118 protein-coding genes and 2 pseudogenes are annotated in these 115,343 nt (G+C 49.6%); 47 read left to right on the forward strand and 73 right to left on the reverse strand.

Going from position 1 to position 115,343, the window contains the following annotated elements; all coding sequences use genetic code 11:
- Positions 1–141 precede the first annotated feature (141 nt).
- From ACO0LI_RS07260 to ACO0LI_RS07300, 9 genes are all read right to left on the reverse strand, one after another.
- Positions 142–834, reverse strand: coding sequence for a DUF4197 domain-containing protein (locus tag ACO0LI_RS07260; RefSeq protein ID WP_422949317.1), 693 nt, complete (start codon positions 832–834; stop codon positions 142–144).
- Between the two features lie 152 nt (positions 835–986).
- Positions 987–2,135, reverse strand: coding sequence for a deoxyguanosinetriphosphate triphosphohydrolase (locus tag ACO0LI_RS07265; protein WP_423031958.1), 1,149 nt, complete (start codon positions 2,133–2,135; stop codon positions 987–989).
- A gap of 19 nt (positions 2,136–2,154) precedes the next feature.
- Complete coding sequence (aroKB, locus tag ACO0LI_RS07270; RefSeq protein ID WP_423032294.1) at positions 2,155–3,810, reverse strand: bifunctional shikimate kinase/3-dehydroquinate synthase AroKB; 1,656 nt, start codon at positions 3,808–3,810, stop codon at positions 2,155–2,157.
- 158 nt (positions 3,811–3,968) lie between these two features.
- Positions 3,969–6,344, reverse strand: a complete 2,376-nt coding sequence (locus ACO0LI_RS07275) for a beta strand repeat-containing protein (RefSeq protein ID WP_423031960.1) — start codon at positions 6,342–6,344, stop codon at positions 3,969–3,971.
- Between the two features lie 73 nt (positions 6,345–6,417).
- Complete coding sequence (gene pilQ / locus ACO0LI_RS07280) at positions 6,418–8,568, reverse strand: type IV pilus secretin PilQ (RefSeq protein ID WP_422948901.1); 2,151 nt, start codon at positions 8,566–8,568, stop codon at positions 6,418–6,420.
- Positions 8,565–9,104, reverse strand: a complete 540-nt coding sequence (locus tag ACO0LI_RS07285) for a pilus assembly protein PilP (protein ID WP_422948902.1) — start codon at positions 9,102–9,104, stop codon at positions 8,565–8,567. Before ACO0LI_RS07285 ends, pilQ begins: the two co-directional genes overlap by 4 nt.
- Positions 9,101–9,754, reverse strand: a complete 654-nt coding sequence (locus ACO0LI_RS07290) for a type 4a pilus biogenesis protein PilO (RefSeq protein ID WP_422948903.1) — start codon at positions 9,752–9,754, stop codon at positions 9,101–9,103. Before ACO0LI_RS07290 ends, ACO0LI_RS07285 begins: the two co-directional genes overlap by 4 nt.
- 37 nt (positions 9,755–9,791) lie before the next feature.
- Positions 9,792–10,475 (reverse strand): PilN domain-containing protein, encoded by a 684-nt coding sequence (locus tag ACO0LI_RS07295; protein ID WP_422948904.1) that lies wholly within the window; start codon positions 10,473–10,475, stop codon positions 9,792–9,794.
- On the reverse strand, positions 10,475–11,554 hold the full coding sequence (locus ACO0LI_RS07300; protein ID WP_422948905.1) for a pilus assembly protein PilM: 1,080 nt from the start codon (positions 11,552–11,554) through the stop codon (positions 10,475–10,477). Before ACO0LI_RS07300 ends, ACO0LI_RS07295 begins: the two co-directional genes overlap by 1 nt.
- A gap of 464 nt (positions 11,555–12,018) precedes the next feature.
- Here ACO0LI_RS07300 and ACO0LI_RS07305 point away from each other — a divergent pair, with 464 nt between their 5' ends.
- The gene (locus ACO0LI_RS07305; protein WP_422948906.1) at positions 12,019–14,181 is read left to right on the forward strand and encodes a penicillin-binding protein 1A; all 2,163 of its coding nucleotides are present in this window, start codon (positions 12,019–12,021) and stop codon (positions 14,179–14,181) included.
- 14 nt (positions 14,182–14,195) lie between these two features.
- Here the strand turns inward: ACO0LI_RS07305 and cyaY are convergent, their stop codons facing one another.
- On the reverse strand, positions 14,196–14,507 hold the full coding sequence (cyaY, locus tag ACO0LI_RS07310; protein ID WP_422948907.1) for an iron donor protein CyaY: 312 nt from the start codon (positions 14,505–14,507) through the stop codon (positions 14,196–14,198).
- 62 nt (positions 14,508–14,569) lie between these two features.
- Between cyaY and lptM the strand changes: the two genes are divergently transcribed.
- Entirely contained in the window at positions 14,570–14,695 is a 126-nt protein-coding gene (gene lptM / locus ACO0LI_RS07315) for an LPS translocon maturation chaperone LptM (protein ID WP_422948908.1), read from the forward strand.
- Between the two features lie 11 nt (positions 14,696–14,706).
- On the opposite strand, the gene ACO0LI_RS07320 is transcribed toward lptM, so the two are convergent.
- The 6 genes from ACO0LI_RS07320 to ACO0LI_RS07345 form a co-directional block, all read right to left on the reverse strand.
- On the reverse strand, positions 14,707–15,330 hold the full coding sequence (locus ACO0LI_RS07320; protein ID WP_422948909.1) for a 1-acyl-sn-glycerol-3-phosphate acyltransferase: 624 nt from the start codon (positions 15,328–15,330) through the stop codon (positions 14,707–14,709).
- Between the two features lie 127 nt (positions 15,331–15,457).
- A complete protein-coding gene (locus ACO0LI_RS07325) occupies positions 15,458–16,084 on the reverse strand; it encodes a sulfite oxidase heme-binding subunit YedZ (RefSeq protein ID WP_422948910.1) in 627 nt (208 codons plus the stop codon).
- 13 nt (positions 16,085–16,097) lie between these two features.
- On the reverse strand, positions 16,098–17,078 hold the full coding sequence (gene msrP, locus ACO0LI_RS07330) for a protein-methionine-sulfoxide reductase catalytic subunit MsrP (RefSeq protein ID WP_422948911.1): 981 nt from the start codon (positions 17,076–17,078) through the stop codon (positions 16,098–16,100).
- 111 nt (positions 17,079–17,189) lie between these two features.
- A complete protein-coding gene (ccsB, locus tag ACO0LI_RS07335) occupies positions 17,190–18,338 on the reverse strand; it encodes a c-type cytochrome biogenesis protein CcsB (protein WP_422948912.1) in 1,149 nt (382 codons plus the stop codon).
- A gap of 51 nt (positions 18,339–18,389) precedes the next feature.
- Entirely contained in the window at positions 18,390–20,603 is a 2,214-nt protein-coding gene (locus tag ACO0LI_RS07340) for a cytochrome c biogenesis protein ResB (RefSeq protein ID WP_423031962.1), read from the reverse strand.
- A gap of 234 nt (positions 20,604–20,837) precedes the next feature.
- Positions 20,838–21,536, reverse strand: coding sequence for a c-type cytochrome (locus tag ACO0LI_RS07345; RefSeq protein WP_422948914.1), 699 nt, complete (start codon positions 21,534–21,536; stop codon positions 20,838–20,840).
- Between the two features lie 217 nt (positions 21,537–21,753).
- On the opposite strand from ACO0LI_RS07345, the gene yihA reads away from it, so the two are divergent.
- The 6 genes from yihA to sbcB all read left to right on the forward strand — a co-directional run bounded on the left by yihA (position 21,754) and on the right by sbcB (position 28,278).
- On the forward strand, positions 21,754–22,554 hold the full coding sequence (gene yihA / locus ACO0LI_RS07350) for a ribosome biogenesis GTP-binding protein YihA/YsxC (RefSeq protein WP_423031964.1): 801 nt from the start codon (positions 21,754–21,756) through the stop codon (positions 22,552–22,554).
- A gap of 188 nt (positions 22,555–22,742) precedes the next feature.
- Positions 22,743–23,768 (forward strand): porphobilinogen synthase, encoded by a 1,026-nt coding sequence (gene hemB, locus ACO0LI_RS07355; protein ID WP_423031966.1) that lies wholly within the window; start codon positions 22,743–22,745, stop codon positions 23,766–23,768.
- A gap of 7 nt (positions 23,769–23,775) precedes the next feature.
- Positions 23,776–24,456 carry a lysoplasmalogenase gene (locus tag ACO0LI_RS07360; RefSeq protein ID WP_423031968.1) on the forward strand — a complete coding sequence of 227 codons (681 nt, stop codon included), beginning with the start codon at positions 23,776–23,778 and terminating at the stop codon, positions 24,454–24,456.
- A gap of 10 nt (positions 24,457–24,466) precedes the next feature.
- Positions 24,467–25,717, forward strand: coding sequence for a sterol desaturase family protein (locus ACO0LI_RS07365; RefSeq protein WP_423031970.1), 1,251 nt, complete (start codon positions 24,467–24,469; stop codon positions 25,715–25,717).
- The gene (locus ACO0LI_RS07370) at positions 25,698–26,792 is read left to right on the forward strand and encodes a magnesium transporter CorA family protein (protein ID WP_423031972.1); all 1,095 of its coding nucleotides are present in this window, start codon (positions 25,698–25,700) and stop codon (positions 26,790–26,792) included. The genes ACO0LI_RS07365 and ACO0LI_RS07370 overlap by 20 nt, the downstream gene beginning before the upstream one ends.
- A 49-nt stretch (positions 26,793–26,841) precedes the next feature.
- Positions 26,842–28,278, forward strand: a complete 1,437-nt coding sequence (gene sbcB / locus ACO0LI_RS07375; protein WP_423031974.1) for an exodeoxyribonuclease I — start codon at positions 26,842–26,844, stop codon at positions 28,276–28,278.
- Between the two features lie 71 nt (positions 28,279–28,349).
- On the opposite strand, the gene ACO0LI_RS07380 is transcribed toward sbcB, so the two are convergent.
- The 36 genes from ACO0LI_RS07380 to rpsL all read right to left on the reverse strand — a co-directional run bounded on the left by ACO0LI_RS07380 (position 28,350) and on the right by rpsL (position 50,860).
- Positions 28,350–28,988, reverse strand: coding sequence for a peroxiredoxin (locus tag ACO0LI_RS07380; RefSeq protein ID WP_422948922.1), 639 nt, complete (start codon positions 28,986–28,988; stop codon positions 28,350–28,352).
- 99 nt (positions 28,989–29,087) lie between these two features.
- Positions 29,088–30,941, reverse strand: coding sequence for a protein-disulfide reductase DsbD (gene dsbD, locus ACO0LI_RS07385; protein ID WP_422948923.1), 1,854 nt, complete (start codon positions 30,939–30,941; stop codon positions 29,088–29,090).
- The gene (gene cutA / locus ACO0LI_RS07390) at positions 30,938–31,267 is read right to left on the reverse strand and encodes a divalent-cation tolerance protein CutA (RefSeq protein ID WP_422948924.1); all 330 of its coding nucleotides are present in this window, start codon (positions 31,265–31,267) and stop codon (positions 30,938–30,940) included. Before cutA ends, dsbD begins: the two co-directional genes overlap by 4 nt.
- Before the next feature lie 271 nt (positions 31,268–31,538).
- The gene (gene rplQ, locus ACO0LI_RS07395; RefSeq protein WP_110255935.1) at positions 31,539–31,934 is read right to left on the reverse strand and encodes a 50S ribosomal protein L17; all 396 of its coding nucleotides are present in this window, start codon (positions 31,932–31,934) and stop codon (positions 31,539–31,541) included.
- Between the two features lie 124 nt (positions 31,935–32,058).
- Positions 32,059–33,036 (reverse strand): DNA-directed RNA polymerase subunit alpha, encoded by a 978-nt coding sequence (locus ACO0LI_RS07400; protein ID WP_110255934.1) that lies wholly within the window; start codon positions 33,034–33,036, stop codon positions 32,059–32,061.
- Between the two features lie 104 nt (positions 33,037–33,140).
- Positions 33,141–33,764 carry a 30S ribosomal protein S4 gene (gene rpsD / locus ACO0LI_RS07405; protein ID WP_423031976.1) on the reverse strand — a complete coding sequence of 208 codons (624 nt, stop codon included), beginning with the start codon at positions 33,762–33,764 and terminating at the stop codon, positions 33,141–33,143.
- A gap of 249 nt (positions 33,765–34,013) precedes the next feature.
- Complete coding sequence (rpsK, locus tag ACO0LI_RS07410) at positions 34,014–34,418, reverse strand: 30S ribosomal protein S11 (protein ID WP_110255932.1); 405 nt, start codon at positions 34,416–34,418, stop codon at positions 34,014–34,016.
- A 31-nt stretch (positions 34,419–34,449) separates the two neighbouring features.
- Complete coding sequence (rpsM, locus tag ACO0LI_RS07415; protein ID WP_186950499.1) at positions 34,450–34,815, reverse strand: 30S ribosomal protein S13; 366 nt, start codon at positions 34,813–34,815, stop codon at positions 34,450–34,452.
- Between the two features lie 27 nt (positions 34,816–34,842).
- Complete coding sequence (gene rpmJ / locus ACO0LI_RS07420; protein ID WP_014004415.1) at positions 34,843–34,956, reverse strand: 50S ribosomal protein L36; 114 nt, start codon at positions 34,954–34,956, stop codon at positions 34,843–34,845.
- Between the two features lie 33 nt (positions 34,957–34,989).
- A complete protein-coding gene (gene infA / locus ACO0LI_RS07425) occupies positions 34,990–35,208 on the reverse strand; it encodes a translation initiation factor IF-1 (protein WP_005663428.1) in 219 nt (72 codons plus the stop codon).
- 23 nt (positions 35,209–35,231) lie between these two features.
- Entirely contained in the window at positions 35,232–36,569 is a 1,338-nt protein-coding gene (secY, locus tag ACO0LI_RS07430; protein ID WP_422948926.1) for a preprotein translocase subunit SecY, read from the reverse strand.
- 25 nt (positions 36,570–36,594) lie between these two features.
- The gene (rplO, locus tag ACO0LI_RS07435; protein ID WP_110255929.1) at positions 36,595–37,026 is read right to left on the reverse strand and encodes a 50S ribosomal protein L15; all 432 of its coding nucleotides are present in this window, start codon (positions 37,024–37,026) and stop codon (positions 36,595–36,597) included.
- 28 nt (positions 37,027–37,054) lie between these two features.
- Positions 37,055–37,234 (reverse strand): 50S ribosomal protein L30, encoded by a 180-nt coding sequence (gene rpmD / locus ACO0LI_RS07440; RefSeq protein WP_110255928.1) that lies wholly within the window; start codon positions 37,232–37,234, stop codon positions 37,055–37,057.
- Between the two features lie 10 nt (positions 37,235–37,244).
- Positions 37,245–37,763 carry a 30S ribosomal protein S5 gene (rpsE, locus tag ACO0LI_RS07445; protein ID WP_110255927.1) on the reverse strand — a complete coding sequence of 173 codons (519 nt, stop codon included), beginning with the start codon at positions 37,761–37,763 and terminating at the stop codon, positions 37,245–37,247.
- A 12-nt stretch (positions 37,764–37,775) separates the two neighbouring features.
- On the reverse strand, positions 37,776–38,138 hold the full coding sequence (gene rplR, locus ACO0LI_RS07450) for a 50S ribosomal protein L18 (protein WP_110255926.1): 363 nt from the start codon (positions 38,136–38,138) through the stop codon (positions 37,776–37,778).
- Positions 38,139–38,150: 12 nt separating this feature from the next.
- A complete protein-coding gene (gene rplF, locus ACO0LI_RS07455; protein WP_162039558.1) occupies positions 38,151–38,684 on the reverse strand; it encodes a 50S ribosomal protein L6 in 534 nt (177 codons plus the stop codon).
- Positions 38,685–38,694: 10 nt separating this feature from the next.
- On the reverse strand, positions 38,695–39,090 hold the full coding sequence (rpsH, locus tag ACO0LI_RS07460) for a 30S ribosomal protein S8 (protein ID WP_110255924.1): 396 nt from the start codon (positions 39,088–39,090) through the stop codon (positions 38,695–38,697).
- A 14-nt stretch (positions 39,091–39,104) separates the two neighbouring features.
- Positions 39,105–39,410 (reverse strand): 30S ribosomal protein S14, encoded by a 306-nt coding sequence (gene rpsN / locus ACO0LI_RS07465; protein WP_110255923.1) that lies wholly within the window; start codon positions 39,408–39,410, stop codon positions 39,105–39,107.
- Between the two features lie 7 nt (positions 39,411–39,417).
- Entirely contained in the window at positions 39,418–39,957 is a 540-nt protein-coding gene (rplE, locus tag ACO0LI_RS07470) for a 50S ribosomal protein L5 (RefSeq protein WP_110255922.1), read from the reverse strand.
- 4 nt (positions 39,958–39,961) lie between these two features.
- Entirely contained in the window at positions 39,962–40,276 is a 315-nt protein-coding gene (gene rplX, locus ACO0LI_RS07475) for a 50S ribosomal protein L24 (RefSeq protein WP_110255921.1), read from the reverse strand.
- 9 nt (positions 40,277–40,285) lie between these two features.
- On the reverse strand, positions 40,286–40,654 hold the full coding sequence (gene rplN, locus ACO0LI_RS07480) for a 50S ribosomal protein L14 (protein WP_006464924.1): 369 nt from the start codon (positions 40,652–40,654) through the stop codon (positions 40,286–40,288).
- Between the two features lie 239 nt (positions 40,655–40,893).
- Positions 40,894–41,166: a 30S ribosomal protein S17 gene (rpsQ, locus tag ACO0LI_RS07485; RefSeq protein WP_110255920.1), complete on the reverse strand. Its 273-nt coding sequence runs from the start codon at positions 41,164–41,166 to the stop codon at positions 40,894–40,896.
- Positions 41,166–41,357 carry a 50S ribosomal protein L29 gene (gene rpmC, locus ACO0LI_RS07490; protein ID WP_110255919.1) on the reverse strand — a complete coding sequence of 64 codons (192 nt, stop codon included), beginning with the start codon at positions 41,355–41,357 and terminating at the stop codon, positions 41,166–41,168. The genes rpsQ and rpmC overlap by 1 nt, the downstream gene beginning before the upstream one ends.
- Before the next feature lie 12 nt (positions 41,358–41,369).
- The gene (gene rplP / locus ACO0LI_RS07495) at positions 41,370–41,789 is read right to left on the reverse strand and encodes a 50S ribosomal protein L16 (RefSeq protein WP_110255918.1); all 420 of its coding nucleotides are present in this window, start codon (positions 41,787–41,789) and stop codon (positions 41,370–41,372) included.
- A 2-nt stretch (positions 41,790–41,791) separates the two neighbouring features.
- Positions 41,792–42,625 carry a 30S ribosomal protein S3 gene (rpsC, locus tag ACO0LI_RS07500; protein ID WP_423031978.1) on the reverse strand — a complete coding sequence of 278 codons (834 nt, stop codon included), beginning with the start codon at positions 42,623–42,625 and terminating at the stop codon, positions 41,792–41,794.
- 9 nt (positions 42,626–42,634) lie between these two features.
- Positions 42,635–42,967 carry a 50S ribosomal protein L22 gene (gene rplV, locus ACO0LI_RS07505; RefSeq protein ID WP_174244915.1) on the reverse strand — a complete coding sequence of 111 codons (333 nt, stop codon included), beginning with the start codon at positions 42,965–42,967 and terminating at the stop codon, positions 42,635–42,637.
- A 6-nt stretch (positions 42,968–42,973) separates the two neighbouring features.
- Positions 42,974–43,249, reverse strand: a complete 276-nt coding sequence (rpsS, locus tag ACO0LI_RS07510) for a 30S ribosomal protein S19 (protein ID WP_110255916.1) — start codon at positions 43,247–43,249, stop codon at positions 42,974–42,976.
- A 10-nt stretch (positions 43,250–43,259) separates the two neighbouring features.
- Complete coding sequence (gene rplB, locus ACO0LI_RS07515; RefSeq protein ID WP_110255915.1) at positions 43,260–44,087, reverse strand: 50S ribosomal protein L2; 828 nt, start codon at positions 44,085–44,087, stop codon at positions 43,260–43,262.
- Positions 44,088–44,089: 2 nt separating this feature from the next.
- Positions 44,090–44,404, reverse strand: coding sequence for a 50S ribosomal protein L23 (rplW, locus tag ACO0LI_RS07520; RefSeq protein WP_110255914.1), 315 nt, complete (start codon positions 44,402–44,404; stop codon positions 44,090–44,092).
- Entirely contained in the window at positions 44,401–45,024 is a 624-nt protein-coding gene (gene rplD, locus ACO0LI_RS07525; protein ID WP_422948929.1) for a 50S ribosomal protein L4, read from the reverse strand. The genes rplW and rplD overlap by 4 nt, the downstream gene beginning before the upstream one ends.
- Before the next feature lie 3 nt (positions 45,025–45,027).
- Positions 45,028–45,684, reverse strand: coding sequence for a 50S ribosomal protein L3 (gene rplC, locus ACO0LI_RS07530; protein WP_110255912.1), 657 nt, complete (start codon positions 45,682–45,684; stop codon positions 45,028–45,030).
- Positions 45,685–45,907: 223 nt separating this feature from the next.
- Positions 45,908–46,225 (reverse strand): 30S ribosomal protein S10, encoded by a 318-nt coding sequence (gene rpsJ, locus ACO0LI_RS07535; protein WP_110255911.1) that lies wholly within the window; start codon positions 46,223–46,225, stop codon positions 45,908–45,910.
- A 132-nt stretch (positions 46,226–46,357) separates the two neighbouring features.
- On the reverse strand, positions 46,358–47,548 hold the full coding sequence (gene tuf, locus ACO0LI_RS07540; protein WP_422948930.1) for an elongation factor Tu: 1,191 nt from the start codon (positions 47,546–47,548) through the stop codon (positions 46,358–46,360).
- A gap of 78 nt (positions 47,549–47,626) precedes the next feature.
- Entirely contained in the window at positions 47,627–49,732 is a 2,106-nt protein-coding gene (gene fusA, locus ACO0LI_RS07545; protein WP_422637204.1) for an elongation factor G, read from the reverse strand.
- 128 nt (positions 49,733–49,860) lie between these two features.
- Positions 49,861–50,331: a 30S ribosomal protein S7 gene (gene rpsG / locus ACO0LI_RS07550; protein ID WP_186957171.1), complete on the reverse strand. Its 471-nt coding sequence runs from the start codon at positions 50,329–50,331 to the stop codon at positions 49,861–49,863.
- A gap of 145 nt (positions 50,332–50,476) precedes the next feature.
- Complete coding sequence (gene rpsL, locus ACO0LI_RS07555) at positions 50,477–50,860, reverse strand: 30S ribosomal protein S12 (RefSeq protein WP_110258019.1); 384 nt, start codon at positions 50,858–50,860, stop codon at positions 50,477–50,479.
- A 552-nt stretch (positions 50,861–51,412) separates the two neighbouring features.
- On the opposite strand from rpsL, the gene ACO0LI_RS07560 reads away from it, so the two are divergent.
- The 10 genes from ACO0LI_RS07560 (at position 51,413) to ACO0LI_RS07605 (ending at position 61,487) form a co-directional block, all read left to right on the forward strand.
- Entirely contained in the window at positions 51,413–53,371 is a 1,959-nt protein-coding gene (locus ACO0LI_RS07560; RefSeq protein ID WP_423031980.1) for a phosphoethanolamine transferase, read from the forward strand.
- An 87-nt stretch (positions 53,372–53,458) separates the two neighbouring features.
- A complete protein-coding gene (locus ACO0LI_RS07565) occupies positions 53,459–54,583 on the forward strand; it encodes an MlaE family ABC transporter permease (RefSeq protein ID WP_423031982.1) in 1,125 nt (374 codons plus the stop codon).
- Entirely contained in the window at positions 54,583–55,374 is a 792-nt protein-coding gene (locus ACO0LI_RS07570; RefSeq protein WP_423031984.1) for an ABC transporter ATP-binding protein, read from the forward strand. Before ACO0LI_RS07565 ends, ACO0LI_RS07570 begins: the two co-directional genes overlap by 1 nt.
- Before the next feature lie 3 nt (positions 55,375–55,377).
- Positions 55,378–56,319, forward strand: a complete 942-nt coding sequence (locus tag ACO0LI_RS07575) for an MlaD family protein (RefSeq protein WP_422948934.1) — start codon at positions 55,378–55,380, stop codon at positions 56,317–56,319.
- Positions 56,320–56,329: 10 nt separating this feature from the next.
- Positions 56,330–56,983 carry an ABC-type transport auxiliary lipoprotein family protein gene (locus ACO0LI_RS07580; RefSeq protein ID WP_423031986.1) on the forward strand — a complete coding sequence of 218 codons (654 nt, stop codon included), beginning with the start codon at positions 56,330–56,332 and terminating at the stop codon, positions 56,981–56,983.
- A gap of 39 nt (positions 56,984–57,022) precedes the next feature.
- Positions 57,023–58,210 (forward strand): VanZ family protein, encoded by a 1,188-nt coding sequence (locus ACO0LI_RS07585; RefSeq protein ID WP_423031988.1) that lies wholly within the window; start codon positions 57,023–57,025, stop codon positions 58,208–58,210.
- Positions 58,211–58,286: 76 nt separating this feature from the next.
- Entirely contained in the window at positions 58,287–58,604 is a 318-nt protein-coding gene (locus ACO0LI_RS07590; protein ID WP_423031990.1) for a (2Fe-2S) ferredoxin domain-containing protein, read from the forward strand.
- A 13-nt stretch (positions 58,605–58,617) separates the two neighbouring features.
- On the forward strand, positions 58,618–59,256 hold the full coding sequence (locus ACO0LI_RS07595; protein ID WP_423031992.1) for an alpha/beta hydrolase: 639 nt from the start codon (positions 58,618–58,620) through the stop codon (positions 59,254–59,256).
- Positions 59,257–59,356: 100 nt separating this feature from the next.
- On the forward strand, positions 59,357–60,505 hold the full coding sequence (locus ACO0LI_RS07600) for a D-alanyl-D-alanine carboxypeptidase family protein (RefSeq protein ID WP_422948939.1): 1,149 nt from the start codon (positions 59,357–59,359) through the stop codon (positions 60,503–60,505).
- Positions 60,506–60,638: 133 nt separating this feature from the next.
- The gene (locus ACO0LI_RS07605) at positions 60,639–61,487 is read left to right on the forward strand and encodes a D-amino acid aminotransferase (RefSeq protein WP_423031994.1); all 849 of its coding nucleotides are present in this window, start codon (positions 60,639–60,641) and stop codon (positions 61,485–61,487) included.
- A 138-nt stretch (positions 61,488–61,625) separates the two neighbouring features.
- Here the strand turns inward: ACO0LI_RS07605 and ACO0LI_RS07610 are convergent.
- Positions 61,626–62,306, reverse strand: a pseudogene (locus ACO0LI_RS07610) (NADPH-dependent F420 reductase); the annotation flags it as partial.
- Between the two features lie 95 nt (positions 62,307–62,401).
- Here ACO0LI_RS07610 and ACO0LI_RS07615 point away from each other — a divergent pair.
- Complete coding sequence (locus ACO0LI_RS07615) at positions 62,402–63,361, forward strand: LysR family transcriptional regulator (protein ID WP_423031996.1); 960 nt, start codon at positions 62,402–62,404, stop codon at positions 63,359–63,361.
- A 105-nt stretch (positions 63,362–63,466) separates the two neighbouring features.
- Positions 63,467–63,748 carry a DUF493 family protein gene (locus ACO0LI_RS07620; protein ID WP_422948942.1) on the forward strand — a complete coding sequence of 94 codons (282 nt, stop codon included), beginning with the start codon at positions 63,467–63,469 and terminating at the stop codon, positions 63,746–63,748.
- Between the two features lie 40 nt (positions 63,749–63,788).
- Here ACO0LI_RS07620 and gcvA read toward each other — a convergent pair whose 3' ends face one another.
- Complete coding sequence (gene gcvA, locus ACO0LI_RS07625) at positions 63,789–64,706, reverse strand: transcriptional regulator GcvA (RefSeq protein ID WP_423031998.1); 918 nt, start codon at positions 64,704–64,706, stop codon at positions 63,789–63,791.
- A 213-nt stretch (positions 64,707–64,919) separates the two neighbouring features.
- Between gcvA and ACO0LI_RS07630 the strand changes: the two genes are divergently transcribed.
- From ACO0LI_RS07630 to ACO0LI_RS07655, 6 genes are all read left to right on the forward strand, one after another.
- Positions 64,920–65,237, forward strand: a complete 318-nt coding sequence (locus tag ACO0LI_RS07630; protein ID WP_423032000.1) for a DUF2917 domain-containing protein — start codon at positions 64,920–64,922, stop codon at positions 65,235–65,237.
- A 7-nt stretch (positions 65,238–65,244) separates the two neighbouring features.
- Positions 65,245–65,829, forward strand: a complete 585-nt coding sequence (locus ACO0LI_RS07635) for a cysteine hydrolase family protein (protein ID WP_423032002.1) — start codon at positions 65,245–65,247, stop codon at positions 65,827–65,829.
- A gap of 76 nt (positions 65,830–65,905) precedes the next feature.
- A complete protein-coding gene (locus ACO0LI_RS07640) occupies positions 65,906–66,805 on the forward strand; it encodes a PhzF family phenazine biosynthesis protein (RefSeq protein WP_423032004.1) in 900 nt (299 codons plus the stop codon).
- A gap of 252 nt (positions 66,806–67,057) precedes the next feature.
- Complete coding sequence (gene lipB / locus ACO0LI_RS07645) at positions 67,058–67,723, forward strand: lipoyl(octanoyl) transferase LipB (protein WP_423032006.1); 666 nt, start codon at positions 67,058–67,060, stop codon at positions 67,721–67,723.
- A 22-nt stretch (positions 67,724–67,745) separates the two neighbouring features.
- Positions 67,746–68,732 carry a lipoyl synthase gene (gene lipA, locus ACO0LI_RS07650; RefSeq protein WP_423032008.1) on the forward strand — a complete coding sequence of 329 codons (987 nt, stop codon included), beginning with the start codon at positions 67,746–67,748 and terminating at the stop codon, positions 68,730–68,732.
- 361 nt (positions 68,733–69,093) lie between these two features.
- Positions 69,094–70,479: a hypothetical protein gene (locus tag ACO0LI_RS07655; protein WP_423032010.1), complete on the forward strand. Its 1,386-nt coding sequence runs from the start codon at positions 69,094–69,096 to the stop codon at positions 70,477–70,479.
- A 99-nt stretch (positions 70,480–70,578) separates the two neighbouring features.
- Here ACO0LI_RS07655 and ACO0LI_RS07660 read toward each other — a convergent pair whose 3' ends face one another.
- The 3 genes from ACO0LI_RS07660 to ACO0LI_RS07670 form a co-directional block, all read right to left on the reverse strand.
- Entirely contained in the window at positions 70,579–72,309 is a 1,731-nt protein-coding gene (locus tag ACO0LI_RS07660) for a hypothetical protein (RefSeq protein ID WP_423032011.1), read from the reverse strand.
- On the reverse strand, positions 72,306–74,231 hold the full coding sequence (locus ACO0LI_RS07665) for a hypothetical protein (RefSeq protein ID WP_423032013.1): 1,926 nt from the start codon (positions 74,229–74,231) through the stop codon (positions 72,306–72,308). Before ACO0LI_RS07665 ends, ACO0LI_RS07660 begins: the two co-directional genes overlap by 4 nt.
- A 75-nt stretch (positions 74,232–74,306) precedes the next feature.
- Positions 74,307–74,738, reverse strand: a complete 432-nt coding sequence (locus ACO0LI_RS07670) for a helix-turn-helix domain-containing protein (RefSeq protein ID WP_423032015.1) — start codon at positions 74,736–74,738, stop codon at positions 74,307–74,309.
- A gap of 109 nt (positions 74,739–74,847) precedes the next feature.
- On the opposite strand from ACO0LI_RS07670, the gene ACO0LI_RS07675 reads away from it, so the two are divergent.
- The 5 genes from ACO0LI_RS07675 (at position 74,848) to ACO0LI_RS07695 (ending at position 77,358) form a co-directional block, all read left to right on the forward strand.
- On the forward strand, positions 74,848–75,462 hold the full coding sequence (locus ACO0LI_RS07675; protein WP_423032017.1) for a hypothetical protein: 615 nt from the start codon (positions 74,848–74,850) through the stop codon (positions 75,460–75,462).
- 12 nt (positions 75,463–75,474) lie between these two features.
- The gene (locus ACO0LI_RS07680; RefSeq protein ID WP_423032019.1) at positions 75,475–75,798 is read left to right on the forward strand and encodes a hypothetical protein; all 324 of its coding nucleotides are present in this window, start codon (positions 75,475–75,477) and stop codon (positions 75,796–75,798) included.
- A 51-nt stretch (positions 75,799–75,849) separates the two neighbouring features.
- Complete coding sequence (locus ACO0LI_RS07685) at positions 75,850–76,479, forward strand: HAD family hydrolase (RefSeq protein ID WP_423032021.1); 630 nt, start codon at positions 75,850–75,852, stop codon at positions 76,477–76,479.
- Positions 76,480–76,623: 144 nt separating this feature from the next.
- Entirely contained in the window at positions 76,624–76,842 is a 219-nt protein-coding gene (locus tag ACO0LI_RS07690; protein ID WP_423032023.1) for a hypothetical protein, read from the forward strand.
- A 198-nt stretch (positions 76,843–77,040) separates the two neighbouring features.
- Positions 77,041–77,358 (forward strand): hypothetical protein, encoded by a 318-nt coding sequence (locus ACO0LI_RS07695; RefSeq protein ID WP_423032025.1) that lies wholly within the window; start codon positions 77,041–77,043, stop codon positions 77,356–77,358.
- 312 nt (positions 77,359–77,670) lie between these two features.
- Here ACO0LI_RS07695 and ACO0LI_RS07700 read toward each other — a convergent pair whose 3' ends face one another.
- Positions 77,671–77,964 carry a putative quinol monooxygenase gene (locus tag ACO0LI_RS07700; RefSeq protein WP_423032027.1) on the reverse strand — a complete coding sequence of 98 codons (294 nt, stop codon included), beginning with the start codon at positions 77,962–77,964 and terminating at the stop codon, positions 77,671–77,673.
- An 11-nt stretch (positions 77,965–77,975) separates the two neighbouring features.
- Positions 77,976–78,506, reverse strand: coding sequence for a hypothetical protein (locus ACO0LI_RS07705; protein ID WP_423032029.1), 531 nt, complete (start codon positions 78,504–78,506; stop codon positions 77,976–77,978).
- A gap of 284 nt (positions 78,507–78,790) precedes the next feature.
- Between ACO0LI_RS07705 and ACO0LI_RS07710 the strand changes: the two genes are divergently transcribed.
- From ACO0LI_RS07710 to ACO0LI_RS07745, 8 genes and pseudogenes are all read left to right on the forward strand, one after another.
- Positions 78,791–79,579: an SDR family NAD(P)-dependent oxidoreductase gene (locus tag ACO0LI_RS07710; protein WP_423032031.1), complete on the forward strand. Its 789-nt coding sequence runs from the start codon at positions 78,791–78,793 to the stop codon at positions 79,577–79,579.
- Between the two features lie 35 nt (positions 79,580–79,614).
- Positions 79,615–80,691: a porin gene (locus ACO0LI_RS07715; RefSeq protein ID WP_423032033.1), complete on the forward strand. Its 1,077-nt coding sequence runs from the start codon at positions 79,615–79,617 to the stop codon at positions 80,689–80,691.
- Between the two features lie 32 nt (positions 80,692–80,723).
- The gene (locus tag ACO0LI_RS07720; protein WP_423032035.1) at positions 80,724–81,677 is read left to right on the forward strand and encodes a LysR substrate-binding domain-containing protein; all 954 of its coding nucleotides are present in this window, start codon (positions 80,724–80,726) and stop codon (positions 81,675–81,677) included.
- A 235-nt stretch (positions 81,678–81,912) separates the two neighbouring features.
- On the forward strand, positions 81,913–82,245 hold the full coding sequence (tnpA, locus tag ACO0LI_RS07725; RefSeq protein ID WP_423032037.1) for an IS66 family insertion sequence element accessory protein TnpA: 333 nt from the start codon (positions 81,913–81,915) through the stop codon (positions 82,243–82,245).
- A complete protein-coding gene (gene tnpB, locus ACO0LI_RS07730; protein WP_423032039.1) occupies positions 82,242–82,583 on the forward strand; it encodes an IS66 family insertion sequence element accessory protein TnpB in 342 nt (113 codons plus the stop codon). The genes tnpA and tnpB overlap by 4 nt, the downstream gene beginning before the upstream one ends.
- Positions 82,584–82,612: 29 nt before the next feature.
- Positions 82,613–84,142, forward strand: a pseudogene (gene tnpC / locus ACO0LI_RS07735) (IS66 family transposase).
- Positions 84,143–84,421: 279 nt separating this feature from the next.
- A complete protein-coding gene (locus ACO0LI_RS07740; RefSeq protein WP_423032041.1) occupies positions 84,422–86,551 on the forward strand; it encodes an ATP-dependent nuclease in 2,130 nt (709 codons plus the stop codon).
- Between the two features lie 20 nt (positions 86,552–86,571).
- Positions 86,572–88,413, forward strand: a complete 1,842-nt coding sequence (locus ACO0LI_RS07745) for a UvrD-helicase domain-containing protein (RefSeq protein ID WP_423032043.1) — start codon at positions 86,572–86,574, stop codon at positions 88,411–88,413.
- 302 nt (positions 88,414–88,715) lie between these two features.
- On the opposite strand, the gene ACO0LI_RS07750 is transcribed toward ACO0LI_RS07745, so the two are convergent.
- A complete protein-coding gene (locus ACO0LI_RS07750) occupies positions 88,716–89,276 on the reverse strand; it encodes a hypothetical protein (RefSeq protein WP_423032045.1) in 561 nt (186 codons plus the stop codon).
- A gap of 544 nt (positions 89,277–89,820) precedes the next feature.
- Between ACO0LI_RS07750 and ACO0LI_RS07755 the strand changes: the two genes are divergently transcribed.
- Genes ACO0LI_RS07755 through ACO0LI_RS07775 form a run of 5 tightly spaced genes read left to right on the forward strand, consistent with a single transcriptional unit; the run spans position 89,821 to position 97,417 of the window.
- The gene (locus ACO0LI_RS07755) at positions 89,821–90,672 is read left to right on the forward strand and encodes a WYL domain-containing protein (protein WP_423032047.1); all 852 of its coding nucleotides are present in this window, start codon (positions 89,821–89,823) and stop codon (positions 90,670–90,672) included.
- Entirely contained in the window at positions 90,654–92,135 is a 1,482-nt protein-coding gene (locus ACO0LI_RS07760; RefSeq protein ID WP_423032048.1) for a Wadjet anti-phage system protein JetA family protein, read from the forward strand. Before ACO0LI_RS07755 ends, ACO0LI_RS07760 begins: the two co-directional genes overlap by 19 nt.
- Positions 92,132–92,827: a DUF4194 domain-containing protein gene (locus ACO0LI_RS07765; protein WP_423032050.1), complete on the forward strand. Its 696-nt coding sequence runs from the start codon at positions 92,132–92,134 to the stop codon at positions 92,825–92,827. Before ACO0LI_RS07760 ends, ACO0LI_RS07765 begins: the two co-directional genes overlap by 4 nt.
- Positions 92,828–92,840: 13 nt before the next feature.
- On the forward strand, positions 92,841–96,242 hold the full coding sequence (locus ACO0LI_RS07770) for an SbcC/MukB-like Walker B domain-containing protein (protein WP_423032052.1): 3,402 nt from the start codon (positions 92,841–92,843) through the stop codon (positions 96,240–96,242).
- Positions 96,242–97,417 carry a Wadjet anti-phage system protein JetD domain-containing protein gene (locus ACO0LI_RS07775; protein WP_423032054.1) on the forward strand — a complete coding sequence of 392 codons (1,176 nt, stop codon included), beginning with the start codon at positions 96,242–96,244 and terminating at the stop codon, positions 97,415–97,417. Before ACO0LI_RS07770 ends, ACO0LI_RS07775 begins: the two co-directional genes overlap by 1 nt.
- Positions 97,418–97,849: 432 nt before the next feature.
- On the opposite strand, the gene ACO0LI_RS07780 is transcribed toward ACO0LI_RS07775, so the two are convergent.
- The 8 genes from ACO0LI_RS07780 to ACO0LI_RS07815 form a co-directional block, all read right to left on the reverse strand.
- A complete protein-coding gene (locus tag ACO0LI_RS07780; RefSeq protein WP_423032056.1) occupies positions 97,850–99,637 on the reverse strand; it encodes a DUF2326 domain-containing protein in 1,788 nt (595 codons plus the stop codon).
- Between the two features lies 1 nt (position 99,638).
- Positions 99,639–99,917, reverse strand: a complete 279-nt coding sequence (locus ACO0LI_RS07785) for a hypothetical protein (protein WP_423032058.1) — start codon at positions 99,915–99,917, stop codon at positions 99,639–99,641.
- Between the two features lie 7 nt (positions 99,918–99,924).
- Complete coding sequence (locus ACO0LI_RS07790; RefSeq protein ID WP_423032060.1) at positions 99,925–100,815, reverse strand: hypothetical protein; 891 nt, start codon at positions 100,813–100,815, stop codon at positions 99,925–99,927.
- Between the two features lie 11 nt (positions 100,816–100,826).
- On the reverse strand, positions 100,827–101,504 hold the full coding sequence (locus ACO0LI_RS07795; protein WP_423032062.1) for a DNA adenine methylase: 678 nt from the start codon (positions 101,502–101,504) through the stop codon (positions 100,827–100,829).
- A gap of 185 nt (positions 101,505–101,689) precedes the next feature.
- On the reverse strand, positions 101,690–102,715 hold the full coding sequence (locus ACO0LI_RS07800) for a TniQ family protein (RefSeq protein WP_423032064.1): 1,026 nt from the start codon (positions 102,713–102,715) through the stop codon (positions 101,690–101,692).
- Positions 102,712–103,620, reverse strand: coding sequence for a TniB family NTP-binding protein (locus ACO0LI_RS07805; RefSeq protein WP_423030929.1), 909 nt, complete (start codon positions 103,618–103,620; stop codon positions 102,712–102,714). The genes ACO0LI_RS07800 and ACO0LI_RS07805 overlap by 4 nt, the downstream gene beginning before the upstream one ends.
- Positions 103,620–105,527, reverse strand: a complete 1,908-nt coding sequence (locus ACO0LI_RS07810; RefSeq protein ID WP_423032066.1) for a Mu transposase C-terminal domain-containing protein — start codon at positions 105,525–105,527, stop codon at positions 103,620–103,622. Before ACO0LI_RS07810 ends, ACO0LI_RS07805 begins: the two co-directional genes overlap by 1 nt.
- Entirely contained in the window at positions 105,520–106,185 is a 666-nt protein-coding gene (locus ACO0LI_RS07815) for a TnsA endonuclease N-terminal domain-containing protein (RefSeq protein ID WP_423032068.1), read from the reverse strand. Before ACO0LI_RS07815 ends, ACO0LI_RS07810 begins: the two co-directional genes overlap by 8 nt.
- Before the next feature lie 341 nt (positions 106,186–106,526).
- Here ACO0LI_RS07815 and ACO0LI_RS07820 point away from each other — a divergent pair, with 341 nt between their 5' ends.
- Together ACO0LI_RS07820 and ACO0LI_RS07825 are read left to right on the forward strand one after the other, a co-directional pair.
- Positions 106,527–106,766 (forward strand): hypothetical protein, encoded by a 240-nt coding sequence (locus tag ACO0LI_RS07820; protein WP_423032070.1) that lies wholly within the window; start codon positions 106,527–106,529, stop codon positions 106,764–106,766.
- A 57-nt stretch (positions 106,767–106,823) separates the two neighbouring features.
- Positions 106,824–107,795 carry a 5'-nucleotidase gene (locus ACO0LI_RS07825; RefSeq protein ID WP_423008257.1) on the forward strand — a complete coding sequence of 324 codons (972 nt, stop codon included), beginning with the start codon at positions 106,824–106,826 and terminating at the stop codon, positions 107,793–107,795.
- A gap of 588 nt (positions 107,796–108,383) precedes the next feature.
- Here the strand turns inward: ACO0LI_RS07825 and ACO0LI_RS07830 are convergent.
- Positions 108,384–109,259, reverse strand: coding sequence for a helix-turn-helix domain-containing protein (locus ACO0LI_RS07830; protein WP_423032072.1), 876 nt, complete (start codon positions 109,257–109,259; stop codon positions 108,384–108,386).
- A 158-nt stretch (positions 109,260–109,417) separates the two neighbouring features.
- Here ACO0LI_RS07830 and ACO0LI_RS07835 point away from each other — a divergent pair, with 158 nt between their 5' ends.
- Positions 109,418–110,410, forward strand: a complete 993-nt coding sequence (locus ACO0LI_RS07835; protein WP_423032074.1) for an alpha/beta fold hydrolase — start codon at positions 109,418–109,420, stop codon at positions 110,408–110,410.
- Positions 110,411–110,477: 67 nt separating this feature from the next.
- Here ACO0LI_RS07835 and ACO0LI_RS07840 read toward each other — a convergent pair whose 3' ends face one another.
- The 4 genes from ACO0LI_RS07840 to ACO0LI_RS07855 form a co-directional block, all read right to left on the reverse strand.
- Entirely contained in the window at positions 110,478–111,956 is a 1,479-nt protein-coding gene (locus tag ACO0LI_RS07840) for a serine hydrolase (protein ID WP_423032076.1), read from the reverse strand.
- 132 nt (positions 111,957–112,088) lie between these two features.
- Positions 112,089–113,546: a heavy metal sensor histidine kinase gene (locus ACO0LI_RS07845; RefSeq protein ID WP_423032078.1), complete on the reverse strand. Its 1,458-nt coding sequence runs from the start codon at positions 113,544–113,546 to the stop codon at positions 112,089–112,091.
- On the reverse strand, positions 113,543–114,226 hold the full coding sequence (locus tag ACO0LI_RS07850; protein WP_423032080.1) for a heavy metal response regulator transcription factor: 684 nt from the start codon (positions 114,224–114,226) through the stop codon (positions 113,543–113,545). The genes ACO0LI_RS07845 and ACO0LI_RS07850 overlap by 4 nt, the downstream gene beginning before the upstream one ends.
- Positions 114,227–114,338: 112 nt before the next feature.
- Positions 114,339–115,106 (reverse strand): alpha/beta fold hydrolase, encoded by a 768-nt coding sequence (locus ACO0LI_RS07855; protein WP_423032082.1) that lies wholly within the window; start codon positions 115,104–115,106, stop codon positions 114,339–114,341.
- Positions 115,107–115,343: the final 237 nt, after the last annotated feature.

Consider the following 115,343-nt stretch of genomic DNA (forward strand, 5'->3'; position numbering starts at 1 on the left):
AAACTTTGATACTCTTTCATCTTGAAACTCCTTCTTTTGGTAGAGATAGAAGTTTCAAACCGACCGCCGTATAGGTCAAACCTTGAGGAGTCCCCCGGCAGAGCCGGGGGATTACCTTATTTATTTATAGGAAGCTGAAGCTTATTTCAACAGGCTGAATACTTTGCTGATGGCCTTGCTACCAGCGCCCAACGGGTCCTGGCGTATGGACTTTTCTTCTTCGGCGATCATGAGGAACAGGGCGTCCATGGCTTTTTGGGTGACATAGCCTTCTACTGTTGCCTCTTGTTTGGCGACTGCGCCAAATTTTTGTGCCTGGCCCATGACGGCATTGTATTTTGCCGACAAGCCTGCCTTGTCAGTCACGCCTTTGACCATGGGCAGAAATTTTTCGCTTAAGGGTGCAGAAGTTTTTTCCCTGAAGAAATCTGTGACTGAAGTTTCACCGCCAGTCAGGATATTTTTGGCGTCAGTCAGGCTCATGGATTTGACGGCATTCACGAGCAAAGGTTTGGCCATGGGCACGGCAGATTCTGCGGCGCGGTTCATGGAGACCACCAGTTCATCAAGCTGCTGGCCCTTGCCTGTCATTTGCAGGATAGGGCGGGCTTTTTCGAGAATGGACGGCAGTTGTATCTTGACCTTGTCATTATTCAGGAAGCCACCATCGACACCAAGCTTGCTGACTGCAGCGGATGAGCCTTTATCCAGTGCGGCTTTCAGGCCTGTGCTGGCATCCTGGTTGCTCAGGTCAGCGAACGACATGGCGTTTGCTGCGGTGGTGGCGATAACAAAGCTGCTGGCAAGCAGCAGGCGGGTAAATACTGTTGACATGGATGGCACGGTTTCCTCCTGGTAAAGACTTGGTATTCTATACAAAGTACAGTCTATATCCAGAGTTTGAAAGTACAAATTATGTAAAGACAAAACAGGGAGAGAAATGTCCAGCATCTGGAGATGACCGCAAAGCCGGTTTTCAATGGCCGCTAAATTTCATCCACCATGTATAAGCGTTTGTGTTCACGCATGGCATAACGGTCTGTCATGCCAGCGATATAGTCGGCTATTTTTCTGACTTGCAATTGCTGCTGCTCTTCGCTGCCTGTCTGGCTTACCTGATAATCTGGCGGCAGCAGGTTGGGCTGAGTATGCAGGGCATCAAATAATCCGGTGATGGTACGCCTGGCCTTGAAGGTCATGCGGTTGACTTGATAGTGGCGGTACAGGTTTTCAAACAAAAACTGCTTCAGGGTTTGCGCTTCCTGGTACATGTTGTCTGAAAAAGCGATCATTCTTTCCATATTGCGGACGTCATCGACGGAGCGTGGCTGGCAATCCTGAATTTTCTGTGCCGATGTCTCAATCAAATCGACAATGAGGGTATTGATCATGCGGCGTATGGTCTCTGCGATGCCACGGCGGCCACTGATGCCGGGATAAGTGGCATCAACAATTGCCCGGTGGCGCGCATAAATATCCACCTCCAGCATCTGCGATTCCAGTAATAGCCCGGAGCGCAAGCCATCATCGATATCATGATTATTGTAGGCGATGGAATCTGCCAGATTGGTGACTTGCGCCTCCAGTGACGGGCGTTTTTTATCGATAAAACGTTGTCCTACATCGCCCAGCAATCTGGCATTGTTGATGGAGCAGTGCTTGAGTATGCCTTCGCGGGTTTCATACGTGAGGTTAAGACCATCAAAAGCGCCATAGCGCTCTTCGAGTTCATCGACCACACGCAGGCTTTGCAGATTATGTTCAAAGCCGCCAAAGGGCTTCATGCAGGCATTCAGGGCATCCTGCCCTGCGTGTCCAAATGGAGTATGGCCAAGATCATGCGCCAGCGAGATAGCCTCGACCAGATCTTCGTTCAGACGCAGGTTGCGGGCGATAGAGCGGCCTATCTGGGCTACTTCGAGGCTATGCGTGAGGCGATTACGGAATAAATCGCCCTCATGATTGACGAAGACCTGGGTCTTGTATTCGAGACGGCGAAAGGCTGTGCTGTGGATGATGCGGTCACGGTCGCGCTGGTATTCGCTGCGTGAGGAAGATGATTCTTCAATGTAACGCCGCCCTCGCGAACTGGCCGATTGTGCAGCATAGGGGGCGAGGTGGGCGTCTGTGAACATGCTTGTTAATTGATGATGCTTAACTGGTAATGCTGCTACGCAGGGTTTCGAGCAAAATTTCTTTGGGCACGGTAGTGATATGCGCCTTGCCCAAAGGTTTCAGCAGGATGAACTTGATTTTGCCGCCTTCATTTTTCTTGTCGACTTCCATGAGTTCCAGCCAGCGGTCTTCACCAAGGTCTGGTGCTACGCCTGGCAGGCCTGCTGCTTCTACTACCTGCTTGATACGGGTTTTGGTCACGTAGTCGATATAGCCCAGGCGGCAAGATAAATCAGCGGCCATGACCATGCCACAGCCTACCGCTTCGCCATGCAGCCATTTGCCGTAGCCAAGGCCAGATTCAATCGCATGGCCAAAGGTGTGACCAAAATTCAGGATGGCACGCAAGCCGCCTTCGCGCTCATCCTGACGTACGATATCGGCCTTGATTTCGCAGGAACGCAAAATCGCATGCGTGAGTGCCTTGGGGTCTTTGGCGCGCAAGGCAGACATATTGGTTTCTATCCAGTCGAAAAACACTGGATCAATGATCGCACCATGTTTGATGACTTCGGCCAAGCCTGCGGAGAGTTCATTGTCGGGCAAGCTTTGCAGGCTGCCTATGTCAGCGATCACGGCCTCGGGCTGGTAAAACGCCCCAATCATGTTCTTGCCCAGGGGGTGGTTGATACCGGTCTTGCCACCCACGGATGAATCGACCTGCGATAACAAGGTCGTCGGGATTTGCACAAAAGGCACGCCGCGCATGTAAGCAGAGGCGGCAAAGCCTGTCATGTCGCCGATGACACCACCGCCGAGTGCCAGCAAAGTGGTTTTTCTATCGCATTTATGCTCAAGCAGAGCATCAAAAATCAGCATCAGGCTGGCCCAGTTCTTTTGCTCTTCACCATCGGGCAATACCACGGACAGTACTTCCTTGCCAGCGGCGCGCAGTGAGGCTTCCAGCGTGGCAAGATAAAGCGGAGCAACAACGGTATTGGTGACGATGACAGTTTTCTTGCCCTTGATTTTCGACTGCAGGAACTGACTATCGGTCAACAGTGAAGTGCCTATGGCAATGGGGTAACTACGCTCACCCAGATCCACATTCAGGAGCGTGGTATTGGTACTGGTACTACTGCTGCTGGCGGTGCTTTCTGCTGACATAGTTGTTTTGTGATTGCTGAGTAAGGCTTCAGGAATATCGAATAATTTTTCCTGCGCTAATTTGTCCAGAACGGTTTGCACCAAAAATTGTACATTGGGCCTGCCGGTCTCAATGCTGATGTGGGCAACTTCCTGATAGAGGGGAGCTCGCTGGGATTCCAGCTCTTCGAGTTTTTTGCGCGGGTCTGCAGTGCGCAAAAGGGGACGGTTCTTGTCGTGACGGGTACGTTGCAAAATACTGTGTATACCCGCCCGCAAATAAATGACAATGCCGCGTTCATGCAGATATTGACGACTCTCTGCATTCAACACGGCACCACCACCTGTAGCCAGGACTATATTTTCTTGCCCAGTCAAGTCACGGATCACATCCGCCTCCCGCTGTCGAAAACTAGCCTCGCCTTCAATCTCAAAAATCACGGGAATCGAGACACCAGTACGTGCCTCAATTTCGTGATCAGAATCAATAAAACGCTTATTGAGTTTTTTTGCCAGGGCCCGGCCAACCGTGGTTTTGCCGGAGCCCATCAGGCCTACGAGAAAAATGTTCTTCAAAACTGTTTACCTGGCTATGACTTTTGCTGACTTCCCCGGGCTTTCATGCCCAGGGGAATATTACCAGTTAGAAGCAAACAAACAGCTATTTTGTAGAAATTTTCCGCTTCATGCAGGCCTGTCAGCCTATATTAACAGCCAGCACCACCATTCAAGTCCTTGATAGTCATGGTACTGGTAGTCGTTACATTACGGCTGTCTTTGACAGTAATAGTCACCGGTGTATCAGTAACCACGCAACGTGTACCCTGAGTTCCCACACTGACGTTCACAGTAGTGCCAGTGAAGGTCAACGGATTCAAAGCATCAGGAGATGTACCTGCAACACTGCTCAAAACAGTATTACTTGTAAACACTTGGTAAGGAACTGCACCACCTGAAATAGTCAATGGGATAGTTGAATTATTTGTTTCGTTAATAGTCCACACTGCTGGGCTCAGAGTTAATCCACCCGGCGCAGCAATAACCGTAATCCCAACAGATGAAACGGTACCTTGAGCATCCGTCACAATAATATTGGCTGTACCAATCCTTGCCATCAAGACAGAAATAGAACCCGCAGCACCCAGGGTTGAACCGGATGTGACAGTGGCAGTCAACGGAACACTGGAAGTAATAGTGTATGGAGCACTACCACCATCGATACGAATGTTAACTACATCTCCAACATAGCCACTAATCGATAACGGAGCAACGGAAAGCGCAGTGTTTGTACCTGATACAACGTTGACAGTGAAGGTGATTGGTGTACCAGCACTATCCACCAATCTCACCGTTGCAGTACCGGCAGCGACACCAGTAATTGTCATGGTACCGCCAGCGATGCTTGCTGTCACGACTGTGGTGTTACTGCTGGTCACGGCATAAGGTGCGGTACCGCCACCAACAAGGTAAGTCGGTGAAGCGCCAGGTGCAAGCGTCACGGTAGATGGTGCGGATGTGTACAGCGCAACGGTTGCACCTGTACCAACACTCACAACAATCGTGACAGGGGTACCAGCAGCATCTTTTACGATGATATTTGCAGTACCAGTTGCTACGCCGGTAATTGTGAAGTTAGAGCCAGTAAGCGTGGCCGTTGCAATCGCAATATTGCTACTACTGATCGAATATGGCGCAGAACCACCACCAATTTGATAAGCAGGGCTGGCACCGACAGCGATCGTCACTGCGCTAGGCGCAGTTGTGAAAACGGCGTTGGCATTGCCTGAACCCAAAGTAACATTGATTGGGAGTGTTGCACCAGCCGCATCACGCAATATAACTACTGCCTTACCTGATCCAACGCCAGTCAATGTCAGATTATTTCCCGAAGCCGATGCAGTAACAACCGAGGTATTGCTACTCGTGGCCGTGTAAGGGGCGCTACCACCACCCATGATATAAGTACCAGTGCCATTGGCAGTCAGGGTAATATCGCTAGGAGCAGTCGTATAGAACGCAGCGCCAGAACCAATGGTAACGTCAATTGTTACATTGTGACCCAGGCTATCTTTAACGATGACGGTTGTTTTACCGGCAGAAACACCGTTGATGGTAAATTTATTTCCATTAATACCGACACTGGCAATCTGAGTATTGCCACTGGTAACCGTGTAGACCTGGCTACCACCACCAATAGTGAATGTCGGGCTGGATGTACCAATGCCAACGGTCAATACTGCAGGTGCAGAAGTGAACAGGTCGGCTGTTGAACCTACCGTAACCTTGATGGTGACGTTACCCGTAGTCGCATCGCGGAGAATAATGTTGGCCGTACCTACACCTACACCGGTCACCGTCAGTTTGGAACCAGAGATATTCGCTGTTGCAACCGCGGTGTTGCTGCTGCCAACACTGTACGGACCATTACCACCACCTACCGTGTAAGTAACCGCGGCATTGACGCCAACGTTGATATCATTACCTGCGGTAGAGAACAGAGCATCAACCGAGCCTACGGTAACTTTGATCAATACCTTGCCACCGATGGAGTCACGCACAGTGACGTCTGCCTTACCACCTGTCACACCAACAATGATGAAACGATTGCCGGCAAAAACCACATTGGCAATGGAATTGTCACTGGACGCTACGTCATAGACCTGGGTGCCGCCGCCTATGGTGTACTCAGCTGATTGTCCGCCTACGGCAACAGTTACAGCATCTGGCGCAGTCGTGAACAGGTCCAACCCTGAACCGATAGTCACGCTGATGGTGACGGTAACACCTGCAGCGTCCTTGACTGTAACTATTGCTGAACCGCCGCCGCCGCCCTTGATAGTGAGAGTGTTACCGGTTAGCGACACTATGGCAGCGCCATTGCTGCTGCTGGCAGAATAGGCAGGTACACCGCCACCTACGGTAAAGGTTTGCGTAGCACCGGGACTCACGGTAACTGTGTCAGGTGCTGTAGTGAACAACCTGGCACCATTACTGGTATTACCAGCAGAGCCACCTCCACCGCCACAGGCCGTGAGGCCTATCAGTAAGATCAGTGCGAATAAACCGCGTATATACTTCATCATGAAACACCTATATTTTTACGAATTCAGAAAATCGGTTGCCATTCTATGACACACATCACAAGCCCAGAACTCTTTATTGTTTGTTGCTAAATTTCTCTGCAACAATCTTGGGAGTAATAAAAATCAGCAATTCAGTTTTGTCATTCGTGCGGCCAGTGGTTTTAAACAAATTGCCAAACAATGGAAGATCGCCAAAGAACGGTACTTTTGTCACACTATCACGCTCAGTTTGCTGGAAGATACCACCGAGGACTACCGTGCCGCCATTTTCTACCAGAACGATGGTTTTCACCTCTTTGGTATCAATCGCAAAACCGGCCCTGGTTTCCTGGCCAACACTATCTTTATGAACATCAACATCCAGGATCACATTCCCATCAGGCGTAATTTGCGGAGTCACTTCCAGTCGCAAAGTTGCCTTACGGAAGAAGATGGAAGTAGCGCCGCTGGAAGTAGCCACTTGATATGGCAATTCTGTACCTTGCTCTATCGATGCTTTCAACTGGTCAGCCGTCACAACGCGTGGACTTGACACTATTTTACCCTTGCCATCGGCTTCCAGCGCTGACAATTCCAGATTCAGGAAGCGATTGGCAGCTGATGAGAACAAACTGACGGCCAAACTTCCCGGATTCAAACCATTAATGCCAGAAGCAGGCAAGCTGACGAATTGGGTATTAGGAATAAAACTTTGTTCAGTAATCTTTGCCTGGCCAGTTTGCTCACCGACACCAAGATAATTACCTGTCAATGCTACCCTTTGATTTCCTGCCACTTGGTAACCAGTGTTACCACCGGCAATACCACGCAAGTCAGCAAAGCCCAGTTTGGCACCGAGATTTTTACTGAATTTATCATCGGCCTCGACTATACGTGCCTCTATCAATACCTGTCTTGAAGCGATATCGGTTTTAGCGATCAGCTTGCGCACTTCTTCCAGTTTGGAAGGAATATCGGTAACAAACAATTGATTGGTACGAGGCTCAATGACTGCACTACCACGCTTGGAAAGTATGCGGTTTGTACTTGCACCATCAACACCAAAAACCTGTTTAAATGCTTCGACCTTTTGATAATTGAGCTGGAAAGATTCGGTTTTTACGGGTTCCAGTTCAGCGATCTGTGCTTTTTGCTCAAGTTCGAGTTTTTCTTTGGTCAATAACTCTTCTTTTGGCGCGATCCAGATCACAGAACCATTTTTGCGCATATCCAGTCCCTTGGACTGCATGATGATATCGAGTGCCTGATCCCATGGCACGTCTTTCAGGCGCAAGGTGATTGTTCCATTCACTGTATCACTGGCAATAATATTGAGGCTGCTGACCTCTGCAATGATTTGCAAAATGGCACGGATTTCAATATTCTGGAAATTGAAGGACAAGCGCTCACCACGGTAACCCTGGGTACCTTGCGTCAATTTGTTTGGGTCTTCCTTGATAGGTTTGACTTCAATTACAAACTGGGTATCACTCTGATAAGCACTGTGCTCCCACAATCCGGTAGGTTCAATGACCATGCGGACATTTTCACCGCTTGGCGTCGTTGTAATCAATTGTACTGGGGAACCATAGTCAGCCACGTCGAGACGGCGGCGCAGGGATTCAGGCAAACTGACCTTGAGGAAATCAACAACAATTTTTTGTCCTTGCTGACGGATATCGACGGCAACCTGATCCAGCGGCAAATCGATGACTACACGACCTTCACCTGCAGCACCACGACGGAAATCAATATCACGCAAGGCGCGCTTTCCAACAACTGCTGGTTGCACATTGACTGGCAAGCCCTGGGAATTAACTGCAGTTGCAACACCACCAGAAGCATCAATCGTGACAATGAGTGAGTTGCCATCGATTGCTGTTGCGTAATTCAAGGATTTGTTGAGATTGAAAATCAGGCGCGAACGTCCGGTTGCTTCAATCAGGTTAATCACCCGCAAATCACCCATGTTCATATCGAATGTAGTTTTGCCAGTGTTATTGCTGACATCTGCGAAATCGATGGCGATACGGGATGGATTGGCAATAGCAAAACCCAAAGGAAGTTTTTCCAATGGTTTTTTCAGGGTGATCTTGACGATAATGTTTGCACCCTGCTGATTGGCTGTCAGTGACTCTATCGAGTTTGTCTGCGCAAACGCAGCACTGCAAAAACCAAGCAGCGCAAATAAAATAAATTTAACCAATTTGGCGCCCCTTATACTTGTATTTATCAACGCATTCATTTCTTTGCCTCCTGCAACTCTAACTTGGATTGCCGCTCTGTCCAATCACCCGCAGCATCCTGAACTGTTTCCTTGATTTCGATTTCATTCTCCGAAATTTTTGTAACCATGCCAAAATTCTGACCCAGATAGGATCCGAGTTTGGCTTGATACACAGTCTTATCTACTTGTACGAGGGCATAAACCAGCTTGTTTTTTTCTATCGTGCCCACCATCTTGAGACTATCCATGGGAAACGACTCCAGCGCCTCCCTTGGTCTGGTCAGGTCAGGTTTGAGACCATTGCTGGACTCTGCCTTCAGACGTGCAAGCACCAAAAGTAATTTGGCGGGATCAAATGGTTCTGTACTCTCTTTACCACCATAAGCAAACGGTACGTAAACTTTGGGGGGACTGATTTTGGGAATCACTGCTTTTGCCTGGCTTTTCTCTGCGGCCATCCAGGCACGCAATTCTGTTTCCTGGCTATCGCCGCAAGCAGATAAGGAAAGCGCCAGGAATAAACAAAGCGTCGGCTTAATGACGATGTTCTTCATTTTTTAGGCTCCTTCTTCTTCTTCTCAGCCTGATCAAGAACTTCATCTCTGTTCAAATAGCGGAATGTCTTGGCTGTCACATCAAGTATCAGGTTGCCATCCGTAGCACGGGTAATATTCAAATTATTCAAGGTAACAATCCTTGGCAATTTCGCGATGTCTGCGACAAATTGTCCGAGGTCGTGATAATTGCCCTGAATCTTGATGGCAATCGGCAACTCTGCATAATAATCTTTAACTGCTGGCAAACCCGGTACAAAAGAGTCAAACGCCAATCCACGACCCTGACCAGCCTGATTGATATCGGCCAGCAAAGCCGCCATTTCTGCCTGGCTAGGCAATTGCTTCTCCATAGTAGCAACATATTGTTGCACCAGCTTGCGTTGCTCTTTCAGGGCGTCCAGATTAATCGCCTGCTGCAGCTTTTGTTTGTATTCGCCCCGGAGTTTGACCTCTTCAGCCTGACCTGTTTCTATGGCCGTCATCTGGCCATCCCATTGACCATACCAACCCAGTGCAACCACCACAATCAAGACGCCCAAAGCAGACGCCATGCGGGGCGCAACTGGCCACAAGCCAGGGTGCAGTCCATTCAAGCCTTGAAATTGGGCGCTTAAAGACTGGCCAACTTCATTCAGATTAATCGCCATTTACAATCTTCCGTTGCATTGCATAAATAATCACACACTAAGGTTTTGAGGCTGCACTGGCGGCTGACGAAGCAGGCGCTGGCACAGCAGGAGCAACAGAACCAGGTGTAGCAGTAGCGGCAGCGGCCGAGGCGGCGGCTTGCGAAGCTGCCTCTTCTCTTTCACGCGGACGCTTGATACCTGCATTCACCTTAAACTCAAATACTTTCTTTGCATCCCTGCCCTGTCCCAAACCGGTTGAGTGAATGTCATTCAATTCTGGCTTGAACATCCAATCCGATTTATTACCCAGGTTACGAATAAATTCAGCGACCCTGTCCTGGGATTGTGCGTAACCAGCCAAGGTAACCTTCTGACCATCCTGATTCAATTGCTTGAGGTAAACCCCTTCAGGTGTCAGCTTGACCAGTTCATCAAGCAAATATACGGGCTGATTACGATCTCCCTGCAAATCCTCAACGGCTTGCTGGCGTGCTTTCAAACCATCAATTTCCTGCCTTAGCGTAGCGATTTCCTTGATGCGCTCATCAAGCTGGACAATCTCTTTCTTGATAAAGTCGTTCTTATCATTCTGAATTGACAGCTCACGCCCAAAGTAAGCACTCACCACCACCACCACCAGAGCACCAGCTATCGCGGCCAATAACAACAGACCATAAAAATCACTCTTGAGCTGCTTGCGCTTTTCTTCCCTGTGCGGCAGGAGATTAATCTTGATCATCAGCCAAATCTCCGTAATGCCAGACCACAGGCAACCATGTAAGCCGGAGCATCATTGCGCAAAGCTTTTTCATTGACGCCCGAACCCAGTTCCATGCCCTTGAACGGGCTGACCACTGCCGTAGAAATCTTGGTGCGTTCAGCAATAATATCGACCAGACCGGATATCACCGCACAACCACCAGACAGATAAATCTGATCTACCCGCGTAAAAGGGGTGGAAGTGAAGAAGAACTGTATGGCGCGCGTTACTTCCAGCGCCGCACTTTCCAGGAAAGGTTCAAGCAATTCCATTTCATAGGTGTCAGGCAGATCACCATTTTTCTTTTTCTGCTCTGCTTCTTCTATGGACAAGCCATAATTCCTGACGATATCCTGGGTCAGTTGGGCGCCACCAAACTGCTGCTCACGCTCATAAATGACTTCACCATTGAGCATGATAAAAATATAAGTGCGCTTGGAGCCTATCTGGAAAATAGCGTAGATCTGATCCTTGCCGCCATTGGCCTGCTGATCGACCAGACGTGAAACAGCAGCACGCGCAGCATAGGATTCAATATCCATGACTTTGGCTTGCAAACCCGCTGCCTGTATGATGGCTACGCGATCTTCAATTTTTTCTTTTCTGGACGCAGCGAGCATCACTTCTATATCTTCTTCCGCATTGGCCGCCGGCCCCAGCACACAGAAATCCAGGCTGACTTCATCCATGGAGAAAGGTATGTACTGACTTGCCTCTGACTCAACCTGCACTTCGAGTGCCTGTTCGGTCAGAGTACCGGCGAGTATAATTTTTTTTGTAATGACGGCAGATGCCGGCATTGCCATTGCTACGTTTTTTGCCGAGGTTCCGCTTTTCTTCACGAGTTTGCGGACTGCCTCGGTCACTTGTTCAATATTCTCGATATTGCCATCCAGCACCGCGCCTTTTGGCAGTGGTTCTGAGGCATAGCGCTCAAGTCGATAGGACTTGTTGCTTCCTTCCGAAAGTTCAACAAGCTTGATATCGAGAGAACTGATATCCAGACCAAATAGTGGCGGATTTTTTCTGCCGAGCAACGAAGCCAGATCTAAAGCCAAGAATATCCCCTCACGATTACATCATCATTTCAATTTACACAAAATTACATGTGCGAAACATTATATTGCCAAAAGTAAATTGCCTTTAAAAACCGCTATTTACAAGACAATTATCCAAGCTTACATGAAATCCTAGCAATAAGACTGGCATTGGTAAAGCAATTTCCGCGCAGCACTACCCTTATGCGTTGCCAAATATCCACGTATATTATGAATATTCTGAAAATTTGCTTACAAATCCGCTTATCTGCTGACAGTCTAATGCTCACCGAAGACAGCTATAATGTGCGCTGCCTTATTTACAATTAGCCCCTATGTCAGAGCAAAACAAAGAACCCGACAATCAACCTGAGCCACAAAAGCGCAGTGCTGGAAAGCTTTTCGCCCGCATTGTACTCGGAACTGCGGGAGTTTTATTCGGATTAGTTGTAGCAGGAGTATTAATTATTGGTTTTGCACTTACAATGGCTTATCCAAATCTGCCTGAACTGGATTCCATTACCAGTTACAAACCGAAAATGCCACTGCGGGTGTTCTCGGCAGACAATATGCTCATTGCTGAATTTGGCGAGGAACGACGCAATGTCGTGCGCTTCAAGGACATTCCTGAGATCATGAAAAAAGCCGTGCTGGCGATTGAGGATGACCGCTTTTATGAGCATGGCGGCGTCGATTACCAGGGTATTACCAGGGCAACGATACACAATCTGACTGGTGGCGCCAAACAGGGTGCCTCTACCATTACCCAGCAGGTCGCCAGGAATTTCTTCCTGTCCAGCGAGCAAACCTTCAAGCGCAAGATTTATGAAATCCTGCTGGCCTGGAAGATAGAACAAAATCTCAGCAAGGATCAGATTCTGGAAATTTATATGAACCAGATTTATCTGGGTCAGCGTGCTTATGGCTTTTCTTCTGCCGCACAAATCTATTTTGGCAAAGACTTGAAAGATGTGACGATAGCCGAAGCGGCGATGCTGGCCGGTTTGCCAAAAGCTCCCTCTGCCTATAATCCGGTCGCCAATCCCAAGCGCGCAACAGTCAGGCAGCAATATATCCTGCAAAGGATGCGCAATCTTGGCTACATCACCGAAGCACAATACGAACAAGCCAAGAATGAAGAACTGATCACCAAAACCAATAGCAATGAATTTGGCATCCACGCCGAATATGTTGCAGAAATGGCGCGTCAGTTGGTATATGAGCAATTCAAGGAAGAAACCTATACCCGCGGCCTGAATGTTTACACGACGATTACCAAGACTGATCAGGACACTGCTTATTTGTCTTTACGCCGTGGCGTCATGGATTACGAAAAACGTCATGGCTATCGTGGTCCGGAAGCCATCATCACCATACCCGAAGGCAAGGAAGCTGCCGAAGACGCCATAGAAAAAGAGCTGGCAGAGCATACTGACAGCGATGACTTGCAGGTAGCGATGGTACTGGAAGCGACACCGAAACTGGTACGCGCAGTCTTGTCATCGGGAGAAGAAATCCGTATCGAAGATACTGGCCTGACTTTTGCCGCCAGCGGCCTGTCGGCCAAAACACCGGCTAACAAGCGCATACAACGCGGTGCCGTGATACGTGTGGTATTGGAAGGCAAAAGCTGGAGCATTACCCAGATGCCTGAAGTGCAATCGGCCTTTGTGGCGGCGAACACCACCGATGGAGCGATCCGCGCCCTGGTCGGTGGTTTTGACTATAACCTCAACAAATTCAACCATGTGACCCAGGCATGGCGCCAGCCCGGTTCCAGTTTCAAACCCTTCATTTATTCAGCTTCGCTGGAAAAAGGCCTGTCGCCATCGACCATCATCAATGATGAGCCGATCAGCTTTGATGCGGGGCAGACCGGTGGTCAGGCCTGGGAACCCAAGAATTATGATGGCAAGTATGAAGGCCCGATGACCATGCGTCGTGGCTTGACCAAGTCCAAAAACATGATTTCCATCCGCATCCTGCACAAGATAGGCGCGAAATACGGGCAGGAATATACCAACCGTTTTGGCTTTTTGCCTGAGAAAAACCCGCCTTACCTGACCCTGGCCCTGGGTGCTGGCGCGGTCACCCCTCTGCAAATGGCCGGTGCCTATGCCGTATTTGCCAATGGTGGTTACAAGGTCAACCCTTACCTGATTTCCAAGATTACCGACAGCTATGGCCAGGTATTGGTGCAGACCAAACCTGACATGGCGGGTAATGAAGCCAATCGCGTCATCGATGAGCGCAATGCCTTCCTGATGGACAGCATGATGCGTGACGTGGTGAAGATGGGAACTGCGACCAAGGCATTGATCTTGAAACGTCCTGATATTGCCGGTAAGACAGGTACCACCAATGATTCTTTTGATGCCTGGTTTGCCGGTTATCAGTCTAAGGTCGTTGGCATAGCGTGGATAGGCTTTGATCAGCCAAGAAACCTCGGCAATAAAGAAACCGGCGGTGGCCTGGCCTTGCCTATCTGGATAGGCTATATGCAAAAAATCCTGAAAGAATTCCCGATAGAAGAAAGGCCAGTACCAAAAGGCATTATTGCTGCTGACGGCGATTATTATTACGCTGAAAACCCACCAGGATCAGGTGTGAGTACCCTGGCACCACCGATAAGTATCATAGAAGAATAGCCTTATAAGCTTGTTCAGTGACCTTGTTCTTGCGCCACGCGGGACAAGGTTGCAAACAACTCCGATCCATCGCGTGTATTAAGCCAGTGCTGGCCATCATACTTATAGTGGAAACCACCACTGCGCGCAGCCACCCACATCTCTTGCATCGGTGCCTGGCTATTGATGATGATTTTTGAGTTGGTATCGATAAATTCCACCGTCAGCACATTGCCGCTACGGCTGCATTCGACATCGTATTCATCGTTTTCAAAGGCTAGTTCGAATAATTCCTCAACTTGCTGCAAGCAAGTATCTGCCAGTACCAGGAATTCAGATTCAGTCATGCTACACTCCAGCGTCTTTATATGTAAAAACGCCATTCTATACGGTGTTCAGGGAATACAAGATGCGCAAACTGATTAGCCTATTTTTCATCATGTCTTTATTGACGGCTTGCGGCCAGAAAGGCCCCCTGGTCATGCCAGCCAAGCCTGCACCTGTCAGCACAAACAACACGCCAGCTCAGCCCTGAGCATTGCCACCCTAAGTATTGCCATCCTCAGGGCGAAAAACGATAGGGCCAGCCTGCTCAGGGCGGCAGCCTTGCACACCTTGATATACAGCAGCAATACTGGCCAGATCCTGTGCCTGCTCACCTGTCAGTGTCAGGTAATCGACCAGTGTGACTTCTCGCCTGGCAAAGTCAAAGCGGGCGCAGCCTAAAGGTACTTTTGCCGTAGTGGCAATATGATAAAAACCGCTGCGCCAATACGGCTTCTTGCTACGTGTTCCCTCAGGCGTAATCGCCATCCAGTACCAGTCCGATCGATTGATTTTTTCTGCCAGGCGGGCGATTGTCCCGCTTGATACACCGCGCTCTACCGGCTCACCACCAAGGTAACGTACCAGACGGCCTATGGTGGCACCAGTCAAGCCCTCAAACAAAGTGGATTTGGCAATGAAATGAAAAGGCATGCCTATCGCCAGCTTGACCAGGACACCGACGACAAAATCCCAGTTTGAAGTATGGGGATAAACAATGATGACACCACGCGGCCCGGGCAAGGGGCGGTACCGTACGCGCCAGCCTATCAAACCCAGGGTGCCAACCGCGACACGCTGGGTAAGTGTCGCAACCGTCTTTTTTTCGAGTAAATAGTCTTCCATGTTTTACGCAATGAGCGGGTCTGTGCCCGCATTCTTCAAAAACGCGATTATGCCAAGAAGAAATATGCGCTGTAAAACAAGATCAATGTGCGCCCGCAACATGCAAAGTGGACGAACTGCACAGGACTCAGGCTCCCGTCACAAGCACTGTGTCACGGCCAGACCAGCGCCACCAAAGACGTATCATGAGCAGAGCGGCAACGATGAGGCCAAACAATACCGGCTGCGAAAAGTCATGCTTGCCGGCCTTCATCCAAAAATAATGAAGTACGCCCAGCGGTGCGATCAGGTAAATCAACTTATGTAACCACTGCCAGCGCTTGCCACCGAGGCGTTTGATCATGCCATTGGTGCTGGTCACAGCCAGAGGGATCAGCAAGACAAAGGCAATGAAGCCGACGGTGATGAAGGGGCGCTTGATGACATCCTTCCACATCTCAGCCACATCAAAAAAGTGGTCGAACCACAAAAAAGTCATGAAATGCAGGAAGGCGTAAAAAAAAGTATATACCCCCAACATGCGGCGACACCGGATTAGCCAGGGCATGTGCAAGAGCTTGCGCAAAGGCGTCACAGCCAAAGTCATGCACAGGAAATACAGGGTCCAGTCACCCGTATTACGGGTGATAAATTCAACGGGGTTGGCGCCCAGCTTATCCAGAAATACAAAACTGACCAGCCGGATAAACGGCAACAATGCCAGAATAAACAAGACTATCTTGAACTGGGAAACCTGCTTATTGGTGAGCAACATGAGGGCGTCTATCCTAGAAAAACTTCTTCAAGTCCATGCCTGAATAGAGAGACGCCACTTCGCTATAGCCATTGAACATCAGGGTCTTGCGTTTGCGGGCAAACAGACCATCTTCACCGATGCGGCGCTCAGTCGCCTGCGACCAGCGCGGGTGATCAACCTCAGGGTTCACGTTCGAATAAAAACCATATTCATTGGCTGCCGCCAGGTTCCAGGCGGTACGTGGCTGCTCCTTGACGAAGCGTATCTTGACGATGGACTTGGCAGATTTAAAACCATACTTCCAAGGCAAGACCATGCGCACTGGCGCACCATTTTGATTAGGCAAGACTTCGCCGTACATGCCAAAGGTCAGCAAGGCCAGCGGATGATTTGCCTCATCCATGCGCAGACCTTCTACATAAGGCCATTGCAACACAGGGCTGCGCAAGCCTGGCATTTGCTTCTTGTCATCGAGTGTGACGAATTCTATATATTTGGCATTACCCGTAGGTTCAACTTTTTTGATGAGGTTGGACAGTGAATAACCTGCCCAGGGTATCACCATGGACCAGCCCTCAACACAGCGCAGGCGATAAATGCGTTCTTCCATAGGCGCCAGTTTCATGAGACTGTCGAGGTCCAGCGTCATCGGCTTTTTGACTTCACCTTCTATGCTGACAGACCAAGGGCGCGGCTTGAGTGTGTGAGCAGTCACTGCCGGGTCGGCCTTGTCGGTACCGAACTCATAGAAATTATTGTAGGTCGTCGCGTCCTTGTAGGCGGTATGCTTTTCCATCAACGCATAGGCAGAATTCGGATTTGCAGCCAGTTTTTGCGCGCCAGGGTTCTGGGCAAAAGCGGCGCGGTTGGCCATTTCAAACAGGGTTGTGCCAGCGATGGAACCCAATGCCATCTTGCGGATAAAATCACGGCGCGCGTCAAACACAGCGCGCGGAGTGATTTCAGAAGAGAAAGGCAAGTCTATGCCATTAGGACTACGTTTGATCAGCATGGTGGACTCCGTGGTTGAATATGGCGCAACAGCAATTTGACATCGCTATTACGCCCTAGTTTCTCATGAGTCGGAGTTTCCTGCTAATCCTTACAAATTGAAGAGAGATATTTATAGCTTGCCGTAAGAATGCAGGCCAGACAAGAACATGTTCACGCCCAGGAAAGCGAAGGTAGTCACCAATAAACCTACCAGCGCCCACCAGGCCGCGACCTGCCCGCGCAGACCTTTCATGAGGCGCATATGCAGCCAGGCGGCATAATTGAGCCAGACGATCAGCGCCCAGGTTTCTTTAGGGTCCCATGACCAGTAGCCACCCCAGGCATCGGCAGCCCACAGTGCACCAAGGATAGTCGCAATCGTGAAGAAGGCAAAACCGACGGCAATCGCCTTGTACATGACATCATCCAGTACTTCCAGCGCCGGCAAGCGATCAACCAGATAGCCTTTGGACTTGAGCAAGTAGGCGATCGACACCATCGCAGCCAGCGAGAATGTACCGTAACCGATAAAATTGGCTGGCACATGTATCTTCATCCACCAGCTTTGCAAGGCTGGCAACAAGGGTTGAATCTCTGCAGCTTCGCGGCTGAACATATACCACAGCAAAAAGCCAACTGCGGCGGTAATCACCAACATCACGAAAGGGCCCAGCTGGCGGGTACGGTATTGCTGTTCGTAGTACAAATAGAACAATGCCGTAATCATGGCAAACAGAATGAACACTTCATACAGGTTGGATACCGGGATATGGCCGACATCCGCACCGATCAGATAAGACTCATACCAACGCACCAGCATGCCGGTAAAACCCATGACGACCGCAGACCAGCACAGAACCGAACCGACTGAAGCACCAAAATCAGAACGCGCAATCAGGCCGCCCCAGTAAAACAGGGTGGAAAGTACAAACAGGGTACTCATCCACAGAATCGCCGACTGACTGGATAACAGGTATTTCAGGAAAAATTTCTTGTTCGCCATCTCCAGCGAGCCGCCGTACATCTGTATAGTCAGCAGGCTCAATACTGTCAGTATCACCAGCAACACACGTATCGGTTTCCAGTGCCAGCCCAGCCATGCAAAAGTCGGCGCAGCGAGGACGACTATGCCTTTTTCATAAATATCCATGTAGGCACCAAAACGGCTCAGAGCAAACAAGGATGCCATGCACAAGGCCACAGCATACAGCCAGTCAGCGATAGACAGGCGCTTAAAGAAGCCCTGATAGGGCGTGTAATTCTGCGTAATTTCCATCATATTTCCCCAGATGCTCGGGCCATCAGGCCAACTGCTTCATAGTGTAGTCGATTACTCTGCATTTCGTGGTGCATCTGCAGACGCTGCCTGTGCTGCCTGTTCTGCCTGCGCTGCCTGACTCTCCGGCCCGGCTTGCGTACTCAGTTGCTGTAAATGCAATTTCAATTGCTCAAATTCTTTTTCAAAATCCAGTGTCTTGCGCTGGGAACTCAGTGCCATCAGTGCATGTGCCCCCAAGTCATTATCCTTGATCCATACCCACAGACGGCGCTCACGGATATAGAACATGGAAAACACGCCTATGACCAGAAACAGGCTGCCAAGATACACCACATTTTTGCCCGGTGAACGCGTGACCTGCAATACGGATGCCTTGACCTCATCAAAACCGGTGAGTTGCAGATACACAGGCGCGCCGTAGAAAGTGGCGTCAGACAACGCACCTATCGCCAATTGCAGGAAGCGGGCATGTTTTTCATCCAGCTCAAAAGTGGGCAAACCCTCTTTTTCGCGAGCCACCATCCACAACTCCCACATGGTGCCGTTCAAGACCTTGATAAAACCTTGGGCGACCTTCTCTTGTTCTGCCTGCGGGACTTTTTCCAGCAATTTGGAAATAGCATTCAGACCGGATAATTTATCATCTCCGGCGAAAGCCTCCAGACTGATCTTCGCAGAAGTTGCCCACAAATCAGATTTTTTCGCACCACTGGATTGATTTCTTTTTAATGCATTCTCGGCGAAGCGCGTTACAGCCTGGGCACGCATTTCAGGATTTTGCACTGCGGCACGCAAACGCATCCAGTCTTTGATACTGTCCTCATCATCAGCAGGAATACGCAGATAGCGGAAGGCGTCGCCTGGTGAATCGCGCGTGCCAGCCAAAATCATGTAATCACCATTGATCTCAACGGGCTGCATGTAGTTATGAAACTCCCTGGCCTGGCCAGTTTTATCCCGCAATTTATATTGCAGGCTGGGGCCGACATTCTTGAAATCTTTATTATTGGCGTTCTTGGCGGCAGAGCCCAGGTGCTTGTCCAGGTCAGCCGTGAATTTTTCGTTAAGGGTCTGGTTGGGATTGACCGCCCTGACGTCACTTCCATTACGTGCCATATTTTCGACATTGTAAAGCTTGAACTCCACCCACTCTATCGTAGAGCCATCATCCTCTCGCAGAGGAAGTGGCGTACTCTCTTTGACGATCCCGCTCAGTTCGGTGGTGCCGTTGTCAGCCCCCTGCATAGGGTATGACTTAACGCGCAAACGGCTACCACCATCATCAAAACTCGACTGATAGATCGAAATCCCCTTGTAAATCAAAGGTTCATTGACCTTGATGGTAGAAGCAAAGGATTTACCAGTTTCATGGTCAGTGACCTCCACATCGCTGGCAAATAACTTGGGCATGCCGGTAGAATAAAAATCGATAGTAAATTTTTTCAGCTTGATAGTGAACGGCAAGTCTTGTATCAACACACCATCCGCCTGCGGCAAAATAGCAGTACTGCTGCTAGCCCCTTCCGGTATCATGGCATTACCACGGAAGGTAGGGTTGGCCAAGGACAGGCGGTGCTGTTCAGGTATTTGGGAAATCAGGCCAGCACCTTCATAAGCGACCTTGCCCATGAACCATTTCTGAAAGCGGATAGGTAGCTCAGAATCCAGCAGACCGCCCACACAAATGATGACAATCGCACTATGGGCAAAGATATAGCCCCATTTATTTGCCGCGCCCTGTTTGGCGGCGATCAGGGTTGCGCCTTGTTTTTCAACCAGCTTGAAACGGTAACCGACACGTGCCAGATGGGCCAGTATCTGCTCAGTCACTTTACCCCGGCCATTGCTGCTTTGCCACTCAGAACGATGATGGAAATTGCGCAAGGATTGTTCACGCACATTATCGCGCCAGCTACGCATGTCTTTGATCATCTTCGGCGCATTGCGTATCACGCACAATGAAGTCGAGATGACCAGGAAAGTCATGATGAGCAAGAACCACCAGGCTGAATACACGGCATACAGGCCGAGTTTGCTGTAAATCTCAAACCAGAAAGGGCCAAACTTGTTTACATAGTTAGGCATGGGCTCATTTTGCACGAGCACCGTGCCTATCACTGAGGCAATCGCGATCAGTGATAACAAGCTGATGGCAAAACGCATGGAAGACAGTAATTCAACCGCGTCTGCCAGCCAGGCGCGCCGGGTTTGCAGCTGTATGCCGCCAGTATCTGCAGGCTGATCGCCTTCTATCTTGTTTTCCATACTCTCTGCTTATTACTTGGGATATGACAGATGATGCTTGCGCAAAATGCTTGCTGCAGATGTTAAAAGAAACATCCTTGCCAGGAAGTGTTTTATATCAATATCCGGGCGCAACGAATAGTACACGCTTCATTAAAATCTGGCTCATTACATGTAATGGCCCTACACAGACATCCATCATGAAAAAAGGGGATGGCTATTGCCACCCCCTCCTCAAATACTTTACCTGATGTATTACTTCAGACCAGCGACGTAGTCTGCAACAGCTTTAATTTCGTCTTCAGACATTTTCTTGGCTATCGTCATCATCTGCGCGCTGTTTTGGCGGGCACCGGTGATTTTTGCGCCGTCCTTGCGGGAACCGTTCTGGAAGCCAGTCAACTGGGCAATCGTGTAGTCCTGATGTTGCCCAGCGATGCGTGGGAATTGTGCTGGGATACCAGCACCATTCGGGCTATGACAGCCAGCACAGGCTGGAACATTTTTCTCAGCGATACCACCGCGATAGATTTGCTTGCCCAGTTCAACGATATCCTTGTTTTTTGCTGTGCCTGGTTTGGATTTTTGCGTAGACAGGTAAGCGGAAACGTTTTTTATATCATCTGCTGTCATGGCCTTGGCAAAGGTGGTCATGATGGCATTTTTGCGCGTATCACCCGTAAAATCTGTCAGTTGCTTGACCAGATAAGCCTCATGCTGGGCAGACAGTTTAGGATTGGCGGCAATGGTGGAATTACCGGCTGCGCCATGGCAGGATACGCAGGCAGTAATGCCGCGGGCTGCGTCGCCATTGGTATACAGTGCTTCGCCTTTGGCTGGGTCGGCCTTGGCTGGCTTGGCTACTTCATTAGCATGGACCGAAGAGGCAAAAGACGATACCGCCAGGACTGCGACGCTGATGGACTTAGACAACGATAAGAAAGCACGGTTCATTCAAACACCCTGAGACTAAATAATAGAAATCTGCCCTATTGGCGACATATTGCAGCGAGTTGATACGTAAAAAGGCTCTTTTTTGCAACGAAATACGTACAAAACTGGCATGTGGACATGGTTTTAATCGCTGCCCAAGACCTAACCCCTTATTGTACAATAGCTTTCGGGCGTTTTTACTGCCTTATGTTGCATTTTTCCATTATTCCTTTCCTCTATGTCTATCCTCTGGCAAGCCCGCTTCTTCACTACGGTGAATCATCTGCGCGATCTCCCGCGCACCCACGTGCCCGAAATCGCTTTCGCTGGCCGTTCCAACGCTGGCAAATCGACCGCTATCAATACCCTGTGTAATCAGAAAAAACTCTGTTTTGCCTCAAAAACACCGGGCCGCACACAACATATTAATTATTTTTCCATTGGTGGCGCCCATGTGGGCCAGCACCGCAAGGATGAAACCAGGGTCGATGAAATCCGCGCCCTGCTAGTCGATTTGCCGGGCTATGGCTATGCGGAGGTACCAGGTGCCGCCAAGCAACACTGGAACCAGTTACTCGGTGCCTATGTACAAAGACGCACGCAACTGGCCGCTCTGGTGCTGATCATGGATGCGCGCCGTCCATTCACTGACCTGGATATACAGATGCTGGAATGGTTTGCGCCAACTGGCCGCCCTATCCATTGCATTTTGACCAAGGCAGACAAACTTAACCGCAGCGAATGTACTGATGCCTTGCGCAAAGCCAAGGCGGTACTCGACAGTTACGTGGATGATGAAGGCCCGCTCTTCCCTTTCAGCCTGCAATTATTTTCTGCCCTGAAACGCATAGGTATAGAAGAAGCCGATGCAGCAGTGCAACGTCTGGTCGGCCTGGATAGAGACCCTATCGTTGATACTGGTGATACTGCCGGTGAAACAGATTCAGAGGCCTATGTAAATACGAATACAGACGCCAACGCAGATACAGCGAACGCACCTGCAGAAGCCCAGGCAAACAAGCCGGCTGACGCAGAATAAAAAAACCCCGGCAAAGTTAGTCTTTTTGCCGGGGTAATAACACCGTTACGAATAGGGACGCACGGTGCCCGCTCAGGGAGGAGAAGCGGTAGGCATGGAGTTGATCCAACCTGTGCATTAAGATGTTGCAACTTAAAAAAAGTTTCATTAACCTGCATAAAATTCTTTTCATTGATTGTCATCTGTCTATGTCATACACCAAGCCATCCCACCCTTCTGCACATTTCCCTGCCATCCGTATGCGCCGCATGCGTAAAGATGCGTTTTCCCGCGCACTCATGCGTGAAAACGCGGTGACTGCATCTGATTTGATTTACCCGGTTTTTGTCATCGACGGTGTCAATCAAAGTGAAAAAGTTTCATCCATGCCTGGCGTGGAAAGAGTAACGATAGATTTGCTGATGGGTGTGGCAGAAGATTGCGTTGCCCTGGGCATACCGGTGCTGGCGCTATTCCCTGCCATCAACCCGCAATTAAAAACACCGGATGGCATAGAAGCGACCAACCCAAAAGGGTTGATCCCTCGCGCAGTGCGCGAACTGAAAAACCGCTTCCCTGAACTGGGTGTGCTGACTGATGTGGCACTGGACCCTTACACCAGTCATGGACAGGATGGTTTGTTGAATGCTGACGGCTATGTCCTTAATGATGAAACCACTGCCATGCTGGTACGCCAGGCACTGGTGCAGGCAGAAGCCGGTGTTGATATTGTTGCCCCCAGCGATATGATGGATGGCCGTATAGGCGCGATACGTCATGCGCTGGAAGCGAATAATTTCATCCACACCCGCATCATGGCTTACTCGGCCAAATATGCGTCTGCTTTTTACGGTCCTTTCCGTGAAGCAGTAGGTTCCGCCGCCAACCTGGGCAAAAGCGATAAAGCCAATTACCAGATGGACCCGGCGAATAGCGATGAAGCGCTGCGCGAAGTGGCACTGGACCTGGCCGAAGGTGCTGACATGGTCATGGTCAAACCTGGTATGCCTTATCTGGATATCGTGCGCAGGGTCAAGGATGAATTCAAGGTGCCGACCTTTGCTTATCAGGTTAGTGGTGAATATGCGATGATCAAGGCGGCAGCGCAAAATGGCTGGCTAGATCATAACAAGACCATGATGGAATCCATGCTGGCATTCAAGCGTGCTGGTGCCGATGGTGTCCTGACGTATTTCGCCCGCGATGTTGCGCGTCTGCTGAAACACACTGGCTGATATTGCCATGCCTGCGATGTTGCGTGCTGTCTTCATTTTCATTTTTGCTGCGCTGGCAATTGCCGGTGCTGAATGGGGGAAAGAGATAGGCAGTGCGCAATATCTGCACTATATTTTCAAACCGCTGACAACACTCGCCATCTTCTTTTTTGCATGGCGAAGTAAGCCTGTCGTCAGTCGCACCTATCAAACCGCCATACTGATTGGCATCATCTGTTCGTTGATTGGCGACATCTTTTTGATGTTACCTGGCACAGTATTTCGCCATGGTTTTTTATGTGGCCTGCTGAGTTTTTTGCTGGCGCATATCTGCTTCTTGCGAGCACTCATCAGCGACAGCCGCTTTGCTGGTAAGCCTCTGGCTTTTGCCGGTATCGCTGCCCTTGGCATCATTAACCTGGTGATACTCTGGCCGGGTTTGCCAGCGGCTTTGCAAATCCCTGTTGTCGCCTATGTCTGCCTGCTACTTTGCATGACAGCGCAAGCCATCAGTCGTGGCTTGCAGTTGCGCAGCCTGTCTGGTCGTCTCGCATTGATTGGCGGCCTGTGCTTCATGCTGTCTGATACCCTGCTGGCTTACAACCGCTTCTACACGCCTATTACGCATTCTCCTCTCCTCATCCTCAGCAGCTATTATCTGGCGCTGTGGCTGATTGCAGCTTCGGTCACGTCATCCCCTACTGAATAAGGCCAGGATCATGCATGAAAAAATCATTACCTTTGCCAGCCCGGTTTTTTTCATCCTGATCGCTCTTGAGTTTATAGTCGCGCGCAAACGCCAACGTCATTTGTACCGTATGAATGATTCGCTCAATAGCCTGAGCCTCGGTGTCATGAGCCAGATCATAGGGGCATTTTCCAAGTTGTTTTCGATAGGCATGTATGCGCTGGTGCTCAAGTATCTGTCACTGTTCAGTCTGCCATCAGACAGTGTCTGGGTGTGGATAGCCGCGCTGCTGCTCTATGACTTTTTATATTACTGGTTGCACAGGATGGGACACCAGACCAATCTGTTATGGGCAGCCCATGTCGTGCATCACCAGAGTGAACAATACAATCTGAGTACGGCATTACGGCAAACCAGTACCGGACCTTTGTTTGGCTGGATTTTTTATTTACCGATGGCCCTGATAGGCTTTCCGCTCGATGTATTTATTGCAGTTGCCCTCATCGATTTGCTGTACCAGTTCTGGGTGCATACCGAGCAGATAGGCAAGCTGGGCTGGTTTGACCGCGTGTTTGTGTCGCCATCGAATCACCGTGTCCATCATGCTGTCAATGACATGTATCTGGACAAAAACTTTGGCGGCATACTCGTGATCTGGGACAGGTTGTTTGGGACGTTCATCGAAGAGCGTGATCATGTCGACATCGTGTATGGAACGCGTAAGCCCTTGCGTAGCTGGAACCCCTTGTGGGCCAATCTGGAAGTGTATGAACAGGTTTGGCGCGATGCATGGAATACACGACGGTGGCGAGATAAATTACAGATCTGGTTGCGCCCGCCGGGCTGGCGTCCTGCTGACCTCATGGCACAATCTGCACCTTCAACATTTGATATTCACAGGCTGGCTTATGACCCGTCCATGAGCAAGGCCACGGCCTGGTATTGCATAGTGCAATTCATCCTCTTGCTGGAGGCAGCAACTCACTTTTTACTGGTCTATAAAAACATCAGTGCGCTAAACGCCACCATCTATGTGAGCTGGCTGGTCATGGGCCTGTGGTGTATAGGTGGACTGATGGAAAGGGGCCGTATTTATCTGCTGCCTGAGACTGTGCGTATACTGTGCATCCTGATAATGAACCTATTTACTGCCAGCTGGTTTTATTCCTTTGCCTTATCTACGCCAGAGCAGGCCTTGCTGACTGCCACCTGCCTGATTTCACTGGGTGGACTCTGGCTTATTTTTTCACGACAAAAGACGCATGGACATCTTCCACATTAACGATACGCAGACACTGCAAAATCCTGACAAGCCTGAAGCCCTGGTCAATGCTGGCGGTTTTTTATGGCTGGATGCCAGCCATGAAGAAGTCGCAGCTGACCCGATTGCCTGGCGCAACCGTGTTGAAGCGATTACGGGAACACAGATTTATGAATTGCATCTCAAGGATGTCAGCAATCTCACGCACCCATCCTACTTCGATGCGACTGAAGAATATGAATTGGTGGTGTTTCGCAAGCTGACACTGACAGAAGTGAATGGCGACAACAAGAACGGCGTGAAACGCAAGATACCTGCAGCATTGAATAAACTGGCGACCACACCTGTCTCGTTTTTGCTCATGCAAAATGTCCTGATCACAGTACGCCCGGCACAGAGCCGCACGGTAGAACTGGCACGCCAGCGCCTGCTCGATTATAAATCGCGGGCAGAGAATAATACCCACGGCAGCCGCCTGCCAGCCTCACCAGAAGAGCTGATGTTGCGACTCTTGAATGCCATGGTTGATCAATACCTGGAATTGCGCCAGCCGCTGACCCAACAGCTCGACCGCTGGCAACATGCCTTGCTGGACCCACGCCGGCCTTTCAATAACTGGCTGGCCTTGCTGGATTCGCGCGTGGAATTGCGTAAGCTCGATAATCTGTGTGAAGAACAGCGCGATGCCATGCAGGAATTGCGCGACCATATCGTCGATACCCATGATGGCAATAGCCGCGCCAAGGACTTGCTGTTGGTGCGCACCAATGATGTGATGGAACATATCAGCCGCGTATTGAACCACGCGCGCCGCCTCGAAGCATCGCTGGAATCAGCGGTGCAAATCCACTTTGCGGCGATGGCCCATAGAACCAGTGAAATCATGCGCACCCTGACTGTCATTACTGCTCTGTTCATGCCACTGACACTGATCACAGGTATTTTTGGCATGAACTTTGAAGTCATGCCTTTGCTCAAACACGCGTCCGGCTTTTGGTACACCATGGGTGCGATGGGTGTCATCGTCGTGCTCTTGTTGATTTACTTCCGCAGCCAGCGCTATTTGCAAGACCAGGCCAGCCGCAGGATAGAGTAAACCGCAAAATTTTTCCAAGTTCAAAACATACAATCACATTTAAATACCAATGCAAGAACATACCTTTCTCTGGCATGACTATGAAACCTTTGGCGCAGTTGCCCGCCGCGACAGGCCTGCGCAATTTGCCGCCATACGCACGGATGCCGAACTCAATGAGATAGGCAAACCAGTCATGCTGTACTGCCAGCCCGCCAATGATTTTTTGCCTGATCCGCAGTCTTGCCTGATCACCCATATCACGCCACAAACCTGCCTTGAGCGCGGCATACCTGAGCATGAATTTGCAGCAAAAATAGAACAGGAACTGGGCAAGACCGGCACTATAGGCGTGGGCTATAACACCATACGCTTTGATGATGAAATTACCCGCTTCATGTTCTGGCGTAACCTCATCGACCCGTATGCACGCGAATGGCAAAACAATTGTGGCCGCTGGGACATCATGGACATGGTACGCACCTGTTATGCGTTGCGCCCTGAGGGTATCAACTGGCCAAAGAATGATGAAGGCAAGCCCAGCTTTCGCCTTGAGCACCTGACCAAGGCCAACGGTATCGCGCATGAAGCAGCGCATGATGCGCTGTCAGATGTGCGTGCCACGATAGCTTTGGCGCGCCTGATACGCGAGCGCCAGCCCAAGCTGTTCGACTTTTGCTTTGCCTTGCATAAGAAAGACAAGGTTGCGGCAGAAATCGATATGCCGGTCTTGAACAAAGCGTTTTTGCATGTGTCGGGCATGTTCCCGGTAGAACGTGGCTGCCTGGCCGTCATGTGGCCATTAGCCATGCACCCCAAGAACAAGAATGAAGTCATTGCCTGGGACCTGACCCATGACCCGGCAGAGCTGGCAGGACTGGATGCAGAGACCATACAGCTACGCATGTTCAGCAAGAGCGATGCCCTGCCTGAAGGCGTGCAACGCCTGCCTGTGAAAAGCATACATATCAACAAATCACCCATCGTCATCGGCAACTTAAAAACCTTGTCAGCTTCCATGGCTGAACATTGGAAGATAGATATGGCTCTGGTACAGCAGCACGCCGAAAAAGCTGCTTCGCTGCCTGACGCTGCCAAGGCGATATGGGAACAAGTGTATGCGCGCCCAGAGGCAGCCGCCAGTGATGTCGATGAAGACTTGTACGGTGGCTTTGTCGGTGCCGGTGACCGCCGCCTCTTGAATGATTTGCGCCGTATGAATGGCGTGCAGCTCGCCAAAGCCAGCACCAGCTTCCAGGATCCGCGCCTGGCTGAATTATTGTTCCGCTACCGCGCCCGCAACTTCCATGACAGCCTGAGCATGGAAGAGCAAGAAAGTTGGGAAGAACACCGTGCAGCACGTTTGCTCGATGGTGTCGGCAATGCCAGGACGGTCGAGATGTATTTCAATGAAATCGATACTTTGTCAGAAACAGCAGATGAAGCAGCAGAAGAAATTCTGGGTGCTTTGTATGACTATGCTGAAATGATCGTGCCGTCACGATAGTTTCTATTTTTCGCGCTGAAAAACAAAAGCCACGCATCAATCGTGGCTTTTGTTTATGCGCTAGGCATGACTTATTTGTTTGGCTGTGGTGTGACGCGCAGATAAGGGCGGGCAGCAGTATAGCCTTTAGGGTATTTTTGCTTGATGACTTCTTCATCCTTGACTGACAACGGGATGATAACGTCATCGCCATCACGCCAGTTGCCTGGTGTCGCAACGGTATAGCCATCCGTCAATTGCAGGGCATCAATGACGCGCAAGACTTCATCAAAATTGCGGCCTGTGGTCAGCGGGTAAGTGATGATGAGGCGGACTTTTTTGTTCGGATCAATGACGAATAAGGAACGCACCGTAACAGTCTCAGACTGGTTAGGGTGGATCATGTCATACAGTGCTGCAACTTTCTTGTCAGCATCAGCAACGATAGGAAAGCCGACAACCGTTTTTTGTGTGTCTTCAATATCCTTGATCCATTGCAGATGGGATTCTGCACCATCGACTGACAAGGCGATTGCTTTTACATTGCGCTTGTCAAACTCTGGCTTGAGCTTTGCAGTCAGGCCCAGCTCTGTCGTGCAGACCGGGGTGAAGTCAGCTGGATGAGAAAACAAGACTACCCAGGAATTACCTGCCCATTCATGAAATTTCAAAGGGCCAATAGAAGAATCTTGCTCGAAATCAGGGGCGATGTCGCCTAAACGCAAAGTCATTTTTTTCTCCAAAAAGAAACGAGAACTCGAATATAGCCGCTCTACCCTGCTTACTCAAGGACAGTTTAGTTGCATGCTTATATATTCTTTGAATATACTTTATTTGCCTTCTGCACGGTTCAGCGATTGCAAGAATTTATCTGCATTCTGATAACCGATAACCCGCTGGCCTGAAATTTCTTTGCCTTGGGCATCAAAGAAAATAATGCCTGGCGGACCAAACAGGCCAAAGCGTTTCAGCAAGGCTTTATCGTCGGCATTGTTAGCCGTGACATCAGCTTGCAACAGCAGCATATTGTCGAGCCTGGCCTTGACCTTGGCTTCCGGGAAAGTCAGTTTTTCCATCTCTTTACACGACACACACCAGTCTGCATAAAAATCCAGCATGACCGTCTTGCCCTTGGATTGCGCCACGGCAGCATCAAGTTCGGCAATGCTGCGTATACGGGTGAATTTGACGTGTTCGGTACTACCGCCGTACAAGTGGGCAACAGGGGAAAATACATCACGGCCACCTGTGGCAACACCGACCAGTTGCACAGCCCCCAGGAAGAAGAATATGACAGATACTGCCTTGGCAAACATACCGCTGCGCTGGAAGAATAATTGATAGCTGGCATAAGCGATCAGCAAGATAGCCCAACCCAGCATTTGTGACCAGACGGGTATCACTGGGCTGATCATCCACAAGGCCATGGCCAGCATCAGGACACCAAAGAAACGCTTGATACTTTCCATCCACATGCCTGCACGTGGCAACAGGCTGCCAGCCGAGATGCCCACCAGCAGCAAAGGTACGCTCATACCCATCGCCATGGCAAACAGGGCAGAGCCACCGACAACAACGTCACGGGTCTGGCTGATATATACCAGAGCGCCTGCCAGTGGTGCGGCCACGCAAGGCCCGACGATCAGGGCTGAAATAGCCCCCATGAAAAACACACCTACCAGTTTGCCATTGCGCTGGCCTTCAGATGCCTGAGTCAACTTGGTTTGCAAGGCGGCTGGCACCTGCAATTGATACACATTGAACATGGACAGTGACAGTATCACCATCAACAAGGCGAACGCACCGAGTACCCAGGGATTTTGCAGAGTCGCCGACAAACCTTCACCAACCAGTCCAGCGGCAATACCAAGTGCGGTGTACACCAGCGCCATACCCAGGGCATAGCACAAGGACAGAAGAAAACCACGGCTACGTTTGATGCCCGTGCCTTCACCTACGATGATGAAAGACAGGATAGGCACCATGGGCAAGACGCAGGGAGTGAAAGACAAGCCAAGGCCCAGCAACAGGAACAAGGGCAGGATAAGGACGAGCCTGCCACTCTTCAAGGCCGCACTGATACTGCTGGTCTCTTCATCATGACTGGATTCTGTGGCTTTGATATTGCTTTCTGTACCGGCGTTGACAGCAGAGTCGGTGCTCACATTGGCTGCTGATTGTGTGCTTGCAGCGCTCGCGCCAGCTACCTGCAATTTAACCGGCGTCTCCAACGGCGGATAACACAGGCCGCCATCGGCACAACCCTGGCGACCTATCTTTAGCGTGAAATCTGCTGCTGCCTGTATGGGTATGCGGACTACCAGGGAATGGCGGTAAGTCTCGACTTCTTTCTGGAAGGTTTCGTCAAACTTGACCTTGCCAGCTGGCATGACAATATCGCCGAGTTTGGCATCGTCTGAACTGAACTTGAAACGTTCGCGATACAGGTAGTAACCGTCTGCTATCGTAAAAGTCACTTCGGCCACACCTGGCTCTGCCATTTTGGCAGATACCTTAAATGCTACTTCAGGGTCGAGGAAGTCTTCTGCGCTGGCGAAGTGTGAGAATAAGGATGTGAACAGCAAGGCCAACACCAGGGCACACAGACGCCATAGCTGTGCTATCTGGAAGTTTTGTGGCTTGGCTGGCATGGGTGCAGAAAACAGCGGTGTTGAGGCATTCATGGCGTTTCGGTTTCTTTTCTCACCCAGTCCAGATAAGCCGGCAATCCGGCCACCAGGGGGATGGCTATTATTTCGGGTAGGTCATAGGGATGCTGGGCGATGATCAGTGCTTCCAGCCTGGAATAGCAAGCTTGCCGGGTCTTGATCATCAATTGAACTTCAGTGTCAGCCTGTTGTTCACCATCCCAGTTGTAGATGGACAATATATCAGCAGAAATGTTCACGCAGGCAGCCAATTTTTCGGCGACGACCTGGTTGGCCAGTTTTTTGGCAATGTCGCGGTCTGGCAGGTTAGTTAATACCAGGATCAGATTGTCATCATCCATCGCTATTCCATGTTCGCTGGCGGCGCCAATTCGCCTGATAAAAACTGCATGATGTTTGGTCGGATGTAGCACAAGCGCATTACAGCATATCGCAAAATAAATGCCTGCAAGTATATTGCCTGAGCGTGTTTTTAAGCTTACATCAGCGCTTGGCCTCAGGCATGTCCAAAAGTACATATCTATCACGCGCCAATAAGCAAGAAGCCGTTCAGTTTACACTGAACGGCTTCTTTAAGCTTTGAGCAGTCTGGGCATGATGCCCAAGTGCTAATTACTCAGCAACTGGTGCATCAGCTGCATCTACGCCTTCTGGACGGTCCAGCAGCTCAACGTATGCCATAGGAGCATTGTCGCCGACGCGGAAACCCATTTTCAGGATGCGCAGGTAGCCTCCGTTACGATTTGCGTAACGTGGGCCCAGTTCAGCAAACAGCTTGACTACCATTTCGCGGTCGCGCAAACGGGAGAAAGCCAGACGCTTGTTAGCCAGTGTGTCTGTTTTACCCAAAGTCAGAATCGGCTCGATAACGCGGCGCAGTTCTTTGGCTTTTGGCAAAGTTGTTTTGATGGCTTCGTGACGCAACAGGGATACTGTCATGTTGCGCAACATTGCCAGACGGTGGGAAGAAGTACGATTCAGCTTACGTAAGCCGTGACGATGACGCATGGTATTTCCTTTCAGATTTAAATGCCAGCTCTTCTATCGATAAGCAAACTTATCGCGGGCCGGTAATTATTTTTACTACGGTTAAAAAACGGGCAGGCTGTCTCAGCCCACCCGTTGGACAAAATTATTTTTCCAGGCCAGCAGGTGGCCAGTTTTCCAGCTTCATGCCCAGAGACAAACCACGGGACGCCAGAACTTCCTTGATTTCGTTCAAGGACTTGCGACCCAGATTTGGTGTCTTCAACAGTTCATTTTCGCTACGTTGGATCAGATCACCAATGTAGTAAATGTTTTCTGCTTTCAGGCAGTTGGCTGAACGTACTGTCAGTTCCAGATCATCGACTGGACGCAACAGGACAGGATCAACTGCAGGTGCGCGGGATGGGGCTTCAGCAGCGGCTTCAGTACCTTCCAGGGCAGCGAAGACATTCAATTGATCAACCAGCACGCGGGCAGATTGACGGATTGCTTCTTCTGGGGAGATGACGCCATTGGTCTCAATATTGATAACCAGTTTATCCAGATCAGTACGTTGTTCAACGCGGGCAGATTCCACAGCGTAAGAAACACGGCGTACTGGGGAGAAAGACGCATCCAAAATCATACGACCGATGGTTTTGTTCGCATCTTCAGACAAGCGACGAACGTTACCTGGCACATAGCCACGGCCTTTTTCTACCTTGATCTGCATGTCCAGCTTACCGCCAGCTGTCAGATTGGCGATAACGTGATCTGGGTTAATCAGTTCTACGTCATGCGGCAGATCGATGTCGGAAGCCAATACAGCGCCTTCGCCATCTTTTTTCAATGTCAGCGTGACTTCATCACGGTTGTGCAACTTGAAGACTACGCCTTTCAAGTTCAACAAGATATCGACGACGTCTTCTTGCACGCCATCGAGGGAAGAGTATTCATGAACGACACCGGCGATCACAACTTCAGTCGGTGCATAACCAACCATAGTGGACAACAGTACGCGACGCAATGCGTTGCCCAGTGTGTGGCCATAGCCACGTTCAAACGGTTCCATCACGACTTTAGCGTGACCGGCACCCAACATTTCCACATCGATAATACGTGGTTTTAACAGATTGTTTTGCATGAATGTCCTTTTCAATACCCTCGGTTCGTTACACCGATAAGGCTGACGGCATTAAAGAAAAAAGCCTGCCTGTAGTAAAACAGGCAGGCGGTGAAACTTGAATATTAACGAGAATACAATTCAACGATCAGGGATTCGTTGACATCGTGAGCGATATCGCTACGATCTGGCATGGACTTGAAAGTACCTTCCAGTTTTTTCGCATCAACAGCTACCCATGAAGGCATGCCGGATTGTTCTGCCAGGGACAGAGCTTCAGCGATACGAACTTGTTTTTTCGCTTTTTCACGAACAGCGATCAAATCACCAGCTTTAACCTGGTAAGAAGCGATGTTAACAACGATGCCGTTGACTGTGAATGCTTTATGGCTGACCAGCTGACGTGCTTCAGCGCGTGTGGAGCCGAAGCCCATACGGTAAGCAACGTTGTCCAGACGGGATTCCAGCAATTTCAACAGTGTTTCGCCTGTGTTGCCTTTTTGACGGTCAGCTTCAGCGAAGTAGCGGCGGAACTGACGTTCCAAAACGCCGTACATACGTTTAACTTTTTGCTTTTCGCGCAATTGGTTACCGTAGTCAGAGGTACGAGCACCAGAAGTGCGACCATGTTGACCTGGTTTTGCGTCCAGTTTGCATTTGGAGTCCAGGGAGCGACGTGCGCTCTTCAAGAACAGGTCCGTGCCTTCGCGACGGGAAAGTTTTGCTTTTGGTCCGATATAACGTGCCACGATGTTTTCCTTGTAAATGACGTAATGTTTTCTACACTACGCTAGTCTGATCTGCCTGCAACCAGACGGTGGTCTTAACAACAAAGACTGTGCCTTTGATTATTTTTTTGTACTCTGAAATTTCCACAACACAAAACCCGCCAACGAAATGGCGGGTCTGCATTCTAACGGAGATTCCGCAAGAATGCCAGCAGAGAATAAATCTGCTTGCCTAAATCGCTTACATAATAAGCGGCTTAGAGCTCCAACTTAGATACGACGACGCTTTGGAGGGCGGCAGCCGTTATGTGGAACTGGAGTAACGTCTTGAATCAGGGAGATCTTGATACCCAGATTGTTCAAAGCGCGTACTGAAGATTCGCGACCTGGGCCTGGGCCTTTGATACGAACTTCCAGATTTTTGATACCGCATTCAACAGCCACTTTACCTGCTGCTTCTGCTGCGACCTGCGCTGCAAAAGGAGTAGATTTACGTGAGCCTTTAAAACCAGCACCACCGGCTGTTGCCCAAGACAACGCATTGCCTTGACGATCAGTGATCGTGATGATGGTGTTGTTGAAAGAAGCGTGAACGTGAGCGATACCTTCCGCAACGTTCTTTTTAACTTTCTTACGCGCACGTGCTGCTGCAGCGTTATTTTGAGCTTTTGCCATAATGTTTTCCTTGGATCCGGGCTAGCCTGGATTATTTCTTCAAAGATTGCGCTGCTTTACGTGGACCCTTACGAGTACGCGCATTTGTACGTGTACGTTGGCCACGGCAAGGCAAGCCTTTACGATGACGGAGACCACGGTAGCAACCCAAGTCCATCAAGCGTTTGATGTTCATGGACAGTTCACGACGCAAGTCGCCTTCGACGATAAATTTACCGATTTCGTCGCGAAGCTTCTCGAGTTCGTTGTCATCCAGATCCTTAACCTTTTTATTGGTCAAAACACCTGTTGCGTCACAGATTTTCTGTGCGCGTGGACGGCCAATACCATAGATAGCTGTTAAGCCGATTACGGTATGCTGATGATTTGGGATATTAACCCCTGCGATACGTGCCATTCGTTATTCCTCGTTCAATAACGTTAATTAACCTTGGCGCTGCTTATGGCGTGGTTCTGTGCAAATAACACGAACAACACCCTTGCGCTTGATGATTTTGCAGTTGCGGCAGATCCGCTTAACTGATGCGAGAACTTTCATTTTTGCCCTCTTTCCTTCTAGTTCATTTTAAATTTACTTGGTACGGAACACTATTCGCGCCCGGCTCAAATCATAAGGCGTCAATTCCACTGTCACCTTATCACCTGGAAGGATACGGATATAATTCATCCGCATCTTCCCGGAAATATGGCCAAGTACAACATGCCCGTTTTCCAACTTAACTCGAAATGTTGCATTCGGAAGATTCTCAAGAATCTCGCCCTGCATCTGTATAACGTCGTCTTTTGCCATTCGATCTGCTGTCCCCTGGGCGATTACCTTGAAGGAATCCCGCCCTTGAAATTTGCTTTACGAAGAAGCGATTCATATTGCTGGGACATAACATAGTTCTGTACCTGCGCCATAAAGTCCATGGTTACCACCACGATAATCAGCAGAGACGTTCCGCCGAAATAAAATGGTACTTTCCACTTCGCAATCAAAAATTCTGGCAACAGACAAACCAGCGTAATGTAAATCGCACCTGCCAGCGTCAAACGCATCAATATCTTGTCGATGTAGCGTGCGGTCTGGTCACCTGGACGTATCCCGGGAACAAAAGCACCACTCTTCTTCAGGTTATCAGCGGTTTCTTTGCTATTGAATACCAAAGCGGTATAAAAGAAGCAGAAGAAAATGATCGCTATTGCATACAACAAAGCGTGTATCGGTTCACCAGGCGCCATCGACGCTGCCAGATCCTTCAGGAAAGTGATAAAACCACTTGTAGAAGATTCTGCACCCTTGGTAAACCAGCTCGTAATCGTCGCCGGGAACAAGATAATCGATGAAGCGAAAATAGGAGGAATAACACCAGCCATATTCAACTTCAGTGGCAAATGACTGCTTTGACCACCGTAGATCTTGTTACCAACCTGGCGTTTTGCATAATTCACCAGGATTTTGCGTTGACCACGCTCTACAAACACGACAGCAAACGTTACTGCAGGTACAACAAGACAGATAACCAGTGCGGCAAAGTTACCCATTTGACCGGTACGGACCAGTTCAAACAAATTACTCAGACCACCAGGCAAACCTGCTGCAATACCGGCGAAAATGATGATGGAGATACCATTTCCCAGACCGCGCTCAGTGATTTGCTCACCTAACCACATCAGGAACATAGTGCCCGTCACCAGCGACAATACCGTCGTCAAACGAAATGCCATGCCAGGATCAAGTACCAGACCGGCCTGACCTTCGAGACCGAACGCAATAAAATAACTTTCGATCAGGGCCAGAACCACAGTGCCATAACGTGTAAATTGCGTAATCTTTCTACGACCGGACTCGCCCTCTTTTTTGAGCGCTTCCAGTTGAGGAGAGACGATCGACATCAATTGCATGATGATCGACGCAGAAATATACGGCATGATACCCAGAGCGAATACAGTGAATCTTTGCATCGCACCACCAGAGAACATATTAAACATACCCAGCAAACCACCCTGGTTTTGTTTGAACATGTCTTCCAGCACTTTGGCGTCTATACCCGGCACAGGAACATGTGCACCAATCCTGTAGACAACCAGTGCCGCCAGCAAGAACCAGAGTCGCCCCCAGGGAAACCCGCTTGCAGCACTTTTAGCTTGTTGTGGAGATGTTGCCAATTAATGCTCCGGTTGTCTGCTTCGATTAAGCGATTGTGCCACCAGCAGCTTCGATTGCAGCTTTAGCGCCTTTAGTGACGATCAAGCCGTTCAAAGAAACTTTCTTGGTGATAGCACCAGACAAGATCACACGGACTACACGTGCGAGCTCAGAAACTACGCCGGCTTGTTTCAAAGCCAAAACGTCGATCTCTGTCACTGGCAGGTTTTCCAGATCTGTCAAGCGAACTTCTGCTTTGTACGGTGTTGCCAGTGATTTGAAACCACGTTTTGGCAAACGACGTTGCAGAGGCATCTGACCGCCTTCGAAACCGACTTTATGAAAGCCGCCTGAACGGGATTTTTGGCCTTTATGACCGCGACCCGCTGTTTTACCTAAGCCTGAACCGATACCGCGACCAACACGACGTTTGTAGTGTTTTGCGCCATCAGCTGGCTGGATTGTATTCAATTCCATAATTTGCTCCGATCGCAAACCTGACGGTTTACGATACAACCTTCACAAGATACGAGACTTTATTGATCATGCCACGTACGGATGGTGTGTCTTCCAGTTCGGAAACTGAATTAACACGACGCAGACCCAGGCCACGTACAGTTGCACGGTGATCCTGGCGTGTGCCGATCAAACCTTTAACCAATTGCACTTTTACTGTCTTAGACATGAGGTGCTCCTTAACCGAGAATTTCTTCAACAGTTTTGCCACGCTTTGCAGCGATTTCAGATGGAGTACTCATCTTGGCCAAACCATTCAAAGTTGCACGAACCATGTTGTATGGATTTGTGGAGCCGTTGGATTTCGCCACGACGTTTACAATACCCATTACTTCAAAAATCGCGCGCATTGGACCACCAGCGATAACGCCAGTACCTTCTTTTGCTGGAGAAATCATGACGGAAGACGCGCCGTGCTTGCCAGTAACGGTGTGTTGCAGAGTACCGTTCTTCAAAGTCACTTTGATCATCTTACGACGTGCTTCTTCCATCGCTTTTTGTACAGCAACTGGAACTTCTTTCGATTTCCCTTTGCCCATACCGATACGGCCATCGCCGTCACCAACGACTGTCAGCGCCGCGAAACCCATGATACGACCACCCTTGACCACTTTGGTCACGCGGTTGATCGCGATCATTTTTTCGCGCATGCCATCATCCGGCTTGTCGGCTGCTGTTTTTGCTTGCATTTTTGCCATGACAAATTTTCCTTAGAACTTCAAGCCAGCTTCACGGGCTGCTTCTGCAAGCGCCTTGACGCGACCGTGGTAACGGAAACCGGAGCGGTCAAACGCAACTTCGGTAACCCCTGCTTTGATTGCCTTCTCTGCAACACGTTTGCCGATCAAGCTCGCTGCAGCAGCGTTGCCGCCTGCACCAGACTTGCCAGCCAACTCTGCACGTACTTCTGCTTCTACTGTAGAGGCAGATGCCAACACTTTGGCGTCTGGGCCAATGATGTTTGCATAGATGTGCAGGTTTGTGCGATGCACGGCCAGGCGGTTCACTTTGAGTTCTGCGATCTTGGCACGGGTTTGACGTGCGCGGCGCAGACGTGATTGTTTCTTGTCCATCGTCAACCCCTATTACTTCTTCTTGGTTTCTTTAATCACAACCACTTCGTCCGCATAGCGAACGCCTTTGCCTTTATAAGGCTCTGGACTGCGGTATGCACGAACTTCAGCGGCAACCTGACCAACTTTTTGCTTATCAATCCCTTTGATCAGGATTTCAGTTGGAGTTGGTGTTGCGCATGTAACGCCAGCTGGCATTGCGTGAACAACCGGGTGCGAGAAACCAAGAGACAAATTCAATTTGTCGCCTTGAGCTTGCGCTTTGTAACCAACACCGACCAGATTCAGTTTCTTTTCGAAACCTTTAGTGACGCCGTTAACCATGTTATTGACCAGGGCACGCAGGGTACCGCTCATCGCATTGGCTTCACGACCATCATTAGCTGGGGAAAAACTCAAAGTGCCATTGTCGTTCGCAATTGTCACCAGGCCGTTCAAGGCTTGAGACAACACGCCCTGTGGGCCTTTAATTGTAATCTGCTCTGTCGAAATGGTGACTTCAGCACCTGCCGGCAAAGCGATTGGCATCTTACCTACTCGAGACATCTTTCACTCCTTAGGCGACGTAGCAAATCACTTCGCCACCGACACCGGTTGCGCGCGCTTTGCGGTCAGTCATGACGCCTTGTGGTGTGGAAACGATCGCCACTCCCAAACCGTTCATGACACTTGGGATCTCATCTTTACCTTTGTAAATACGGAGACCTGGACGTGATACACGTTCCAAGCGTTCAATCACAGGACGTCCTGCGTAATATTTCAAGCCGATTTTTAATTCGGACTTACCTGCAGTTTCAGAAACTGCGAAATCTTCAATGTAACCTTCGTCTTTAAGTACGTTCGCAATTGCGATCTTTACTTTGGAGGACGGCATCGCGACGACAGTCTTTTGAACAACTTGTGCGTTACGGATGCGGGTCAGCATATCGGCGATAGGATCGCTCATACTCATTGCTTATTCTCCTATTACCAGCTGGCTTTAGTCATACCCGGGATTTCACCACGCATGGCGACTTCACGGAGTTTAATACGGCCCAAACCGAATTTACGGAATGTGCCACGTGGGCGACCTGTCAAAGCGCAGCGGTTACGCTGACGAGTCGGATTGGAGTTACGTGGCAATGCCTGCAACTTCAGACGGGCAGCGTACTGCTCTTCTTCAGTTTTTGATTGGTCATCAATGATGGCCTTCAATTCGGCACGCTTACCAGCGAATTTCTTCACCAGGTCTGCACGCTTTTGCTCACGATTAATCAGTGCCAGTTTTGCCATGGCGACCTCAGTTTCTGAACGGAAATTTAAATGCGGCGAGGAGTGCTTTCGCTTCGTCGTCGGTCTTTGCTGTTGTCGTGATACTGATGTTCATACCACGCAACGCGTCGATCTTGTCGTATTCGATTTCAGGGAAAATGATCTGTTCCTTGACACCGATATTGTAGTTACCACGACCATCAAACGCACGACCAGAAACGCCACGGAAGTCACGTACACGTGGCAGTGCCACTGTGATGAAACGGTCCAGGAATTCATACATCTGAGCGCCACGCAAAGTTACCATACAACCAATTGGATAACCTTCACGGATTTTAAAACCAGCGATCGCTTTGCGAGCTTTGGTAACTACTGGTTTTTGACCAGCAATCTTGGTGAGGTCACCAACCGCATGCTCAATAATCTTTTTGTCTGCAATTGCTTCAGACAAACCCATGTTCAGGGTGATTTTCAAGATACGTGGAACTTCCATAACTGATTTGTACGCGTACTTTTCAGTCAGTTCACCAACGATTTTATCTTTATATATTGCTTGTAGACGGGCCATGATGTTATGCCTTCACAACTTCGCCAGTCGACTTGTAGATACGGACTTTCTTGCCATCCACTACCTTGAAGCCTACACGGTCTGCTTTGCCAGACGCTGCATTAAACAATGCAACATTCGACACATGAATCGGCATCACTTTATCCACGATGCCACCTACTGCGCCAGTCATTGGGTTAGGCTTAACAGCTTTTTTAGCGACGTTAATACCTGCAACAACAACGTAATCGCTATCGATGCAAACTTGCACCTGACCGCGTTTACCTTTGTCTTTACCCGTCAAGACGATGACTTCGTCGTTTTTACGAATTTTGTTCATCACGACCCCTTACAGCACTTCTGGAGCCAAAGACACGATTTTCATAAAGCGCTCAGTACGCAGTTCGCGTGTTACTGGGCCGAAAATACGAGTACCGATAGGCTCAAGTTTTGCATTCAACAATACTGCAGCATTGCCATCAAATTTGACCAACGAGCCATCTTGACGACGAACACCCTTAGCTGTCCTCACGACAACGGCGTTGTAAATTTCACCTTTTTTTACACGACCGCGCGGAGCAGCAGACTTAACAGTGACTTTAATTACGTCACCAATACCCGCATAACGACGCTTGGAACCGCCCAACACTTTAATGCACAAAACTTCGCGCGCACCAGTATTGTCAGCCACTTCCAGCCGGCTTTCTGTTTGAATCATAATGTTCTCTTTCCCAACTTAATCCACACAACTTGCACAATGCAAATTTGTAGTCAGTCTTGGTCCCGCCAGCTAACCCCTACATAACCTACAATGCACGAGCCAACTGATTAGGTGGACGATTTTTTTAACACTTTCACAACAAGAGGGCGTTATGAAAGACATTTAGGCTGTCACTCGCATACTTTGCAAATGACAGCCCATTATTATTACACCAAAAAACGATTTGTGCAATAAATTTATACTACTTGTGCGACTTGAACCACACGTGTCACTGTCCAAGCTTTAGTCTTGGAGATAGGACGACCTTCTTGAATTTCAACGGTGTCGCCGGCCTTTGCCTGGTTCGCTTCATCGTGTGCGTGGTACTTAGCACTACGGACGATGATCTTGCCGTACAAAGGATGCTTGACGTGACGTTCAACAACCACTGTTACGGTTTTGTCCATCTTGTCGGAAACAACCTTGCCAATCAATGTGCGCTTCAGTGCGACTTTAACTTGATCGTTCATTATTTGGCATCCTTCTGGTTCATGACGGTTTTCACACGTGCGATGTCACGACGAACTTTCTTCAATTGAGAAGTGTTAGTCAGCTGTTGCGTAGCGATTTGCATACGCAGGCTGAATTGCGCCTTCAACAATTCATTCAGTTCTTTGGTCAAAGCCGCCTGATCCTTACCTTGGAGTTCAGATACTTTCATTTACAACTCCTATTATTGGCCGACTTGACGGACGACGAACGTTGTCAACAGCGGCAATTTAGCTGCAGCCAAGCGGAACGCTTCGCGTGCCAGCGTCTCATCGACACCATCCATTTCGTACAACATTTTGCCTGGTTGAATCTCGGCAACGTAGTACTCTGGATTACCTTTACCATTACCCATACGGACTTCCGCTGGTTTCTGGGAAATTGGCTTGTCCGGGAAAATGCGGATCCAGATACGGCCACCGCGTTTAATGTGACGAGTCATTGCACGACGCGCTGCTTCAATCTGACGCGCTGTGATACGACCACGACCAACTGCCTTCAAGCCAAACTCACCGAAGGAAACTGCTGTACCACGAGTATGCGAGATACCCTTGTTACGGCCTTTCTGTTCCTTACGATATTTTCTGCGTGCTGGTTGCAGCATGATTATTCTCCTGCTTTCTCAGCCGGTGCTGCAGCGTCAGCTTTTGCGCGTACGCGCTTGGCTGACGGGGCTGCTGCGCCGGTCGTCGGTGTTTGTCCTTCTGGACGCTTGGCGCGTGGACGGCTATTTGGCTTGCCATCATCACGACGTGGACCGCGACGTTTTTTGTCGTCTTCCGGTGTCGATTCGATAACAGGCGCATCGCCATTTGCCAAACGATCGCCTTTGTAGACCCATACTTTTACGCCAATGATGCCGTAAGTTGTGGATGCTTCGCCAAAGCCGTAGTCGATGTCAGCACGCAGAGTATGCAGAGGCACGCGGCCTTCGCGATACCATTCTTTACGTGCGATCTCGATACCGTTCAAACGACCACCAGACATGATCTTGATACCTTGAGCGCCCAAACGCATTGCATTTTGCATCGCACGTTTCATCGCGCGGCGGAACATGATGCGTTTTTCCAGTTGCTGAGCGATAGAATCAGCGATCAGTTGAGCATCGATTTCTGGCTTGCGAATTTCTTCGATGTTGACGTGAACTGGCACGCCCATCAATTTCGACAATTCAGCTTTCAATACTTCAATATCTTCGCCTTTTTTACCGATCACAACGCCTGGACGGGAGCTGTATATCGTGATGCGTGCGTTTTTAGCAGGACGCTCAATAACGATGCGGCCTACAGACGCGTTTTTCAGTTTCTTCTTCAGGTATTCACGTACCTTCAGATCCTCGATGAGCATGGAGGCAAAGTTACCATTGCCAGCATACCAACGAGAAGACCAGTTACGTGTTACTGCCAAACGAAAACCGGTTGGATGTATCTTCTGTCCCATCGTGACTCCTTAGTTACCAACGGTCACATAAATGTGACAGGATTGTTTAGAGATACGATCACCACGACCCTTAGCGCGTGCTGTGAAGCGCTTCAGAATCGCACCTTTTTCGACATAGATAGTCTTTACTTTCAGCTCATCGATATCTGCGCCATCATTGTGTTCGGCGTTTGCAATTGCAGACTCCAACACTTTCTTGATGATCGCAGCACCTTTTTTAGGGCTGAATGCCAGGATATTCAATGCCTGATCTACTTTTTTACCGCGAATCAGGTCAGCCACCAGGCGACCTTTTTGCTCAGACAGACGCACACCGCGCAAATTTGCTTTAGTTTCCATCATCGGTCCTTATCTCTTAGCCTTTTTATCGGCAGCGTGACCCTTGAACGTACGGGTCAGCGCGAATTCGCCGAGCTTGTGACCAACCATGTTTTCGGAAACATAAACTGGTACGTGTTGCTTACCGTTATGAACCGCAATGGTCAAACCGATGAAGTCCGGCATAATTGTCGAACGACGGGACCAAGTCTTGATTGGCTTTTTGTCTTTAGTCGCTTGCGCGGTTTCGACTTTCTTCACCAGGTGGGCGTCGCAAAACGGCCCTTTTTTCAATGAACGTGTCATGTTTTATCCCTTATTTCTTGCCACGGCGTGAGACGATCATCGAAGTAGTGCGCTTGTTGCGACGAGTCTTCTTACCCTTGGTTTGCTGACCCCATGGTGATACTGGGTGACGGCCGGCTGCAGTTTTACCTTCACCACCACCGTGCGGGTGATCGACCGGGTTCATGACCACACCGCGAACGGTAGGACGAACACCACGCCAACGCATTGCACCAGCTTTACCGATTTTGCGCAGGTTATGCTCACCGTTGCCTACTTCACCGATAGTCGCGCGGCATTCGATATGAATACGACGAACTTCACCGGAGCGCAGACGAACTTGAGCGTAAGTACCTTCACGTGCCATCAGGACAACGCCAGCACCAGCTGTACGTGCAATCTGAGCACCTTTACCTGGCAGCATTTCTACGCAATGCATAGTTGTACCGACCGGGATATTACGGATAGGCAAGCAGTTACCAGATTTGATCGGCGCTTGAGAGCCGTTCATGACCTGATCACCAGCAGCCATACCTTTAGGGGCAATGATGTAAGCACGTTCACCATCCGCGTAGCACAACAAAGCAATGTGTGCTGTACGGTTAGGATCGTATTCAATACGTTCTACTTTTGCAGGGATACCATCTTTGGTGCGCTTGAAGTCAACCAGACGATAATGCTGCTTATGACCACCACCGATATGACGGGTAGTGATGTGACCGTTGTTATTACGGCCAGCAGTTTTTGATTTCTTTTCCAACAAAGCAGCGAACGGACGACCTTTGTACAGGCCTTCTGTCACTACCTTCACCATACCACGACGACCTGGTGAGGTTGGCTTCATCTTAACGAGTGCCATGCTTATGCCCCCTCAGTGAAGTTAATTTCCTGACCTGGCTTCAAGCATACAAAAGCGCGTCTTGTATGATTGCGGCGGCCATTAAATTTACCGGTACGTTTTTGTTTACCTTGACGATTTGCCACTTGTACAGATTCAACTTGTACTTTGAACAGCAATTCGACGGCAGCTTTGATTTCTGGCTTGGTTGCATCTGGCATAACCAGGAAAACCACTTGCTCATTCTTTTCAGCAACCATAGTTGCTTTTTCAGAAATAACAGGAGCCAGCAACACCTTCATCAGGCGTTCTTCGCTAATTTTGACTTGTGCGCTCATGCCAGCATCTCCTCAATCTTTGCCAGTGCTGGCTTAGTGATCAACACTTTCTTGTAGAACACCAAAGAAACTGGATCAGCATAACGTGGCTCAACAACCAATACGTTTGCCAGGTTACGCGCTGCCAACATCAGGTTTTCATTGAATTCGTCAGTAATGATCAGGACGGAATCCAGGCAACCCATTGCTTTCAGTTTTTCGGACAACAGTTTTGTCTTAGGTGCGTCAACAGTCACATCGTCAACCACATTCAAACGACCTTCACGAGCCAACTGAGACAGAATCGAGCAGATACCTGCGCGATACATCTTTTTGTTAACTTTGTGAGAGAAATTCTCATCAGGCGAGTTCGGGAATATACGACCACCGCCACGCCACAATGGAGAAGAAGACATACCAGCACGTGCACGACCAGTACCTTTTTGACGCCAAGGCTTCTTGGTTGTGTGATGGACTTCTTCACGATCTTTTTGTTTGCGATTACCGCTACGAGCATTGGCTTGGAATGCAACGACGACTTGATGGATCAAGGCTTCATTGTAGTCACGACCAAAGATAGTATCAGGAGCGGCTACGTTCGACGCTGCTTGACCTTGTTCGTTTAGGAGCTTCAGTTCCATGGATTAGGCTCCCTTCTTGGCTTTAACTTTAACAGCAGGAGATACAATCACCTGACCATTTTTTGCACCCGGCACGGCACCCTTCACCAGCAACAACTGACGCTCTGCATCTACGCGAGCGATTTCCAGATTTTGCACAGTGCGAGTTGCATCACCCAGATGACCAGTCATGCGCTTACCAGGGAATACACGACCTGGATCCTGCGCCATACCGATAGAACCAGGTACATTATGCGAACGGGAGTTACCGTGAGTTGCACGACCAGAAGAGAAATGGTGACGTTTGATCGTACCGGCATAGCCTTTACCAATCGTTACGCCTTGCACGTCTACTTTTTGACCAGCTTCGAACATACCAACAGGCACAACATCGCCTGCTTTCAGTTCAGCAGCTTTAGCAGCATCAATACGGAATTCTTTTAATACAGTACCAGCTTCAACACCTGCTTTTGCGAGGTGACCGGCAGCCGCTTTTGTTACGCGGGATGCACGGCGCTGACCGAAAGTTACCTGAACAGCGGAGTAACCGTCTGTTTCAGGAGTTTTGACTTGCGTCACGCGGTTGTTGGATACGTCCAAAACAGTAACAGGAATCGAATCCCCATCATCTGTAAAGATGCGCATCATACCAACCTTGCGACCAACTAGGCCCAAGCTCATTGTTTTCTCCATTCTCACCTACGATTGGGTGAGGCTGATGTTTAAAAAACTTAAACGAATAGGCCAGCCGGAGCTGACCTACATCTAAGCCTTCGATTATAGCCCGCAAATTTTTTATTTACAAGACTAATTTATTTGAATTTTCGAAAAATTGTGGTATGTCGAATTTTCAGTATTTTTCTGAAAACACTAATTTGCATCAGTATTTTCAAATCAATAAGAATTATTGCAATTTGATTTCTACGTCAACGCCAGCTGGCAGATCGAGCTTCATCAACGCGTCAACTGTTTTGTCAGTTGGGTCAACGATGTCCATCAAACGCTGGTGAGTACGGATTTCGAATTGATCACGGGAAGTTTTGTTCACGTGTGGGGAACGCAGTACGTCGAAACGCTGGATACGTGTAGGCAAAGGAACCGGGCCTTTAACAACTGCGCCAGTGCGCTTGGCTGTTTCTACGATTTCCAGAGCGGACTGATCGATCAGTTTGTAATCGAAAGCCTTCAGACGGATACGGATTTTTTGATTTTGTGTGGACATGTTCATTCCTATAAAGAGCGAGCCAGGTACGGCAGAGCCGCCGGCATATTTAATAAAGAGCGAAAACTAAATTGGCTGCCGCATTAAATTCAATACGACAGCCAACTAGTATACTACAAATTACGGCAGATATTACTCGATGATTTTAGCAACGACGCCAGCACCGACTGTACGGCCACCTTCACGGATAGCGAAGCGCAAGCCTTCTTCCATCGCGATCGGGTTGATCAACTTAACAGTGATAGAAACGTTATCACCTGGCATGACCATTTCTTTGTCTTTCGGCAACTCGATCGAACCAGTTACGTCCGTTGTACGGAAGTAGAACTGTGGACGGTAGTTGTTGAAGAATGGTGTATGACGGCCACCTTCATCTTTGGACAGAACATAGATCTCGCCTGTGAAGTGCGCATGTGGCTTGATGGAGCCTGGTTTTGCCAACACTTGACCACGTTGGATATCTTCACGTTTTGTACCACGCAGCAATACGCCGACGTTATCACCAGCTTGACCTTGGTCAAGCAGTTTGCGGAACATTTCAACGCCAGTACATGTTGTTTTGACTGTGTCTTTGATACCGACGATTTCGATCTCTTCGCCAACTTTGACGATACCGCGTTCGATACGGCCAGTAACAACTGTACCGCGACCGGAGATGGAGAATACGTCTTCTACTGGCAACAGGAAGGCGCCGTCAACAGCACGTTCTGGTGTTGGGATGTAGGTATCCAGAGCATCAGCCAGCTTCATGATGGCTTCTTCACCCAGAGGACCTTTGTCGCCTTCGAGGGCCAGTTTAGCGGAACCTTGAATGATAGGCAGGTCGTCGCCTGGGAATTCGTATTTGGACAGCAATTCACGAACTTCCATTTCAACCAGTTCCAGCAACTCAGCGTCATCAACCATGTCGCATTTGTTCAGGAATACGATGATGTATGGAACGCCAACTTGGCGGGCCAACAGGATGTGTTCGCGAGTTTGTGGCATTGGGCCGTCTGCTGCGGAGCAAACCAGGATGGCGCCGTCCATTTGAGCCGCGCCAGTAATCATGTTTTTAACATAATCAGCATGGCCTGGGCAGTCAACGTGGGCGTAGTGACGACCAGCTGTTTCGTACTCAACGTGGGCTGTATTGATAGTAATACCGCGCGCTTTTTCTTCTGGTGCTGCATCGATCTGGTCGTATGCTTTAGCTTCGCCGCCGAATTTTTTCGACAGGACTGTTGCAATCGCTGCTGTCAGTGTGGTTTTACCGTGATCAACGTGACCAATTGTACCGACGTTGACGTGCGGCTTGGTGCGCTCGAACTTACCTTTTGCCATTTTATTCTTCCTTCAAAAAGAACGATTTATCAACAATAGAAAACCTACCCCGGCATGGGGCAGGCCTTTGATTCTTTATTACTTAGCTTTGGATGTGACGATAGCGTCAATCACGTTCTTAGGTGCTTCAGAGTAGTGCTTGAATTCCATGGAATACGTTGCACGACCTTGTGTAGCAGAACGCAGGGATGTGGAATAACCAAACATCTCAGACAAAGGCACTTCAGCTTTGATGATCTTGCCACCGCCGCCAGCGATTTCGTCCATACCTTGAACCATACCACGACGTGAAGACAGATCACCCATGACTGTACCAGCGTAGTCTTCAGGTGTTTCTACTTCAACAGCCATCATTGGTTCCAGGATAACTGGGCTTGCTTTACGGCAGCCATCTTTGAACGCCATCGAACCCGCCATACGGAAGGCGTTTTCGTTGGAGTCAACGTCATGGTAGGAACCGAAGAACAATGTGACTTTAACGTCAACAACTGGGTAGCCAGCCAATACACCGGAAGTCAGTGTTTCGCGAACACCTTTTTCAACTGCAGGGATGTATTCGCGTGGAACTGTACCGCCTTTGATCGCGTCAACGAATTCAAAGCCTTTACCTGGTTCTTGCGGTTCGATCTTCAGAACAACGTGACCGTACTGACCACGACCACCGGATTGCTTAACGAATTTACCTTCGATTTCTTCGCAAGTTTTGCGGATAGTTTCGCGGTAAGCAACTTGTGGTTTACCCACTGTCGCTTCAACGTTGAATTCACGCTTCATACGGTCAACGATAATATCCAGATGCAACTCGCCCATACCGGCGATAATTGTTTGACCAGATTCTTCGTCAGTACGTACGCGGAAAGATGGATCTTCAGCGGCCAGACGGTTCAATGCCAGACCCATTTTTTCCTGGTCGGCTTTAGTTTTTGGTTCTACAGCCTGAGAAATAACTGGCTCTGGGAATATCATGCGTTCCAGAACAACGATTGCTTTTTCGTCACACAGCGTATCACCAGTTGTTGTGTCTTTCAGACCAACCACGGCAGCAATATCACCCGCCATCATTTCTTTGATTTCTTCACGTTGGTTCGCGTGCATTTGAACCAGACGGCCGATACGTTCTTTTTTCTCTTTAACAGAGTTGTAAACGCTGTCGCCAGAATTCAAAGTACCGGAGTAGCAACGGATAAAGCACAATTGACCAACGAATGGATCAGTTGCGATTTTGAATGCCAGAGCAGAGAATTTCTCTGTATCTTCAGCTTTACGGACAACTGGCTCGTCATCTTCGTTCACACCAGGAACTGGTGGAATGTCCAATGGGGATGGCAGGTATTCAACAACCGCATCCAACATCGCCTGAACGCCTTTGTTCTTAAATGCAGTACCGCACATCATAGGAACGATTTCAGAAGCGATAGTACGTTGACGCAAAGCAGCTTTGATTTCTTCTTCAGTCAAATCGCCTTCTTCAAGGTATTTGTTCATCAGCTCTTCACTGGCTTCAGCAGCTGCTTCAACCATGTTTTCGCGCCATTTTTGTGCGTCAGCCAACAGGTTTTCAGGAATATCACGGTATTCAAATTTCATACCTTGAGATGCTGCATCCCAAATGATTGCCTTCATCTTGACCAGATCGATAACGCCTTCAAACAGGTCTTCAGCACCGATAGGTACTTGCAGAGGAACTGGGTTGGCTTTCAAACGTGCACGCATTTGATCGTACACTTTGAAGAAGTTCGCGCCAGTACGGTCCATCTTGTTGACGAATGCCAAACGTGGGACTTTGTACTTGTTAGCCTGACGCCATACGGTTTCAGACTGAGGCTGAACGCCACCTACTGCACAGTAAACCATGCAGGCGCCATCCAGAACACGCATGGAACGCTCAACTTCAATAGTGAAGTCAACGTGGCCTGGTGTATCGATGATGTTGATGTGATGTTCTGGGAAGTTGTTCGCCATGCCCTTCCAGAAGCATGTGGTCGCAGCGGAAGTAATGGTAATACCACGTTCCTGCTCTTGCTCCATCCAGTCCATGGTAGCCGCGCCATCATGCACTTCACCAATTTTGTGGTTTACACCTGTGTAAAACAGTACGCGTTCTGTCGTTGTTGTTTTACCGGCATCAATGTGAGCGGAAATACCGATATTGCGGTAGCGCTCAATGGGGGTCTTACGGGCCATAGCTAATCCTAAATCTTTTAATGGACAAAACCGAGCGCATTTTTTTACAAAAATCGCGCCCGGCCTGATTCAAAATACTTGCCAGAGCCGTTGCACTAAAGACATACAACAGCTCCTTACTCTTACTCTTAGAAACGGAAGTGAGAGAAGGCCTTGTTGGCTTCAGCCATACGATGGACTTCATCACGTTTCTTCATTGCGCCGCCGCGGCCTTCTGCGGCTTCCAGCAATTCACCACCCAAACGTTGTGGCATGGATTTTTCGCTACGCTTGTTAGCGGCTTCACGCAACCAACGCATAGACAAAGCCAGACGACGAACTGGGCGCACTTCTACAGGCACCTGGTAGTTCGCGCCACCAACACGGCGGGATTTAACCTCAACCAGTGGCTTGGCGTTGCTGATTGCCAGCGCAAACACTTCCAAAGGATCTTTACCAGATTTTTGTTGGATGTGATCGAATGCGCCGTAGATGATGCCTTCAGCAACAGACTTCTTGCCGGACAACATCAAAACGTTTACAAATTTTGCTACTTCTACATTACCGAATTTTGGATCCGGCAGTACGTCCCGTTTCGGGACCTCACGACGACGTGGCATTTCAATTCCTTTCAATCTTCAGTTGAGCACAAAGCAACATTTTGCTCCACGCTCGCGACAGGCCATCATAACCGGTCACTTACTCGGCTTATTTCCAAACCGACACTGATCCGTAATAGTTTACGGAGATTAAATTACGAGATAATTACTTCTTAACTGCCTTAGCACGCTTAGCACCATATTTGGAGCGAGCTTGCTTACGGTCTTTAACGCCTTGAGTATCCAAAGCACCGCGAACCATATGGTAACGAACACCTGGCAAATCCTTTACACGACCACCGCGCAGCAAAACTACGCTATGTTCTTGCAAGTTATGGCCTTCACCGCCAATGTACGAAATAACTTCGAAACCATTAGTCAGGCGAACTTTGGCAACTTTACGCAAAGCCGAGTTAGGCTTTTTTGGAGTTGTCGTATAAACGCGGGTGCAAACGCCACGTTTTTGCGGGCTGTTTTCCAGCGCCGGCGATTTGCTTTTCACACGTGCAGAAACACGTGGTTGGCGAATCAGTTGATTGATGGTTGGCATCGTTTTTAATCCAACAAAATACAACGTTAAACACAAACCCGGAAACGGTTGCCCGGGAACTTAAAATCATTTTTCAGCCTGAATCCTCAGACCAACCCGACTCAGCCGCCTGCTTTTGCCTGCTTTTTAAGCATTGTCAGCCTGATAAAACCGGGCAAAACAACAATAGCAAATGCAAACCCAAAATCGAGAACTCGCAATTTTATGCTGCCTTGCGCAAGCATGTCAACGCTTTTTATTTCTACAATTCAAGCGCTTAGCTCATTTTGGGGATGTGCGAGCAGCCTTTCAGGGTAGAAAATTTCAGCAGGAAATCAAGGTTTACCGGACAAGGGGAAGGGCTGAATGACTTGCAGGATGTGATTGAAAGGCAAAATATGCTTAAATCTGACGTTCACCGGGTGAATGTGACGTCAATATGACGCCAATCCAAAGTAAATCATTTACTATTTACGCCCTTAAACTGCCGCGTCACGCAAGACCAGGGCCTCAGCATTGATATCCCGGTTTGCCTCAGACTGCGGCCAACCCTGTTGCAAGTACAAAAACACAATGCCCGCCCTGTTTCGCCCAGCCTCGCTGTATTTATTACTCAGTTACCTGCTGATTTCCAGTCTGCCGTTTTTCCCGCTGCTGCAAGGCCAGCCCGTGGAAAAAACCTGGCATCTGCTGGCAATGGAGCTGGTGTCATGGCTGGGGTTTTGGGCTTTGCTGCAAAGGCCACGCTGGTTTCATTACCTGTTGCTGCCTGCCTTCTTTGCCGTACCTGTCGAAGTTTACCTGCGCTTATATTTTGGACAAGGTATCTCTACTCATCACCTGGGTATCATGGTGGAAACCAGCCCTAAAGAAGCGATGGAGTTCCTCGGCAACAAAGTCTGGCTGCTGTTATTACTGGTGATTGCAGTAACGGCCTGGTGGTGGAGCCTGCTACGCGTTGCAAAAACCCATAGTCACCTGGACTGGACACACCGCTCACGCTGGGCAGTATTACTGCTGTTTATCATCGGCATCGCCACCTGGACTTATGGCGAACAGATAGGCGTTGCCAAAGCTGCACCATCTGCCAGTACCAGCAAGGCCAGCTCCAGTGCGGCACCAACTTCAGGGGCAACTTCAAGCTCAAACGCAGCATCAAGCTCAGCCTCAACAGAAGATGAAGAAAAAGACGAAGATGAAGAGGAGGAAGCCAGCGCTTCAGCTTCTGCATCAGCGTCCTCTGCTCCAGCCGCTGATGCAGGCACACTGGCACGCTGGCATGCCAGTCTTAAACAGAACCTGCCACCGCTACCGCAATGGGCCAAAATCCCCTATGACGAAGAAATTTATATACGCAGCTGGCCATTTGGCCTGGTCTTGCGCGGCAATGATTTTTGGGTAGAGCGTGATTACCTGGCCAAACTGTCAGAGAAAAGCCGGGCTTTCCGCTTCCAGGCACATCTGGATGGCAATCCCGCAACGCCGCAAACCATCATCATGGTGATAGGCGAATCCTCACGCTTTGACCGCTGGAGCCTGAATGGCTATGAACGTGACACCAATCCCCTGCTCAAACAAGAGAGCAATCTGGTCAGCTTCAGCGATGTGGTCACTGCTGTCTCTGCCACCCGTTTGTCGGTGCCCATCATCGTCTCGCGCAAACCGGCGGCACAAAGCCTGAAGGCAGGATTTTCTGAAAAATCATTTTTGACGGCTTTCAAGGAGGCCGGCTTCAAGACTTACTGGTTATCCAATCAAATGAGCTTTGGTCAGTTTGATACGCCCACCTCGGTGTTCGCGAAGGAAGCTGATGTCACCCAGTTTTTAAACCTCGGTGGCTTTACCAATAGCTCCAATCTTGACCAGGTCTTGCTGGAACCGATGGCAAATGCCATGCGAGATGCCGCACCGAAAAAACTCATCGTCTTGCATACTCTGGGCAATCACTGGAATTACAGCCATCGCCATCCAAAGTCTTTTGATAACTGGAAACCGTCGCTATACGGGGTTGTCAATCCCGCTTATACCGACCTGAAAAACAAGCAGGCCTTGAATAACAGCTATGACAACTCCATCTTGTATACAGACTGGATGCTGTCAGAAGTCATACAGAAGTTGAAAACCAGCTCGCAGATAACGTCGCTAGTATATATATCTGATCATGGGCAGACCTTGTATGACGGTAGTTGCAACCTGGCTTTTCATGGTCACAATACTGATTATGAATTCCATGTGCCAGCATTGATGTGGTATTCGGATGCGTATCAGGAACACTTCCCTGACAAGGTAGTGCAGTTGCGTTTGCACCAGAAAGCCAGGCTATCGACAGAAAACATTTTTCACAGCCTGCTGGACATGGCGAATATTCGCTACCCGGATGAAAAACTGGAGTGGAGCATACTCAGCAAGCAACTCAAGCCACATACCCGTTATGTCGATAGTTATGGCTGGACCGATTATGACAATGCCACTCTGAAAGGTGATTGCCGCGAAGTCATGGATAAAAAAACCCCTTTGGTACAAGAAAAATAAACTATTGGTATAAAAAACTGATACGAGCTGATTGCCAGGGGGCATTCATTGCAGCAAATGTACTTTCTCACTTACACTTGCAAAAATATGCCTCTTGAGATCGCGCCCACCCTGCAAATCAGTCATCAGCAACAGCCCACTGCCATCGTCGCAGGTGCCTGGCTGGTGCATGCCCTGTCACCACCTGCCACCATGCACGAGATCAGTACCCAGTTAAGCCAGGCTGCCCGTCAGCCTGGGGTACGCTGGGATTTAAGTCAGATCAGCTCGCTCGATCACATCGGTGCGCAAATGTTATGGCGGGCCTGGGGCAAGCAAAGACCGGAACACGTCAATATCCTGCCAGCCCATGAAGGCTTGTTTGCCAGACTGGAAGAAGTCAGCAAAATCCTGGTACCGCGCCCGCCCAAACAAAGGCTGACGCGCATCATGCAGCTCGGCACAAAAGTGCTGGGCCTGTTCCAGCATTTATACAGCTTCACTGCCCTGCTAGGCCAGCTCATGCTGGATTTGCTGCGCTTTGTCCGCCACCCCATCAAAGCACCATGGAAAGAATTGTCGGCCAACATCTATCACACAGGTACGCAGGCACTCGGCATTACAGCCCTGGTCGGCATACTGATAGGCGTGGTGTTGTCGTATCTGTCGGCCCAGCAATTGCGCACCTTTGGTGGTGACCTGTATATCGTCAATATCCTGGGCATGAGTATCATCCGTGAACTGGGGCCCATGCTGGCGGCGATCCTGGTGGCTGGACGTTCGGGCTCTGCCATTACGGCGCAACTCGGTGTCATGCGGGTGACGGAAGAACTGGATGCCATGCGCGTCATGGGCATACCGCAGGGATTTCGCCTGATCATGCCCAAGGTACTGGCGCTGGCCATTGCCATGCCCCTGCTGGTGATCTGGACAGATATCATGGCATTGACGGGCGGCATGATCTCGGCCCAGGCTTTGCTGGGCATGTCACCAGAATTTTTCATCTATAAATTACCAGAGGTCGTGCCGTTGCTGAATTTCTGGATAGGTCTGTCCAAAGGCATCACCTTCGGCATACTGATCGCGCTGATCGCTTGCCACTATGGCTTGCGCATAGAACCAAATACCGAGAGCCTGGGGCGCGGCACCACCAGTTCCGTGGTGGTTGCTATCACGGTAGTCATCATCGCCGATGCCATATTCGCCATTATCTTCAGCAAGGCAGGTTACTGATGACGAGCGAAAACATCATAGAAATCCGCGATCTGCGCACCCAGTTTGGCCGCGCCGTAGTGCATGACGGGCTGGAACTGAATGTCAAACGTGGCGAAATTCTTTCCATTGTCGGCGGCTCAGGTTCGGGCAAGACGGTGCTGATGCGGCAGATGCTGGGGCTGGAAACACCGGCGCGTGGCAGCATCAAGGTATTTGGTGAAGACTTGCATGATCCGCAGGCGCGGCATCTCAATTATTTGCGCAAGCGTTCCGGCATGCTGTTCCAGCATGGCGCCCTGTATTCTGCCCTGAGCGTATTCGACAATGTCGCCCAACCCATGCGTGAACTGGGTACGCTGCCGGAAGACCTGATCAATGATCTGGTTTATCTGAAGCTGCACATGGTTGATATTGCCTTTGAACATGCGCGCAAGATGCCCGCCGATTTGTCAGGCGGCATGATCAAACGCATTGCGCTGGCGCGTGCACTGGCATTGGACCCGGAGTTGTTATTCCTTGATGAGCCAACAGCGGGGCTGGACCCCGACCGCTCAGACAGCTTTGTTGAACTGATCTTATCGCTGCACCAGCAATTGCACCTGACCGTGATCATGGTGACACATGACCTGGACAGCCTGTTTGCTCTCTCCAGCCGGATTGCCGTGCTGGCAGAAAAACATGTCGTTACCATAGGCACACCGAGAGAAGTCGTGGCTTACCAACATCCATTCATACGCAGTTTCTTCCTTGGCGGGCGCGGCGAGCGCGCCATGGAAGCACTACCACCCCAAACGCATCAGGAGATATAAGCGATGGAAAACAGATCTCATGCGCTCATGGCAGGCTTTTTTACCATTGCCCTGCTGACACTCACAACCGTATTGGCTATCTGGCTGGGACGCGACAAAATCAAGCGCATACCTTACGACGTGGTCACATCATCGGCAGTGTCCGGGCTGAACCTGCAGGCAGCAGTGCGCTACAAGGGCATCAAGGTCGGCAATGTCACTGATATTGATTTTGATGACAATAATCCGGGGCAAATCATCCTGCGCCTGGAAATCATCCCGGATGCGCCTGTCACCAGCTCCACCTATGCAACCTTGGGCTATCAGGGCGTTACCGGCATCGCTTTCGTGCAACTGGATGATGAAGGCACATCCAAACAGTTACTGGTAGCCAACCATAAGCCTGACGTGGTGCCACGCATACCCATGCGCCCGGGCATGATGCAAAACCTCGAAAAACGCGGCCAGGCCATCTTGGCCCAGGCAGAAGAACTGACGCGCAGGCTCAATACCATGCTCGATCCGGCCAATCAAAAATCGCTGATGACTGCGGTAGAGAACATGGGCCAGGCCGCTACTGCATGGAAAGAGTTGCCAGCCAAATTTGAACCCACTCTGGCGCGCCTGCCGGAGCTGGCAGACCAGGCCAAAATGACCATGGTTGAAGTACGCACCCTGTCTGGCAATGTCGGCAAGCTCAGCAACAACCTGAATCAACTGACCACCAGCCTGCAGGCAGAAGATGGCCCTTTGGCAAAATTCAATCTGGTCATGGACAATGTAGGCAACAGCCTGATCCTGGACACCCTGCCCAAGGTACAAAGCGTGGCAGGTGATGCAAAATCCAGCCTGCGCTCTTTTGGCCGCCTGTCAGATTCACTCAAGGAAAGGCCGCAAAGCCTTTTGTTTGGCAATCCCGCCCCTGCACCTGGCCCGGGCGAGCCTGGCTTTGTCGCTCCCAAGTAAAGGAATCCGTATGAGCTATCCTGCATTTTTTCGCCACTTCAGTAAATTCGGCAACACTGGCGCGACCGCATTTTCACTATTTGCCCTGTCCTTGCTGACTTTGCTATCTGCATGTAGCAGTAAACCGGTAGTACAACAGTCCCAGCAATATGATTTTGGCCCGCTTGTTGTGGTTGCACCCACACAACCCAGTCCTGCGAAATTTCAGATCAGTATTGCGGAAATCAACATAGCACCAGCGCTGGACAGCAATGCCATGTTATACAGACTGCAATATGACAATGTGCAGCAACTCAAGGCCTATTCCCTGCACCGCTGGAGCATGCCGCCCGCGCAACTGCTGGCACAAAGACTGAAAGCCGGTCTGGTGGCGCAAGGTGCCGATGTATTGGCAAATACCGATGGCGCCGCCAACCTGCCGGTATTGCGCCTGGAGCTTGATGAATTTTCCCAGATATTCACCACAGCTAACCAAAGCGACGCCCAAATCAGCCTGCGCGCATCTGTCATCAAGGGACACAAGCTGATTGCGCAGAAAAGCTTTCAGCAAAAAGTTGCAGCAACGACCGCCGATGCACCTGGTGGCGCGAGGGCGATGCGCGAAGCTGCCGATGCCAGCATCAACGACATCCAGGCCTGGATCGTGGGCCTGCCTTTAAAATAAGCTGACAACACAAGCCTATTGCTCCCTGAAACCAAGCGCATGCAGCCAGATCACAGTCAGGCACTACCAGATACACCAACTGGTGAGCCCATCAGTCCTCCAGCCAGCGAACAACTGCAAAGCTTGCGCAGTTCGCCGTTTGCCAGGGTGAGCCTGGTTGCCTATCTGTTTCTGATCATCTATGCGAGCTGGTATCCGTTTACCGGCTGGCAAACCAATAGCTGGGCAGCGCTACCTGAACTGATCAAGCAATGGCCACGTTACTGGGGTGGCTTCGACGCCGCTATCAATGTGGTGGGTTATATCCCTTTTGGCATGCTCATCGTATTTGCACTTTACCCTCTGGTCAGACGCTGGTGGGCTGCCTTGCTGGCAACACTGGCCGGTGCACTGTTATCGGCTACGGCAGAAATAGTGCAAAACTTCTTGCCCAGCCGGGTGACTTCCTTACTGGATTTTTTGACGAATAGCTCAGGTGCCATGCTGGGCGCGATACTGGGTGCCCTGCTGACGCCACTGATACTGGAAAAAGGCCGCCTGCAATTATTGCGCAAGCAATGGACATATAAGGAATCCAGCCGCGAAATCCTGGTACTGGGCTTGTGGACCATGGCACAGATTTATCCCCAGGCCTATCTGTTTGGCCTGGGCCAGGTCTTGCCCGTGATTTCGCAAACCCTGAGTGAGCTGATGGACATGGATATTGATATCAGTGCCTTCCTGCTGCAGGGCTTTGAGCTCAGTGCAGAGGAGTACCTGTTATCAGAAACCATTATCACCGCTTGCAGTTGCACCGGTGCCCTGCTGATTTGCCTGAGTCTGCTGAACCGCCATGCACCTAAAACCATTTTGTCAGTCTTGCTACTGGGTGCGGCATTGACGATCAAGGCACTGGCCAGCGCCCTGCTGTTCAAACCTGAATATGCATTTGCCTGGCTGACCCCTGGTGCGCGTGGTGGTTTGCTGATCAGCATCATTATGCTGTACGGTTTTTCTTTTGCCCCGGCCCATGTACAAAAGCGCCTTGCCTTGCTGATGCTGACGATATCGCTGATCGTCATCAACCTGGTTTCGGACAATCCCTACTTTGCGGCGACGATGCAAACCTGGGTACAGGGCAAGTTTTTGAACTTCAATGGCGCGGCGCAATTCCTGTCTTTGTTCTGGCCGTTTCTGGCAATCTGGGCGCTATTACGCAAGCCGCGCCCGGCGGTAAAAGTCACCTGACTGCACAATTGCAGTATCATAGCGGGCAACAAGCGCCATCACCCGGTGGCGGTATCAACCGCAGGCTGGATATCTTATGTCTGAAGAACTTTATTTTCAAAAGCACGTCTTTTTTTGCCTGAATCAACGCGAAGATGGCCGCCCTTGCTGTGCAGAACGTGGTGCGCAAGCCGCCCAGGAACATGCAAAACGCCGCGTCAAACAACTGAACATGAGTGGCCAGGGAAAAATCCGCATCAATAAAGCAGGTTGTCTCGACCGTTGCGAAGAAGGCCCGGTCCTCGTGGTTTACCCACAAGGCACCTGGTATACCTTTGTCGATCAATCCGATATTGATGAAATCATTGATGTTGACCTGATAGGCGGCGGTGTCGTCGAACGTTTGAAAGTCTGAGGGTTTAATTATCATGAATGCCCAGACTGAACACTTCTCTCTCCAGGGCGCGGCAGGCAATTTGCAATGCGCGCTGGACTTGCCTGATCCTGAAACACATGCCGCCCCGATAGGCCTGGCACTGGTAGCCCACCCGCATCCGCTATATGGCGGCACCATGGACAACAAGGTAGCGCAAACCCTGGCGCGTGCCTTTACCGCACTGGGTTATGTCGCAGTACGCATGAACTTTCGCGGGGTCGATCAGTCCCAGGGTGTATATGATGCCGGGATAGGTGAAACTGACGATATGGAAATCTTGCTCAACAGCATGCGTGCACGTTTCCCGGATTTGCCCCTGGCGTTGGCGGGCTTCTCATTTGGTACCTTTGTACAGGCCCGCCTGCAACAACGTTTGCAAGAGAATGGCAAGCCGGCAGAACGCTTGGCACTGGTTGGTGCAGCAGCAGGCAAATGGGATATGCCCGCGATACCGTCAAATACTATCCTCGTGCATGGTGAGCTCGATGAAACCATCCCCCTTTCTGCCGTGCTGGACTGGCTGCGCCCGCAAGACATACCAGTCACCGTCATACCTGGTGCAGACCATTTCTTCCATCGTCGCCTGCACCATATCAAACAACATATCATCAGCATGTGGGATAAAGCCTGATGATGTCACCGCCAGATTCCATGCAGACAACAGCTGACCATGCATCTGGCGAGCCCACTACTATTCGTTTTTTGTCACCCTTTGTTTTACTAGTTCATCAATGAAAAAATTCCTCGCCTCAATTGCCGTCTCGCTGCTGACCATGACAGCCGCAGTCGCGCAAACCCTGCCTTCACCTACCATTGCTTCCAAAGCCTGGCTCTTGCTTGATGCCACCAGCAACCAGGTCATCGCCGCACAAGAACCCACCATGAGCGTAGAGCCAGCCTCGCTGACCAAGATCATGACGGCCTATCTGGTGTTTTCTGCGCTCAAGGACAAGAAGCTGGATCTGAACCAGAGCATCAATGTTTCTACCCGCGCCTGGAAAGTCGATGGCAGCAGTTCAAAGATGTTTATTGAACCGAACAAGCCAGTCACCATCAATGAATTGCTGTATGGCCTGATCGTACAATCTGGCAATGATGCCGCCGTTGCCCTGGCAGAAGCCGTAGCCGGTAGTGAAGAAGCCTTTGTCGTGCAAATGAACCGTGAAGCTGAGCGCATGGGCCTGAAGGCCACCCGCTTTGCCAACCCACATGGTTTGCCCAGCAAGGACAATTACTCAACCGCACAGGATTTGTCCAACCTGGCGGCGCGACTGATCATTGATCACCCTGAGTTCTACAAGACCTATTACTCCACCAAGAGCTATACCTATAACAAGATCACCCAGCCTAACCGCAACCGCCTGCTGATGCTCGACCCTACGGTCGATGGCATGAAAACCGGCCATACTACTGGTGGTGGCTATAGCCTGATCTCGTCGGCCAACCGTCCGAATGGTACGGGCCAGCGCCGCCTGATCTCGGTCGTTATCGGCACCGAAAGTGACTCAGTACGTGCGCAAGAAAGTTTGAAATTGCTGAACTGGGGCTACCTGAACTTTGAAACCCTGAAGTTGTATGACAAAGGCCAGGCGATTGCCACGCCAGAAGTCTGGAAAGGCACGCAACCTCAGGTCAAGATAGGTTTTGACCGCGAGCTGTATATCACATTGCCCAAAGGCTCTGCCGCCAAACTGAAGCCTGCACTGGAACGCAAAGACCCGCTGGTCGCACCGATTGCCTTGAACAGCAAGGTCGGCGTCATGAAAGTCATGCTCGATGGCAAAGCCGTTGCCGAAGTACCGGTGATTGCACTTGAACAAGTCAACCAGGCCAGCATCTTTGGCCGTGCCTGGGATTCAATACGCCTGATGTTCAAGTAATTATTGAGCAGCTTGACCAGGGCTGATGTCCGCACATAAACCCTGGCTATGGCTGTATGCCGTATTTGCATAAGCGAAAACGGCTTTCCATGTAAGAATAAGTCTCTCACTTTTTTTGTCTGCCCTGCCTATCATGAACGAAGCCCTGGTCTATCTCAACGGCGAAATGACGCCCCTGTCCGAAGCCAAAATCCCGGTACTTGACCGTGGCTTTATCTTTGGTGATGGTATCTATGAAGTCATCCCTGTGTATGGTCGCAAGATGTTCCGTGCCGACCAGCATCTGGCCCGCCTGTTCCGCAGTCTGGCAGCCATAGGCATCAGCAATCCGCATAGCAAGGAGGAGTGGCTGGCCCTGATCGCCAAGGTCATGGCAGCACATGACGCAGACGACCAGATGGTTTATCTGCAAGTCACCCGTGGCGTTGCCAAGCGTGCCCATGCCTTCCCCAAGGATGAAGTCACGCCCACCGTCTTTATCATGACCAACCCCATCGTCTTGCCGACTGCGGCTGCGCGTGAAAACGGTGTTGCCTGTGTGGCTATGGAAGACAAGCGCTGGCTGCGTTGCGAGATCAAATCCATCTCGCTGCTGGGTAATGTGCTTGCAGCCCAAAACGCTGCCGAAAACGATGCTGCCGAAAGCATACAATTCCGCGACGGTTACCTGACCGAAGCATCGGCCTCGAATGTATGGATAGTCAAAGACGGCATCCTCATGGGCCCACCGAAAGACAACCTGATACTCGAAGGCATACGCTACGGTCTCATAGAAGAACTGTGCGCCACCAACAATATCAAGCTCGAAGCCCGCCGCATTACCCGCGAAGAAGTGTTTGCAGCAGATGAAGTCATGCTATCATCTGCGACCAAAGAAGTGCTGGCGGTGGTGAAGCTCGATGATACGGTGATAGGCGATGGCAAACCCGGCGCGGTTTATCATCAGTTATATGCGGCTTATCAGGCGGCCAAGGCGGCTTGATTTATATGCCGTAAACTTCGCACGGGCGTAGGTTGGGCTACGCTTCATCAGCCCAACACTCAGCCTCTGCAAACGTATACGTTATTTAAAAGCCCAGTGTTGGGCTGGTAAATCGCAGCCCAACCTACGATAGCTAATCTACTCCGCCTTCGTCTGCCCCAACAAACTAAACCCATGCGTCCAATGCTGACGCTGGAATGCATAACTGATCCATAACATCGCCAGCGGCTCAATCAAACGCGCTGCAGTAATGTCACCCATGTCTATCGCACCACGCCAGCCAAAATCACGCAGGATGGCTGCCACCTCCTGCTTGGCTCCTGCATCATTCCCGGCAATAAACATATCCGGCTGACCATCTGAAAATTGTGGCTGCACCATATGCGTAAAGACCATGGTATTAAAAGCCTTGACCACCCGCGCCTGCGGCAACAGTCTTTGTACCAGCTCACCGGCAGAATCACTGAAGCCTACCGCCAGCCTGGGTGAACGTGTAGCAAAATCCAGTAGCGGATTAACAGCATCAATGACGGTTTTGCCAGCGAAGTTGGCAGAACCAGCCAGTGCCAGGCTTTCAGATAAGCCATCCCATGGCAGAGCCAGGAAAACCAGGTCGGCAGCCTTGACCGCATCTGCATAGCTGCTGGCCTTTGCCGTTGGCACTGCAGCCAGCGCCCCCTTGCTTTTATCGCTATCAGGGTTGCGGGTACCAAAGATCACTTCATAACCGAGGCTGGCAAAGCCTTTGGCGATGGCAACGCCGACGATACCATTACCCAGAACTGCGACTGTCTTTGTAGCTGTTTGCATTTTGTTTCTCCTGTCTGTGTGTTGATAGGAGCGATTGTGATCTCATTGATTAATGCTGATAAGCCAGCTATTCTTATTTTCACTCACAACTTCAGGTTACGAATATGAAGCTCGATGCCTCTCAACGTATTCCCGCCATGCTGTCTTTCATACAGGCGGCAGACCGTGGCAGTTTTGCGGCTGCGGCCAGGGCGCTGCACATATCGGCAGCAGCCGTCAGCAAGAATGTGGCGGGTCTGGAGCAAACCCTGGGCGTGCGGCTCATGAACCGCAGCACCCGCTCATTGCAATTGACCAGCGAGGGCCAGACTTTTCTGGAAAACGCACGCGCAGCGATCGATGCACTTGACCATGCAGTAGAAAGCGTCAGCCGCCAGCATGCTGAAGTGGTGGGCCAGGTCAGGATATCCACAGGTAATGCCTTTGGTCAGCATTATCTGCTGCCCTTGCTGCCCAAACTACAGCAACGCCACCCGGGCTTGCGGCTGGCGATAGACTTTGATGACCATCGCATAGACCTGGTGCGTGATGGTTATGATCTGGCCTTGCGCGGCGGCATGATAGAAGATTCCAGCATCATTTCGCGCGCAGTCTGCCCTCTGTATACCATACTGGCGGCTGCTCCCTCTTACCTGAAACAACACGGCGTACCGCAACAGATCAGTGATCTTGACCAGCACAAGCAAATCGCCGTGCGTTTTTTGAATGGCAAAATGACGACCTGGAACCTGAAGCTCAGGCAAGGCGAAATAAACCGCCCCTACCCGCGTGAGCCTGACCTGACAGTTTCCGCTCCAGAATCTGCCGTGCAGGCGGCTATCATGGGTCTGGGCATTGCTCAGGTGGCAGTTCATCATTCATGGCGTTATTTGCGCGACAACAAGCTCAAGATCGTGCTGGGCACTTTTCATGAGGCAGGCAACCGGCAGATGGTATTGCAATATCCACACCGCGCCCTGATTGCACCGCGCGTCAAGGCGACGGTGGATTTTTTGCTGGAAGAACTGGCGCAAACCGAATCTTTGCATGTGCCTTTGTCATCTCTTGCAGCCTTTCATGCCTGAAGCAAAAACTGGCATGGTGACATGCGGGCAGCGAGCGATGCTATTGGAATTTAATAGCAAGACCCCATATACTGACATTAAGTTATTTTAAGATTTGGAAACATTATGGAAATGAGACCCATCCCCCCCGAAGAAAGTCTGATTGAATACCCTAGTGAGTTTCCCATCAAGGTCATGGGACCTATGCATGATGATTTCGCCCAGACCATGGTGGAAGTCGTGACCTCGTTTGACCCTACCTTTCATGCAGGCAAGGTAGAAATGCGCCCATCCAGTAAAGGTGCCTACATTTCGGTGACGGTGACGGTGTTGGCTACCAGCCGCGAGCAACTGGATAATCTGTATCGTGCGCTGTCTTCTCACCCTATGGTGAAATTCGTGCTGTAAGCGATCTTGCCTGACTGGTCACAGCCAGTCAGGCACACCCTTATGTCAGCGCCCCTGACATGTCCATTTGCTTTTTTTCTTCAGCGACTTCTGCCAGCAGCCATTCCCTGAATGCCTTGACCTGGGGTTTGGCCAGTGCCTCTGGCGGATACACCAGGTAATAGGCAACTTCACAAGGGATATCGATATTAAACAGGCGCTGCAGCAGGCCTGCCTTGATATCCGGCTGCACAATAATATGCCTGCCCAACGCTATACCCTGGCCATCTACCGCAGCACGTGCCAGCATCGATGAATCCTGGAATACCAGGCCACCAGTCGGCTCCTCATTATTCAGACCGGCTGCGCGAAACCACGGCTCCCAGGGTTCGCCATCACAGCGCAATAATTGCGTGCGCGCCAGTTCGGCTGGTGTTTGTGGCAACTGCCCGCCGTGAAAATGCGGGCTGGCGACAGGATAGTAATAATCTCCCATCAATAACTCACTGATCATGCCGGGATAATTGCCAAGGCCAAAGCGTATGCCCACATCTATCGATTCCATATTGTAATCAGCCAGGTGGCTACTCGACTGCAGGCTGACTTCCAGGTCAGGATGATGTTCGATAAACCGCCCCAGGCGTGGTGACAGCCAGCGCGCCGCAAATGATGGCAACGAGGTAATACCGAGGCGCTTTTGCTTGTTGCGCTTCTTGAGCAAATCAGCAGCATCACCCAGGTCCATCAGCGCTTTTCGGATGGTCGCCGCAAACTGCTCGCCATCAGGCGTGATGCTGATGCGTTTGCCATGGCGGATGAACAGGGGCACGCCCAGCTCTTCTTCCAATGCCCTTACCTGATGGCTGATCGCCCCGTGGGTCAAATGGATTTCTTGCGCAGCCTTGGAAAAATTCTGATGGCGCGCCGCCGCTTCAAAGGCACGCAGGGCAGCTAGATTGGGGAGTCGTCGAAAATCCATAGTAGGTAAACGGGGTGTCAGCTGAGGGTGAATTTGTTATAAGCTTATTACAGCTTTACTGTGAATTATTTTAGCAAGGCATTCAAAAATTACTCGTTTTATTTTCTTGTAATGCAAGACTACAATGCTTTCATCGCAGTGCAACAAAGTGGATTCCCTCTCTGTTTAGTAAATGCATTGCCACTTTAGCAGTAAAATACCAGGAGCATGGAAATGACAAATAATTTCGCAAACCCATCATACATGATCGCCGCCGGTGGCACATTGTCTGGCACAGCCGAACACGCCCGTAAAATCGAAGTAGCATGCGGCCGCGTCTGGTTGACAGTTGCTGGTCAGGTCGATGATTACTGGCTCAGCACTGGCGAATCCATGGTCATACCAGCCAATCAATTCGTCGTCATCGAAGCTGAAACTCAAGCCAGTGTGATCGAATTGTCCGCTGTATCAAGCGTGATCAACGTTAAAACCATGGCAGGCACCAGCTATCTGCAAAAACTGACACGCAAATTGAGCCAGGCATTCGCTTGAGCGGTGAATGAACAACAAAAGCAGCACCGGGGCGAATATGGCACAGACTGCACTGATCTTGATTGACGTACAACAAGGCTTTGATCATCCCAAGTGGGGACAGCGCAATAATCCGGCAGCCGAGCAATATATGGCTGCCCTGCTGCAACACTGGCGTGAGCAAGAGTTACCTGTGATCCATGTACGCCACCAGTCGCAAGAGCCAGATTCGCCTTTGCGTGCCGGGCAAGAGGGTTTTGAATTCAAAGCCCTCGCACGCCCATTGCCAGGTGAAGCCATCTTCACCAAAAAAGTGAACAGTGGCTTCATTGGTACTGAGCTCGAAGCATGGTTGCAAGCCAAGGGCATCAAGCAGCTTGTTATTGCCGGCTTGACTACAGACCACTGCGTATCAACCACGACCCGCATGGCGGGCAACCTTGGCTTCAGCGTAGAGCTGGTGGCCGATGCCTGCGCCACCTTTGACCGCCCTGGTGTCAATGGTGAACTGATACCAGCAGATGAAATCCACCGCATTCACCTCGCCAGCCTGCACAATGAATTTTGCGTTGTCAAAAATACTGCTGACGTCATTGCTGCGCATACCAAGTAATACCTCTAGAAATCCAACTGGCAAGTCAGGGGATTAAACTCCTATAATGTCCATTCCAACAAATTCAGGAATGGACATGGGCGAGCCAGTAGAAGTGCATATCGTTCACGCATTTACCCAACAGAACGAAGGCGGCAACCCGGCTGGTGTGGTCTTGAATGCCGACACTTACACCTCCCAGCAAAAATTACAGATCGCCCGCGCCGTAGGATTATCAGAAACCGCCTTCGTCTCCAGCTCAGACTGCGCCACCTACAAGCTGGAATTTTTCACCCCAAACCGCCAGATTGCCCATTGCGGCCACGCCACAGTCGCTACGTTTTCACTTTTGCGTGAACTTGGCAAAGTCAGCGAAGGTCTGTGCAGCAAGCAAACCATAGATGGCAACCGCGACATCCTCATCAAGGGTGAGCTCGCCTTCATGCAGCAAAGCACGCCACGCTACCAAAGCATTTCTGCAGACGACAGTGATGGCTTTGCCAGCCTGTATGAGCGTATCTTGCAAAGCATGGGCCTGACCGAACATGACCTGTTGCGTGACCGTCTGCCCACCATCGTCAATACCGGCAATGCCTTTCTCGCCATCCCCATCATAGGCCGCGAATGCCTGGCCAATATCCAGCCTGACCATGAAGAAATCGGCAACATCAGCGAAGAGCTGGACCTGGTCGGCTTTTACCCCTTTACGCTTGACGTACAAGACAGCAGCCACGCCGCCAGCACCCGTATGTTCGCCCCACGCTACGGCATAGGTGAAGAAGCCGCAACGGGCACTGCCGCCGGGCCGCTGGCCTGCCTGCTCTATACCCAGTACAACATCCCCGGCCCCACTTTCCAGATAGAACAAGGCGTACTCATGGAACCCGCCTCTCCCAGCCTGATCAAGGTGGAACTGGAGATACAGCAGAGGCAGATACCCAGTCTCATGGTGGGAGGCAGAGCGAGAGTGGAGAAGACCATGGCGGTCAGGATTTGATGGGGCAGGCCATAATGTGTTGTAGGTTGGGCTACGCCTTATCAGCCCAACACTCAGCCTATCAATGACGTATTCGTTTATTAAAGGCCCAGTGTTGGGCTGGTGAAGCGTAGCCTAGCGAGGCCCGGCCCAACCTACGTTATGTCCCAACCCACGATCCCCTCTCCCACCATAAACTTATCACTTATTCATCTAGGATAGCATTTACACAAGCAAAGACCTCGCCCCCACAAAATGTTACACTAGCAGCCTATGCAAGCTGCCCTCGCCCCCAACGTAACACCCCGCATCATCCATCGCGGCATTGAGCCCTATCAGCTCACTTTCGACGCCATGCGCGCGTTCACTGATGCCCGTGATGAGCATACGCAAAATGAATTCTGGATCGTCGAACACCCACCCGTCTACACCTTGGGCTTGGGTGCCGACCAGTCGCATGTACTGGCCGCCCATGACATCCCGGTTTTGCAGACCGACCGTGGCGGTGAAGTCACCTACCACGGTCCCGGCCAGGTTGTGATCTACCTGCTAATAGACTTGCGCCGCAGCCACCCCAAGGCAAGATTATTCGCCCGCGAATTCGTCAACAAGATAGAACAGGCAGTCATCAACACCCTGGCAGCGTATAATCTCGCTGGTGAACGCAAAGAAGGCGCGCCCGGCATCTATGTCAGCGATGGCCAGTGGCAAGGCGCCAAGGTCGCCGCCCTGGGCTTGAAAGTGCGCGGCAACGGCTGCACCTATCATGGCGTATCACTGAATGTAGATATGGATTTGACACCGTTTTCCTGGATCAACCCCTGCGGCTATGCTGGCCTTGCCACAGTAGATATGAAAACCCTGGGCGTGACTGTGCCGCTAAGCCAAGTCCAGAATGCACTCGCACAGAATTTGCAAGATCTTTTGACTGCCCCCTGATTTTTCGACATCGCTTCATACCATGACAACCGAAAACACCAACGTCGCCACCGCCGCTTACGATCCCACCGAGAAACAAAAAGGGGCAAGTAAGACTGCGCGCATCCCCATCAAGATCATCCCGATGGAAAGATTGCCCAAGCCAGACTGGATACGCGTCAAGGCTGGTTCACCGACTACCCGCTTTTATGAAATCAAGGACATCCTGCGCGCCAACAAACTGGTGACAGTCTGCGAAGAAGCCTCCTGCCCCAACATAGGCGAATGCTTTGGCAAAGGCACGGCCACCTTCATGATCATGGGCGACAAATGCACCCGCCGCTGCCCCTTCTGCGACGTTGGCCATGGCCGCCCTGACCCACTCGATGTCGATGAACCAGCCAACCTGGCAAAAACCATCGCTGCATTAAAGCTCAGCTATGTCGTCATCACTTCAGTAGATCGCGACGACTTGCGCGACGGCGGTGCCGCCCACTTTGCCGAATGCATTACCCGCGTGCGCGAATTGTCCCCCATGACACGCATAGAAATCCTGACACCAGATTTCCGTGGCCGCATGGACCGTGCGCTGGAAATTCTCAACATGGCCCCGCCAGACGTGATGAACCACAACCTCGAAACCGCGCCACGTTTGTACAAGGAAGCGCGCCCGGGTTCTGACTATGAATATTCCCTGAACCTGCTGAAACGCTTCAAGGAACAACACCCGAACACCCCAACCAAATCCGGCATCATGGTCGGCCTGGGTGAAACCGATGAAGAAGTCCTGCAAGTCATGCGCGACATGCGCGCCCACAACGTCGACATGCTGACCATAGGCCAGTACCTGGCACCAAGCGGCCACCACTTGCCAGTACGCCGCTATGTCCACCCAGACGTATTCAAGATGTATGAAGAAGAAGCCTACAAAATGGGCTTCGCCCATGCCGCCGTTGGTGCAATGGTGCGTTCAAGCTACCATGCTGATCAGCAAGCGCATGGAGTAGGAACGGATGTTAGAAATCAGTAAGTGGCGAGACAAATCAGATACTGACGAGATAAGTCAATAATGTAACAGTCAAAATTTTTACAATAACATTATAGATATCAATAACTTACCACCTATTTCAGCCTTTCCAAAGGATGAAAGAATTTGGCGAATTGACTGGTTCGGAGAAGTAATCTTCCCGAACCGCTTACTTCGCCGAACACAGCCTTCTGTCCTTGTTCACCTTTCCAGAGTTCAAGACGACCGTTTTTCCGACGATCTGACAATCCAGCTTTCCCCTCAATCAACCTCACCTGCCAGGTTTCAAAAGAAAGTCTGGATTTCCGTTGGCACCCTGCCACGTTTAAGGATCGGTGATCTTTGGCTGAATGGCCGACTGATAGTGCAACCCGACTATGAGCTGGAAGAATTCCAAGACATTGAAATTAACAGGGAATCAGCGCACCTGATCAAGGCTGGATTAAATCTCAATGATCAGGGTTTTTTACTGCCGCTGTCTGAGCATCCGTGGCACATGAATTGCACTCAGTCCTATTGCGTGATGGCCAATCTTTCAGGCAATCGGCGAATGATCATTCCCTGCATGGAATTGATCCGATTTTATTTCGGCTCATCCAGCAATCTGATCACAGCATTGTTCCTACCACCGCTGAAACGAACATCACTCTATACTGCAGCCACGCTGAACAAAATTAATGGGCGCTTGTCATTGCAACTTGCAGAACACATATCTGGGGCATCCGCAGCAGATATTGGACGCTTGCACCTGGACGCCACGGCTTGGCAAGCGGCACTCATGATAGGAACCTCCATGCTTACGAGTTCGGTGACGCGACAATCGATCTATCCCCAAGGCTTATTTCCTTTTGAAGGAACAACGACATTGATTGCAGCTGGCAAATGGCTTTCATTTGCAGACAAGGCGCGCGCGACATTCATTGTCTACAGCTTGCGCTCCTGCTCTCATGCATTCCCATTCAGATCACTACGATACGAAAAGTACAAGACGAGTACTAGCAACGGTGAGATTGGCAGACCCGGTTCCAGCAGCGCCAAAGAGCGTTCCCTCAAATCTGCGACGGAAGCAAAAAATCAAAGTCTCGAAGAACGCGACGGATCAAATAGCCTGGCAAGCAAGACAAAATCCATTCGCCTGGAACCACGCTTTCCAGACCTCACAAAGAAACCCATCTGGAAGAATAAAACGCTGGCCGGTGCTGACGGCACCGGCAATAAATACGTTGGCGCAGCGCCTCCTGTTCAAGCGGCTGCAGTTGGTCAACCAGGGTCAGAACAAAGAATTCGATCGGTGGATTTTTCTGTGCTCATCAATAAAGATCCATCACAACGCTGGCCAGTCCCAAATTTTTTAAAGCCAGTCATTGTGCAGCTTTCTGAATTGAATCAGTTGAACATCGAACTATTGACAGAAAGCGAGGAAGACGGCTGGACAGTACCTATCCTCATGCTGTGTGATGAAGATGGTGTTATCGACCCAAAATTATTTATTGAAAATGGCATAAACATTTCACGCCCTCGCCGGGTCGCTGTCTTCGCCATAAAGAATCAAACTGAGCACATCAGCCTAGCAATTGTTGAGTCTGTTCCATTACACACAAAGCTGTACGCAATGAATGGTCAAAATGTCGAAGAAATTCTTGATACATTGTCGTGCGTGGCAAATGATTATCTTGCTCGCCCTGAGCTAGAAGAAATCAATATTGCGGATCTCGTCAATTGGGTCTTCGCTACTAACGACCCGGTTTGATAATTTATATTTATTCTTCATCGTAGTAATGAAACAACAATTTTGAGAGCTAATTACCAAAAACAAACATATGTGACATACAATCCTCAGCATTAATCCTCATGGTACAGCTGGCGATTCACTAATATCTACTGCATTCGGCAGTGATTTGTACAATACTGATGCAGGTACTGGCATGCGAAAATGTCTACACGCAATGAAGTCAAAAATCCACTTGCCCGCCATCTTAGCAGGTGAATTTGCATCCCAGTCATATTGGGGATTGCGTAAAAATAGCTGCATCCGATCTATTAATATCCCAATATCTTTTGGAAGCGTATAAGGCGCCTCAGTATCACCTTCCTCTGTAGCCCCACCGAAGTACCATTGCTTTGACCATCCAATGGATGGATGCCAGAGTTGAGCGCACACATTTGAATAACTAGCTGCATGATTATCGGCTAAAAGCTTGTATTGATCATGCATTTCAAGGACTGCACACCAAGCTGCGAATACAGCTAGACACCAAGATGTACTCATCAAAGAGTCACAAAATTCTTCGTTTTCACTTTCACCTGCAATAAGCTCAACCAAATCTTCAAGGCGATCTGTCCCCACTGGAAAACCTCTTTTGGATAGAAAGCAAAAATTAAGACGCTCCACCAAGCTAGTCAGCCAGGCTTTCGCTTCGTCATGTCTACCGGCAGCACAAAGAAATAGAAGTCCAATCTGGATATCAGTGACGTGACTGTCCAACGGTGGCGATCCTGCACAACTATTATTTTTTATAAGCGCACAAAGATCGTTTGCTATTACGGTTATGCATTTACCCCGATACTCACGTTCAGAGTCTGGAGCCTGTTCCAACAGGAACGCAAGCCCAATAGTGCTAAGCATACCGATGTGCTCAAACACCACAATTCCTAACTCTGCACCTTCTGAACAGTACCCGGTCATACCGTCACCCACCTGAAGATAAGGAGAAATAGCCATGAGATAATCACCCGAAGCTTGGAAATAAGACCTCCACATATCAGTGATAATTGGGTAAAGACTTTTGCGTTCCAGCTCTGAAACAAGCATAACTCTGTGCCATGACCACAGTAGCGCACGTTCATTCACCCACAGTGCTTGCCGGGTATCGCGCTCCTCACGAGCCCAAGATGCGCAAATCTGTGCAGCTAGATGCGCGCGCTTTAAAGCTTTAGCGAGCGCCGTGATTGCAATAGTCCCATCAATCAAACTACCGGTCTTGGATAGACCAAGTTGCCTAAGCAATAAACGATTCAAATCCCTATAGTCATACTCATTTTCTCCCGCCACCGCAAGTGCCTTGCGCAAGTCAGTTCTGTCATCCGCTGTGAAAAGATTCTCGTTTAACATGTGGCGCACAATGAGCGAGGCAACTTTGTCACCGCCCCAAAAATCGATTATTGCTTTTTCCGAATTAGTCTCCTTGAACGATATCCAGTTTGGTTCGACATCTTGCTTCATGTCACCAGTAGTACTGACGATGATTTTCTTTCGAATCGAATTATGTTCCGGTGAAATGTATTTGTTCAAGTAAACATCAAGAACTTCATTTAATGACGTGCGAACACACGTTGGCTCTGGATTATCCCAGTCGCGTCGCCCGATGTCACCGCGTTTTATAACGAACAATAGAAGTTCTGGTTGGTTATCTTCTTGGGACGTGCCGAAGACCGCAAGATCAACACCATGTTGCCTCACACCTGTCTGCGGCCTCGTTAGGGTGACATAGCCCATTGATAAAAGTAAATCAGGTAACAGGCGATCGAATTCATCACGTTCTTTCAGTGTGCGTAAAAACTGCGCAAGTACTAATCTCATTGTTCTTCCCGCGTAGTAGTGCGAAAATTAAATCCACGTATTGCGTTACCGATCGGATCAAATACTTCGCGCCGTGGAATTGCAATTGAATGAGAAAACGTGTGCATTTCCGTTGGTTCTGAATATGCATTTTGTTGATATGAGAAAGTTCCCTTTCCCGCCTTAATAGAAATCCTAGTCGCAATTTTATTAATAATTGAATTTTTCTCTGCCTCACTTTTTGCTTTACTCATCTGTTTTGCCCTAGCAAATACAAAAAGACGTCGGAGTCGTAGCGGCGGGACAAGTTCCTTGGCACGTGGCAAAGCATCTAACTTCTCCATTTTTAAGCGTAGCAGCTCTGCGATGCGCAACAAAAACTCACTATGTATCGGCATTCCCTGAGCTGCTGCATGTAGCGCTTCCAAAGTCCAGCTTGGGTAGTCATAGCCAATTTCATCTACAAGTAATGAACTAAGAAACGGATATATGCGTTCTTGAGATTTATTGCTTTCCAGCATAGAGAATGTGAGAGATAGCATATGATCGTGACCATGCAAGTACCCCAATATTCTACGAGCGAGGAATATCAATCCAGGCTGATCAAGTTCATTTATTTGTTGAATATCGAGTTTCATCAAAAAAGTCTTTGGCCATGCATCTAAAATATGCTGCATCGAAGCCGGAAGCCTTTTACAGTCATGTAGTAGCCATGAAGTAATCAATTTACTTCGCAACTCTTCAAATTGGCCTATGGACTCTATCGTCCGCGGAAAACTATCAGCGAAGGTAAAGTCATATGCGCCTTTGCGGCCATGTTTTTCCGCCCACTGACTTAAAGTGTCTAGTATTAAAGCTTGAATTTCTGTCCTTTGAACAAAAATAGCAAGTGCATTATCTAAGACGGATATATTGTTTTGATTTTCTGGGAGCAGCGCACACATCAGTGACAACCATTCTGGTAAATCTGGGCGTAATATGAAGCAATCACTCTTGAGCCACATTTGTTGCGCAGTTCTGGCAAGCACGTCCTGGGCACCGGATTTACACAATCCCTTTATTACCTTGTCAAACACATCTGTAACCGACAGTGCTTCGATAGCACTTTGAATTGCTCTCAACCTCACAGTCTCTTGGCTTGCGTCTATTTTTTTAATCACTAAGCCCTGCAGAGCTGCTAACGATTCCGGTAGAGCATTTGGCATTTGGAGTAATCTCCCTACAATCCAAATACCAATTTCAGAGCGCATCGGAATTTCTGAGCAAGTATCTTTAATTGCAAGGTCAGTGGCTAATTGAAAATCTGACTGTGCTATCGCCATTAATGCAGTGCCGAATAGAGATATACCTGAGTTACTAGGCACCTCCAATAACTGCCTATGCAATCGCATAGCCTCTTGGGGGTTCAGTGTATACCAGCGTTCAAGCACTATGTACAACGATCCACCAACCATATCGTTTCTTACACTCTCATACGTGCAGTCGCATAAATCTATTAAGGAATTTATTTCAATCACTTTAAGATATGGAATTGCGGCTTCCAACAAATGAATTACGCCCCAAACATCTGCACCTTCCTTTATGAGATTAACTGCCGTAGCGATGACATCCAGCGACAGCGCCCCTGCCGCAAGAAGTCTGCCAGATGCCATGTCCTCGTGCCCGATTTCGTTGCGCCACAATTCTTTGGCCTTAGCGAAAAGCTGCGACACAAAAGTAGAATCGCTCATGTCAAATTTGCTAAAAATCGATTCCGCAACATAGCGGTTACGAGCAGCGAGAGAAGAAAATTGAATCGTTCTCCCATTGACTTGATATTCATCAATTTCAGAGGGAGGCACAAGAAATTCAATGTCAGACAAATCGAAATACAATTGACGCGTACGAGTTTGATGATGACGCAGAGCAATCTCTCCGATTGAAATTTGCATTCTCGTATTCATAGGTAATTCAGAAGAAAAAGTTTCCAGGTATCATCATGACGACCAACTCAGCCACTCAGTGCTTATTCCCATAATTTAAGTTCCGCCAGAAAGTTTTTTGCACATCTCTACAGTCCAATTGCGAACCCATTCTCTGTCAGCCTCGTTGAGATCGTTTAGTGACGCAGCAATGTCAACGGCCTGATCTAATGGGCGAGAAGATCCTGCCCGTACTAAGGTGTCAAGTGGCACCTTGAAAAGCTCTGCCAAGTCAATCAAGCGAAGCAGTGGCGGTATTGTTGCACCACGCTCGAACCTGGAAATCGTTTCTTGCTCAACGCCAATAAGCTCTGCCACCTGCTCTTGCGTCAAGCCTTTGTTTAGGCGTTGCTTGGCCAAAGCAGTGCCGATCCGCTTGGCGAATTGATTTTCCTGTCTCGCAGTAACCATTTCCACATTCCATGTCTTATAACCACATGAATAGTGGTATTTCTTGGTTTTTCTGGTAACATCGTAAAATGTGGTCAAACCACAATTATTGAATATTTAGGAACCAAATCTGAATGTTATGGATGAGGAAAGCACGATGTTTGCTGCTTACGTCGCTATGGTAGATCTGAACTAAACAGGAATTGGAATGGCTGGAACCTTCAAAACGGCAGTCACGGCTGCGCTTGGAACACTTGCAGTTCCGGTCATGGGTTTTTCTGGACTTGGGTCTATCGTTGCTTTACTCGCGCTACTTTTCGCGCATGATTACAGAACAAGCGGCGTTTTCATCTTCTTTGTGGTCGCATCCATCATCTGTTTTCTTTCGATACGACTGTTGCAAGGAATCTACAAGAAGTCCAGAAATCTGGTGGAGAGCATCAACCGACAGGCAAACCTGAATTTCAACGTGGAGAATTTATTAGGATATCCAAGCCCCATATTCCTGGTTTTCGATAAGAAAAACAAAAAATTAGCTGTATGCAACAGTAGTACCGGCACATTCCAGATACATCAACTTTCTTATTTGCTCGCCTGGCATTACGAATGGAAAAATAGGGAGACCATGGAATTCACTGGTCAATTCCACCAGGTAGGAAATACTTCGATCAACTCGCCGTCGTTTGAACGCGGCCACAAGCGTATGCTTTTTGAATTGGTTATAGAGCTTGCTGACGAGACCAATCCTATTATGAAATTTTATATGAGTGAGAGAGAAGCGAAACAGTGGTGTGCGAAACTGAATGCCATTGTCAACGGTTAGCAAGTCTGGCATGTGCCCATTGCGCTCTCCAACATAAAAATACCCATCACTATCGCCTGGCTTTCCAAGACCAGGCTACGATCTAAAGAAAATATGCATTCGGTTCAAGAATTACAGCATGGCGCAATTATGGTGCGCACAAAGTGTTTAGAAACGGTCACTCAGTTCGCTTCAAATAATCCAGGTATCCCAGCACAGGCCGTTGCCATTGGCCTGGGTGAGTTACTCATTCAATTCTCTGTTTCCCAACTCGGGCAGGAACATACGCATCATCTACTGTCGTCACTGCAAGAAGCCGTGCTCCTATTCGGTGATAAAATTATGGAGCCACATTAATCAGTTCAGCATTGGCTGCCCAACAATCTGCACGAACAACGCAACTACACGATGAATATCCAAACCAAGGTCAAAGGGACAATCGCCTTAGATGCAGATGGTGTGCTACTTGACTATCATGCTTCCTATGCAATGGCCTGGCAGAAGGCCTTTGGAGTCCTACCAGCAGTAAAAGACCCGCTTGCCTACTGGCCTATTGGTCGATGGGATGTTCAGAGATTGACTGGGGACGAACTGGAGCGGTTTCGCTTATGCTTTGACGAAGAATTCTGGTCCACCATTCCACCGTTGCCAGGTGCGCTAGAAGCCTGCCATCTGCTCAAAGAAGCTGGTTATGATTTGATGTGTGTAAGTGCGCTGAAGGAGTCGTACCGGCTCTCCAGACTAAAGAATATCCGTGACCATGGATTTCCAATCGACGACGTGATCGCGACTGAGCACAGTGATACAGGCAGTAGTCCAAAATCAAAGGCACTCAGCGACTTGAAACCTGTTGCCTTTGTTGACGACTATCTGCCTTACTTCCGTGGCGTGCCAACCAGTATACACATGGCACTCATCACCAGGGAACCCAATGGGACTCCAAATATTGGAGACGAGTTGAGCAATATCTCTTCGTCACATTATGATCTGCTGGAATTTGCAAAATGGTGGATACATTTTCCACCAGACATAAAGTAAATTGTTTGTATTGAACTTGAGGACAAAATGCAAATGGCCCACATCAGTGAGCTATTCTTACTCCAACGTCTCCAGGGGGAAGCTTACGCCCGAGAGTCCCAAAGCACACGGCGGAATTGTATATCATTTAGGGAAAGTTGTTGCATGAGCACTACTATCGATACCTTTATCATCGAGGATTTTCCTCAGCTCCGACTGATCGCATGGAATCGTGATCCCCTTGATGCAATCACCGGTGAGGATGCGTTCGATCTCTACGAGCGAAATTGGCGTTTTATAGATGAAAAAGCTCTGCATCCACGTGAGCGTGATTTGATTGATCAACTGACGCGCGAGTATGGCCACGGCATATTGCACGTTTGACTGCCCTAGTAATAAACTGATCGCTTAGTCTGTCATCTCTCGCGGCGCAGATTTTCTCTACCAACAACACCTGCAATTAGATATTGCGACACTCTTCGGACCAATTTTTTACCTTTTCAGATTCTGACAAGAGCGTTATATCACTCACCATGATGTTGGGCTAAAATTCATCCTATTTCCAGATAGATAGGATCTCGTGTGATAGCTACAAGCTTTGTTGATTTCTTCACGGAAAGTGAAAATCGTTTCCGTGAGTTGGTTGAGGAATTGAACTCGAAAGGATATACAACGGACGAAAGCTTTGGCGTGTCTCGTTGCATATTTGAGCGCGTTTCACAACGTCATTTTGATCTAATTCACAAGATTCACTTCAATGGGGAGTTGAGCAGCATTGCGGTTAATTCGACAGCGTTTTGCCGTACTCTTGGCGAGTATGTCTATGTTATTTATGATGAAGGTTTTTTCTCGGACCGTGCTCAAATCGAGTCTAGGCTGAGACGAGATGGAGTTTTTTGATATTGAGTCCAATCACGAACAGCATTTTTTTTGCATCAATTTTACACGTATCTGGACTGGAACCTCCACGTCCAGCGCCAATCTGTGCTTCATCTTGCCGCGTTCAACGCTTTCGTCCGAGCGTGGTAAAACAGGCCGGATATTAAATTCTAAAAAGGGCTAGATACAGTCTACTGGGTTCGACAATGTTTCGCATTGCAAAAGTGCGCAGGTGAATAACAATAAACCGCTTACAACTACTCATGTATGAAATTTGAAAGCTAAGTTTCTCAAAAAAACGCCGCAGAAAAAATCTGCGGCGGGCAATTTTCGTCACGCTATTTGGTGCAATTCGTATAGGGTGAAATCATCAATGGTATGACCAGCAGTCGTACGAAAAGCAGCAATATGCTGACTCTCCATATGTGCTTGCCAGAGTTCCCGCGTTTCCCATTCCTCTACAAACGTCACTTCGACTTTGTCCCTCGACGACCTGTGCAATTCATAACGCAGGCAACCAGGGCTGTTCTTAGTCGCTGCGACGAGTCGCATTTGCTCGGAGATCATAAGTTGCTCCATGCCGCGCTTGGCACGCACATGGGCGACGATAGTCAGTGTATTCTTCATCGCAAATCCTTTCAGTGTGGCTTTGCGGGCGGATATTGGTCCAAGTCTTCTATTGATGGTCCTCCCTTAAGCCAATTTACGACCCAGCCGCTTTCGAGAATATTCACCGTCTGTGATCCAGCAGGCAGCCAGGCTTCGTGTAGCACCCCACCTGGGGCGCGGAAAAAACCACCGTTCTCGACGTTGTAACGTACGCCATTTGAATCGAAGGTATGCGTTCCGCCAACTAGGATGACATGAGTTTCCGCCAAGTCATGGGTATGTGGCTTGATGTGTACTGCAACCGGGGTGCGGAAAAAGATCATTGTCAACTTGGACTTTGGATCGCTGCGAAGCAAAGCATATTCCGGAGATCGGTCTCCGGCTTCCGGAATGGTCTTGATCCATTTTAGTTGGCCAGGATTGATCAGCAGAGGCGCTGTTTCGGTGGCTGCAGGCTCGCCAGATTTAACTGGCGCAGCCATCACTTGAGGCAAAGCACCAGAGAGTATGGCGACGAGCAAGAGTGTTGTGCGTGTCTTTTGAAAAAGATTGGTTTTCATTGTAATTCCTCCAGATTATTTAAATGAGGGCAACACCTTGCGCTGCCTTGGTCTGAAGTATGGGAGGCTTATGTGTGCTTTATAAGCCAGTCTCGGGGAATAAGTGTCATGAAGTATGTTCACATATCCTCAACGGCGTAGCGCGCGACTCCTGACACTCCCGCTCGTGAATCAAATTCAAAAGTCATATTCCTTTAGTGCTACTTATCGGCCGAATCGTTAGAGAATATCTTGATCACCAGGGCTAGCGCCTGGAACTTTAAGAATCTTAATGAGGAAAAATCATGGAATTGAATTTGAGCGGTAAAACGGCACTGGTTAGCGCATCTACCTCCGGTATAGGTTATGCAATAGCAACTCAGTTGCTGGAAGAAGGGGCTCGAGTCATCATCAATGGCCGGAGCGAAACGACGGTAGCTCAAGCAGTAACGACGCTGACCGATCGTTTTGGCGCTGGCCGTGCTCTGCCATTGATCGCCGATGTCAGTGTTGCTGGCGGAGAGAATATCGCGGCCACCGCATACCCGGAAATTGACATTCTGGTCAACAACATGGGGACCTACGCGCTCAGCGATTTCTTCCTCACCAGTGACGAAGACTGGGAGCGCATGTTTAGCACCAACGTATGGAGCGGTGTACGCCTGGCGCGTACTTACATGAAATCGATGCTTGAGCGCGGTCATGGCCGCGTGATCTTCATTTCCAGTGAAGTCGCACTGACACCAATGGCATCGATGGCGCACTATAGTGCGAGCAAAGCTACTCAACTGTCAATCTCGCGTAGTCTGGCTGAACTGACTAAAGGTACTGCCGTGACTGTCAACTCGGTATTGCCTGGTCCGACAGAAACAGAAAGCCTGAAAGGCTTTATCGAATCCGTCAACCCTGGTTTGGCATATGCGGACGCGGAACGTAAGTTTATAAGCGAAAACCGTCCTTCTTCCTTGATCTATCGTTTGGCCAAGCCCTCCGAGGTAGCCAATGTCGTCGCTTTTCTTGCAAGCGAACGCGCCGCACTCATTAACGGTGCCGCCATTCGTGCAGAAGGCGGCACGGTGCAGACCATCGCATGATCGATAGGCCATTGGCAAGAATGATAGGGAACGATATGTTTAACCCGCTAAAAAACACGGCAACGACATTGATAGCGGGGCTCGCTATGGCAGCAGCAAGTCCGGCGATCGCGCAAAACAATGTGATTCTCTATGGCCGCATTGCCGGTGGCTTCGACTACATTAGCAAGGTTGCGACAGACAACGCTAAGGATGCGACAACGTCCCGATACGGCAGCAATCAATGGGGCACAAGCCTATGGGGACTTAGAATAAAGGAGGAATTAGGAAATGGATTGTCGGCTGTGGTCAACCTCGAAAGTGCCTTCTCAACAGGCACGGGCGACACCGGTAGTGCATTATGGGGACGCTACTCTGTCGTTGGCCTGTCCAGTAACAGCTATGGCACCTTAGTGATGGGCCGAGCAATGGCAATCCCGGATGGAGAGGTTTATGCTATAGATCCTATGGGAATGCAAGCCACCAGTGCGGCAACGCTACACAATAATCGCGCATGGGGGCCGCGCTCCAGAGTTATCACGTACAACTCACCCGATTTGGGAGATGTTTCGTTTCGCGTACAGGCTAGGCTAAACAAAGATCAGGATGCGCCGATAGGACGTCTTCTGGCTGGTGTAGTGACGTACTCTAGTGGCCCCCTTATGCTGAAGGGGCTGTATGAAGAAGTTCGCGACGCCCAAGATGAATTTAATAGCTTGTATACTGCCTCACGGCTTTACGTTGTCGGTGGCACTTATCAAATAGATGATCTGAAAATTCTTTACGGCTACAGCATGATCCAATCAGGTGCCGGAACTGTTGCTGATCCTGATAATCCCGTTGCGTCCACAAAACAGAAAACTGGTTGGATAGGCCTGAATTATCGAGTAAATAGCCATTTGACTACGATCGGTGGAATTTACCGTGCGAGCAGGAACAAAGGGGGCGGTGGTGCAACGTTAGCTGCTATCGGTGCCAACTATTCGCTATCGCCCAAAACTATGCTTTACGCTACAGCGGGTACCGTAGCAAACAGAGCGAATGCTGCGTTCACCAGTGAACTAGGTGGTGGAAGGCCTTTGCCTGGAACAAATCAACGAAATATCTATGCTGGTGTACTGCAATGGTTTTGATATGCTTATAATTCAAATATTGAGGAGCCATTATGGATAGCCGCAGCGGCGAAATGCTGGTTTTTGTAAAAGTCGTGCAGACCGGCAGTTTTTCCGCAACAGCACAGCTACTTAGCCTATCGCCGTCAGCTGTTAGCAAAGTAGTGACACGCATCGAAGAACGGCTCGGCGTCCTTTTGTTTCAACGTTCGACCCGACAAATGGCATTGACAACCGAGGGCAGGGAATTTTACGATAGTTGCGTTCGGATTTTGGATGACATTGACGAGGCGGAACAAGGAATATCGCAGCGCGCAGTCTCCATACGTGGCCTACTTAGAGTAAACGTGTCACTGCCTTTTGGTACGCATTATGTGGTGCCGCTACTGCCAGAATTCTCGAAACGGTACCCAGAAATTGCTGTCGACATCTCCTTGACCGACACAAAAATTGATCTTTCCCGAGAAAGCGTCGACGTAGCGATTCGGATGGGGCCGTTGAACGACGGAAATTTTAGGGCGCGAAGTTTGGGTAGAAGCAAGCGTGTCGTCGTAGCGGCACCGTCTTACTTGAGTCGTAATGGCACGCCTGGCATTCCTGCCGACCTGGCAAAGCACTCATGCCTGAATTTTAATTTTCGTCGGTCTTTGGATGAATGGCCATTTATCATCGATAGTCACCCTATTCAGCTTGCAGTGAAGGGTGGCATCATGACCAATAATGGAGAAACTATGCGCCAGCTAACGCTTGAAGGGATGGGTGTCAGCCGTCTCGGCATGTTCCATGTCTATGAAGACATTAAGAGTGGAAGACTGATTGAGCTTTTGGCTGACTATAATGCCGGCGACGTCGAAGATATCAATATCATTTTTAGCAGCCAGCGTCATCTGCCAGCACGTGTTCGCGCGTTCATAGACTTTTTCGTTGAAAAACTCAGTCCCATCATTCTTGAAAGCGGAGGTGTGGAAAACCCTCTGCTTCCGTTTTCAAAGTCTAAACAGATCTGATTTACGTTGCAATGTGAGGCAGTTGTCCGCTTGCGAATGACCAATGATCGAACGGCGTAAAGTGAAATTCGAGAATTGCTTACTTCAAGCGAAAAAAATTATGCCCTAAAGCAAATGTATGTGGCTACTTTCGATGACAAAAGGTGGCTACGTTGAAGTAATCGTTCAACAGTCCCATCTATGAATTGATGCGTAGCCTGGAGATACTTCAGTTTTTTAAGCTGAGGAAATCAGGATGACACGAGAAGAACGCAGAACACTGTGGCAAGAGAGAATCAATCAATGGCAGCAAAGCGGCTTGCGACTGGCCGCATTTTCCCGTCATCATGAGCTCGATATCAAACGCTTGGCTTACTGGCGCACCCGGCTTAAGAGCATTGCGTTAGAGTCGGCACATCAGACACTCGACCCTTTACGCATTCAACCTGTCAGCCCTCAAGTAGATGCATCTGCCCCATCTGCAATGGAAGGTTGTCTAAGCATCACCAGCCCTGGCGGTTGGCACATCACCTTGCCGACGACTTTGCCTGTTGCCTGGCTGGGCGAACTGTTGGGGCACCTGCCATGATGTTACAACCAGAATCAGTCTGGTTAGCCATCGCCCCTGTCGATATGCGTATCGGTATCGATGGTTTATCGCTGCGTGTCCAGCAGGCACTGGGGCGTGCTCCCTTTGATGGCACCGCCTATGTCTTTGCCAATCGCCGGCGCAACCACCTCAAACTGGTGTGCTGGGATGGGTGCGGTGTCTGGCTGTGCCAGCGTCGTCTGCACCGTGGCAGCTTTACCTGGCCCCAGGCCGACGACAGTAGCTGGGAATTGACTGCCCAGCAATGGCAATGGCTGGTCGCTGGCGTCGACTGGCAGCGCCTGTCCGCCCCGCCGCCTGCACATTGGTTATTGTAAACATCCCCGACCTCAGTTAACATGGCGGTATGGACTTACTCGCTGAACTGACCCGCTCTAATGCCGATCCGGCTGTGATTGCACAAGTGCGTGCTTTGTTAGCGGAGAAGGATCATCAATTGGCGCAGAAGAACCATAAGATTACCGCACTGACGATAGAACTGGCCCATTATCGCCGCATCCGCTACGGTAAAAAGAGTGAAGCCTTCACTGGCGAACAACGTGAGCTCTTCGAAGAAACCATCGATGCCGACCTGGCCGCCATCGAAGCAGAACTGGCTCCCGCTGAGCCAGAGATCGCTGCGGCACGCAAGCGTAGTCGCGCTGGTCGCCAGCCCCTGCCGATTGAGTTGCCGCGCATTGAACATCGCCATGAACCAGCATCCTGCCAGTGCTGTACTTGTGGCCAGGAGCTGGGCAAAATCGGCGAAGATATCAGCGAGAGGCTCGATATTGAACGGCACTCTTCTTCGTGCATCGCGGCATTCGTCCACAATATGCCTGCCGCGCCTGCGAGACAGTGACAGCTGCGCCTGTGGCAGCGGCTGTGATTGATGGTGGCATGGCAGCGCCGGGCTTGTTAGCCTGGCTTGCCGTGAGTAAATATACAGATCATTTGCCGCTCTACCGTATTGAGCAGATCGCTGCGCGCCAGGGTGTGCCACTGGCACGTTCCACCCTGGCTGCCTGCATAGGCCAGACCGGTGTGGCATTGCGACCGTTATGTGACCGGCTCAGCGAATTACTGCGCCAGCGCCTTTGCCTGCATGCGGATGAAACACCGGCGCGGCAACTTGATCCGGGCAAGGGGGAAGACGCATCACGCTTATTTGTGGGCTTACCGCTCCAATGATCTCGAACCGGGCCCGCGTATCGTCGTGTTCGACTATCAGACTGGTCGCGCTGGTGCGCATGCACGTATCTTCCTGGCGGATTGGCAAGGTCCGCTCATGCTGGATGATTACGTGGGCTATAAAGCCTTGTTTGCTGAGGGCATCACCGAACTGGCTTGCCTGACGCATGTGCGGCGTAAATTCTTCGATTTGCATGCTACCAACGCTAGTCCGGTGGCGGCCCAAGCCTTGCGTTACATTGGGCTGCTGTATGCGATTGAACAACAGGCTGCTGCACTGGAGGCGACGGCAAGACAGCGGCGACGTCAGGAAGAGGCCAAACCGTTACTGATACAATGGCACGCATGGTTGCTTGCCACACAGCAGACGGTAGCGAATGGCAGTGGCACCGAAAAAGTCATCACCCACACCCTTAAGCGCTGGCCTGCATTACTAAGCTACGCTGAATCAGGGACGCTGCCGATTGACAATAACCCAGTCGAAAATGCCATACGGCCGATTGCCATTGGCAAGAAGAATTGGTTGTTTGCCGGTTCAGAGCGCGCTGGCCGCCGTGCAGCCGCTATTCAAAGCCTGCTTGCTACCGCAAAACTTAACGGCCTCGAACCGCTAGCCTGGCTCACTGAAACACTCGAAAAACTTCCTGCCTGCCCCAATAGCCAGATCGATTCCCTGTTACCGTTTCCACAGTCTATACCCGCCTGAGTGACGTTGCTATGTGGGGCGGCTGCACCCTTACTTTAATTTGATACTTTTCTTTTTAGTAAAGAAAATTGTGCGTTTTTACAACGTTTTTAAATTATTAAAATATGTAACTATATTTATAACTTTTAATAGCCGTAAGTGGCTAATATTCAAAAGCTAACTTTTATTAAAAGCTCGACAAGAATTTAAGGATATCTACAAAAATGTAATAGCTGGCGGGGTATGGTAAGCGTACGCAATGTGCGAATCCAGTCAAATTAGGACCAAAGGAAATTTTCCATGAAGGTTTCGCAAGTATCATTTCGCAATTTTCGGCGGTTAGAAGATGTTCAGTTCAGCCTTGAGGACGATCACACAGTTTTCGTCGGTCCCAATAACAGCGGAAAAACATCTGCCGTTTCTGCCTTTCGTCTATTTTTTGATAGAGGTGGCGAGTTCACAGTAAATGATTTCACGGTTGTATGTTTAAGTGAGTTGGATCGATACGGCCAAGACTCTGGCATGAACGCTAGCAGCCTGCCGACAATTGAAATGGATATCTGGTTATCGATTGATCCCGATACTGAATTCGGCAGAGTTTTCTCGTTGCTGCACGATGTTTCGACTGACTTTGATAAAGTCGGCATCCGACTTCGGTATTGCATTCATGACGGTCAATTATTGCGAGATGAGTACACGACGATGGTTCCGGCTACTGAAGGAAAACGTCAAAAGAGCCTCTCGCAGTTTTTGCAGAAAGTGCCGAAACTTTCTCGATATTTTTCAACTCGTTACTACGCGCTGTCCATTGAAGGCAGCGAAATAAAGGAAACAGAGATTGAATCCAAAGAGGGCAAGCGGACGCTCAACTCATTGATCCGGGTTGACTTCATTGATGCCCAGAGGGGTATACATGATCAGGATAGCGGCCGTGTCAACCGTCTGTCTGCGGCGTTTTCAGCTTACTACAATAGTAATTTGGAGAAGCCTGCAGAAAACGAAGCGGCAAACAGAGTAATCGACGAAAACAATTCACGACTCACCGCGCACTACGACACGCACTTCAAGCCTTTACTTGCCGTAATTTCAGAGCTGGGAGTTCCGTCCGCGCATGATAGGGTATTGCGCCTAGTTTCATCGATGAGCGCACAAGATGCACTTCAGGGAAGTACAGAGTTATTCTATGTTGATGAGGTCTTGAAGCACGAGCTCCCTGAAGCTTACAACGGACTAGGCTTCAAGAACCTCATCTATATTGCGATACAGCTAAACCACTATCACGCTCAGTGGCTATCGACGGAGAGTGGGCGAGAGGTGTGCCAACTCATTTTTATCGAAGAGCCAGAAGTTCACCTTCATGCGCAAGTCCAGCAAGTGTTCATTGCAAACATATCAAGAATTTTGCACGAAACAGCCAAGGCACTGGGTATGGGAGAAGTTACGCCCCAATTGGCGATCTCTACGCACTCATCTCATATTGTTGATGCGGTCGAATTCGACAAAATTCGGTACTTCTGCCGCGTGCCCTTAAAGTCTCAGATCGGAAATGTTTCGGCTAGCCCAAGTGCAACTAAGATTCTTAACCTTCATGACTTCAGACCGTCTCCTGAGCCGCTTCGCGCTCTCACTACCGCAGAAGAACAATTAGGAGCGGAAGCGAAGGAAGCACTACTTGCTGAGCTGAAGAAACAGCAGCAGCAAGCGACTATCGACTTTCTGAAGAAGTACCTAAAATTAACTCACTGCGACCTGTTCTTTGCCGATGCGACCATTCTTGTCGAGGGTACAGTCGAGAAATTGTTGCTTCCTCAGATGATCGAAAAAAACGCAAAGCTACTCTTGAATCGATATGTAACGATTCTAGAGGTTGGCGGAGCATACGCCCATAAACTCTCTAGTCTGCTCAGCTTCATTGGAACTCCATTTCTCGTTATCACCGACATCGATACTGTTGATGCTGCTGATGCAAGGCGAGCATGTCGTGCCGACAAGGCGGGAGCACGAACATCAAATGCCGCATTAAAGTCGCTTTTGGCAAAGAGCACTCGGGACGAACTCGTAGCGCTTAAATCGGAGGAGCAACTGGTCCAATCTGGACAGTGTTTTGTGACGTTTCAAAAGCCAATCAAAGTCGGTGAGGATGAGATGCATGGTAGGACCCTGGAAGAGACGTTCATTTATGAAAATTTGGCGATTTTCAAAGGCGACGAACAGATTTCCATCGGTTTAGGTCTGACAGCTACAATGACTCGCGATGAGATCATAGAGAAAGTTTATGGCGAGGTCCGCGACCAGAGTTTTAAAAAGACTGAATTCGCGCTGGCGATTGCATCCTCTCAAGTCGTATGGACTACGCCGGTCTACATCGTAGAAGGGCTAAAGTGGCTTGAGGAAAGGCTATCGCCAATTGCAAAAGCCGAAGCTCTATAGACAAGCGACTAGGACATAGAATGAACACGACACTTAAAACTACAAAGGCTGATGAGAAAATTCAAGCTTGCATCAACGAGCAGCAGAGTTTCTACGTGATTGCTGGTGCAGGATCGGGAAAGACGACCTCGCTCATCTCCGCGCTGGACAACATTCGAAATCATCACGGAAAACACCTTCGGCGCGAAGCTCAACGAATCGTGTGCGTTACATATACCAAGCGCGCCGTCGCGGTCATTTCGTCGCGGCTCGGCTGGGATGATCTCTACATCATAAGCACATTGCACGGCTTCCTTTGGGGCGAGGTAAAGCGTTTCACACAGAGCATTCGCAGGGCACTTCAAGAAAAAATAATGCCGGACCGAATTGCAAAACAAAGGGCAGATGACGATGGGGGAAAGAGCAAGAAAGCATTAACAGCACGAGCAAAAGCCGAGCGACTTGAGCAGGACTTGCTAGGATTACCTAGCGTCCCATCATTCACATATAACGATTCCAATTTCAGTAATTATCTTCAGGGCGAAATCGGCCACGAAGATGTCATTGATGTCGCCGCGTATATGATTGCAGCAAGCCATCAACTGCGAAAAATAATGGGGCAAAAATATCCCTACATTTTTGTTGATGAAGCACAGGATACGCAAGAGAACGTAGTTGAAGCTTTAAATATGCTTTGCCAAGATTCTGGTCTTCCAATTATTGGATACTTTGGCGATCCGATGCAACAGATTTATGACAAGAGGGCTGGAGACTTTAAGGGCCCACCTGATTCGTTGCGCATCCCAAAGGAAGAAAATTTCAGATGTTCCGTTGACGTTATAAACCTTCTCAACGCATTTCGCAAAGATATCCAGCAATTTCCTGCTGGTAAAAACGCGGAAATAAAAGGAAGCGTCATTCTTAGGCTTATCCAGACTGATAAACCCGGGGCCCCTAGAGGACGTTACACGCCGGAGCAGGTAGAAAGCGTTTCCCAAAAGCTGGACGACGCAATGGCTCAGTGGGGTTGGGCGAGCAAAGAGAACATAAAACACTTATACCTTGTCCGGCAGATGATCGCAAGGCGGCTCGGTTTTTCTGGCCTACATAACTTGTTTACTGGCGACTTTGCTTCGACACGCGCGCAGGATGATTATGAAAATGGTGAGCACTATCTTCTTAAGCCATTCATTGTTTGCCTTTACCCACTAGTAAAGGCTTCGCGTGCTAAGGACGGTAGAGGAATGATAGACATTCTCCGTCAAAACAGTCCGGCATTTGATCCTAAAGGAAAAAATGCAAATAACCCGCTCATAGAAATGCGAAAACGTGTTGAGACAATCATGAGCAGCTTGAATGAAATGTGGAATGGGAAAACCATCGGGGATATTCTCAGATACTGTCGGGAACACGAGCTGTATTCTGCGTCGAAGCGGCTAATAGAGGACCTTGATCGCAATCGTCGCGACGAGCAGTTCGATGCAGAGATGCACGCGATGGAGAAGGGGGATTGGCTTGCGGATGCATTATTTGACATGGGCCTGGCAGAAATTGCCACTTACTGCGAATTCATCGACGACAATACGGAATTCAGCACGCAGCACGGTGTTAAAGGAGAAGAATATGAAAGCGTTCTTGTTGTGATTGACGATGTGGGGTCGGCTTGGAATAACTACAGTTTTGCAAAGACATTTACTCCGAAATCTGCCGGAGACGAACCGACCGACCGCCAGCGCCGCCTGAGTAACAACCTCGCGTACGTTTGCTTTTCGAGAGCAGAAAAAGATCTGCGCATCGTAATGTATTCTCAGAACGCTGCCGCTGCAAAACAGGAATTTCTGGAAAAAAAACTATTCACCGAAGCTCAAATTGAGGTGGACTAGAAAGCTCCGCTCCTGCGCTCTCTCAATCAAATATTGCAAATTAAGGCGGCAAATTACGACCTAGTAGGTGATTGTAGGATCTCAAACGATTGGTATGGAACTCCACAAATGCTTAGCGACCCGCCTCCGGTAATTGAACTCCACAATGTGCCTCCAAGTGCATTAGCAAACAGGAACGAAAATGGCTCGGCAATGGCAGCCAATTCCCAAATAGCGGCAAACACGATTGACATAGACGCTGCGCAAATCGCGGTATAGCCAGTTAAAAGAGCGATACCAGCCGCGATTAATGATGAGCCCAGCTAAAAAAAAACGTTGAAAAGTACTAGTCCCGAAGGTCCCATTTCCATGAGTACAGCAATTGCCAATGCCGCAATGGCTAAAATCGTTACCCCAGCTGCAATTAAAATGCCACCATTTGATCCACCCGCAATTTTATATGCACCCGCTCCTGCATCTTGATCGAGAATGATATAGCCGTTTCCAACCCAACCATCTGCAGCGATATCTTTTTCGTGGACGGTCACTTCCTTACCGTCTGAAAGAGCATTGGCAATCTCCAATTTCACATCCGTACTGATTTGTAAGCTTTGGAGAACCGCACCATGTATCTCCTGATTACTTGGATTTAAGGTATAGATTTTTTGTCCTTGGCTTGCAGCTATCGCTAAAGCCTTGACTGCTGAAACACCTTGCGGCTGTGCGGGATCATTCACCGCGAGACTTGTATTTTGGAACATTGCTTCTGGCACTGTATGTTCCGCTGCAGACCCAACTGACCCGGCTTGGCGTATGTATGTTGCGTGTTTCGATTGATCTGTATCCTTTGTCTCGGCATGGTCACGTACATAATCCACATCCATCATGACACCAGGGACACTCACTGTTCTCAATATACCAAAGAAAAAATGCGGCTGTGCGGCAACCAGAAATCGTCCGTAACTTGGAGATCGATAATTGACTACATTGCCCGTAGTAAGCGCAATCCAACTATCGCTGGTACCCAGATGGTTCTTCGATGCTCTCTAGGGGTTCTCTCCCTCCCATAAGTTGCCTTTTCAGCAAATTCTAATGTAATCAGTTCGTGACATCAACAAAGTCGAGATGATCGCAAAAATGCATAACAAGTACATGACTAGTGCCACCGTGTACCGCAAACTTGGCGTAGATCAGGTATTTCTCCGATCATTGGATGGCTAGGAGACTGCTGGTTCCATTAAAGCTCGGCAAGAGAGGCCAGCTTCAACTCTATGATCGAACCGCCGTCCGCATCTTGTCGGCGTCAGATCTTAGACCGGTAGGTTAGTCCGAAAAACAACACAAAAATACATAATACATTAAAATGTATGATACATTTTAATGTATTATGTATTTTTGTGTATATTGATATCACCGGACTCCAGTAATATGACCAATTCAGCCGACCTTCCCATATCAGACCTCGCCCTGCTGCTGCAATGGGAAGGCTCTTTGAGCAACGCCCGTATTCGCGACCTCTTTGATGTAAAATCCGTTCGTGCGAGTAACATGATCAAAGAGTTCCGCGACGAGCACCCAACTTGGCTTGTTCATGACTCCAAGACCAAGGCGTTTTACCCGTCAAGTGACTACCTGTCCCACCAGCGGAAGCATGCCAACCGGCGACATCACGCCGACGAGCTAGCGCGCTATCTCGCCTTGGTTGGCCTGCACTACGCAACCCAAGCCAAAGACGAGCACCACCACCTTCTTTGCGCCCATACCGACCTTACGGCCCCGCCACCGCGCCCGTTTGCCATGTTGCAATCCGCTGCCAAGGGACAACGCAAAGTGCGCATCACCTACCGCTCCATGAACCACCCGGAACCGCACCAGCGCACCATCTCGCCCCATACCTTGGTGCGCGCCGGGCGGCGATGGCATGCACGCGCCTTTTGCGAAGAGGCCGGGGAGTTTCGTGATTTTTCGCTTGGCCGTATCAGCAAAGTCGAAGAGCTTGGCCAACCATCAGAGCGCTATGTCAGCGACGACAAGCCATGGCAGTTTTTTGTCAAGGTGACCTTAGTCCCGCATCCTGAGTTGACGCCAGAGCAAAGCTTGGTCATCCGCGCTGAATACATGGCAGGTGCGGCCGCATTGACGGAGACCTGTCGGGGTGCCTTGGTGAAATACTTTGTACAGGACATGCGTGCGGCCGTCCACACGCAGCAAAGACCGCCTGAATACCAATTGGCTGTCAGTAACATCAAGGAGATTGAACAATGGCTCTTCCTGAAATAGTCCCCATCCGGGTCAAGCCGCGCCATCCAGACCTGTTCGCACGTCTGCCGCACGACCTCTTCAAGCCGCTTGCGTCCCCAAACCACGAGCGCTACTGGATGCTCCTGACTGTTTTGCACCGTCAGCGTTTCGGGCCAGACGCCCCTTTGCCACCAGCCGAGGGCCTGCCCACGCGTGAGATCATCGCCGATATCGAGCAACTGCTCGAAGACAACGACCCGTGGGTCGACGACGAGGACGGCAGCACGACGGCGAGTACTGCGACCTCAATCAACGCGCGGGCCAATATAATCCTAATCCGCTTGGTCGACACCGGCTGGTTAGAGCGCGGCCGACATGGTGCCGAGCGCGTTATCTCAATGAGCCCGCAAGTAGGACATTTTCTTGACCAGTTGATTAGCTTTGCCGACAGCGGCCCTGTTTACGTGGGGGCCAAGATCCATTCTATCGAAGGATTAATTGACCGCGTACAGGAGGAAGAAGCTGGTGGCGACGTTCTCATGGAGGCAGCCCAGCAGACGCGCAACCTCCTGCAGTACGTGCGCAATACTGGCACGGTGGTGCGCGACATGATGGCATCGCTGCGCAATACCACTAAGGCACGCGAGTTCGTGCGGCAGTTCTTCGACGACTATATTGAGAAAGTCTTCCTTGGCGACTTTCGAGCGCTGCGCACACAAGGCGATCATCCGTTATCGAAACGCTATGCCATCATCCGGCGTGTCGACGCCATCGACGAGTCGCCAATTGACCGTGAACGGCTCATCAATTGGTACGAAGAAAACCAGTTCCAAGGGAACAGGCCGCGCGCGGAAGTGCAGTACGAGCGCGACCTATTCCGCCTTCGTGAACTGTCTCGACTTGATGAATACTTGGATCGCTTGGACAACGAACTGCGGCGCGCCAATCGGCAGGCCACTGTCTACCTTGACTACACCATCCGCACAGTGCGCCCAATCGACCAAATGGTGCGTGATGCCATCAAGGTGCTGGAACAAGGAACAGGGCACCTTGTGCCAGATCCTTTTCCGCCCGGATCTCTGGCCAGTCAAGGTGCTTTGGCACTCTCGCGCACCAGGACGCCCCGTCCCAAAGCAGCACCACTTCGCGTTGTCCAACCGACACCGCGCGAGTTGGCCGTTGCCAGATTGTCCCAGCGTGCCATGCACGCGCGTATGGTGTATGGACCCAAGATGACCGAATACCTGCTTTCGCAGGTGGGTGAAGCAAACGTCTCCAACGATACCTTGGCAACAGGCACAGTCCCTCAAGGGCGCGCTTATCAGGAGCTGTCAAGGATCGCCTTCCACTTGCGCGCCGGGGATGTGGCAGCTAAACAGGTCGCGCGCTCGCAGACGCCAGGCTTTATCGTCACACCAATGGGTGACGCTGAAGAAGAACATCCGTTCATTAGTGGCGCAACATTTGATGTTGCGCGCCGCATGCTAAGGAAAACATCATGAACAAACACTGGCAGACATTGGCTGAACGCACCGAGGGATTGGCCACCAATGAGGAAATAGAAGCGGCCCTGTACCGTTTAGTAACCGAACAAGTGCTCTATTACAGCGACCGCAAAAGCAAGCGTGATTACCAGATTATCGCCGGATTTGAGCGCGACTTGAAAGGGGCTTTGTCCGCACTAGGTATAGATTTGCATGTTGAGCGGGCCTTGCGCTATGCCTGCGCCTTGCCTCGCTACGCCAAGCCCGGTTCCATCCATACAGGACAAACCATCTTTGCGCTGCTGCTACGCCAGATTTACGATGAGGCGATGCGCCAAGGTAAGGATATCAGTGAGTCTGGCGAGGTAGTGTGCGATCTGGTTGAGTTAGAAGAAAAGTACCGACTGCTCACTACGCGGGCATTCCCATCGTCGAAAAACGAGTTGCGCGAGATGCTGCGCGCAGCTAAGCGATGGGGTATCGCCCGCATCTCCGACGGCTCCGGCGAAGACATCCCGGAGACAGCCTTGCAAGGGCAGGATTTCGTCATCATCATCCGCCCGGCCATCACCGTTATCTTGGGCGAAGCGGCCATTTCGCGCATCAGCGCCTTGGCCTGTACGGTAGGTCTCCCTGAAGAAGTCGATCCTGATGCAGAAAACGCCGACAACACGCTGCCTGCTCCCCCTGTACCGAACAACACGCCATAGTGGGGGCCAAATAATGAAACAACTTGTGTCCGTCAAACTCGTCCAGTTTTTCTTGTTTGAACAAATCGAAATCACCGCTGCCATGATCATGGGCTTGTTTGGCCCGAACGGCTCCGGCAAAAGTTCGGCAATCGATGCTATCCAGATCGCAATGTTTGGCGCCAACCAGAACCTGACAGCGTTGAACGCGCAGGCCGACGACACGTCCGGCAAGCGCACCATCCGGGAATACTGCCTTGGCCAGTGTGGCGGCCCGGAGGAGCGGGCACGTGACGTTGCCAACTCCTATATCACCCTCACCTTCCGCGATACAGATACGTTGATCCCAATCACAGTTGGCGTATGCATCCATGCCAGCGTTGACAAAGAAGGCCATGAGGTTCTGGGCCGTTATGTCGTGCCCGGTATTGAATTGTCCTTAGGCGACCATCTTGAGGACGTTGACGGCAAACCATCGCCCCGGGACTGGAAAAGCTTTCGGGAAAGCTTAATCCGGCGTTCTGGTCAAGAGCCTGACGATATCCTGTTTCCGGACCAGAGCGAAAACTTCATCCGGGCTCACCTGCTAGCGTTGCGTGGCAAGAACGGCGTACCGAATGTGCGCAACTTCCTGCGTGCATTCCGCTTTGCCCTACGCCTGCATATCGGCAATTCCGTTGACGGCTTGGTACGCCATGAAATTCTTGAAGCGAAAGCGACGGAGACAAAAAAATTCAAAGAAAATGTACGCTCCTTCAAGGAGCAGGTCGACCTGATCGTCATGGTCAAGCGCAAGATCGAAGGCGGCCAAGCCATCGTTGACCAGCTCGGCAAAGCCCAGCAGGAGGCAAGCCGCCACGCTACGTGGAATGCTACGCAAGAAGCTTGTTTGCATGAACTGGCGTTTGATCGCCTTGAGACTGCCAATACTGCAAAAGCGACGGCAGAGGAACGACAGATTGCTGCAAAAAGCCAGTACGAGGCTATCCAACGCACCTTGTTGGAGACGCGAGAGCAGGCAGAATACCAGCGGAGGCAGCGCGACACCCATGTGGCCCACCAGTCTCTGGGAGCCCTGCGCGCATCCATTGAGGAAGCACGCTCGCGCGCAGCGAGTTTTGAGCGCGATGTGAACGGATTTTTCCATCAAGCGGACGCCATTCTCTCACGTTGCACCCCGCTGGACGATTTTAAAGCGCATCAGAAAGCAATTGTCGCTTGTCGCACCTTGCTACCGAACTCCTTGCAAAGTGCTTTAGCTGTCCCGGCACCTGAACTCACCAATGCTTGCGACACCGTTCGCAATCTCTCGGCCAATATCGGTGGAGAAGCGATGCGCATTGCCATCGGCGTCAACCATACCTTGACACGGAAGCAAAGCGAACTAGCCACGCTGAAAGACGAACTCGAACAGGTTAATAGCGGAGGACCGGGCATCTCCGGTGAAGTGAAACGTCTGTATATGGCGCTGCGTGAACGTGGCATGCACCCTGAGCCAGTGGGACAGTTGGTACGTGTCACGGACAGCGCATGGCAGCCAGTCATCGAAGCCATGCTGGGAAGCCACCGCGATGCCCTCCTGATTCCTTCAGGTGAAGAAAAAGGAAGCTTTGAATGCTACCAGTCCATGCACGGCCTGTACGGTGTCAAAATGGGCATGGCTTCGCGCCAGCATATAGGCATCACCCCAAAGAATGGGAGTATCTCAGAGCTGATCAATGGCGACGATCCCGCAGCCGTTGCCTATATACGTGGCAAATTTGCAGATTTTGTGCGAGCAAACACGAGCACAGAGGCTCTTGCCTGTCAACGTGCATTGACTATCGACGGCATGCGCGTCTCGGGCGGCGACCTTGACCGCTTGCGCCCGGTCCCAGCCTCCGAATTTCGTCTTGGCCGAAGCAAGGCAGAACGACGCACAGAATTGGCAAGTGCCGTCACCACATTGCAACGCGAGGTGGACGCCTTAGCGCGCCAATACGAGAACTTGGATGCCTTAGTCAAGGAATTAAGCTGGCTTGGGAAGGCCGGGACATGGGAGCAACTGAGCGCTGCCATCACCCAAGCCCAGCGTGCTAGCCAAGACAAAGCCTTGCAAGAAGAACGCATGGCCAATACAAGCGACGCGCAATACCTACAATTGAATGCGGACCTTGATTCGGCCACCCTCAAAATCACACAACTGGAGGCATCACTTCAACTGCAGCACACCGATTTGATCAATGCCAATGGCAAAGCCGTCGAATCCGCTCACGCCTCAAAAACCGCATACCTTGCCCACGAAGCGGCAAAGGATGCGCTGAACGCGGCACGATGCGCCTTTGCCTATGATGCAGAGCAATTCAACCTGTACTGGGATCAGTGCCTCGAACAGTATGAAGACGATTACACCAGCATGCATAGTTACGCGCTCGATCAGACCAAACAAGCTAACAAGCGATTTGAAAACGCCAAAGCGCGCGGCATGAGCCTCTTGGGCGTATTCCTGACTGACCATCGTGAGCAAGCTGGGATTGAAGTGCAGGAGGACTGGCAACAGGCATATCGCTGGGCGCTCGATTTGGTGACACGCTTGCGCGAAATTGAGCTGATCGAGCACGAAGAAAGAGCTGAAGAAGCCTACCGCGTGGCGCAGGATGCCTTCACTACCGACGTGGCTGTGCGCCTGAATGAGCAGATCGAGGAAATGGAAAAAAAGAGGAGCAGTTTGAATGCTGCCCTCTTGGCCTGTCCGGCATTTTCCAATAACGAGCGCTATGAATTTGTAGTCACTGCGGTACCGGCGCTTGTGCCGCTATTGAATTTCGTGCGTGACGCGGCTGACGGCATCTTGTTTAACGCCAATGCGCCGATGCCAGAACAATTTCGTGAGCTATTGGGAGATATTGTTACCGACGGCAATCGCGGTGCGGCCAACCCATTGGAAGACTACCGGGAATTCTTCACCTTCGATATCGCTATCTATCGTGAAGATCCAATGACGCTCTCGCGTCGCCGAATCGGTTACCTGAGTTCGCGCCTTGGAAAAGGATCGGGTGGTGAGCATCGCGCCCCCTTATACGTCATTGCTGGGGCAGCGCTTTCTTCTGCGTACAAATTAGACGCAAAGAGCCGTGATGGCATTGGTCTCATCATGCTCGACGAAGCCTTCCATCGCATGGACCCGACCAACATCATTGCCACCATGCGCTACTACGAGGATCTTGGCTTGCAGGTACTCTTGGCCGGACCCGGCGAGCATCTGGCAACGCTGACGGCTTTCCTTCACCGCTATTACATGCTGGTAAAAGGTGTCAGTAACAACGTCATTGAACTTGATCCACACACGGTTCCGGCAGAAACCAGAACCCTTTACCGCTCCGACTTGCCGGAGTTCAACCCGGAACTAATCGAGCAGGAAATGCGGCGTATTGAATCAAGCTCCAAGGTGGCATAATGCGCAATCTAGCCAATCAGATGCTGCATCAACTCATGCACGGGGCCGAGCGCCTGACGGCGGGAGTCCGCTCGCGCACTCCCGCCTTGACCACTCACGATCTCGCGCCATACCGGCAAACTGCCGCGCTCAAGGACAAAGAGTCATTCGAGGCCGTTATTAAGGCCTGCCGGGCCAATGGTGCTGTGGTAATCCACTGGGACTATGACGATGGCAACGCTATCGATAACTTCATCAAACGTGTGGAAGTTATAAATGTCGACGCACTGGCCAACTTCCTTGGTGAAACTCCCCACCACAAAATCATGGAAACGGCGCGCAGCACGCTACTACCGCACGCGGGGACGCATGCGGTCTTGCTGCAGGTGCTGGAACAATGGTCCAAAATGAAACTGGTCCGCCGCACCAGTGCTAAAGATCTAGGTGACTGGATAGACGCCATCAAGGTCATCAGCGAAACGCGACAATACAATGCAAAAGGACACACACGCACGCCGATTCGCCAAGCGAGTTATGCCGTTTTCAAAAATACCAAGAGGATGGAAAAGCTCGCCGGTCCTGTTGATGTTTTGTCTCTTGGCGACCTTGATGCTGCCGCACGTCCCACCATGGAAGTGTGGCAAGAGCTGGGCATCTATCGTGAAGAGCAGCCTATGCGCTTGGCTGGTCATGTTCATATCAGGCGTACCCGCGTCGAAGGCTTAATCGACAGCCCATATGCAGCGTTCCCGGCCGACGCTGTGCTGGCCATCACATCCCGTATCGAGACCATCCTAACCATCGAAAATTTAACAACATTTCACACAGAGGCAGAGCGATTGTGCAATGAGCCAGTACTGCTGATCTATACCGGTGGCACGCCAAGCCCAGCATGGCGCACTGCCTATGCCCGCTTAATTGAATCAAGCTCCCCGGCATTACCTGTTTGTCACTGGGGAGATGTCGATGAAGGCGGTTTCAGGATAGCTGCTCTGCTGCAAGCAGATTTGGCAAAATTTGGACGCACACTATTGCCATGGCGCATGCATCCGAAAGACATTCCGGAAGAGCTGCGTATTAGCGCGAGCCAGGCATTAGCCTTACGCATGGCAAAATATGCGCGACAAGCTGGTTGGGACGAACTTGCCACAGAACTGGAGGCAGCAAAGATGACAGTGGAGCAAGAAGGCTTGTAACTACATGCCGTACCACAATCCCGTCAAAATCCCTACCAGCACAGGAAAAATTCAATCAAGCGTCATTCACACAACGGCGGACTATCGCCCGTCAGTATGAGGAGTCTTAATTACAGGGGCTGCAAAGTACCTAGCATAGTCTGGGAAGTTCACTATATGGTGAGGACTTTCACTCAAAAATAATTTATTGCATGATTGTTGATAATTACTGCAATTAAATTAATCAACTCAATAATTTCAAGAAAGATCTATTTCTCAATCTGTTTTTGCAACAAATTGTTCATATTCGGATTACTTTGTAGTGGTCAAGTATTTTCGGACACAGCGATAGGTTCTTTTTTGTCATTTGTTGCTCATAGACACTAAGTGGCAGATTACCCAGCGCAGAATGCAAGCGAACGTTGTTGTAAAAGCTCATATAAAAAAAGAAATTTATATTTTTCGCTTAAAAAGCATTCTTTGCGGTACATCTTGGAGAGTTAATATAGTTGCGCGATCCACGTCAAACTCGAATTTGACATCCCCGGTCTCCATATCGGTAGTCCGAGGAAGCTCTTCTCGATTAAATGTGGTGATATATTGCGATCCCTCAAAAAAGGAAAGCTTACGATGCAAGTAATTCAATGCCCTTAATACGGATACTCTCGATATTCCATGAAAAACCCCGTCGTGAATCAAAAAATCGGGCAACGGAAGATTAGTGTCTAAAGAATGTAAAAAAACTGTTAGATCGTATGCAGCCATTTTAAGTCGATAATTCCCGAGTGCTTCAGCGCGGGGCACAGATGTTTCGATATTTACAGGGCAACCAGACTGTGTTTTTGAACGAGAAATATCCAAATATGCTTGCTCGGTTTCAATTTGGGAATGAAGAGCAAGTGCATCCGTTACTACTTCAATAAATATCTCTTGAAGTGCTTGAACGACAACTTCAGATGAGATCAAAGAATCATTGAATTTTCGCCTCGCGCTTCCAGCGTCCACGGTCAGAACGTCAATATCTCGATTTATTTCCGAAAGCTGGTGAATTATTAACTGAATTTCGCCAAGCCGTAGACGTTCCTCTGCAATTCGTTCAACGGCACCACGTAAAGGCTTCGCAACACCAGTTTCATCAATAACTTTATAGAGAATACTTCGCTCTGACTCAAGCAACGTCAATTGTCCTAATGACTCTGATTTAGCAAGCTCCAGATTTGCCATAGATTTTGCATGGAATTTCAGGCGCTCCTCAGCAAGAGACTCACGAAACGCGATAACATCTTCAAGCGAACGCTTGATGGCGCTTCCTAAAGTACCTGACACTTGTGCATACTGCGAAGATAATTCGTCAATATCTACTTCGCTGGTTGATTCTGCAAATTTCTTTAATCGGCTCAATTGCCGATTAGTCTGCTCCAACTGTTTTCTAGAAGCTCCAATCCTGCTGGAGAGTGCCGCGATCTTTTCGGATACTTGCTGATAGTCTTCAAGAAAATCAAATTTATCAAACGCCTCCTGCAAGGCTTTCAATTGCTTTTCTCGTGCGCCGATTTCAGAGCGAATTTGGGCGAGTGACTTGCCAGTTGATGCCTCAGCTTTACTCGCCAATTCATTTACAAAATTCTTTTTCTTTGCGATTTTATCGTTGATTGCTTCAAAACTAATTAAATGGTCGTTTGGCATTCCCATTAAAAAGAAATTCAATATTGATAGGTCGAGCTTATTTGTGCCTTTGTGAGTTATCCAAGCAATTGGATCTTTGCGGCCAAAGTTCTCTAAATCATCCTTAACATAGAAGTTTATTAAAGAGCCGTATCGGTTGCCTGGCAAAAGTCGCTCAATATCTTGTGGAAAGAAAATCCCGAAAAGTAACGAAGAAGCTTCACTCAATTCATACACATATTGTGGGTCAGTGTTTCTTTTTATACGAACCGTTTTACTGTTTTTGTCAAAGTCCCTGCCAATACTTAAAACTTGGCCATTTACAACTAAATCAAGATAGATTGAGTGCTTTTCATCTCTCAAAAAATCATACTTTTTTTGTGAAAAAAATTTGGCCGCACCGCTCGACAACAGCAAGTAATCAATCAGGCGCACAACACTCGATTTACCAATTCCGTTGGTACTTCCTAGAGTGCGCGCACTATGGCTATACTCCCCGATAATTAAATTGATACCAGGCACAAACTCAATATCTTGTACGAGTAGTTTGGATGGTGAATATAAGCGCTTTAGCATATTAGTCCGTGAACTGCAATTCGCCCTGCGGCGATTCATCTTTCGGTGGTGAAGTTATCTTTATACGATAACCATCTTTTTCGACTGCTCCAACCATATACAAAAAGCACAATGTATTGAAAAAACTCTCCTGTGATCGTCTTTTATCGTCACGGATAAAAGACTCAATCAGTTCATCAACAACAACCGCCGTCTTCTTGCCCCGCAAATTCTTAAGTAAGCCGGCACCCATTGCAACTAGGCTCATCGATAAATCTGATTCTGGATGTAAAAGTGCCATTCTGTTGTTACCTTTTCGGCTCTTTACCTATTAAACATTGACAAAACATGTACCCCAATATTGCATCGATGTAGTGTGCCATTTCATCACAGTCACCAGAGTTATATTTATCATTCATCCTTTGTTGCATTCGCTTATAACGCTGTATAAATGATTCGGTAACTGGAGTGTTGTCATAATCTCTAACGATCCGTGATTTTGCCATATCAATTTCAAGATTATCAAAAGCGCGCAAACTATCTGCGACGTCCAGTTGTGACTCTGCTGTTAGAGAGAGCAATCGGTCAAATCCGTCTCGCTCAGATTCAGAAATATTAATTTCTATTTTTTTTTGAATATTTGGGGCTCTGTTTTTAGACTCTAAATTTCCACTTTTAATATTCTGAGCATTGGTTAAGTCCTCAAGAATCAATCGAATAAAATCTCTACCAATTAACTCCGATTGTATATTTAAACAGTTGAATATGTATATCTGCGAGCCCCAAGGTAGCTGAGAGATCACCTCCATCAACCGTTCGATTCCCCATGGTTCCTCGACATATGTGCCAAAACTTTTGGTGTAAATCACTTCATCAGGTTTCGGATCATGATTTACATAGACTCTGAATTTTGGATATTGTTTTTTCCAATTAAGAGCAAATTTATCGTGATCTTCTCTTACTTTTTTTTCAAACTTTTTCTTTGTATTTTCTTCTGGACCGTAACACGCTATCGCACACCCTTCATTTAGGATTGCGCCGTCGCTGCCCTTATCACGAACTTCCCTTAAGTCAAGGAAACCCTCTGGACCATGTCTCTTGAATAGAATTTTTACGACAATATCCTGAAAATCGAATGAGCTTAACGATTTCAATTGCGTTCTCACAGATGATGTCAATGCTGTGTCACCAAGTTTCATTTGGCACTTTCTCAACTTATGTTAATGTCCTCGACGCAGTTTTCGTTCATCCACTGGAGAAATGCTTGTCGCTCGATAGGTTTCAACAGTTGTACTTTTTTTTGAAGAGTTGCTAGCTTTCTGCGAACACGCTCCCTATCGCGAAAATCACTTCCAATAAATCTATAATCATGTAAGTTACTTGGCGATTCAAAATTGAACCATAAGCATTCAGTACGTACTCCGGAGTGAGTCTGAGCTTGGTATTCCATCTTATTCCAATCGCGCAGAATTTTCTCATAAACGAAGTGTGAATAACCAGAAACAATTACACGTGCAGACAATCGAACCAGTATTTCTAAAAGCTCATGATGATCTTCGGCACTATAGTCATGTCGGTATATCTTTGACCGAATCCTAGTCTCAGGGAAATATGGCGGATCAACATAGACGACCTCATTTCCAGTGAAGGTGTAGCTATCAAGAAATTGGTGCGCATTGCCATGCCTAACATCATACCGACTACCAAATCGTGATTTCCATTGTTCAATTACTTTTGGATCGCGATCTATACCAATGTCTTGCAATCCAGGACGTTTATTTCTTAATACAGAACCGCCACCAAGATGGCTCTCGATGTAAACGTCATGCGGCGGAATCAAGTTCAAAATATGTCTGAAGCTTGACCCTTTCCCTCCTGAATAATTCATTATGTCCATATTTCATATCATCGCTGAATTCTGCGATGTTTGCAAGTTGCTCTTTAAGCAATAATTTTTTTCGGAGATGCATTCCCAAAACAAATCAATTCATTTGATTCAAACTATAGATATAGGAATGTCTATTGCATGACTCATTTTTAATTTTTTCGCTGCAGCGCTATTAAAGAGAGTCACTATTCGACACGAAACCGTAGCCGCCAATTTACAAAATTTTCCGTCAAGCGCTTATACCAATCAGGCGGTTCAGTAAAATCCTTCAACAAAACATTGTATCGAACCGCACCGCTGCGCCAGGCATGCTCCAATCTCACATCCGGTAACGCCATCAACCACATAGCAAGCTGAAGCAAATGGTGCCTCTCTTCAATTGAACGCATTTCCAAAGAAATGCGTCCAGTGGCTAAGCGAATATCAGAGCATCCAATCTGATCCAGCACAAAATCCCGCAAGGACACATGCCGATATTTTGAAGTTAAAATCATGCTCAACTGATGCAATACAGAATATCGTCCCAGGTCCCACTTGTTATCACCTACATGACCTGGGTCAAGCACGTCGCATGCGTTCAGCAATAAAACAGTAGCATCGCGATCATAGAACAATGGTTCTACTGCAGGAGCAGCCCTCAGATCAAATCCGCACTCATGGCAATATGCAAGCGTACCAGCATCAAGTGCATCGACGTTCATGATATCGATCCGGTGAAAGGCTATAGCAGCAGCACACTGTGGACAACGGTCCAGCATCATTGTTTGGTGCTTAGTGCAAACTGTATAAAAAGCGATGCGCCATCGCTTCCTGAAATAAGGAATGCGATCCTCAGCTAGACAGGTGGGACAGCATTGCAATCCGTACCCCTCCCGCTTGCGATGGTACAACTTGAGAGCGAGTATCCATTGCAATCCGCCCGACACTTTGAATTTTCGGTAAAGTAATCCTTCATAGGAACGCAGTGTCGTATTCCATGTGATCTGTGCCGGGGTCGCCGTCCGCTGACTTAATTCGTCGATCAGCCATGTTGGAGCCAGGCGATCCATGTCCCGGTTCCAGATTTGGCGTTGATTGCCAAATATTAAATTACAGAAGGTCTGAACCTTCATGCCATGACCATGTGCAAGTCTTACTAGCCAGGAGGATAGTAGTTCGTCCGGTAACGGCCTATAGCGTATAGGCCATAGAGGTGAAGTGATACCCCTCATGTCGCCTTCAGGCGTCGGTATTGCTTACGTTTGGAGGGAGGTACCCATGGTAGTTCATTGATCCGCTCCACAGTAATGCATTCGGTCTTGGTACGGATTGCATCCACTGCCAACTCCTTCACCAGGTCACACATATCTCCTAAAGTACCTTCGCTACGCATATGGATAGCCAACATTGATGAAGGCGCTTTAAGAGTCGACGGCTTTTTCAGCGGCATACGCTGTTCCAGCGTTGCTAGTAGAGCGCCAAATTCATTATTAGCTCTCCATAGAGGCAACTCTTCTGGAGTAAAGCGACTCGACATTTGCGGATCAGTATTGAAAGCATTGTAGGCGTCTTCAATACCAGCGGCGACTATAGTAACGGAGGTTTCATTGCCCAAACTTTTCAAGGCATTTCTGAATTCCTGCTGCCGGTTTAAACTGCCTGCGATCAGATGATGAATCTCATCCACAATCAACATTTTCACTTCCATTTGCCGGAAAAGTTTCTTAATCTGAGAGTATTTTTCTGGCACTGACGCAGTTGGCTTATAAGGCGTCATGAGCACGTCCAAAATGCGCGTATAGAAGTCAGAAATATCAGGTTTGGGTGGTGCTTCCACTAAAACAACGGGACAAATAGTAATCTCGTTGGTTGGATCAAGGTCCGGCGGATGTAGTGATAAAAACCTCTCAAGAATCGAAGTTTTTCCATTGAATGAAGGCGCTACCAACAACATATTTGGCATACGCGTAATACGAGGGTAGTTTAATAAATCTTCCATTCTGGCGAGGATGCGCTTCGCGTCCTTGTATCCCAACCAAGTTCCCTCGCGAATAGCATAGATGCGCTTTTCGTCACTGCAATCGGCCATAGTCGATGCCGCTTCACTCAGGTGTGCATAGTCGTGAGGTGTAGACATTAATCATCATCCAATGGCATTACTGAGTCGGGGTCGTAACCGCGCACGGCGTCAGGCAGCTCAGAAGACGTTGGGTTGCTGACGTTTGGGAGATTTTCAGCCATAACTTTGCGGGCCTCAGTATGCTGCGCACGTCTTTGCTGAGCACGCCTGGCGGACTTAGTTTTTTCTGCAGCATTCTCTTCAATTTCGCGCCGCTGATTAATCAAAGCAAACACTTCTTTTTCATTTTCACGTGGGATACCTAGTTCATCAGCTCGCCGATGTGCTTCACGCAATTCCCAAATACTGACTGGGGGCAGACTAGTGTCGCGATAGGGTATAGCACAATAACGTCGTGAAATTTCATCGAAAAAATAGAGAGTACTGATATCCCGAGGGTCACGATGAAACGGAAATTTGCGTCGATGCCCCCTGAATTCTGGATGTTCAGCATTGATCCATGGTCGTAACACGTCATGGTAATAATGTATTTCATCAATCACGACACCGTAATTCTGGACTGTTCTTTCAATAAACGGCATAAAGTCGATGCGCATTTTTTCTTCATCCAATCGTCGTGCAGGCAACCCTCGACCTGGCTTTCCTTTCGTCCCCAGCAAACCTTCCTTCCACTTCATTAAAGGCGGGATACCGATTCCTGAATGACGTTTTCGGTGGTAGGCTGCGAAAAACAGAATCAACCAGCGTTCGAGTTCACTAAAGGTCATGCAAGCACTTCCCTCAGCGTCATATTCCCCTTTCTCTGCAGGCCCTGAAAAGGTGGCACCCTTTACAGTTTTTAGTCCCTCGGACACCGTTCCCATCAGTCTTTCAATGTGAGCTCCGTAGCGTGGTTTTTTGACGGGGCGCAAATGGAGATCTATATCGTATTCCTTACATGCGACATTGAGCATGTTGCCACGAAATTCACGTGCGTTATCCATATGCAAAACTCCCATCGTTCCCCAACAAGGCCAATCCGTCGTGGTCACATTCAAACGCGTCATCCATTTTTCTTTTAGCAATATCGCATGCGCAATACACATTCCCGCTGACATGGCAGAAGGTGCATCAAGTGACAAATGCATACCAAGACACACGCGACTGAAAACGTCGATTGCCAGCGTGATCCAGACACGCTTAATCGATTTCCTGTAAATGTCGTCAACAATAACAACAGGCAGTTCTGTATGATCAATCTGTACCATTGCCAACGGCCAGTCTGCATCGGGAATACTACCTTTGATAGCATCGAACTTGTCATGGGCAACCGCGATGCCTTTACGCTTGGCTACGCGTTCTCGGCCCGAGGTCCTTTCCAGACGGTCCCGAATTGTATTCGCTGCAGGCAAGGCGAGATTGGCATTGGAACAACGCCTTCGGATTTCTACAATAGTTGCAGCGATAGAAGGATTCTGATCCGTATCATGAAAATTCTCAAAACAATCCTGAATGATAGCCTCAACCTCGGAAAATAATCTTGATGGCCTCTTACCTCCTTTTCCACCTGGATTTAGTATCAAGGACGATACCAAACCCGTGTCCCTAAATGCAGCCAGCCATCGATAAATCGTTGCACGGCTTACACCGGCAGCAAGTGCTGCCTGGTCGGCGAGAGCATTAGATTTTCGGTAGTCATTATTCAGAAGAGGCTCTATGTGTCGCCGTCGTTCCTCAGCAATCTCCCATTCCATTTCTGAGACGCTTGTAAGATCCTGAACTACGGGCTGTGGAGTGTTGGTTTTTTCTATTTTCGTTGGGGGCCCCAGATCTCCAATCTTCAGGAGGACCTTTTCATTGGAACCGACTTCTTTTGCCAATACCAAATTGAGGTCTGCGAGAGCGACGATGACGTAGTCGCGACCATTGTTTGTTATTGTTGCGCCTTCGGTAATCCAAAGCAGAGTGCGTTCCTGTTTACTCATAACTCATCCCAGGCAGACACAGCACAGTGCCATGATGGATAGACTGATCCCAGTCAATCACCAGGTTCCGTATCACGATTGCATGCCATATTATTGGAAGCCAATGAAGCCGATCATCATCAGTTGAAGTAAGGCAGTCAAGAAGCTCATCGACGGGCAATATCCCTTTGTTTTCACGCACGATTTGAATTATCTGAGAACTATCGTGAATCGCAGGTTCAATATTGCGGTATTCGCGGAGGAATTTGAGATTTGCCAGCCTTTGCGTTCGAATTTCCACTTGCGTTGTTATTCGGAAATCCCAGCCACGCTCAAGCGCGAAATTTTTTGCCGCTTCGAATTTAGGAGCGTATTTTTCAGCATTTCGCTCTAGGTCATCGGTATGCTTAATCTCAGTAAGCAAAGGTTTGGGGATTTCCCCGGATTCAAAGTCTGGATGATATCTAACCAGAACATCGGGAACATATCCCTTGGCCATTCCTGGGATTTGAATAATGACTGGCTGCGGCTCAAAACTGGCGACGCGTTCATCAAAGTCCAAAAGCAGCATGTACTCTTTTTCGAGAAGAGACTCGAAGGCGTCCATTTGACCGTTCTTGCGGCTGGCAAAACTCCCAGTTACGACAAGATGGTTTTTTGGAATTTTTCGTACAGGCATAGACCTCCCGGTCAACACGTTTATGAATCACTGCACTTTCTTTTTTTGTTGCCCTTATGAACTATATGGCACCCAACAACACAAATTCTAATCGCATTATTGGCAATCTGAAAACAAGTTGATAAAAAAATATGGCAGGGATGCGGATTGGATAATACGATTAGAGCAGCGGCCTTGTATTTCTGCGATCGCTGCGGCAGTTGAAGTGCGTTAATATGAAAATTTCGATAAAAAAAATACAATTAATGTATTGAAAATTTACTTGTTGGTTTCATTTAATTAGGGTCGACGCCATGTGCCGACCGGCCCAACGGCCGAACTCACTTTTCTGAGGAGCAGATATGTCAAAAGAAACTGGTAAGAAGACGGCCTCCCTAGCCGGCAAAACCCTCGGTAGCACAAACGCCTCAGCAATTCAAAAAAGCTTGGCAGGGAGCGCACTTGCCCAAGCCGGGACAAATAAGACAACCAGTAAGTCCATTGAAACCAAAGCTTCAGCGGCTCTGAAAAGCGGCCAGTCTGCGATAGCAACCAAGTCCCTGGCGGGATCATTGGTATCGCAATCGAAGAAAAACAACTGATGCAACTAGCGCTGCGCCCAATGGGCGCAGTCGAAAAATAATTGAGAGAGGTGCAACTTGTCCTACAGTCTTGAAAACCGACTCGTCATCGGCGTAGCTTCCAGCGCAGTATTCGATTTGCGCGACTCCGATGCTGTATTTCGTCGGGATGGCGAAGCCGAATACCGAAAATACCAACGGGCGCACCTCAACGAGCCATTCCCAAAAGGAATAGCTTTCCCTTTCATTAAACGCATTCTATCCTTGAACGACCTTAGCAAGCCGGATGACCCACTTGTAGAAGTAGTTTTGCTTTCGCGCAACGATCCTGATACAGGCTTACGAGCGATGAAGACCATTGAGCACTACGGCCTAGGAATGACTCGCGCGATTTTTATGCAGGGACGTTCTCCATATGAGTACATTCCCGCGTTAAACATTGCGTTGTTCCTGTCAGGGAATAAACAAGACGTAGATGCGGCGATTCGTGCAGGTCATCCTGCGGGTCAAGTTCTTGATTCGAACTACGTGGACAATGAGGAGGATCTTACCCTCAGCATCGCGTTTGACTTCGATGGTGTATTGGCCAGTGACGAATCCGAGTCAGTATATCAATCGAGTGGGGTGTCAGAGTTCCATGCACACGAGGTACGTAACGTCATGCAGCCCCACAATCCAGGGCCCCTTAAAGAATTCCTGGTCCGGATTTCAAAAATTCAGGCGGTAGAAGAAGAATATAAAAAGGAGAATCTGGAATATCAAAATCGGCTGCGCGTCTCAATTGTGACTGCTCGTAATGCACCGTCGCATGAACGTGCGCTCAAAACACTTGAGAGCTGGGGCGTTTATGCCAACGATGCGTTTTTCCTGGGCGGAATCGACAAAGGGAAAATTTTAGGCGTACTTAGGCCTCACATCTTCTTTGACGACCAGCCGGGACATTTGAAATCAGCGAGCGCCGTTGCGCCTTCAGTACATATTCCATTCGGTATTATTAATGCAACACCCGAAATCTCTACTATGGCGGACACAACATCCCCGCAGTTGTAGTCAGATTCTGTCCCCACTGGGTGCTAAGCGACTTATATGGGAAAATCTAGTTCACTTGATCGAGCAGGGTCCATTTGCATGCAAATGGACCAGCTAAATTATCAATACACTAATGTTGATACTTTCCAGTCGATACTGGATTACCAAGAACAGTTGGCGAGTACGTGAAGAACTGGTGGTGATTCAGATCCTCGTCAAAAGGCGAAATTTGAAAAATACGTATTATACTGCGCCGAAGGTATCAATTACTCATGTAATTTGAACAAAGTCGCACGTTAAAATTTAGTCTCATCACTATTTGAATTTTGTCTTATTAGTAGCTAATCAAAAAGCGAGTTTTATTAATTTTTTGTCTTACCACTTCCTGATTGTTCACAACGGATGTAAAAGTTTAAGAATCGAAGTGCAAAAAAATGGCTCATTATTTTCAGAATAATGAGCTTTTTTTATGTGGGTTGCGTAGGTTGGGCCGGGCCTCGCTAGGCTACGCTTCATCAGCCCAACACTGGGCGGTGGAACGACATGAGGCTATAACTAAGCAGCGCTGCTGTATTTTTGATACTCCAAAACAAAATAAATCTCTGAGCATCAAATGAATGTCATCATCCCGCGAATCTGCGCCGGGCTCAAACCCAGCACGCTGCGCATACTGCGGACCAGGTGGCTGGGGTGGGCAAAGCCGGTTTCCAGCGCAATGTCTGTCACGCTCTGCTTGCCTTCCATCATGAGCTGGCGTGCACGATTGAGGCGTCGCTCCATGACATAACGGTGTACAGGCATACCCATCGCCTGTCTGAACAAGGTCTTAAAGTGCGACAGGCTGAACCCTGCCACGACAGCGAGTTCAGCCAGGGTGAGGTCACTATCCAGATGTGACTCTACATAATCAATGACATGACGCAGCCGCCAGCCTGGCAAACCGGGGCCGGTCAGTTGGTCTGTCACTGGCTTGCGTGACTGCAAGGCAAACAGACGTGCAGCCAGTGCGACTGCCAGACTATCTGCAAAAATGCGCCCACCCGGATATGCATCATGATCCTCAGCCTGCATCATCCAGCCTATGCATTCTATCTGCGGGTCACGGATATGGATGGCGGGTGCCAGCTGGACATGCTGGCCGCTCAACTTCATGGATTCAGCAGTGTCGTTCAGGATTTGCGGCGACAAGCGCAACAGCAAGGATGTGGCGGGCTGGGTCAATGTCCAGCGTGTGCTGGAGCCTTCAGGCACGACACAGAACTGCCCATGCAGGCGCACGCCCTGGCGTTCATAAGAACCAGCGCGATAAGACACAGGCACAGGGTCACCCAAATGCAGGCAGAGTACATGGCGTGCATCAACAGGGGAATTGAACAGCCCAATCGGCACAGGTGAAGTCAGCACATCGAGCAGCGGCAAATCATGGCTACCAGCACTGCCCAGCAGCGCTGCAGATGGATGGGGATAGCATGCAGGTCTGGTCATCGCGCCCTCTAAGTATGCACACTTGAAGAAGTACTAATGTAGCGCAAATCATCCGTCTGTGCTCATGGTCGGCTATTTGTGCGCGCCATTTCAAATTGATGTTGCTAGCATCGTCTCCATTGCTTCGGTTCACGAATAAATCCCATCTGGAGATAAAAATGAAGAGACGGCTTTTCTTGCAACTCAGCCCCACAGCCATCGTTACCATGGTTGGCATAGTTGACAACCTCAGCGCCGCAATGCTGATACCAGCCCAGGCACTATCCAAAGAACCAGACATACAGAAGCCAGCAACAGATGCCGCAGCATTTCATGCCATGCGCCGCTTTGCCAGCCTGCCCTCAGGCAAAATCGCTTATGTCGAACGAGGTCGGGGTGATGCCGCCCTGTTCTTGCACGGTGCGCCACTCAATGGTTTCCAGTGGCGTGGTGCGATAGACCTGCTCTCACCTTACCGCCGATGCATCGCGCCCGACTTCATGGGCCTTGGTTATACCCAAGTGCCAGCGCAGCAATCGCTTACAGCCGATGCACAACTGGATATGCTGATCAGCCTGCTGAATAACTTGAAGATTGTAGCGGTCGATATCATTGCCAGCGACAGTGGTGGCGCAGTGGCCCAGCTATTTGCTGCACGCTATCCAGAGCGCGTGCGCAGCATGCTGCTGACAAACTGCGATGTCGAGCCAGACAGCCCGCCAGCAGGTGTACAAGCTGCTATCAAGATGGCCCAGGCTGGCACCCTGGCTGACGAAACCGCCAAATGGCTGAGCGACAACGCTCTGGCACGCGCTACGTTTGGATCTGCCGTCTTCCACAACGCGGCAATACTGAGCGCCGACAATATCGCCTGTTACGTCACACCACTGGTCAGCTCAGCACTGCGCCGCCAGCAATACCACGACTTTCACCTTGCGCTGGAACCTAACCCTTTGGCAGGCATAGAGGCAACACTCAAGCAAAGCAACATCCCCGTCAGGATAGTATGGGGCGGCAGTGATACTCTGTTTTCAATGGCTGACGCGCAATACCTTGACCAGCTATTTCCACAGTCGCGCGGCATACGCGTGATACCAGAAGGGAAGCTGTTTTTTCAGGAAGAGTATCCCGATGTGATTGCGGAAGAAGCCCGCAGCTTGTGGGGAGTGTGATTAGCATATAAAGCTGCATGACTGTGTTGACAGCTAGCCCTAAAACCAGCTGTCAACACGGGAACACTTATTTTCCACCCAAGGCCACGATACGCTCTGCCGCATGCGTATTCTGCGCATCCAGCCCCAGTGACAAACGGTAATGCTTCAAAGCCGCTACCTTGTCCGCCTGAAATTCATAGACCTCCGCAAGGCTGTCATGCAGGTTCGCACTGTTGGGATAAATCTGCACACCAAGACCAAACACCGTCACCGCCTGCTCAGCCATCTTCTTGCTCAGCAAACGATAACCCCAGGAGTTGAAATCATCTTCAGAAGGATCAGGCAAGCCCTTATCGATTTTGATCTTGTTCAATTTCGCCGCCAGATTCGCATAACCATCTTGCGCAATCTGCTCACGCAAAAGATGCGCCGCATAAGCACCGCCATGCGCTTTTCTCAAACCCGGCAAATAAAAGCCAGCGATATCATCGATCATGCCCTGCGGATCAGCACCTGCCAGATTAGTTAGCGTGACGATCGCAAGATCATGGCCGGGATATACATAAAACGCCGAACGCGCACCACCCACACCAGCCACCGCAGCATACTCACCCTGACGCATCACTGGCCAACCGAGCGCCCACACAGTCGGCTTCCCATTATTGAAAGTACCCGGCGTCCAGAGCTGTTTCAAACCCGCAGCAGAAATCAGCTTGCCCTGTTGCAGGGCGATGAGCCAGTTCGCCACATCCTCGGCACTGCTATTCATGCCCGCACCAGTGCGCAAGAAAGGCGGATAGGTCTCAACAATATGCCGCAAGCTGCCACCCGGTTCCTCATACCTGTACGACACCGCCTTGTGCGGTATCACATCGCGCGACTCACCAAAGCCCACACTGCGCATACCCGCCACAGCAAACTGACGCTTCTGGAAAAACTCAATAAACGGCATACCGCTCAGACGATCGATGATCTTGCCCAGCAAAATATAATTGGTCTGGTTATAGCGGTAGCGCTCACCCGTCTTGAACTCCATAGGCCAAGTCTGTATCGCCGCCCACGCAGCATCCACCTCTTGCGGCGTCGCCAGCGAAGGTATCTTGCTGCTGATAATGTCAGGGATACCGGAAGTATGCGTAAGCAGCTGCCGCACCGTCACCGCCTGCCAGGCCACAGGCAAATCATCCAGATAACGCGACACCGGCGCAGACAAATCCAGCTTGTCCTCTTCCACCAACTGCATGATGGCAACACCAGTAAACGATTTGGTCGCAGAGTTGATGGAAAACACATTCTGGTCGTTCACAGCCACAGAATTGGGAATCTCGGCCAGACCATACGACTTCAACAAAACTATCTTGCCAGCTTTGACGACTGCCAGTTGCATGCCGGGGATGCGGCGTTCCTGCATTTCGCTTTTTATGTAGCGGTCAATTTGCTGTTTAACTTCTGTGTCGGACGGTAGGAATTTTTCGGACGAGTCACTGGCATTTGCAGCATTAGTAGTGACTGTCGCTCCTATAAAACTACAGACTACGCAAAGTGAGACAATCAGTTTTGTCATTGAAATCTGCTTTCCAAAAGAAGGACAAATGCTTGTATTTCACGCAAGGCTGCGAGACTACCCGTTTGACTTATCCTTTAAGAAATAGTTCTATGCATTTAACTTCTATTCAAAATCCAGTCCGTCTGCACTTCATTTATCGCCTGACAAATCGCAACGATCTGGAAAAAACAAACTAAAGCACGTCAAACCCTGCTCGCTTGTCACGCTCCAGCGGCCCTGATGCAACAGCATGATGCTGCGGACGATGGACAAGCCCAGCCCACTTGCACCGGCAGAATCGCGGCGGGATGAGTCGGCGCGATAGAAACGTTCAAACAGGCGGGCGAGGTGGTGCGTTTCGATTGTTGCGCCGGTATTTTCGACACTGATGTGCATGCCGCCGTCTTCTTTTTTTGCTGCCAATGTGATGGTAGTGCCGGTGTCTGCGTAACGGACTGCATTTGACAGCAGGTTTGCCAGCGCGCGGCGTAGCAAGTCTGGGTCGGCCCAGATTTTGCCATTGCCTTGCCAGAGGATTTTTATTTCCCGTTCTTCCGCCAGGCCTTCGAAGTATTCAGCAAGCCGGGTAAATTCTGATGCTACATCCAGTTCCTTGCGTTCGATTGCATGGTCAGCGTGTTCTGCGCGGGCTAGAAACAGCATGTTGTCTGTCATGTGGGACAGTCTTTGCAATTCTTCGAAATTGGAACCCAGCAATTTTTCATAATATTCATTACTACGTTTTTGTCCGAGAGCGACTTCGGTCTGGCCTAGCAAATTATTGATGGGTGTTCTCAGGTCGTGGGCCATGTCTGCTGATACCTGGCTCAGTTGTGAAAAACCGGTTTCTAGGCGATGCAGCATGGCGTTGAAGCCTTCTATGAGAGGCTGCAATTCTTGTGGGCTTGCTCTGCTGTTGCCGCCGTTGTTGCCGTTGTTGCTATCGCTATCGTTGATGCGGGTGGAGAGCTTGGCCATGCTGATGGAATTGGTCTGTGCTGCAAACAAAGACAGGGGGCGCAAACTGCGCCGTGCCAGCCAGTAAGCGAGCATGGCAGTCAGCAATGCAGCCAACAGCGCGACGGCAAATACCTGGTTGCGATATACCATCAACATGCGGGTTCGTTCTGTCAAAAGGCGGCCTGTGGTTATTTGTAAATCTTTTCCCTGTTGTCTGGCGTCACCAGTTTTCACCAATGCAGAGGCGATGATGAACGGGGTGTCATCGATGCTGGAATGGATGACTGAGGACAAGGCAAGTACAGCATTGGTGGCAACCGGTTGTATGCTGGGAATTGCAATGCTTGCCGGATTGACTTCAATCAACGGCTTTTCACCCGGATATTTTATGATCAGTAATGCTTCGCGGTTTCCCAGCATGTTTGCAAAGACTTCAGGTTTTTCGCGGGCGAGATCGACGATATTTACATCCCGCATCAGGGCCCGTATCTGTTCCACTCTTACCACCAGAGCGGCATCATCGCGTTTCTCAAGTTGCGCCACTAGGGCAATGTACAGCGCATATCCAACGGCTGCCAAGACTGTGAATGACAACATGGCATACAATAATGCGAGGCGGGTAACCAGGGAGTAAGAACGGGTTTTCAAGTTTCAAGCTCGCAACGATAACCAACACCATATACGGTATGAATAAGCGTGACCGAAAAAGGTTCGTCTATTTTTTTTCGCAATCTGCGCACGGCAACATCGACAACATTGGTGTCGCTATCGAAATTCATATCCCACACTCTTGAAGCGATCAGGGAACGGGGTAGCACCTGCCCCTGATTTTGCAGAAAGAATTGCAGAAGTGCGAATTCTTTATTGGTCAAAGTAATGCGCGCGCCTGCACGCATGACTTTGCGTTTGGGAATATCAAGTTCAAGGTCGGCCAGCACCAGCACACTATCGAGCTGCTTTTGCCCGCCGCGACGCAAAATAATCTTCACGCGTGCGAGCAATTCTGCAAAGGAAAAAGGCTTCAATAAATAATCTTCTGCTCCCAGCTCAAAACCTTTCAGGCGATCTTCCAGCCTGGCTTTTGCTGATAGAAAAAGCACCGGTGTTTCAGAACGGTGGCTGCCCTGGCGCAATTGTCGTATCACTTCCCAGCCATCAAGATCGGGCATCATGACATCAAGCAAGATCAGGTCATAATCCAACTCCCTTGCTAAATGCAGCCCGTCAATACCATTGCATGCGGTATCAACAATATAGCCTGACTCAGTCAAACCATTGCGCAGGTATTCGCTCGTTTTGGATTCGTCTTCAATGACCAGTATTTTCATGCGCACTTCCTTCAGTATTGGCGGTAGCGCTGATGCAAAGAGCCAGCAAAATCATCGCCTGCATCAGCGTGGCCCTTTACCGCCATCCTGAAAACCGCTGAAAAAGACAAGCTTATTTGCTGGCCGATCTGGCAGCATCTTCTATCATCGCAGCCACTTCTTTGGCGCGCGAGATGTAAATCGTATGCGCGCCATCGAGCTCCACAACCTGGCTACCGGCGCGTGCGGCATACATGCGCTGCAGGTCGGGATTAATCGCCCTGTCCTGCTTTGCCACCATATACCAACTTGGCTTGAGGCGCCATGCCGGATTGGTGATCAGCGTTGTGTTAACACGCGCCGCAGCAGGTATTTGCGAGCGTGCCATGAAGTTGGCCACATCGGCTGGCAAATCGCCAGCAAAGTCTTCATGGAAATGTGCAGGATCAACGAAGACGAAACCGTCAGGTGTTGTGACTGTGCGTATCTTGCCGGGGATCTTATTCTTGTTGGATGCAGTCGATTCACCAGCATCCGGGGCATGTGCGGCAACATAAACCAGACCGGCAACCCGCGCATCAGACCCGGCCTGGGTAATGACTGCGCCGCCATAGCTATGCCCGACCAGGATACTTTGGCCATCCTGGCGAGCCACTACCCTGATCGTGGCCGCGACGTCATCGTCGAGCGAGGTGATCGGCTCCTGCACCATGGTCACGTTGTAGCCGTCTTTGGTCAGTATGTCATAGACGGGTTTCCAGCCAGAAGCATCGGCGAACTGCCCATGGACCAGGATGATGTTCTTGACTGGGTCAGCAGACGCTGGCGCGGCAGCCAGTGCCAGCAAAAAGACCGAGGTAATTGCAGCAATGGCGCGCAAAGGGGAAATGGTGATCGGCATAAAAGCTCCTTGAGGTTAGTTGACAGGGATGTAATTGGCATTACGACTGAGCAAGTATGCCTAGGGCCTACGAACAGGCTGATGACAGAGTTATTACAAGAAAATGACAAATTAGCGCTAAAAAGCACGGACATTTGCATTTAGAAATCAGCAGAAATGGAAGGAGCAAAGTCTATGCATTGTCATTTCAAGGTGTTGAAATAAAAACACATTATTTCTATATTTATAACAATATCC

The organism is Undibacterium sp. Tian12W, assembly GCF_049339405.1.
In the GTDB taxonomy this organism is placed as follows: domain Bacteria; phylum Pseudomonadota; class Gammaproteobacteria; order Burkholderiales; family Burkholderiaceae_D; genus Undibacterium.

Coding starts and splice junctions, on each gene's coding strand:
- ACO0LI_RS07295 (WP_422948904.1), bottom strand. CDS start 10,475: ATGATCAAGATTAATCTCCTGCCGCACAGGGAAGAAAAGCGCAAGCAG.
- ACO0LI_RS07685 (WP_423032021.1), top strand. CDS start 75,850: ATGAATATCCAAACCAAGGTCAAAGGGACAATCGCCTTAGATGCAGAT.
- lipA (WP_423032008.1), top strand. CDS start 67,746: ATGACAACCGAAAACACCAACGTCGCCACCGCCGCTTACGATCCCACC.
- ACO0LI_RS07810 (WP_423032066.1), bottom strand. CDS start 105,527: ATGAGTAAACAGGAACGCACTCTGCTTTGGATTACCGAAGGCGCAACA.
- ccsB (WP_422948912.1), bottom strand. CDS start 18,338: ATGATGGAAATTACGCAGAATTACACGCCCTATCAGGGCTTCTTTAAG.
- rplQ (WP_110255935.1), bottom strand. CDS start 31,934: ATGCGTCATCGTCACGGCTTACGTAAGCTGAATCGTACTTCTTCCCAC.
- lptM (WP_422948908.1), top strand. CDS start 14,570: ATGCGCAAACTGATTAGCCTATTTTTCATCATGTCTTTATTGACGGCT.
- yihA (WP_423031964.1), top strand. CDS start 21,754: ATGTCTATCCTCTGGCAAGCCCGCTTCTTCACTACGGTGAATCATCTG.
- ACO0LI_RS07275 (WP_423031960.1), bottom strand. CDS start 6,344: ATGATGAAGTATATACGCGGTTTATTCGCACTGATCTTACTGATAGGC.
- ACO0LI_RS07700 (WP_423032027.1), bottom strand. CDS start 77,964: ATGAAGAATACACTGACTATCGTCGCCCATGTGCGTGCCAAGCGCGGC.
- ACO0LI_RS07820 (WP_423032070.1), top strand. CDS start 106,527: ATGTCAAAAGAAACTGGTAAGAAGACGGCCTCCCTAGCCGGCAAAACC.
- ACO0LI_RS07325 (WP_422948910.1), bottom strand. CDS start 16,084: ATGTTGCTCACCAATAAGCAGGTTTCCCAGTTCAAGATAGTCTTGTTT.
- rpsK (WP_110255932.1), bottom strand. CDS start 34,418: ATGGCAAAAGCTCAAAATAACGCTGCAGCAGCACGTGCGCGTAAGAAA.
- rplD (WP_422948929.1), bottom strand. CDS start 45,024: ATGGAACTGAAGCTCCTAAACGAACAAGGTCAAGCAGCGTCGAACGTA.
- ACO0LI_RS07615 (WP_423031996.1), top strand. CDS start 62,402: ATGAAGCTCGATGCCTCTCAACGTATTCCCGCCATGCTGTCTTTCATA.
- rpsC (WP_423031978.1), bottom strand. CDS start 42,625: ATGGGACAGAAGATACATCCAACCGGTTTTCGTTTGGCAGTAACACGT.
- rplV (WP_174244915.1), bottom strand. CDS start 42,967: ATGATGGAAACTAAAGCAAATTTGCGCGGTGTGCGTCTGTCTGAGCAA.
- ACO0LI_RS07360 (WP_423031968.1), top strand. CDS start 23,776: ATGCCTGCGATGTTGCGTGCTGTCTTCATTTTCATTTTTGCTGCGCTG.
- ACO0LI_RS07715 (WP_423032033.1), top strand. CDS start 79,615: ATGTTTAACCCGCTAAAAAACACGGCAACGACATTGATAGCGGGGCTC.
- rplO (WP_110255929.1), bottom strand. CDS start 37,026: ATGGAATTGAATACAATCCAGCCAGCTGATGGCGCAAAACACTACAAA.
- ACO0LI_RS07370 (WP_423031972.1), top strand. CDS start 25,698: ATGGACATCTTCCACATTAACGATACGCAGACACTGCAAAATCCTGAC.
- rpsE (WP_110255927.1), bottom strand. CDS start 37,763: ATGGCAAAAATGCAAGCAAAAACAGCAGCCGACAAGCCGGATGATGGC.
- ACO0LI_RS07565 (WP_423031982.1), top strand. CDS start 53,459: ATGCCTCTTGAGATCGCGCCCACCCTGCAAATCAGTCATCAGCAACAG.
- ACO0LI_RS07265 (WP_423031958.1), bottom strand. CDS start 2,135: ATGTTCACAGACGCCCACCTCGCCCCCTATGCTGCACAATCGGCCAGT.
- rpmC (WP_110255919.1), bottom strand. CDS start 41,357: ATGAAAGTATCTGAACTCCAAGGTAAGGATCAGGCGGCTTTGACCAAA.
- ACO0LI_RS07785 (WP_423032058.1), bottom strand. CDS start 99,917: ATGGCACTTTTACATCCAGAATCAGATTTATCGATGAGCCTAGTTGCA.
- ACO0LI_RS07290 (WP_422948903.1), bottom strand. CDS start 9,754: ATGGCGATTAATCTGAATGAAGTTGGCCAGTCTTTAAGCGCCCAATTT.
- rpsH (WP_110255924.1), bottom strand. CDS start 39,090: ATGAGTATGAGCGATCCTATCGCCGATATGCTGACCCGCATCCGTAAC.
- ACO0LI_RS07260 (WP_422949317.1), bottom strand. CDS start 834: ATGTCAACAGTATTTACCCGCCTGCTGCTTGCCAGCAGCTTTGTTATC.
- ACO0LI_RS07690 (WP_423032023.1), top strand. CDS start 76,624: ATGAGCACTACTATCGATACCTTTATCATCGAGGATTTTCCTCAGCTC.
- rpmJ (WP_014004415.1), bottom strand. CDS start 34,956: ATGAAAGTTCTCGCATCAGTTAAGCGGATCTGCCGCAACTGCAAAATC.
- infA (WP_005663428.1), bottom strand. CDS start 35,208: ATGGCAAAAGACGACGTTATACAGATGCAGGGCGAGATTCTTGAGAAT.
- rplF (WP_162039558.1), bottom strand. CDS start 38,684: ATGTCTCGAGTAGGTAAGATGCCAATCGCTTTGCCGGCAGGTGCTGAA.
- rpsG (WP_186957171.1), bottom strand. CDS start 50,331: ATGCCACGTCGTCGTGAGGTCCCGAAACGGGACGTACTGCCGGATCCA.
- ACO0LI_RS07745 (WP_423032043.1), top strand. CDS start 86,572: ATGAACACGACACTTAAAACTACAAAGGCTGATGAGAAAATTCAAGCT.
- ACO0LI_RS07855 (WP_423032082.1), bottom strand. CDS start 115,106: ATGCCGATCACCATTTCCCCTTTGCGCGCCATTGCTGCAATTACCTCG.
- ACO0LI_RS07590 (WP_423031990.1), top strand. CDS start 58,287: ATGTCTGAAGAACTTTATTTTCAAAAGCACGTCTTTTTTTGCCTGAAT.
- ACO0LI_RS07630 (WP_423032000.1), top strand. CDS start 64,920: ATGACAAATAATTTCGCAAACCCATCATACATGATCGCCGCCGGTGGC.
- ACO0LI_RS07750 (WP_423032045.1), bottom strand. CDS start 89,276: ATGGATGTGGATTATGTACGTGACCATGCCGAGACAAAGGATACAGAT.
- ACO0LI_RS07345 (WP_422948914.1), bottom strand. CDS start 21,536: ATGAACCGTGCTTTCTTATCGTTGTCTAAGTCCATCAGCGTCGCAGTC.
- lipB (WP_423032006.1), top strand. CDS start 67,058: ATGCAAGCTGCCCTCGCCCCCAACGTAACACCCCGCATCATCCATCGC.
- rplC (WP_110255912.1), bottom strand. CDS start 45,684: ATGAGCTTGGGCCTAGTTGGTCGCAAGGTTGGTATGATGCGCATCTTT.
- ACO0LI_RS07380 (WP_422948922.1), bottom strand. CDS start 28,988: ATGACTTTGCGTTTAGGCGACATCGCCCCTGATTTCGAGCAAGATTCT.
- rplN (WP_006464924.1), bottom strand. CDS start 40,654: ATGATTCAAACAGAAAGCCGGCTGGAAGTGGCTGACAATACTGGTGCG.
- rplX (WP_110255921.1), bottom strand. CDS start 40,276: ATGAACAAAATTCGTAAAAACGACGAAGTCATCGTCTTGACGGGTAAA.
- ACO0LI_RS07585 (WP_423031988.1), top strand. CDS start 57,023: ATGCAGCCAGATCACAGTCAGGCACTACCAGATACACCAACTGGTGAG.
- rpsN (WP_110255923.1), bottom strand. CDS start 39,410: ATGGCAAAACTGGCACTGATTAATCGTGAGCAAAAGCGTGCAGACCTG.
- rpmD (WP_110255928.1), bottom strand. CDS start 37,234: ATGTCTAAGACAGTAAAAGTGCAATTGGTTAAAGGTTTGATCGGCACA.
- gcvA (WP_423031998.1), bottom strand. CDS start 64,706: ATGGATTTTCGACGACTCCCCAATCTAGCTGCCCTGCGTGCCTTTGAA.
- ACO0LI_RS07830 (WP_423032072.1), bottom strand. CDS start 109,259: ATGACCAGACCTGCATGCTATCCCCATCCATCTGCAGCGCTGCTGGGC.
- ACO0LI_RS07805 (WP_423030929.1), bottom strand. CDS start 103,620: ATGTCTACACCTCACGACTATGCACACCTGAGTGAAGCGGCATCGACT.
- tuf (WP_422948930.1), bottom strand. CDS start 47,548: ATGGCAAAAGGTAAGTTCGAGCGCACCAAGCCGCACGTCAACGTCGGT.
- ACO0LI_RS07765 (WP_423032050.1), top strand. CDS start 92,132: ATGAACAAACACTGGCAGACATTGGCTGAACGCACCGAGGGATTGGCC.
- ACO0LI_RS07665 (WP_423032013.1), bottom strand. CDS start 74,231: ATGAATACGAGAATGCAAATTTCAATCGGAGAGATTGCTCTGCGTCAT.
- ACO0LI_RS07835 (WP_423032074.1), top strand. CDS start 109,418: ATGAAGAGACGGCTTTTCTTGCAACTCAGCCCCACAGCCATCGTTACC.
- ACO0LI_RS07575 (WP_422948934.1), top strand. CDS start 55,378: ATGGAAAACAGATCTCATGCGCTCATGGCAGGCTTTTTTACCATTGCC.
- cutA (WP_422948924.1), bottom strand. CDS start 31,267: ATGGATGATGACAATCTGATCCTGGTATTAACTAACCTGCCAGACCGC.
- ACO0LI_RS07775 (WP_423032054.1), top strand. CDS start 96,242: ATGCGCAATCTAGCCAATCAGATGCTGCATCAACTCATGCACGGGGCC.
- ACO0LI_RS07640 (WP_423032004.1), top strand. CDS start 65,906: ATGGGCGAGCCAGTAGAAGTGCATATCGTTCACGCATTTACCCAACAG.
- aroKB (WP_423032294.1), bottom strand. CDS start 3,810: ATGGGCTCCGGCAAAACCACGGTTGGCCGGGCCCTGGCAAAAAAACTC.
- pilQ (WP_422948901.1), bottom strand. CDS start 8,568: ATGAATGCGTTGATAAATACAAGTATAAGGGGCGCCAAATTGGTTAAA.
- ACO0LI_RS07620 (WP_422948942.1), top strand. CDS start 63,467: ATGGAAATGAGACCCATCCCCCCCGAAGAAAGTCTGATTGAATACCCT.
- ACO0LI_RS07770 (WP_423032052.1), top strand. CDS start 92,841: ATGAAACAACTTGTGTCCGTCAAACTCGTCCAGTTTTTCTTGTTTGAA.
- ACO0LI_RS07755 (WP_423032047.1), top strand. CDS start 89,821: ATGACCAATTCAGCCGACCTTCCCATATCAGACCTCGCCCTGCTGCTG.
- ACO0LI_RS07400 (WP_110255934.1), bottom strand. CDS start 33,036: ATGCAAAACAATCTGTTAAAACCACGTATTATCGATGTGGAAATGTTG.
- ACO0LI_RS07795 (WP_423032062.1), bottom strand. CDS start 101,504: ATGAATTATTCAGGAGGGAAAGGGTCAAGCTTCAGACATATTTTGAAC.
- ACO0LI_RS07780 (WP_423032056.1), bottom strand. CDS start 99,637: ATGCTAAAGCGCTTATATTCACCATCCAAACTACTCGTACAAGATATT.
- rplW (WP_110255914.1), bottom strand. CDS start 44,404: ATGAGCGCACAAGTCAAAATTAGCGAAGAACGCCTGATGAAGGTGTTG.
- ACO0LI_RS07570 (WP_423031984.1), top strand. CDS start 54,583: ATGACGAGCGAAAACATCATAGAAATCCGCGATCTGCGCACCCAGTTT.
- ACO0LI_RS07760 (WP_423032048.1), top strand. CDS start 90,654: ATGGCTCTTCCTGAAATAGTCCCCATCCGGGTCAAGCCGCGCCATCCA.
- msrP (WP_422948911.1), bottom strand. CDS start 17,078: ATGCTGATCAAACGTAGTCCTAATGGCATAGACTTGCCTTTCTCTTCT.
- rpsL (WP_110258019.1), bottom strand. CDS start 50,860: ATGCCAACCATCAATCAACTGATTCGCCAACCACGTGTTTCTGCACGT.
- ACO0LI_RS07285 (WP_422948902.1), bottom strand. CDS start 9,104: ATGAAGAACATCGTCATTAAGCCGACGCTTTGTTTATTCCTGGCGCTT.
- rpsS (WP_110255916.1), bottom strand. CDS start 43,249: ATGACACGTTCATTGAAAAAAGGGCCGTTTTGCGACGCCCACCTGGTG.
- cyaY (WP_422948907.1), bottom strand. CDS start 14,507: ATGACTGAATCTGAATTCCTGGTACTGGCAGATACTTGCTTGCAGCAA.
- dsbD (WP_422948923.1), bottom strand. CDS start 30,941: ATGAATGCCTCAACACCGCTGTTTTCTGCACCCATGCCAGCCAAGCCA.
- ACO0LI_RS07740 (WP_423032041.1), top strand. CDS start 84,422: ATGAAGGTTTCGCAAGTATCATTTCGCAATTTTCGGCGGTTAGAAGAT.
- ACO0LI_RS07850 (WP_423032080.1), bottom strand. CDS start 114,226: ATGAAAATACTGGTCATTGAAGACGAATCCAAAACGAGCGAATACCTG.
- ACO0LI_RS07600 (WP_422948939.1), top strand. CDS start 59,357: ATGAAAAAATTCCTCGCCTCAATTGCCGTCTCGCTGCTGACCATGACA.
- rpsQ (WP_110255920.1), bottom strand. CDS start 41,166: ATGAACGATCAAGTTAAAGTCGCACTGAAGCGCACATTGATTGGCAAG.
- ACO0LI_RS07340 (WP_423031962.1), bottom strand. CDS start 20,603: ATGGAAAACAAGATAGAAGGCGATCAGCCTGCAGATACTGGCGGCATA.
- ACO0LI_RS07720 (WP_423032035.1), top strand. CDS start 80,724: ATGGATAGCCGCAGCGGCGAAATGCTGGTTTTTGTAAAAGTCGTGCAG.
- ACO0LI_RS07815 (WP_423032068.1), bottom strand. CDS start 106,185: ATGCCTGTACGAAAAATTCCAAAAAACCATCTTGTCGTAACTGGGAGT.
- ACO0LI_RS07705 (WP_423032029.1), bottom strand. CDS start 78,506: ATGAAAACCAATCTTTTTCAAAAGACACGCACAACACTCTTGCTCGTC.
- ACO0LI_RS07595 (WP_423031992.1), top strand. CDS start 58,618: ATGAATGCCCAGACTGAACACTTCTCTCTCCAGGGCGCGGCAGGCAAT.
- ACO0LI_RS07800 (WP_423032064.1), bottom strand. CDS start 102,715: ATGAGGGGTATCACTTCACCTCTATGGCCTATACGCTATAGGCCGTTA.
- hemB (WP_423031966.1), top strand. CDS start 22,743: ATGTCATACACCAAGCCATCCCACCCTTCTGCACATTTCCCTGCCATC.
- tnpA (WP_423032037.1), top strand. CDS start 81,913: ATGACACGAGAAGAACGCAGAACACTGTGGCAAGAGAGAATCAATCAA.
- ACO0LI_RS07320 (WP_422948909.1), bottom strand. CDS start 15,330: ATGGAAGACTATTTACTCGAAAAAAAGACGGTTGCGACACTTACCCAG.
- rplP (WP_110255918.1), bottom strand. CDS start 41,789: ATGCTGCAACCAGCACGCAGAAAATATCGTAAGGAACAGAAAGGCCGT.
- ACO0LI_RS07635 (WP_423032002.1), top strand. CDS start 65,245: ATGAACAACAAAAGCAGCACCGGGGCGAATATGGCACAGACTGCACTG.
- ACO0LI_RS07660 (WP_423032011.1), bottom strand. CDS start 72,309: ATGAGATTAGTACTTGCGCAGTTTTTACGCACACTGAAAGAACGTGAT.
- fusA (WP_422637204.1), bottom strand. CDS start 49,732: ATGGCCCGTAAGACCCCCATTGAGCGCTACCGCAATATCGGTATTTCC.
- rpsM (WP_186950499.1), bottom strand. CDS start 34,815: ATGGCACGTATCGCAGGGGTTAATATCCCAAATCATCAGCATACCGTA.
- rplB (WP_110255915.1), bottom strand. CDS start 44,087: ATGGCACTCGTTAAGATGAAGCCAACCTCACCAGGTCGTCGTGGTATG.
- ACO0LI_RS07365 (WP_423031970.1), top strand. CDS start 24,467: ATGCATGAAAAAATCATTACCTTTGCCAGCCCGGTTTTTTTCATCCTG.
- ACO0LI_RS07605 (WP_423031994.1), top strand. CDS start 60,639: ATGAACGAAGCCCTGGTCTATCTCAACGGCGAAATGACGCCCCTGTCC.
- ACO0LI_RS07580 (WP_423031986.1), top strand. CDS start 56,330: ATGAGCTATCCTGCATTTTTTCGCCACTTCAGTAAATTCGGCAACACT.
- ACO0LI_RS07675 (WP_423032017.1), top strand. CDS start 74,848: ATGGCTGGAACCTTCAAAACGGCAGTCACGGCTGCGCTTGGAACACTT.
- ACO0LI_RS07710 (WP_423032031.1), top strand. CDS start 78,791: ATGGAATTGAATTTGAGCGGTAAAACGGCACTGGTTAGCGCATCTACC.
- rplE (WP_110255922.1), bottom strand. CDS start 39,957: ATGGCCCGTCTACAAGCAATATATAAAGATAAAATCGTTGGTGAACTG.
- tnpB (WP_423032039.1), top strand. CDS start 82,242: ATGATGTTACAACCAGAATCAGTCTGGTTAGCCATCGCCCCTGTCGAT.
- ACO0LI_RS07305 (WP_422948906.1), top strand. CDS start 12,019: ATGGCTTATCCAAATCTGCCTGAACTGGATTCCATTACCAGTTACAAA.
- sbcB (WP_423031974.1), top strand. CDS start 26,842: ATGCAAGAACATACCTTTCTCTGGCATGACTATGAAACCTTTGGCGCA.
- ACO0LI_RS07840 (WP_423032076.1), bottom strand. CDS start 111,956: ATGACAAAACTGATTGTCTCACTTTGCGTAGTCTGTAGTTTTATAGGA.
- rplR (WP_110255926.1), bottom strand. CDS start 38,138: ATGGACAAGAAACAATCACGTCTGCGCCGCGCACGTCAAACCCGTGCC.
- ACO0LI_RS07560 (WP_423031980.1), top strand. CDS start 51,413: ATGCCCGCCCTGTTTCGCCCAGCCTCGCTGTATTTATTACTCAGTTAC.
- ACO0LI_RS07790 (WP_423032060.1), bottom strand. CDS start 100,815: ATGAAACTTGGTGACACAGCATTGACATCATCTGTGAGAACGCAATTG.
- rpsJ (WP_110255911.1), bottom strand. CDS start 46,225: ATGTCCACACAAAATCAAAAAATCCGTATCCGTCTGAAGGCTTTCGAT.